This window comes from Nocardia sp. NPDC004168, from assembly GCF_040610355.1.
GTDB lineage: Bacteria > Actinomycetota > Actinomycetes > Mycobacteriales > Mycobacteriaceae > Nocardia > Nocardia sichangensis.
Map to the genome: position 1 here is coordinate 1 of NZ_JBEXME010000021.1, position 85,883 is coordinate 85,883.

General features: G+C 68.6%; 76 protein-coding genes, 1 tRNA gene and 1 pseudogene. 40 read left to right on the forward strand and 38 right to left on the reverse strand.

All coding sequences use genetic code 11. The annotated features are described in order from the left end of the window. The first annotated feature begins 298 nt into the window (after positions 1-298). The 3 genes from nhaA to ABZW96_RS28305 are packed head-to-tail and all read left to right on the forward strand — an operon-like array spanning position 299 to position 3,124. A complete protein-coding gene (gene nhaA, locus ABZW96_RS28295; protein ID WP_355078671.1) occupies positions 299-1,603 on the forward strand; it encodes a Na+/H+ antiporter NhaA in 1,305 nt (434 codons plus the stop codon). A gap of 33 nt (positions 1,604-1,636) precedes the next feature. Further along, complete coding sequence (locus ABZW96_RS28300) at positions 1,637-2,143, forward strand: phage holin family protein (RefSeq protein WP_355078672.1); 507 nt, start codon at positions 1,637-1,639, stop codon at positions 2,141-2,143. A gap of 45 nt (positions 2,144-2,188) precedes the next feature. Continuing rightward, positions 2,189-3,124 carry an alpha/beta hydrolase gene (locus ABZW96_RS28305; RefSeq protein WP_355078673.1) on the forward strand — a complete coding sequence of 312 codons (936 nt, stop codon included), beginning with the start codon at positions 2,189-2,191 and terminating at the stop codon, positions 3,122-3,124. A 184-nt stretch (positions 3,125-3,308) separates the two neighbouring features. Here the strand turns inward: ABZW96_RS28305 and ABZW96_RS28310 are convergent, their stop codons facing one another. The 4 genes from ABZW96_RS28310 to nth form a co-directional block, all read right to left on the reverse strand. Beyond that, positions 3,309-4,502, reverse strand: a complete 1,194-nt coding sequence (locus ABZW96_RS28310) for a MarP family serine protease (RefSeq protein WP_355078674.1) — start codon at positions 4,500-4,502, stop codon at positions 3,309-3,311. Continuing rightward, positions 4,499-5,215 (reverse strand): CoA pyrophosphatase, encoded by a 717-nt coding sequence (locus tag ABZW96_RS28315; protein WP_355078675.1) that lies wholly within the window; start codon positions 5,213-5,215, stop codon positions 4,499-4,501. Before ABZW96_RS28315 ends, ABZW96_RS28310 begins: the two co-directional genes overlap by 4 nt. An 85-nt stretch (positions 5,216-5,300) precedes the next feature. After that, the gene (locus ABZW96_RS28320) at positions 5,301-5,945 is read right to left on the reverse strand and encodes a TlpA disulfide reductase family protein (protein WP_355078676.1); all 645 of its coding nucleotides are present in this window, start codon (positions 5,943-5,945) and stop codon (positions 5,301-5,303) included. Beyond that, entirely contained in the window at positions 5,942-6,643 is a 702-nt protein-coding gene (gene nth, locus ABZW96_RS28325) for an endonuclease III (protein ID WP_355078736.1), read from the reverse strand. Before nth ends, ABZW96_RS28320 begins: the two co-directional genes overlap by 4 nt. 223 nt (positions 6,644-6,866) lie before the next feature. Between nth and ABZW96_RS28330 the strand changes: the two genes are divergently transcribed. Together ABZW96_RS28330 and ABZW96_RS28335 are read left to right on the forward strand one after the other, a co-directional pair. After that, entirely contained in the window at positions 6,867-7,109 is a 243-nt protein-coding gene (locus tag ABZW96_RS28330; RefSeq protein WP_067799616.1) for a hypothetical protein, read from the forward strand. Between the two features lie 132 nt (positions 7,110-7,241). Further along, positions 7,242-7,916 carry a Crp/Fnr family transcriptional regulator gene (locus ABZW96_RS28335; RefSeq protein ID WP_039794544.1) on the forward strand — a complete coding sequence of 225 codons (675 nt, stop codon included), beginning with the start codon at positions 7,242-7,244 and terminating at the stop codon, positions 7,914-7,916. Positions 7,917-7,979: 63 nt separating this feature from the next. On the opposite strand, the gene ABZW96_RS28340 is transcribed toward ABZW96_RS28335, so the two are convergent. Genes ABZW96_RS28340 through ABZW96_RS28350 form a run of 3 tightly spaced genes read right to left on the reverse strand, consistent with a single transcriptional unit; the run spans position 7,980 to position 9,448 of the window. Next, positions 7,980-8,771, reverse strand: a complete 792-nt coding sequence (locus tag ABZW96_RS28340) for an MBL fold metallo-hydrolase (RefSeq protein ID WP_355078677.1) — start codon at positions 8,769-8,771, stop codon at positions 7,980-7,982. A 39-nt stretch (positions 8,772-8,810) separates the two neighbouring features. After that, positions 8,811-9,269 carry a RidA family protein gene (locus ABZW96_RS28345; protein ID WP_355078678.1) on the reverse strand — a complete coding sequence of 153 codons (459 nt, stop codon included), beginning with the start codon at positions 9,267-9,269 and terminating at the stop codon, positions 8,811-8,813. A 17-nt stretch (positions 9,270-9,286) separates the two neighbouring features. After that, a complete protein-coding gene (locus ABZW96_RS28350; protein WP_085994820.1) occupies positions 9,287-9,448 on the reverse strand; it encodes a DUF4177 domain-containing protein in 162 nt (53 codons plus the stop codon). Between the two features lie 543 nt (positions 9,449-9,991). Here ABZW96_RS28350 and ABZW96_RS28355 point away from each other — a divergent pair. Then, on the forward strand, positions 9,992-11,011 hold the full coding sequence (locus ABZW96_RS28355) for an ArsA-related P-loop ATPase (RefSeq protein WP_355078737.1): 1,020 nt from the start codon (positions 9,992-9,994) through the stop codon (positions 11,009-11,011). Continuing rightward, complete coding sequence (locus tag ABZW96_RS28360; protein WP_355078679.1) at positions 11,008-12,147, forward strand: ArsA family ATPase; 1,140 nt, start codon at positions 11,008-11,010, stop codon at positions 12,145-12,147. The genes ABZW96_RS28355 and ABZW96_RS28360 overlap by 4 nt, the downstream gene beginning before the upstream one ends. 95 nt (positions 12,148-12,242) lie before the next feature. On the opposite strand, the gene ABZW96_RS28365 is transcribed toward ABZW96_RS28360, so the two are convergent. Next, the gene (locus ABZW96_RS28365; RefSeq protein ID WP_014981178.1) at positions 12,243-12,566 is read right to left on the reverse strand and encodes a WhiB family transcriptional regulator; all 324 of its coding nucleotides are present in this window, start codon (positions 12,564-12,566) and stop codon (positions 12,243-12,245) included. 367 nt (positions 12,567-12,933) lie between these two features. On the opposite strand from ABZW96_RS28365, the gene ABZW96_RS28370 reads away from it, so the two are divergent. Then, complete coding sequence (locus ABZW96_RS28370) at positions 12,934-15,300, forward strand: transglycosylase domain-containing protein (protein WP_355078680.1); 2,367 nt, start codon at positions 12,934-12,936, stop codon at positions 15,298-15,300. Positions 15,301-15,355: 55 nt separating this feature from the next. Here ABZW96_RS28370 and ABZW96_RS28375 read toward each other — a convergent pair whose 3' ends face one another. Then, the gene (locus tag ABZW96_RS28375) at positions 15,356-15,820 is read right to left on the reverse strand and encodes a GatB/YqeY domain-containing protein (protein WP_355078681.1); all 465 of its coding nucleotides are present in this window, start codon (positions 15,818-15,820) and stop codon (positions 15,356-15,358) included. A 133-nt stretch (positions 15,821-15,953) separates the two neighbouring features. On the opposite strand from ABZW96_RS28375, the gene ABZW96_RS28380 reads away from it, so the two are divergent. The 4 genes from ABZW96_RS28380 (at position 15,954) to ABZW96_RS28395 (ending at position 19,522) form a co-directional block, all read left to right on the forward strand. Further along, complete coding sequence (locus ABZW96_RS28380) at positions 15,954-16,916, forward strand: metallophosphoesterase (protein ID WP_355078682.1); 963 nt, start codon at positions 15,954-15,956, stop codon at positions 16,914-16,916. Between the two features lie 38 nt (positions 16,917-16,954). Continuing rightward, the gene (locus ABZW96_RS28385; protein WP_355078683.1) at positions 16,955-18,520 is read left to right on the forward strand and encodes a hypothetical protein; all 1,566 of its coding nucleotides are present in this window, start codon (positions 16,955-16,957) and stop codon (positions 18,518-18,520) included. Positions 18,521-18,580: 60 nt separating this feature from the next. After that, positions 18,581-18,654, forward strand: a tRNA-Pro gene (locus ABZW96_RS28390). A gap of 145 nt (positions 18,655-18,799) precedes the next feature. Then, complete coding sequence (locus ABZW96_RS28395; protein ID WP_355078684.1) at positions 18,800-19,522, forward strand: SDR family oxidoreductase; 723 nt, start codon at positions 18,800-18,802, stop codon at positions 19,520-19,522. A 54-nt stretch (positions 19,523-19,576) separates the two neighbouring features. On the opposite strand, the gene ABZW96_RS28400 is transcribed toward ABZW96_RS28395, so the two are convergent. After that, a complete protein-coding gene (locus tag ABZW96_RS28400) occupies positions 19,577-20,035 on the reverse strand; it encodes a hypothetical protein (RefSeq protein ID WP_355078685.1) in 459 nt (152 codons plus the stop codon). A 192-nt stretch (positions 20,036-20,227) separates the two neighbouring features. Here ABZW96_RS28400 and ABZW96_RS28405 point away from each other — a divergent pair, with 192 nt between their 5' ends. The 4 genes from ABZW96_RS28405 to ABZW96_RS28420 all read left to right on the forward strand — a co-directional run bounded on the left by ABZW96_RS28405 (position 20,228) and on the right by ABZW96_RS28420 (position 27,676). After that, complete coding sequence (locus ABZW96_RS28405) at positions 20,228-20,935, forward strand: GntR family transcriptional regulator (protein WP_355078686.1); 708 nt, start codon at positions 20,228-20,230, stop codon at positions 20,933-20,935. Between the two features lie 12 nt (positions 20,936-20,947). Beyond that, on the forward strand, positions 20,948-24,559 hold the full coding sequence (gene uca, locus ABZW96_RS28410; RefSeq protein WP_355078687.1) for an urea carboxylase: 3,612 nt from the start codon (positions 20,948-20,950) through the stop codon (positions 24,557-24,559). After that, complete coding sequence (gene atzF, locus ABZW96_RS28415) at positions 24,560-26,281, forward strand: allophanate hydrolase (RefSeq protein ID WP_355078688.1); 1,722 nt, start codon at positions 24,560-24,562, stop codon at positions 26,279-26,281. It begins immediately after the preceding gene. Between the two features lie 162 nt (positions 26,282-26,443). Continuing rightward, a complete protein-coding gene (locus ABZW96_RS28420; protein ID WP_355078689.1) occupies positions 26,444-27,676 on the forward strand; it encodes an FAD-dependent monooxygenase in 1,233 nt (410 codons plus the stop codon). A gap of 55 nt (positions 27,677-27,731) precedes the next feature. Here ABZW96_RS28420 and ABZW96_RS28425 read toward each other — a convergent pair whose 3' ends face one another. The 5 genes from ABZW96_RS28425 to ABZW96_RS28445 form a co-directional block, all read right to left on the reverse strand. Further along, positions 27,732-28,322, reverse strand: a complete 591-nt coding sequence (locus ABZW96_RS28425) for a helix-turn-helix domain-containing protein (RefSeq protein ID WP_355078690.1) — start codon at positions 28,320-28,322, stop codon at positions 27,732-27,734. 37 nt (positions 28,323-28,359) lie between these two features. Then, positions 28,360-29,586: a cytochrome P450 gene (locus ABZW96_RS28430; RefSeq protein WP_355078691.1), complete on the reverse strand. Its 1,227-nt coding sequence runs from the start codon at positions 29,584-29,586 to the stop codon at positions 28,360-28,362. A gap of 726 nt (positions 29,587-30,312) precedes the next feature. Next, positions 30,313-31,221 (reverse strand): class A beta-lactamase, encoded by a 909-nt coding sequence (gene bla, locus ABZW96_RS28435; protein WP_355078692.1) that lies wholly within the window; start codon positions 31,219-31,221, stop codon positions 30,313-30,315. A gap of 102 nt (positions 31,222-31,323) precedes the next feature. Further along, positions 31,324-32,793 (reverse strand): catalase, encoded by a 1,470-nt coding sequence (locus tag ABZW96_RS28440; RefSeq protein WP_355078693.1) that lies wholly within the window; start codon positions 32,791-32,793, stop codon positions 31,324-31,326. A gap of 63 nt (positions 32,794-32,856) precedes the next feature. Then, positions 32,857-33,282, reverse strand: a complete 426-nt coding sequence (locus ABZW96_RS28445) for a Fur family transcriptional regulator (RefSeq protein ID WP_355078694.1) — start codon at positions 33,280-33,282, stop codon at positions 32,857-32,859. A 533-nt stretch (positions 33,283-33,815) separates the two neighbouring features. On the opposite strand from ABZW96_RS28445, the gene ABZW96_RS28450 reads away from it, so the two are divergent. Next, positions 33,816-35,054: an APC family permease gene (locus tag ABZW96_RS28450; protein WP_355078695.1), complete on the forward strand. Its 1,239-nt coding sequence runs from the start codon at positions 33,816-33,818 to the stop codon at positions 35,052-35,054. A gap of 376 nt (positions 35,055-35,430) precedes the next feature. Continuing rightward, the gene (locus ABZW96_RS28455; RefSeq protein WP_355078696.1) at positions 35,431-36,780 is read left to right on the forward strand and encodes a serine hydrolase; all 1,350 of its coding nucleotides are present in this window, start codon (positions 35,431-35,433) and stop codon (positions 36,778-36,780) included. Between the two features lie 8 nt (positions 36,781-36,788). Here the strand turns inward: ABZW96_RS28455 and ABZW96_RS28460 are convergent, their stop codons facing one another. From ABZW96_RS28460 to ABZW96_RS28475, 4 genes are all read right to left on the reverse strand, one after another. Next, positions 36,789-37,712: an aminotransferase class IV gene (locus ABZW96_RS28460; protein ID WP_355078697.1), complete on the reverse strand. Its 924-nt coding sequence runs from the start codon at positions 37,710-37,712 to the stop codon at positions 36,789-36,791. 61 nt (positions 37,713-37,773) lie between these two features. Continuing rightward, complete coding sequence (locus ABZW96_RS28465; RefSeq protein ID WP_355078698.1) at positions 37,774-38,031, reverse strand: Txe/YoeB family addiction module toxin; 258 nt, start codon at positions 38,029-38,031, stop codon at positions 37,774-37,776. After that, a complete protein-coding gene (locus tag ABZW96_RS28470; RefSeq protein ID WP_043718282.1) occupies positions 38,028-38,276 on the reverse strand; it encodes a type II toxin-antitoxin system prevent-host-death family antitoxin in 249 nt (82 codons plus the stop codon). Before ABZW96_RS28470 ends, ABZW96_RS28465 begins: the two co-directional genes overlap by 4 nt. A 97-nt stretch (positions 38,277-38,373) precedes the next feature. After that, the gene (locus ABZW96_RS28475) at positions 38,374-38,796 is read right to left on the reverse strand and encodes an SgcJ/EcaC family oxidoreductase (RefSeq protein ID WP_355078699.1); all 423 of its coding nucleotides are present in this window, start codon (positions 38,794-38,796) and stop codon (positions 38,374-38,376) included. An 83-nt stretch (positions 38,797-38,879) separates the two neighbouring features. On the opposite strand from ABZW96_RS28475, the gene ABZW96_RS28480 reads away from it, so the two are divergent. Continuing rightward, the gene (locus tag ABZW96_RS28480) at positions 38,880-39,443 is read left to right on the forward strand and encodes a helix-turn-helix domain-containing protein (protein ID WP_355078700.1); all 564 of its coding nucleotides are present in this window, start codon (positions 38,880-38,882) and stop codon (positions 39,441-39,443) included. A 183-nt stretch (positions 39,444-39,626) separates the two neighbouring features. On the opposite strand, the gene ABZW96_RS28485 is transcribed toward ABZW96_RS28480, so the two are convergent. Both ABZW96_RS28485 and ABZW96_RS28490 read right to left on the reverse strand, forming a co-directional pair. Next, the gene (locus ABZW96_RS28485) at positions 39,627-40,661 is read right to left on the reverse strand and encodes an aspartate-semialdehyde dehydrogenase (RefSeq protein WP_355078701.1); all 1,035 of its coding nucleotides are present in this window, start codon (positions 40,659-40,661) and stop codon (positions 39,627-39,629) included. A 3-nt stretch (positions 40,662-40,664) separates the two neighbouring features. Next, on the reverse strand, positions 40,665-41,930 hold the full coding sequence (locus ABZW96_RS28490) for an aspartate kinase (protein ID WP_355078702.1): 1,266 nt from the start codon (positions 41,928-41,930) through the stop codon (positions 40,665-40,667). A gap of 163 nt (positions 41,931-42,093) precedes the next feature. Between ABZW96_RS28490 and ABZW96_RS28495 the strand changes: the two genes are divergently transcribed. Then, complete coding sequence (locus tag ABZW96_RS28495; RefSeq protein ID WP_355078703.1) at positions 42,094-42,507, forward strand: secondary thiamine-phosphate synthase enzyme YjbQ; 414 nt, start codon at positions 42,094-42,096, stop codon at positions 42,505-42,507. Positions 42,508-42,846: 339 nt separating this feature from the next. After that, entirely contained in the window at positions 42,847-43,038 is a 192-nt protein-coding gene (locus ABZW96_RS28500; RefSeq protein ID WP_039794508.1) for a DUF1918 domain-containing protein, read from the forward strand. An 81-nt stretch (positions 43,039-43,119) separates the two neighbouring features. Here ABZW96_RS28500 and ABZW96_RS28505 read toward each other — a convergent pair whose 3' ends face one another. Continuing rightward, on the reverse strand, positions 43,120-43,467 hold the full coding sequence (locus tag ABZW96_RS28505; RefSeq protein WP_355078704.1) for a sporulation protein: 348 nt from the start codon (positions 43,465-43,467) through the stop codon (positions 43,120-43,122). A 254-nt stretch (positions 43,468-43,721) separates the two neighbouring features. Between ABZW96_RS28505 and ABZW96_RS28510 the strand changes: the two genes are divergently transcribed. Then, positions 43,722-44,180, forward strand: a complete 459-nt coding sequence (locus ABZW96_RS28510) for an SRPBCC family protein (RefSeq protein WP_355078705.1) — start codon at positions 43,722-43,724, stop codon at positions 44,178-44,180. 86 nt (positions 44,181-44,266) lie between these two features. After that, the gene (locus ABZW96_RS28515; RefSeq protein WP_355078706.1) at positions 44,267-45,478 is read left to right on the forward strand and encodes a low temperature requirement protein A; all 1,212 of its coding nucleotides are present in this window, start codon (positions 44,267-44,269) and stop codon (positions 45,476-45,478) included. On the opposite strand, the gene ABZW96_RS28520 is transcribed toward ABZW96_RS28515, so the two are convergent. The 4 genes from ABZW96_RS28520 to ABZW96_RS28535 all read right to left on the reverse strand — a co-directional run bounded on the left by ABZW96_RS28520 (position 45,456) and on the right by ABZW96_RS28535 (position 50,568). Next, on the reverse strand, positions 45,456-46,325 hold the full coding sequence (locus ABZW96_RS28520) for an ion transporter (protein WP_355078707.1): 870 nt from the start codon (positions 46,323-46,325) through the stop codon (positions 45,456-45,458). The genes ABZW96_RS28515 and ABZW96_RS28520 overlap by 23 nt on opposite strands. Positions 46,326-46,447: 122 nt before the next feature. Next, positions 46,448-48,067, reverse strand: a complete 1,620-nt coding sequence (locus ABZW96_RS28525; protein ID WP_355078708.1) for a GMC oxidoreductase — start codon at positions 48,065-48,067, stop codon at positions 46,448-46,450. A 76-nt stretch (positions 48,068-48,143) separates the two neighbouring features. Then, positions 48,144-49,739, reverse strand: a complete 1,596-nt coding sequence (locus tag ABZW96_RS28530) for an alpha/beta hydrolase (protein WP_355078709.1) — start codon at positions 49,737-49,739, stop codon at positions 48,144-48,146. A 61-nt stretch (positions 49,740-49,800) separates the two neighbouring features. Next, the gene (locus ABZW96_RS28535; protein ID WP_355078710.1) at positions 49,801-50,568 is read right to left on the reverse strand and encodes a sulfite exporter TauE/SafE family protein; all 768 of its coding nucleotides are present in this window, start codon (positions 50,566-50,568) and stop codon (positions 49,801-49,803) included. Positions 50,569-50,838: 270 nt separating this feature from the next. On the opposite strand from ABZW96_RS28535, the gene leuA reads away from it, so the two are divergent. Next, complete coding sequence (gene leuA, locus ABZW96_RS28540) at positions 50,839-52,632, forward strand: 2-isopropylmalate synthase (RefSeq protein WP_355078711.1); 1,794 nt, start codon at positions 50,839-50,841, stop codon at positions 52,630-52,632. A 265-nt stretch (positions 52,633-52,897) separates the two neighbouring features. Then, positions 52,898-54,529, forward strand: a complete 1,632-nt coding sequence (locus tag ABZW96_RS28545; RefSeq protein ID WP_355078712.1) for an AAA family ATPase — start codon at positions 52,898-52,900, stop codon at positions 54,527-54,529. A 13-nt stretch (positions 54,530-54,542) separates the two neighbouring features. On the opposite strand, the gene ABZW96_RS28550 is transcribed toward ABZW96_RS28545, so the two are convergent. After that, on the reverse strand, positions 54,543-55,472 hold the full coding sequence (locus tag ABZW96_RS28550; RefSeq protein WP_355078738.1) for a LysR family transcriptional regulator: 930 nt from the start codon (positions 55,470-55,472) through the stop codon (positions 54,543-54,545). 110 nt (positions 55,473-55,582) lie between these two features. Between ABZW96_RS28550 and ABZW96_RS28555 the strand changes: the two genes are divergently transcribed. From ABZW96_RS28555 to ABZW96_RS28585, 7 genes are all read left to right on the forward strand, one after another. Further along, positions 55,583-56,533 (forward strand): EamA family transporter, encoded by a 951-nt coding sequence (locus ABZW96_RS28555; RefSeq protein ID WP_355078713.1) that lies wholly within the window; start codon positions 55,583-55,585, stop codon positions 56,531-56,533. A 151-nt stretch (positions 56,534-56,684) separates the two neighbouring features. Further along, entirely contained in the window at positions 56,685-58,460 is a 1,776-nt protein-coding gene (locus ABZW96_RS28560) for an FAD-dependent oxidoreductase (protein WP_355078714.1), read from the forward strand. Positions 58,461-58,857: 397 nt separating this feature from the next. After that, positions 58,858-59,244 (forward strand): hypothetical protein, encoded by a 387-nt coding sequence (locus tag ABZW96_RS28565; protein ID WP_355078715.1) that lies wholly within the window; start codon positions 58,858-58,860, stop codon positions 59,242-59,244. 238 nt (positions 59,245-59,482) lie between these two features. After that, positions 59,483-60,124, forward strand: a complete 642-nt coding sequence (locus ABZW96_RS28570; protein ID WP_355078716.1) for a pyridoxamine 5'-phosphate oxidase family protein — start codon at positions 59,483-59,485, stop codon at positions 60,122-60,124. Between the two features lie 65 nt (positions 60,125-60,189). Then, positions 60,190-61,428 carry a Mur ligase family protein gene (locus ABZW96_RS28575; RefSeq protein ID WP_355078717.1) on the forward strand — a complete coding sequence of 413 codons (1,239 nt, stop codon included), beginning with the start codon at positions 60,190-60,192 and terminating at the stop codon, positions 61,426-61,428. Further along, positions 61,425-62,135 (forward strand): glutamine amidotransferase, encoded by a 711-nt coding sequence (locus ABZW96_RS28580; protein WP_355078718.1) that lies wholly within the window; start codon positions 61,425-61,427, stop codon positions 62,133-62,135. Before ABZW96_RS28575 ends, ABZW96_RS28580 begins: the two co-directional genes overlap by 4 nt. A gap of 126 nt (positions 62,136-62,261) precedes the next feature. Continuing rightward, on the forward strand, positions 62,262-62,819 hold the full coding sequence (locus ABZW96_RS28585; protein WP_355078719.1) for a dihydrofolate reductase family protein: 558 nt from the start codon (positions 62,262-62,264) through the stop codon (positions 62,817-62,819). A gap of 163 nt (positions 62,820-62,982) precedes the next feature. Here the strand turns inward: ABZW96_RS28585 and ABZW96_RS28590 are convergent, their stop codons facing one another. Together ABZW96_RS28590 and ABZW96_RS28595 are read right to left on the reverse strand one after the other, a co-directional pair. Further along, a complete protein-coding gene (locus tag ABZW96_RS28590) occupies positions 62,983-63,927 on the reverse strand; it encodes a transglutaminase family protein (RefSeq protein ID WP_355078720.1) in 945 nt (314 codons plus the stop codon). Beyond that, complete coding sequence (locus ABZW96_RS28595) at positions 63,924-67,013, reverse strand: circularly permuted type 2 ATP-grasp protein (RefSeq protein WP_355078721.1); 3,090 nt, start codon at positions 67,011-67,013, stop codon at positions 63,924-63,926. The genes ABZW96_RS28590 and ABZW96_RS28595 overlap by 4 nt, the downstream gene beginning before the upstream one ends. A gap of 478 nt (positions 67,014-67,491) precedes the next feature. Here ABZW96_RS28595 and ABZW96_RS28600 point away from each other — a divergent pair, with 478 nt between their 5' ends. Beyond that, positions 67,492-68,136, forward strand: coding sequence for a hypothetical protein (locus ABZW96_RS28600; RefSeq protein WP_355078722.1), 645 nt, complete (start codon positions 67,492-67,494; stop codon positions 68,134-68,136). Between the two features lie 6 nt (positions 68,137-68,142). Here the strand turns inward: ABZW96_RS28600 and ABZW96_RS28605 are convergent, their stop codons facing one another. The 3 genes from ABZW96_RS28605 to ABZW96_RS28615 form a co-directional block, all read right to left on the reverse strand. After that, positions 68,143-68,760: a LysE family translocator gene (locus ABZW96_RS28605; protein WP_355078723.1), complete on the reverse strand. Its 618-nt coding sequence runs from the start codon at positions 68,758-68,760 to the stop codon at positions 68,143-68,145. Positions 68,761-68,823: 63 nt separating this feature from the next. Then, positions 68,824-69,432: a recombination mediator RecR gene (gene recR, locus ABZW96_RS28610; RefSeq protein WP_063018922.1), complete on the reverse strand. Its 609-nt coding sequence runs from the start codon at positions 69,430-69,432 to the stop codon at positions 68,824-68,826. A gap of 13 nt (positions 69,433-69,445) precedes the next feature. Continuing rightward, a complete protein-coding gene (locus ABZW96_RS28615; RefSeq protein WP_355078724.1) occupies positions 69,446-69,781 on the reverse strand; it encodes a YbaB/EbfC family nucleoid-associated protein in 336 nt (111 codons plus the stop codon). A 208-nt stretch (positions 69,782-69,989) separates the two neighbouring features. Here ABZW96_RS28615 and ABZW96_RS28620 point away from each other — a divergent pair, with 208 nt between their 5' ends. Genes ABZW96_RS28620 through ABZW96_RS28630 form a run of 3 tightly spaced genes read left to right on the forward strand, consistent with a single transcriptional unit; the run spans position 69,990 to position 71,840 of the window. Further along, positions 69,990-70,616 (forward strand): hypothetical protein, encoded by a 627-nt coding sequence (locus ABZW96_RS28620; RefSeq protein WP_355078725.1) that lies wholly within the window; start codon positions 69,990-69,992, stop codon positions 70,614-70,616. 51 nt (positions 70,617-70,667) lie between these two features. Then, complete coding sequence (locus ABZW96_RS28625) at positions 70,668-71,480, forward strand: MerR family transcriptional regulator (protein WP_355078726.1); 813 nt, start codon at positions 70,668-70,670, stop codon at positions 71,478-71,480. 12 nt (positions 71,481-71,492) lie between these two features. Then, a complete protein-coding gene (locus tag ABZW96_RS28630; protein ID WP_355078727.1) occupies positions 71,493-71,840 on the forward strand; it encodes a VOC family protein in 348 nt (115 codons plus the stop codon). 48 nt (positions 71,841-71,888) lie between these two features. Here ABZW96_RS28630 and ABZW96_RS28635 read toward each other — a convergent pair whose 3' ends face one another. Continuing rightward, complete coding sequence (locus ABZW96_RS28635) at positions 71,889-72,323, reverse strand: SRPBCC family protein (protein WP_355078728.1); 435 nt, start codon at positions 72,321-72,323, stop codon at positions 71,889-71,891. Positions 72,324-72,529: 206 nt separating this feature from the next. On the opposite strand from ABZW96_RS28635, the gene ABZW96_RS28640 reads away from it, so the two are divergent. Then, positions 72,530-73,972: an FAD-binding oxidoreductase gene (locus tag ABZW96_RS28640; protein WP_355078739.1), complete on the forward strand. Its 1,443-nt coding sequence runs from the start codon at positions 72,530-72,532 to the stop codon at positions 73,970-73,972. Then, on the forward strand, positions 73,969-75,285 hold the full coding sequence (locus ABZW96_RS28645) for a class I SAM-dependent methyltransferase (protein ID WP_355078729.1): 1,317 nt from the start codon (positions 73,969-73,971) through the stop codon (positions 75,283-75,285). The genes ABZW96_RS28640 and ABZW96_RS28645 overlap by 4 nt, the downstream gene beginning before the upstream one ends. Positions 75,286-75,295: 10 nt before the next feature. Here ABZW96_RS28645 and ABZW96_RS28650 read toward each other — a convergent pair whose 3' ends face one another. Beyond that, a complete protein-coding gene (locus ABZW96_RS28650; RefSeq protein WP_355078730.1) occupies positions 75,296-78,877 on the reverse strand; it encodes a protein kinase in 3,582 nt (1,193 codons plus the stop codon). Between the two features lie 390 nt (positions 78,878-79,267). On the opposite strand from ABZW96_RS28650, the gene ABZW96_RS28655 reads away from it, so the two are divergent. Continuing rightward, positions 79,268-79,750 carry a MarR family transcriptional regulator gene (locus ABZW96_RS28655; protein ID WP_355078731.1) on the forward strand — a complete coding sequence of 161 codons (483 nt, stop codon included), beginning with the start codon at positions 79,268-79,270 and terminating at the stop codon, positions 79,748-79,750. Here the strand turns inward: ABZW96_RS28655 and ABZW96_RS28660 are convergent. The 4 genes from ABZW96_RS28660 to ABZW96_RS28675 form a co-directional block, all read right to left on the reverse strand. Beyond that, positions 79,747-80,844, reverse strand: coding sequence for an esterase-like activity of phytase family protein (locus tag ABZW96_RS28660; RefSeq protein WP_355078732.1), 1,098 nt, complete (start codon positions 80,842-80,844; stop codon positions 79,747-79,749). The two genes, ABZW96_RS28655 and ABZW96_RS28660, sit on opposite strands and share 4 nt — an antisense overlap. Positions 80,845-80,957: 113 nt before the next feature. Next, positions 80,958-83,108, reverse strand: a complete 2,151-nt coding sequence (locus ABZW96_RS28665) for a 3-hydroxyacyl-CoA dehydrogenase NAD-binding domain-containing protein (RefSeq protein WP_355078733.1) — start codon at positions 83,106-83,108, stop codon at positions 80,958-80,960. 115 nt (positions 83,109-83,223) lie between these two features. After that, entirely contained in the window at positions 83,224-84,438 is a 1,215-nt protein-coding gene (locus ABZW96_RS28670) for an acetyl-CoA C-acetyltransferase (RefSeq protein WP_355078734.1), read from the reverse strand. A 289-nt stretch (positions 84,439-84,727) separates the two neighbouring features. Next, entirely contained in the window at positions 84,728-85,468 is a 741-nt protein-coding gene (locus tag ABZW96_RS28675; protein WP_355078735.1) for a DNA polymerase III subunit gamma/tau, read from the reverse strand. Between the two features lie 72 nt (positions 85,469-85,540). On the opposite strand from ABZW96_RS28675, the pseudogene ABZW96_RS28680 reads away from it, so the two are divergent. Further along, positions 85,541-85,883: pseudogene (locus tag ABZW96_RS28680) on the forward strand (hypothetical protein); the annotation flags it as partial.

Here is an 85,883-nt window from a genome sequence, read left to right on the forward strand (position 1 = left end):
CCCCAAAACCCGCAGCGGCAAAATCATGCGCCGACTCCTGCGCGACGTCGCCGAAGGACGCGAACTCGGCGACACCTCCACCCTCGTCGACCCGAGCGTCTTCGAGGCGATCCGGGCGGGCAAGGGCTGATCACACAGCGCTGAGCGCGGCCGGTGCCGGGACCCGGTACCGGCCGCACCCGTTAAGATTGCGTCAGGTGTGCCGGGAAGTCTGGTCGGCGAGTGGTCGCGCACCCGTTCAGCCGACGCCGGTGGGTGCCGCGTCCGCGCCGCCCGACCACCGGCCGAAAGGTTTCCCGTGATCACGCGAGTGCGCTCGGAACTGTCCCGCTACCTCCGCACGGAAACCTTCGGCGGCGCACTCCTCCTGATCGCGGCGGCCGGAGCGTTGCTGTGGGTGAACTCGCCGTGGGGAGCCAGTTATCTGACGATCACCGAGACGGTCGTCGCGATACCGCCGCTGCATCTGGAACTGACCCTGGCCGAGTGGACCGAGGACGGTCTGCTCGCGGTGTTCTTCTTCGTCGCAGGCCTGGAGCTCAAACGCGAACTGGTCGTCGGCGAACTCGCCGACCGCAGACGCGCCACTCTGCCGGTCATCGCGGCGATCGGCGGTGTGGTGACGCCCGCGCTGATCGCGGCGGTGGTCGGGTTCGGGATCCCCGGCATGGACCGTGGCTGGGCCATCCCCGTCGCCACCGACATCGCGTTCGCGCTCGCCGTCCTGGCGCTGACCGGTTCACGCATCCCTACGGGCGCGCGGGTCTTCCTCCTCAGCCTGGCCGTGGTCGACGACCTGATGGCCATCGTCCTGATCGCGGTGCTGTTCACCACGACGGTGTCGCTGCTGTGGCTGCTCGTCGCCGCCGGATGCTTCGCCGGGTGGGCATCGGGGCAACGCGCGCGAATCCGCACTCCGTTGCTCTACGTGCCGCTGGCGTTGGTGTCCTGGTACGCGCTGCACGAGGCGGGCATCCATCCCACCCTGGCGGGCGTCGCCCTCGGCCTGCTCACCCGGGTGCGTGCGGATCCCGGTGAATCCGAAGCGCCTGCCACCCGGCTCGAGCACATCTTCCAGCCGGTCTCCGCCGGGTTGTGCGTTCCGCTGTTCGCCCTGTTCGCCTCCGGAGTCCCGTTGAATCCCACGGTCTTCGGTGAGTTGTTCACCGACCGGCTCGCGCTGGCCGTGATTCTCGGCCTGCTGGTGGGCAAACCGCTCGGGATTTTCGGGATGAGCTGGGTGGCAATCCGGTTGGGCGTCGCGACGCGGCCCAGCGGACTCGGCTGGCGGGACATGTTCGCCCTCTCGGTGCTCGGCGCGATCGGCTTCACGGTTAGCCTTCTCGTGGCGGAACTCGCGCTCGCCGATGTCGCGGACGGGTCGGCCGTCGAGTTGGCGAAGGCCGCTGTGTTGGTGACATCAATGGCGGCGTCGCTCGCCGGTTCGGCGCTACTGTTGCGGCGTGGGCGTGTCCACCAGGCTCGGCGGGACGCCCGTGCGCTACAACGTGAACAATACGGCGGCGCGAGCGATCCGCCCGGAGGCGGTAGCCTGCGTGACCACGGAGGGCACCGGGAGCACCGCCGATCGAACGGGAGTTGAAGCAGTGCCGGGACAGGGAGAAGGGTCGACCAAGTGAGTTTCAACCACGGCGGTAACGGGAGCGACGCGGAGCGCGGTCGTACGGTCACCTCCATTCCCCTCACGGATGCCGATCCGCTCGGCAACGCCAGTTTCGGGACGCTGGTGCGCGACGCCGCCGAGCAGATGTCGACCCTGGTCCGCGCCGAGGTCGAACTGGCCAAGGCCGAGGTCACCGGCGAGATCAAGAAGGGCCTGCAGGGCAGCGTCTACTTCATCCTCGCGCTCACCGTGCTGCTGTTCAGCACGTTCTTCTTTTTCTTCTTCCTCGGCGAACTGCTCGACGTGTGGCTGGCGCGCTGGGCGGCCTTCCTGATCGTCTTCCTGCTCATGGTCGTCGCCACCGCGGTACTGGCGTTCCTCGGCTACCGGCGGGTGAAGAAACTGCGCGCGCCGGAGAAGACGATCGATTCGCTCAAGCAGGCGCGCACGGTGCTGCCGCACGGCTTGGGCGCGTCCGCGCACGAGGACCGCCTCGCCCTGGAGAAGCAGACTTCCTAGGCGCGCGTGCGCGAGCCGGTACGGCGGCTACTAGGCTCGATCGGCGTGTCGGCGAACTTGCTCCCGGATCCGTCCAGCGTCCGTTACGACGGACCGTGGACGCATAGGGACGTGCACGCCAACGGCATCCGCTTCCACGTCGTGGACGCGGCGCCCGAACGGTCCGACGCACCGCTGGTCGTGTTGCTGCACGGCTTCGGCGACTTCTGGTGGTCCTGGCGGCACCAACTGACCGGCCTGGCCGAGCTCGGCTACCGCACCGTGGCCGTCGACCTGCGCGGCTACGGCGACAGCGACAAGCCGCCGCGCGGTTACGACGGCTGGACGCTCGCCGGTGACGTCGCCGGGCTGATCCGGGCACTGGGCTACACCGAGGCGACGCTCGCCGGGCACGCCGAGGGTGGTCTGGTCTGCTGGACCACGGCGGTGCTGCATCCGCGCTTGGTTCGCTCGATCGCGCTGGTGGGCTCGCCGCATCCGTCGGCGTTGAAAAGCTCCGTGCTGCGCAACCGCCGCCAGCGCGCGGCCTGGCTGCCGAACTTCCTTCGCTACCAGCTCCCCCGGTACGGCGAGCACTTGTTGACCACCGCCGACGGCTTCGAAGTGGAACGGCTGCTGCGCCAACGGGTCAGCGCGGGTTGGGCGAACACCGCCGAATTCGTCGACACCGCACAGCGGATGCGGTCGGCGATCCGGATCCCCGGCGCCGCGCATTGCGCACTGGAGTACCAGCGCTGGGCCTTCCGCAGCCAGTGGCGTCCGGACGGCCGCCGGTTCATGGCGACCATGCGCCAACCCATCCGCATCCCCGTCCTGGCCATGCGCGGCGAGCTGGACCCGTACGTACTGCCGGGAACCTTCCGCCGCGACCTCCATCTCTCGCCGGAACGGCGGCTGGCCGGTATCCCGGCGGCCGGGCACTTCGCCCACCAGGAGAACCCGGACGCCGTGACGAAGGAACTGGTCAAACTCCTCGGCTGAACGCTTCGCGTTCCGGCCCGGCCACGGGTTCGCGGCCGGGTCTCGGTTCGCTGAAAGCGCGTACCCACACCGATCCCGCGCTTCCGCCTTCCCAAGTCGCGACCAAGCCCTGCAGCGGAACGAGTTCCGCGACATCGGAATACCACGGCTCCGTTCCGGTGGTACGGCCGACCCGCGTCGCGGATCAGCTCAGCACACAGGCCCCCGTGGCCACCGGCCCATCGGAACGCTGCGAAGCTTCGAGTTCGGAGCGGACTTCGTTGAGCGTCAGCACATAACCGGTGTCGTTGTCGGTCACCGCGGCGCCGAAGACGACCCCGAGCACCTGCCCTTCGGTATCCACCAGCGGCCCACCGGAATTGCCCGCCTGGACGAGCCCGCGGACGGTGTACACCTCACGCTTCACCGTTCCGTCGCGGTAGATGTTCGGGCCGGTCAGATCCAGAGTCTCGCGGATCCGGGCCGCGCTCGCGGTGTACCGGCCACCGCCCGGGTAGCCGAGCACGATGGCGCTGTCGCCGGTACGCGCGGGCGACGGCGCCTGCGGCACGACCGGAGCGGTGAGTCCGGGTACCGAGAGCACCGCGACGTCGGTGAACGGGTCGAACAGCACCACCGAAGCGGGCAGCGAGCCGTAGGCGGTGTCCACGTCGACGCTCGTCGTGCCCGCGACGACGTGAGCGTTGGTCATCACGCGCTCCGGGGCGATCACGAAGCCCGAGCCCTCCAGCGCCCGCTGGCAACTCGGCGCTACACCGCGGATCCGCAGCACGCTCTGCTGCAGCGAGGCGGCGACCGGGCTGGCCAGCACGCTCGGATCCGGTGGTTCCACCGCGGCGATCGGCGCCCGCCCGAACGGCCCGATCACGTCCGGCAGACCGGAGGTGTTGAGCAGCTTGGAGAATTCGTTGGGCAGCTTGCGCAGCCAGTTCGGCGCGACGTCGTTGACGTCGGCCAGCACCCGCGAGCCGTTGATCGCGGTCGCGATGGCCGGCTGTGACGAGGTGGCCAGCGGCAGTGCCAGCAACCACGCGGTGACCAGCACGGCGACCGCCTGCAGCCCCGCGCCGACCACGCTGTCCACGCTGCGCGTGAAGGGATGACGCATGCCGCTGCGCGCCGCGCGCCCGAGCACCATGCCCGCGACTTCACCGACGATCACCAGCACCACGATGAGCAGCACGCCGGTGAGCACCCTGGTGCGGCCCTCGTCGACGTGCACCAGGATGTGCGGCGCGATCAGGATGCCCGCGACCGCGCCGAGCACCACGCCGAGGAAGGCGAGCGCGGAGGCCACCGCGCCCTGCCGCCAGCCCGAAGAAGCGGCGAGCAGGGCCAGTAGCACGACGGCGATGTCGAGCCAGGCCGACGAACTCATAACGTCATCCCCACGGCGGCGAGTGCGGTCTGCAGATCACGGACGTCCGCGTGGTCCCACTCGCGATCCCAGCCCGCGGCCTTGCTGATCCCGGCGAGGATGCCGCCGGTGAGGCCCCAGACCAGCATCCCGTCCACCTGGAACGCCGGGCTCTGATAACCGAGGGGGCTGCGAACCAGGAAGCGGTTGGCCGGATCCAGCAGCTGCGCGAGCGGCACGCGCACGACCCGCTCGGTCTCGCTCCGGTCGACCACCTGCACCGCACCCGGCGTACGCCAGTACGCGAGCACCGGCGTCACGTCGAAACGAGAGACCGGCACGAACAGCTTGGGTTGTACCGCGAACGGTTCCACGCCGGAACGGTCGAGGCCGGTTTCCTCGCATGCCTCCCGCAGCGCGGTATCGATCGGCCCGGCATCGCCCGGGTCCGCGGCGCCGCCAGGGAAGGCCACCTGGCCGCGATGCTGACGCAGGGTGGAGGCGCGCTGGGTGAGCAGCACCTCCGCGTCGGCGGGCAGTCCGCCGGGGGCGTCCGGGTCGGGCTCGGGCGAGCCGCCGAACAGCACGAGCACCGCCGCTTGACGCGGCTTCGAGGTCACGGTCATGGCGCGGCGCAGCGCACGCGCCCTGGTCGCGGTGTCGGCGCTGTCGAGGGCCGGTTCGGCCGAGCGGGTCAGCCAGTTCGGGATGCCGGGGGGCATTTCGATGGTCATCGCGCACCTCCCCCGCGCATTCGCCCACCGACCCGCGTGCACGCCCGCACCGTCACCTCCACCATTGATTCGTCCACCCGCATCGTCATGCGGCCACTCCGAGCTTGCCCGCGACGGTATTCGCGATGTCATCCACCCCGTCGAAAGCGCGCACCTCGACGTCGGCTATCGAGCCATCGGCACGCACAAGCACCGAGATCGGCAGCACAGAGGGGGCGCCGACGACCGTGCGCACTCGCGCGTCGGCGTCGAGCACGCCGGGCAATCTCACGTCCAGTCCGCGCAAACGGGACAGTGCCTTGGCCTCATCAGGGTCGCTGTGCACGGTCAGCACCGTAATCGCGTTTCCGGCGCGTTGGGCGTATTGCTGCAAATACGGCAACTCTCTGGCGCACGGTGCGCACCAGTAGGCCCAGAGATTCAGCAGGGCGGGCTTGCCCGCCAGCGCGGCGGCCAGGTCGACCGGTTCGCCGTCCGCCAGACATCCCAGCGTTATCCCGGCCAGCGGACCGTTGCCGGGGGCCGCGCCGCTCGGGCAATCGGACAGATGGGCGGCGGCGCGCAGGTCATCGGAGACGCCGGAGGCAACGGGAGCCTGGTGTTGCTCCTCGCTCCGGTCGTCGCCGCGCGGCCACACCGCGACCGCCAGCGCGACCACGACGATCAGACCGGCAAGTGCCCAGCGCCACGCATGTCCCGCACTCCTTCGGCCCGAGGGCTCAGAACTCACCGGCCCACCAGCTCGAGCAGATGCTCCCGCTCCGGCCCCTTCACCAGCTTGGCCGCGGCCTCCGGATCGGTCGGCCCGATCCCGAACGACGGACAGTCTTTGACCAGGACGCACGCACCGCACGCCGGCTTGCGGGAATGGCAGACGCGCCGTCCGTGGAAGATCACCCGGTGCGACAGCATCGTCCATTCCTTGCGCTCGATCAGCGCGCCGACGATGTGCTCGACTTTGACCGGGTCCTCCTCGTCGGTCCATCCCCACCGGCGCACCAGGCGACCGAAATGGGTGTCGACCGTGATGCCGGGGACCCCGAACGCGTTACCGAGGATGACGTTGGCGGTCTTGCGCCCGATGCCGGGGAGCTGGACCAGTTCGGTCAGGGTGTGAGGCAATTCACCGTCGTGACGTTCCAGCAGCGCTTGGCCGAGTCCGATCAGGGAGGAGGTCTTGTTCCGGTAGAACCCGGTCGGCCGGATGTATTCCTCCAGCTCCGCGCGATTTGCCTCGGCGTAGGCCCGCGCGTCCGGGTAACGGGCGAACACCGCGGGCGTGGTGAGATTCACGCGCTCGTCGGTGCATTGTGCCGAAAGTATTGTCGCCACCGCCAATTCCAGCGGTGTGGTGAAATCCAGCTCGCAGTGCGCGTCGGGGAAGGCGGTCGCCAGTTCACGGTTCATCCGGCGCGCGCGGCGGACCAGCCCGAGCCGGGTTTCCGCCTGTCGTGCCCTGGTTTTCCGATTCGGAGCCGCGGCGGCGACCGGCGGCGTTCCGGAGGGCTCGGAGCCGGGCGGAAGCCCGTTCCCGGAGGCGGTGGAGGGGGAGACGCGCACGCGTCCACCATACGGAATCGGCAGACAACGTTGTCCTTCCAGTTCAGTTGCCGTGTTCCATCTGAGACCTCGACCGTGTTTACTGCTCGTCATGCAAGGACTCGCTGTGGTGCTCTTCCCAGTGGTGCTGATGCTGTTCGCACTGGGTATGGAGCGGGTCGAGAACCGGCTCCGCAAGCTTCTCGAACCCGACGAAGAGGTTCAGCAGTACCTGGACAAGGCAAGCAACGCCGAGGTGAAGGAGCTGACCAAACTCGGTCTGCCCGCCGCCGTCGCCCGGATGCGCAAGCGCCGCTCCCGCGGCGATGAGATGGACGTGGCCCGCGCCAGCTGACGCGGCGCAAGTGTCGCGCAATCCACTCGTTACGTGGTGTCCGTCACTACGCTGTAGTGAGGCCGCGTAGACTGCGCTGTTGGCCGAGTCGCTTCGGTCCGGTACAGAGCCATTTCCCTAAGGAGCACATTCGTGGACGAGGCCCTCGCCAGAGCAGGCATCTTCCAGGGCGTCGAGCCCACTGCGGTGGCCGCCCTCGCCAAGCAACTTCAGCCGGTTGATTTCCCGCGCGGTCATGTCATCTTCAACGAGGGTGAGCCGGGTGACCGGCTGTACATCATCACGTCCGGCAAGGTGAAGATCGGACGCCGTTCGCCCGATGGGCGCGAGAATCTGCTGACCATCATGGGCCCGTCCGACATGTTCGGCGAGCTGTCCATCTTCGACCCAGGTCCACGCACTTCCACCGCCACCACGGTGACCGAGGTGCGCGCGGTGACGATGGACCGCGACGCCCTCAAGACCTGGATCGACCAGCGGCCCGAGATCGCCGAGCAACTGCTCCGCGTCCTCGCCCGCCGCCTGCGCCGGACCAACAACAACCTGGCCGACCTGATCTTCACCGACGTGCCCGGCCGCGTCGCCAAGGCGCTGTTGCAGCTCGCACAGCGCTTCGGCACGCAGGAAGCCGGCGCGCTGCGGGTCACCCACGACCTGACCCAGGAGGAGATCGCCCAGCTGGTCGGCGCCTCCCGCGAGACCGTGAACAAGGCGCTCGCCGACTTCGCGCATCGCGGCTGGCTGCGGCTGGAGGGCAAGAGCGTGCTCATCTCCGACTCCGAGCGCCTGGCCCGCCGCGCTCGGTAACACGCCCCGAACGACGAACGCCGGGTTCAGCGCTCCACTGAACCCGGCGTTCCGTTGTTCCTGTCAGCCGTGCACGCGCAGGTAGTCCAGCTGCGCCTGCACCGAACTGCGCGCCGCGGGCCACAGCCGCTCGTCCACATCGGCGTACACGCGCCGTACGACCGCCATCGCGTCCGCATCCGAACCGAGCACCCGCAACGCTTCCCGCACCTGGCCGAGGCGCTCGTGCCGATGGGCGATGTAGTAGCGGGCCACCGGTTCGAGATCAGGATGATCCGGGCCGTGCGCGGGCAGCAACGCCTTGCCCTTGCCCGCTTCCAGCAGCCGGTCCAGCGAGGACAGATAGTCGGCCAGCGCACCACTGCCTGACCCGAGCACGGTGGTGCCAGCGCCGAGGATGGTGTCGCCGGTCAGCACCGCGTCATCGAGGACGAAACTGACCGAGTCGTCGGTGTGGCCCGGCGTTTCCAGCACGGTGATCCGCAGGCCCGCGGCCTCGATCACCTCGCCGTCGGCGAAGGCGGCAGCCGAGCCGCGCAGAAAGCCGGAATCCTTGGCGCGCACGGATGTCCCGGTCAGTTCGACCAGATGATCGATCCCGCCGGTGTGGTCGTGGTGGTGGTGGGTGATCAAGGTGAGAGCGACCCGGCCACCGGTGGCCTCGGCGATCGCGGCGCTGTGCGACTCGTCCTTCGGACCCGGGTCCACCACCACACAGTCCAACCGGCCCGCCGCCCGCAGGATCCAGGTGTTGGTTCCCTCCAGGGTCATCTGTCCCGGATTGTCGGCGAGCAGCACCGCCGCCGTCTCGGTGACCTGTCGGAGCTGCCCGTAGGCGGGGTGTGTCAACGTCATCGCAAAACCTCGGATAGAAACGGAGCCGACAGTTCCGGTCTAGCGCACCTCGGCGATCAGTTCGACTTCGACCGGAGTATTCCGGGGAAGTTCGGAGACGCCGACGGCCGAGCGCGCGTGCTTGCCCGCGTCACCGAAGACCTGACCGAGGAACTCCGACGCACCGTTGATCACCACCGGCTGATCGCCGAATCCGGGTGCCGAAGCCACGAATCCGACCACCTTGACGATCCGCACCACCGCGTCCAGCCCGACCAGGTCGTGCACCGCGGCCAGCGCGTTGAGCGCGCACAGCCGAGCCGCTTCCTTGGCCGCCTCCACCGAAACCTCCGCGCCGACCTTGCCGACCGCCGACAGCTCGCCGTTCACGAACGGCAGCTGACCGGAGGTATAGACGAGCGACCCGGTGCGGATCGCGGGAATATAGGCCGCGACCGGTGCCACGACCGGGGGCAGGGTGATTCCGAGCTCGGCGAGGTTCTTCTCCCACTGGGTCACTGCGTCACCCTCCTTCGCTACTTGGGCCGCTTGAGATAGGCGACGTGCTGCTCACCGGTAGGGCCGGGCAGCACGGTGACCAGCTCCCAGCCGTCGGCGCCCCACTGATCGAGAATCTGCTTCGTCGCATGCGTCAGCAGCGGCACGGTCGCGTACTCCCACAAGGTCGTATCACTCATGTGCGAGAGCGTAGCTCTGTCTGATTGCCGCGACTTCGTCGCGGCGTGTTCGCGGCCCCCTTGTGGCTGCGAACGGAACAGGCTCGGTCTCGCTTCGCTCGAAAGACGTGGTTGCGGTGCGCTGGGCGCGTGGGGAGTGGAGCCGCACTACCTCGGTTCGCGGTTGCAATCACCCCGGATTCGGGGTTGCGGTCTCCCGGGGTTTCGCAGTGGTTCTATGGACTGGCGGGGGCATTACTCGACCTCGCCATGGGCGCGGCGGCCGGGCGGTCCGAGGCGTACCGCGAATGAGTGGTCTGTCTCACCCGGCTCGGTGGGGTCGGCACGATCGCCCGCAACCGGCGCCTGTGTCGGTGACGGGAGATCTGCTGGTTCGGCGACTGATTTCGTGTGGTTATCGGCGGCTCGCGGAGTGAGCCCGCAACTTATTGCGGTGGCGGGGGCAGGGCTGGGAACCGCTTTTGGATCAGCCCGTCTGGTACGGCCCGTGCCCCGCGGCGGCGAACCAGTTATAGGCTCGCGATCGTGGGAGTACCAACAGCAGTGCCGCTTTCGGAGGAGCCGGAAGTGGGCGCAAGGTGGCCGAAGCGCGCTGAACAGGCCCGCTTGCACTACGTCTCCGGCAAGGGAGGCACGGGCAAGTCGACGGTTGCCGGGGCGCTGGCCTTGGCGCTCGCCGCGGGCGGGCGCCGGGTGCTGTTGGTGGAGGTGGAGAGCAGACAATCGATCGCGCAGCTGTTCGATCTGCCGCCGCTGCCGCCGACCGAGACACGCATCGCCACCGCGGACGGCGGCGGCGAGGTGGTCGCGCTGGCGCTGGACATCGAGCACGCCTTCCTCGAATACCTGGACATGTTCTACAACCTCGGCTTCGCGGGCCGCGCGATGCGCAGGATGGGCGCCATCGAGTTCGTCACCACGATCGCGCCCGGTCTGCGGGACGTCATCCTGACCGGCAAGATCAAGGAGTGCGCGGTTCGCGTGGACAAGTCCGGCAAGCGGGTCTACGACGAGATCGTGGTCGACGCACCGCCCACCGGCCGGATCGCCGGCTTCCTCGACGTCACCAAGGCGATGGCCGAGGTGGCCAAGGGCGGGCCGATCGCCTCGCAGGCCGAGGGCGTCTCGCAGTTGCTGCATTCCGACCAGACCATGATCCATCTGGTCACGCTGCTGGAGGCGCTGCCGGTACAGGAAACCGCCGACGCCGTCGCCGAGCTCACCGCCGCGGACCTGCGCATCGGCACCGTCATCGTGAACCGGGCGACCGAGGGCCAGCTCCCGCCCGAGCTGCGCGCCCGCGCCGCGCAGGGCCACCTGGACGCCGACGCCGTCCGCGCGGGCCTCGACTCCGCGGGGATAAACCTCCCCGACAGCGACTTCCAGGGGCTGCTCACCGAAACGATCGAGCACTCCGCGACTCTGCAAGCACAGGACGACAGCGCCGAAGAACTGGCGAAGGTCGACATCTCCCGGCTCTACCTGCCCGCCCTGCCCGACGGAATGGACCTGGGCGGCCTGTACGAACTAGCCGAACACCTCACCGCACAGGGAGTCCGATGAGCATGCCGACCCATCCCCCGGCTGCCCCGCTGAATATTTCGCGGATCATCGCCGACCCGTCCGCGCGCGTGGTGGTCTGCTGCGGTTCCGGCGGCGTCGGCAAGACGACCACCGCCGCCGCCATCGCCCTGCGCGCCGCCGAAGAGGGGCGCAAGGTCGTGGTGCTCACCATCGACCCCGCGCGCAGGCTTGCGCAGTCACTGGGCGTCGCCGACCTCGGCAACAACCCGCAGCGGGTGGCCCTGGGGCCGGAGGCCAAGGGCGAGCTGCACGCGATGATGCTCAACATGCGTCGCACGTTCGACGACATGGTGCTCGAACACACCAGCGGAGAGAAAGCGGAGCAGATCTTCGCCAACCCCTTCTATCAGACGGTCGCCTCCTCCTTCGGCGGCACACAGGAATACATGGCGATGGAGAAGCTGGGTCAACTGGCCCATCGCGGCGAGTGGGACCTGATCGTGGTCGACACCCCACCGTCGCGCAACGCCCTCGACTTCCTGGACGCCCCCAAGCGACTGGGCAACTTCCTCAACGGCCGGATGATCCGGGTGATCATGGCTCCCGGCCGTGGCGTGACCCGGCTCGTGACCGGCGCGATGAGCCTGGCGGTGCGCGGCGTGTCGACCGTCGTCGGAGGACAGATGCTCAAGGACGCGTCGAACTTCCTGCAATCCTTGGAGTCGTTGTTCGGCGGCTTCCAGGAGCGGGCCGAGCGCACCTTCGCGATGCTGTCGAAGCCGGGCACGCATTTCCTCGTGGTGGCGGCGCCGGAACCGGACGCGCTGCGAGAGGCCTCGTTCTTCGTCGACCGCCTCTCCACCGAGCGCATGCCGCTGGCGGGTCTGGTGCTCAACCGCACCCATCCCGTGCTGAGCTCGCTGTCGGCCGATCACGCGCTCACCGCCGCCGACCAGGTGGCGGACTCCGATCCGCTCACCGCGGCGGTGTTGCGGGTGCACGCCCGCCGGGTCGCCACCGACAAACGGGAACAGCATTTGCTGCACCGCTTCACCGGCGCGCATCCGCGGGTGCCGATCGTGTCGGTCACCGCGCTTCCGTTCGAGGTGTCCGATCTCGACGCGCTGCGCGTCGTCGGCGATCAGCTCACCGGCACGGCCCGCGCGACCGCCTGATACTTAGGCGTATCCGCTATTGCTCCGAACGGAAATAACAGTCCTGAAACGAAACTGAGCCCGCTTCCGCGGGCTCTGTTTCGATTTCGCCGGGGCTACATCGCCACTTGATGCTGGCGCTGGGCCTGGAAGAAATCGGCCCACGAGGTCACTTCCGGATGCTGCTTCAACAGGGCGCGACGCTGCCGTTCCGTCATGCCGCCCCACACACCGAACTCGACGCGATTGTCCAGCGCGTCGGCACCACACTGCATGAGCACTGGACAGTGCCTGCAGATCGTCGCCGCTTTGCGCTGCGCCGCGCCGCGGACGAACAACTGATCGGGGTCCACTTCCTTGCATCGGGCCTGGGCTACCCAGGCGATCCTTGCTTCGGCCTGCTCCACGTCCAATCGAGCGATGGGGGTTGTCATGTGCATTTGGTGTGCCCCTTTGCAGTCCGAACACCGGGTCAACGGCGCTCCAGAATCGCGTTGTCACCGCGCAGCACCCAAACCCCGCTGCGAAGTGCACCACATTCCACTTTGAGTGTTAGCTCTATCACACTGGGTTCTCAATCTAGGTAAAGGTATGGCGCTTGCGCAAGACCACCTCGAGATTTTTTGGTACGTCCGTCCCTGCAAAGCCCTGCGCGCACTGGACGGGCAGGCAGATTGCGTTCGCGCCCTCCCGCGACACGCCGCGCACGATCACGCGACACGCCCATTCCGGTTCGTGAACAACCAGTTCCGCGCTCCGGACAAATGCCGCCAAGAACGCCGGAATGGCAACCCGTAGTCTTGATTCGTGCCGATCACACATACGCTCGCGCGGCTGGCCGGTAGCTGCGTGCTGGCCTCCGTGCTCGTCGCCGGGTTGTTGTTCCCGCTCGCCGGCGGCTTCGGGTTCGTCTCCAACCGTGCCGCCGACGCTGTCGACAACGTCTCCTCGGAGCTGGTCGAGGGAACGGTGCCCGCGGTCTCGACCATGGTCGACGCGGCGGGCAATCCGATCGCCTGGCTGTATGAGCAGCGCCGCTTCGAGGTGCCCAGCGACCGGATCTCCAACGACATGAAACTGGCGATCGTGTCCATCGAGGACCGCCGCTTCGCCGAGCACGAGGGCGTCGACTGGCAGGGCACGCTACGCGCGTTCCTCACCAACTCCGCCAGCGGCGAGGTCCAGCAGGGCGCCTCGACGCTGGACCAGCAGTATGTGAAGAACTTCCAGCTGCTGGTGGTCGCCAAGACCGACGCCGAGCGCCGCGCCGCCATCGAGACCACTCCGGCCCGCAAGATCCGGGAGATCCGGATGGCGCTGACGCTGGACCGTCAGCTGACCAAGGACGAGATCCTCACCAGATACCTCAACCTCGTCCCGTTCGGGAACTCGTCCTACGGCATCCAGGACGCGGCGAAGACCTACTTCGGCGTGGACGCGGCCGAACTGAACGTCTCCCAGGCCGCGATGCTCGCCGGCATGGTGCAGAGTTCGTCCAAACTGAACCCCTACACCAACCCGGACGGCGTGCTGGCCAGGCGCAACACGGTGCTGGACACCATGATCCAGAACATTCCCAGCCGCGCCGAGGAGTTCCGCGAGGCGAAGACCAAGCCGCTGGGCGTGCTGCCCGAACCCAAGGGCCTGCCGCGCGGCTGCATCGCGGCCAACGACCGCGGCTTCTTCTGCGACTACGCGCTGGAGTACCTGGCCAACGCCGGGATCAGCCGCGAACAGATCGAGAAGGGCGGCTACCTGATCAAGACCACCCTCGATCCGGCCGTGCAGGACTCGGTGAAACGAGCGGTGACCGACGCGGCGAACCCGAACCTGGACAACATCGCGGAAGTCATGTCGGTGGTCGGCCCCGGGCACGACACGCACCCCGTGATCGCGATGGCCAGCAGCCGCACCTACGGCCTGAACCGGGACGCGAACGAGACCGTGCAGCCGCAGCCGTACTCGATGGTCGGCGACGGCGCGGGCTCGATCTTCAAGATCTTCACCACCGCCGCGGCCATGGAGAAGGGTCTCGGCATCGACGCCCAGCTCGACGTGCCAGGGCGGTTCGAGGCCAAGGGGATGGGTAACGGCGGCGCGCGCGGGTGCCCGGCCGCCACCTACTGCGTCGAGAACGCGGGCAAGTACAAGTCGCCCATGTCGGTGACCGAAGCGCTGGCGACGTCGCCGAACACCGCGTTCGTCAAGCTGATCCAGGCCGTGGGCGTCACCCCGACCGTCGACATGGCGGTCCGGCTCGGCATGCGCTCGTTCACCGAAGCGGGCACCTCCGGCCACGGCAACCAGAGCCTGGCCGACATGATCAAGGAACAGAACCTCGGCTCGTTCACCCTGGGACCGGTCGCGATCAATCCGCTGGAGCTGTCCAACGTCGCCGCGACGCTGGGGTCCGGCGGCCGCTGGTGCCCGCCGAACCCGATCAAGGAGGTCGTCGACCGTCAGGGCAAGCAGGTACCGCTGACCCAGCAGGCCTGTGAGCAGGTCGTCGAGCCGGGCCTGGCCAACACCTTGGCCAACGCCATGAGCAAGGACGACATCTCCGGCACGGCGGCGGGCGCGGCCCAGTCGGTGGGCTGGAACTTCCCGATGTCGGGCAAGACCGGTACCACCGAAAGCCACCGTTCCTCGGCCTTCCTCGGCTTCACGAACGCTCTGGCCGCCGCGGTCTACGCCTACGGTGACAGCCCGACCCCGGGTGAGATCTGCTCGTTCCCGCTGCGCAACTGCGGCGACGGCAACCTGTTCGGCGGTAACGAACCCGCGCGCACCTGGTTCAACGCGATCAAGCCGGTGATACCGCTGTTCCCGCCGCCCGGGTTGCCCCCGTTGGACAACAAGTACGTGCGTGGCGCGAACAACGCGCAGGTGCCCGATGTCGTCGGCATGACCCAGGGCGAGGCCACCTCGGCGCTGGTCGCCGCGGGCTTCCAGGTGTCGCCGGTGACCGGGGCGGGCGATCGGCCCAAGGGCACCGTCATGGGCACCGCGCCCAACGGGTCGGCGATCCCCGGCTCGGTGATCACGCTGTACATCAGCGACGGCACCGTCCGGGCGGCGCCGCCGCCGGGGCCGCCCGCACCGCCGCCGGGCATCCCCGGGCTGCCCGTGCCGCGGCTGCCACCGATCCCCATCCCGATCCCGATCCCGCGCTGAGCAAGCGAAAGGGGCCGCGAACCTCACGGTTCGCGGCCCCTTTCGCGTCGCCGTCCTACAGCCGCGCTTTCACCGCGGCCGAGATGCGCGAGCCGTCGGCCTTGCCCGCGGCGAGCCCGGTGGCGATCTTCATGACCTGCCCCATCTGCCGCATGCCGGGACGCTCCCCGATCTCCTCGGCGACCTGCGCGATCGCGGTGTCGGCGAGATCGGCGACCTCGGCCTCGGTCAACTGGGTCGGCAGGTACTCCTCGATGATCTGCGCCTCGGCGCGCTCGTTCGCCGCCAGTTCGCCGCGCCCGGCCTGCGTGTAGACCTCGGCGGATTCGTTGCGCTTCTTCGACTCCTTCTGCAGCACGGAGACGACCTCGGCGTCGGTGAGTTCACGGGCCGCCGAGCCGGCGACCTCGGCGTTCTGAATCGCCGACAGCAGCATCCGCAACGTGGAAAGGCGCAGCGTGTCCTTGGCTTTCATCGCGGCGGTGAGATCCGTCCGCAGCTGCGATTTGAGTTCCGACATGCCGCTCACGGTAGCCGCTGGGACGCGGCGGTCCCACTACATTTGCCGCGCGGCCCGATTTCCCGCCGGAAAAACGGGCGCCTGTGCGGAAACACACTCGGCGCTCCTGAGCGAGGTCACCTATGCTGGGCAAATGCCCGTGATCTCGACCTCTGCTGTACGCACGACCGCGCTGGGAGCCGCCGGGGCCGCGGTGGCCGGAATCGGCTACGCCTCGCTGGTCGAACGCAACGCCTTCGTCCTACGGGAGGCGACCATGCCCGTGCTGGCGCCGGGGTCGTCGTCGCTGCGGGTGCTCCACCTCAGTGACCTGCACATGATGCCGGGACAGAAGCTCAAGCAGCAGTGGCTACGGGAGCTGGATCGGCTGGAGCCCGACCTGGTGATCAACACCGGCGACAACCTCTCGCATCAGAAGTCGGTGCCCGCGGTAGTTCAGGCCCTCGGCGGATTGCTTTCCCGCCCGGGCCTTTTCGTTTTCGGCAGCAACGACTACTTCGCGCCGGTGGCGAAGAACCCGCTGAAGTACTTCAAGAAGGACCACCGCCGCACCTACGGCGCTCCGCTGCCGTGGAAAGACCTGCGTGCGGCTTTCACCGAGCGCGGTTGGCTCGATCTGACGCACGTGCGCCGCGATCTCGAAGTGGCAGGCATCCGCATCGCCACCGCCGGTGTGGACGACCCGCACTTGCAGCGCGACCGGTACGACACTGTCGCGGGGGCCCCGAATCCCTTGGCCGACCTGCGGCTCGGCCTCACCCACTCCCCTGAGCCCCGAGTGCTGGACCGTTTCGCCGAGGACGGGTACGACCTGGTGCTCGCCGGGCACACCCATGGCGGCCAGTTGTGCCTGCCCGGCTACGGCGCCCTGGTCACCAACTGCGGGATCGACCGGTCCCGGGTGAAGGGTCCGTCGAAGTGGGGGGAGCACACCCAGTTGCACGTCTCCGCGGGTGTCGGCACCTCACCGTGGGCGCCGTACCGGTTCTGCTGCCGCCCGGAGGCGACCCTGTTGACGCTGGTGGCCGCGCCGCCGAAGCGGCCGGGCGCCGACACGGGCCAGGGAGTGTCGGCATCGGAGGCCGTCGCCCGCTAATGTCCCCTGCCGAGACGTGTGGCAGGTAGGGGACAACTGTGAGTGGATTCGACGACCGGCGCGACCCGACGACTCCGGGACGGCCCGCCGGGCCGCCGACTCCTCGGCAACAGCCCTACCCCCCATTACGTTCCGTTCCCGCCTCGGCGGACGGTAACGACGCTCGACCGCCGCACAGCGGAGCGCATCCCGGCGGAACCGACGACTCGGGACGCCCCGCCGGCACGCCTTGGCAGCGCGGCGCTCGGTCGCCCGGCCTGATCCCGGGGCAGCCGCATTCGGGCCCAGCCGAGCACGGCGCGACGCCTCAGTGGTGGCAGCCCGACCCGGCCACGCAGTGGCAGCCGTACCAAGAGCCCGCACCCACACCCCAGTGGCAGCCGGGCGGGCAGAGCGATCCCGCACCGGCTCGGCCGCAGGGCACGCAGGACGACCCGACCTTGCTCGCTCCGTCGTCGGGTGGTCCCGCGCAACCCGGACCGTCGGGCCACAACGATCCCACCATGCAGGCCCCGTCCCTCGGGCAGACGCCCTCCGGGCAGTGGCCGCCACAGGGCGGTCCCGGCCCCGGTACAGGCGGGCGCAACGATCCGACCATGCTCGGCCAACCGCTCGGCGCGCTCGACCCCTTCGGCCGCGGGGGGCCGGGTCCCGCGCCGGGCTCCGGCGACTCGGCACCGACCTTGCTCGGCTATCCGAGCGCCGATCGATTCGGCCAACCGGCACCGGCCCCACAGTGGCAACCGGGCGGCGGGCCCGGGCAATACGGCACGGCACCGGATGGCCGATATCACCCGGGCTATGGTCCACAGGCCGGAGGTCCGCCACCGAACCGTCCGAGCGGGAGCGGCCGAGGGAAGGTCCTTCTGTCGGTTGGCCTGGCGGTGCTGCTGGTAGCCGGTCTCGCTGCCGGGGCAGTGGCCCTCACCCGGATGAAGACGAACGATCCCGCCGAGGGCACCGCGCCATCGATGGTGAACGCGCTCAACACCACCACAGCGAGCGCGCCCGCCCGGACCACGACCAGATCGGCCCCGACGACGACCGCGCGAGGTTCCGGCGACAAGACTCCGGTCGTCCCCGGCTATCAGGTGGTCCGAGCACCCGACAGCGGCGCCGCCTACGACGTGCCCGCCGACTGGACGGTGGCGCCGCAGGGCACCATCGGCGGCTTCGGCGAGCCACCGAATGCCGTCGCGGGGAAGGGCTTGGCCAGCGAGGGCAAGGGCTACTGCCCGGGCTCGACCCGGACCGTAGCTTTCCTGACCGGCTCGAACACCTCAGACCCCGGGAAGGCGGCCACCGAACTCGGCACCAGGACCGCCACGCTCGCCTACACCGGGACCCAGGGCGGCACACCCGGCCTGCCCATGCCGCTGGCGTCGCTGGACGGATCACAGCACGGCATGTTCGTGGAGACCAAGGGCACCGTCTCCGACGCCAAGCCCGGCTGCGCGAAGGCGTACTCCGTCTACACCGCCGCGTTCCCCAACGATCAGGGCAACTTCGTCATGGTGATCGCCGCCGACACGGGCGTCCCGCACGCGCTCGACGCCGAGACCGCCAAGAAGATCTTCACCAGCATCCGCCCCCTCGCAGGGTGACTGACCTGCCGGTTTAACGTCTCGGGCACCCCTGTTGTAAGCTACTCCAGGTTCGCTTCACGGGGTGTGGCGCAGCTTGGTAGCGCGCTTCGTTCGGGACGAAGAGGTCGCAGGTTCAAATCCTGTCACCCCGACTCGTGGTTGAGACGACGGGAAGGCCCCTGACCGGTTCACGGTCGGGGGCTTTCTCCGTTGTGCGGCCCTTTGTAGGTTGGTCCGCTCGCATGCGGGAATATCATCGCTGAAACCGAATTCCCGCAATCGACGAAAGGTCGGCAGATGAGCAAGCCCGTCGACAGCGTGCCCGCGGACAGACCGCTGTCCGGGAAGACCGCCCTGGTCACGGCGGCCTACACCGGAATCGGCAGGTCGATCGCGAAAACTCTTGCCGCGCAAGGCGCTCAGGTCGTGGTGCAGCATCCGCACTTCCCCGAGCCCGCCGCGGACGTCGTCAAGGAGATCACCGAGGCGGGCGGCGCGGCGCTGGCACTCGCGGCGGATATCGCCGATCGCGACGAATACGAGGAGCTGGTGCAGGCGCTGCTCGAGGATTGCGGCGGCTGGCACGTGCTGGTCAACACCGCGGCGGTGCCGGAATCCGAGCCGTTCCCGAAGCTCAGCTCGGAGGCGTTCGACAGCAATTTCGCGGCCACGGTGAAGGGCGTCTTCCACGGCATGCAACTGGCGTTGCAGCACTTGGCCGACGAAGGCCGGGTCATCACCGTCTGCGATCCCGCCGACCCGGGCGGCGCGGTGCACGAAGCGGTGCGCGGCGCGGTCGAGCAGCTCGGCCAGGCGGTGGCCCCGGACTTCGGGTCCCGGCGGATCACCGTCAATACGGTCAGCTACGGCGCCGGGACGACCGACAACGCGGAACTCGAGACCGCCCTCGCCGCGATGCGGCCGACCGAGCCGGGCGCGGTGGTCGCCTATCTGGCCGGTAACGCGGCGAGCACGGTGAACGCACAGATCATCCGGCTCGACGGCACGGGCGGCCGGTAGCAGGCGCGGCTGCGGCCGACGCGCCCGCGGTCAGCGAGCGCGCCGGCCGGACGCTCAGGCGGTGACCGTACCGCCGTAGGAACTGAATCCCCGGCCCAGTGCCTGGCAGGTGAAGCTGCCGTGGAAGCCGACCTGGCACGACGCTCCGGCGTGCTCGATGATCGGACCCCACTGGCCCGAGCCGGTTTTCACGTCGTTGATGCTGGGGTTGCCACCCGGCAGCGTGTACGGCGTGGCCGGGTCGAAGGTGGGATGCGCGGGCAGCCAGGCCTGGTCGATCACGATCTCGTTCACCGTCACCGGTACCGGGATGTAGGTGCCGCCGACGTAGTAGCTCATGTGCTGGGGATAGCCGAAATCACATCCGACGGAGCCGTCCGCGAAGATCGCGCAGTTCGTGCTGCCCGCCGAGAAGTAGACCGTGCCCGGATCGGCTTGGGCGTTGCCGGCCGCCACAAGGGTCGCCATCGCCGCGGCGGCGAGGGCTCCGGCGATCTTCGTGCTGCGCTTCATACCTTCTCCTTGATGCTTCGCTGTTGGACAACCGACTCGATGAGACTGTCGGGGCTGCCCGGGATTTCGTTTCGCTCCGAGTACCCCGGACGGCGGCCGAACATTGCTCCGACCGGCGCGGTGAGCAGACGCTAACGCGGCGATAACTTACGGTCACTCCATCGAAACGCGAGGTCAATAGCGTATACAGCCATGTCGACACGGATAGCGACACTGGCCGACGCGGCGGGCAAACCCCTGCGCGACGTGGTGTACGAGAAGCTGCGCAGCGAACTCATGAACGGGGACATCAAGTTCGGCGAACGTCTCACCGAGCCGAAACTCTCCACCCGCTTCGGCATCTCGCGCACGCCGATCCGCGAAGCGCTGACCGTCCTGTGCTCGGACGGACTACTCCAACGCGAAGAATACGGATTCAGTCCGGTCCGGCCGAGCATCCCGCTGATCCGCGACCTGTACGAGCTGCGAATCACGCTGGAGCTGGGCGGTCTCCAGCGCGCGATGACCAATCCCGCGGTCACGCACGATCGGGCGCTGCTGGAGGCCGAGCGCGCCGCCTGGCTGGAACTGCGCGCCGACCCTCCGGCCCAGGAGCCCGGCTTCGTGGTGCGTGACGAGGAATTCCACGTCACGCTGCTGACCGCCGCGGGCAACACCGAGATGGTGCGCGCGCTCAAAGCGGTGAATTCCCGCATCCGGCACGTACGCATGTACGACTTCATGGTCAACAACCGGATCGAGACCACCATCGCCGAGCACCTCGGAATCCTGGACGCCGTTCTGGCGGAGGACCTTTCGCTCGCGTATCGGCTGCTGCACACGCACATCGGTGAATCGCTGGACGTCGTGCTCGAGCGGGTCACCCGCGCGATCGCGGCGATGTCGCTGGCTACGGAATAGCAGGGAGCGGTAGTGAGTCTGGAATTCGATACGGTACTCGTCGCCAATCGCGGCGAGATCGCATGCCGCATCATGCGCACAGCCCGGGAACTCGGGCTGAAGACGGTGGCCGTGTACTCCGATGCCGATGTCGGCGCCGCGCACGTCGAAATGGCCGATGTCGCCGTGCACCTGGGTCCGGGACCGGCCGCGCAGTCCTACCTGCGCGCCGATTCGGTGGTCGAGGCGGCGCTGGCGACCGGAGCGGGGGCCATTCATCCCGGCTACGGATTTCTCTCGGAAAATGCCGATTTCGCCGCCGAGGTGGAGAAAGCGGGCATCGCGTTCGTCGGACCGACCCCACAGCAACTGCGCGTCTTCGGTGACAAGCACACCGCACGCACCGCCGCACGCGCGGTGGGCGTGCCGCTCATCCCGGGCAGCGACCTGCTCGAATCGGCCGAACACGCGGTGGCGGAAGCGGAGCGGATCGGTTTCCCCGTGATGCTGAAGGCGGTCGGCGGCGGTGGCGGCATCGGTATGCAGGCCTGCTTCGGCCCGGACAAGGTGCGCGCGGCCTACGAGCGGGTGCAGCGCATCGCCGCGGCGAACTTCGGTTCGGCGGGCGTCTTCCTGGAGCGTTTCGTCGCGCGCGCCAGGCACGTCGAGGTGCAGCTGTTCGGCGACGGCAGCGGCCGCGTTGTCAGCCTCGGTACCAGGGACTGCTCGCTACAACGCCGCAACCAGAAGGTGATCGAGGAGGCGCCCGCGCCGGGACTCACCGCGGAATTGTCCGAGCACCTGCTCGCCGCGTCGCGGGAACTGGCCCGCTCGGTCGGGTACCGCTCGGCCGGGACGGTGGAATTCGTCTACGACACCGACAGCGGCGCCGCGTCGTTCCTGGAGATGAACACTCGCCTTCAGGTCGAACACCCGGTCACCGAGGCGGTCACCGGCGTCGACTTGGTCGAGTGGATGCTGCGCCTGGCCGGCGGCGACACCGCGATGGTGGACGAGCAGCCCGAGAGCGGACCGGCGATCACCGGCCATGCGGTGGAGGCGCGGGTCTACGCGGAAGATCCCGGCCACGATTACCGTCCGAGCGCGGGCCTGGTCACGGCCGCGCACTTCCCGGACGACGTCCGGGTCGACACGTGGGTCGGCACCGGTTCGGAGGTCAGTTCGTATTACGACCCGCTGCTGGCCAAGGTGATCAGCGCGGGCGAGAGCCGAGCCGACGCCTTCGCCGCGCTGCGCACCGCGCTCGGCGCGACTCGCGTCTACGGTGTGCAGACGAATCTGCCGCAACTGCGCCAGGCCGCGGCCGACGGCCGGGTCCTGCGCACCGAGCACACCACGACCACGCTGGCCGAGATCCGCCCGGTCGGCCGCCGCATCGACGTGCTGCGCGGCGGAACGATGACCACGGTGCAGGACCATCCGGGCCGGATCGGCTTGTGGGAGGTCGGCATTCCGCCGTCCGGTCCGATGGACGACCTCTCCTTCACCCTCGCCAACACAGCGGTCGGCAACCCGGTCGGCGTCCCCGCGCTCGAATGCACCTTGCAGGGACCGCAATTGCGCTTCTCCGACACCACGGTCGTGTGCGTGACCGGTGCGCAGGCTCCGGTGACGGTGGACGGCCGCCCGGTGGCCATGTGGGAGCCGGTCACCGTGGCCGCGGGCGCGGTGCTGGACATCGGCGCACCGGCCGACACCGGCCTGCGCACCTATCTGGCGGTACGCGGCGGCATCGACGCGCCGCTCTATCACGGCAGCGCGTCCACCTTCACCCTCGGCGGATTCGGAGGTGTGACCGGTAAGGCGGTGGCCACCGGCGACGTGCTCGGAATCGCCCCGGCGCCCGCCGACACGCTCGGCGCGCCGGCCGCGGTGCCGCCGGGTGACCGGCCCGAGTTCACCCACGAGTGGCAGCTCGCGGTCGGTATCGGTCCGCAGACATCGCCCGCGTACTTCACCGACGCCGACATGACCCAGTTCTGCACGCACCCATGGCGGGTCGGCAGCCACGCCAACCGCACCGGCATCCGGCTGGAGGGCCCGAAACCGGCCTGGTCGCGCACCGACGGCGGTGAGGCCGGGCTGCACCCGTCCAATCTGCACGACAACCCCTACAGCGTGGGCGCGTTGAACGTCTCCGGCGACACGCCCATCCTGCTCGGTCCCGACGGCCCGAGCCTCGGCGGCTTCGCCTGTCCGCTCACCGTGGTGTCCGCGCATCGCTGGCGGATGGGCCAGTTGCGTCCCGGCGACTCGGTGCGGTTCGTGCCGGTCGACGACGACAAGGCGGCCGCGTTGCGCGCGTCCAACGGCAGCCGCGTGCCGGATCTGGTCACCGATACCCGCGCCGCCCTGCGTGATCGCGGCGTACTCGGCAGTGTCGAGGCGTCGCAGGACCGCCCGCGCGTGCGCTATCTGCGCGGCGGGGACGACAACGTGTTGGTCGAATACGGGGAGATGGTCCTCGATCTGGGGCTGCGCATGCGGGTGCACGCACTGGCCGAAGCTCTCGCGGCCGTGCGGCTGCCGGGCATTCTCGACGTGACTCCGGGCGTCCGGTCGCTGCACGTCCACTTCGACCCGGAGGTGCTGCCGCAGCATCGGTTGCTCGGGACGTTGGCCGAACTCGAACTCGACCTGCCCGCCACGACCGACCTGGTGGTGCCGAGCCGCACCATCCGGCTGCCGCTGTCGTTCGACGATCCCTCCATCGCCGAAGCGATCGACCGCTACCGCAGCGGCGTGCGCGACGCCGCGCCCTGGCTGCCGTCGAACATCGAGTTCATCCGCCGCATCAACGGGCTCGACAGCGTGGACGATGTGCGCGCCACCGTCTTCGACGCCGAGTATCTGGTGCTCGGCCTCGGAGACGTGTATCTCGGTGCGCCGCTGGCGGTTCCGCTCGATCCGCGGCACCGCCTGGTCACCACCAAGTACAACCCGGCGCGCACCTGGACTCCCTCCGGCGCGGTCGGCATCGGCGGCAAGTACCTGTGCGTCTACGGCATGGCATCACCGGGCGGTTACCAGCTGATCGGCCGCACCGTGCCGATCTGGTCCAGCTACCGGCAGTCCGCGCCGTTCGAACCGGGCACGCCCTGGCTGTTCCGGTTCTTCGATCGCATCGTCTGGGAACCCGTCGGCGCGGAGCAGTTGCTCGAACACCGTGCCGCGGCCGAGGCGGGCAGATTCGACGCCGAGGTCAGTGAGGGCAGTTTCGCGCTCGCCGACCATCTGCGGCTGCTGCGCACGGAGGCCGATTCGATCGCCGAGTTCGAGACCAGGCAGGCCGCCGCGTTCGAGGCGGAGAAGGAAGCCTGGCGGGCGGCGGGTGAGTTCGAACGCGGCACCGTCGCGCCCGTCGCCGCGCCGATCGAAGACCCGTTGGCCGGGCTGCCCGCCGACGCGACGGTGGTGTCCGCGCCGATGATCGGCAATGTGTGGCGCGTGGAAGTCCAGCCGGGGCAGCGCGTCACGGCCGATGCGCCGGTTGCCGTCCTGGAGGCGATGAAGCTCGAACTACCTGTGCACAGCCCGAGCGCGGGCACCGTGCTGAAGGTATTGACCGCGCCCGGCGCCAAGGTGGAGCCGGGCACGCCCCTAGTAGTGATCGGAGTCGACTGAATGCCCGTTCCAGGCAACACGGCAGCCGACCCCGTCGAACGCGTCGCGGCCGCCTATCGGCGGATCGTCGAGGTCGATCGGCCGGAGGTGTGGATCACCCTGCGACCGGAGCGCGAGGTCGCCGCCGAAGCGGCCGCCCTCGCGCGACGGCTCGCCGCCGGAGAGATCTTGCCGCTGGCGGGAGTCCTGGTGGCGGTGAAGGACAACATCGATGTGGCGGGGCTGCCGACCACGGCGGCCTGCCCCGAGTTCGCCTACCAGCCGGAGGTGACCGCGGCGGCGATCGAGCGGTTGCTCGCGGCCGGGGCGCTGGTGCTGGGCAAGACGAATCTGGACCAGTTCGCCACCGGGCTGGTCGGGACGCGCAGCCCGTACGGCGCGGTGCGCAACGCTTTCGATCCGGAGTTGGTGTCGGGCGGGTCGAGTTCCGGTTCCGCGGTGGCGGTCGCGCTCGGCATCGCGGATATCGGAATCGGCACCGACACCGCCGGATCCGGCCGCGTGCCCGCCGCACTGCACGGGATCGTCGGCATCAAAGCCACGCTGGGCGTGATCCCGGCGCACGGGACCGTGCCTGCCTGCGCGGACTACGACGCCGTGACGGTCTTCGCCGCCGACCTCGCCTCGGCGGTGGCCGCGGCGGCGGTGATGGCGGGCCCGGAGCCGCGTGACTCGCGCAGCCGAAGCTGGCCCGCCGACGTCCGGTTGGCCGCCCCGCTCGCGCCGCGCATCGCCGTGCCGCGCCCCGAGGACCTGGCCGCGCTCAGCGAGCCATATCGGGAAGCGTTCGCGCGCACCGTCGCCGCTGTCGGCGAAACCGGTGCGAAGACCGAGGAGATCGACATCTCCGCCCTGCTCGACGCCGCGCTGTTGCTCTACGACGGCGCGCTCGTCGCCGAACGCTATGCCGCGGTGGGCGCGTTCCTGGACACCGCCCCCGCGGGCGCCGATCCCACGGTCGCCGCCATCATCGGCGCGGCGCGGCACAAGACCGGTTCCGCGTTCGCCGCCGACCTCGACACCCTCGCCCGCGCCAAGGCGGCGGCCGCCGAACTCCTGCACGGCTTCGACGCACTGCTGTTGCCGACGACCACCGAGCACCCGAGCATCGCGGCGGTGCGGGCCGATCCGATCGGCATCAATCGGCGAATGGGCACGTACACCAACTTCTGCAACCTGCTGGACATGGCCGCCGTCGCCGTCCCCGGCGCCCCTACCGCCGAGGGCGCGCCGTTCGGCGTCATGCTGGTCACTCCCGCCTTCGCCGATCAGGTGGCCGTCGATCTCGCCGCCCGTCTGGTCGGTCTCGACAGCGCTCCGCTGTTCGTCGATCGCGGTGTCGACCTGGCCGTCTTCGGCGCGCACCTGCGCGGGCAGCCGCTGCACTGGCAGCTCGAGCAACTGGGCGCCCGCTTCCTCGGCGACATCCGGACCACCGACGCCTACCGCCTGACCGCACTGGACACCGCGCCGCCCAAGCCGGGACTGGTGCGACACGGACCGGGCCGCGGCGCTCCGATCGAAGGGGAACTGTTCCGCGTCTCCCCGGCGGGGCTGGGTGGCTTCCTCGCCGATTTGCCGGCTCCCATGGCGCTGACCAGCATCGAACTCGCCGATGGCCGCGACGTCGTCGGGTTCGCCTGTACCTACGACGCCGCGAGCGCCGCAACCGACATCACCCACCACGCGAGCTGGCGCGGATACCTCCGACACCGCGCCTAGCTCCTGCGCTCCACCAGTGGCCCATGGCCGCGAGAACTCCTCGCTGCCATGGGCCTTTCTCATCGGGGCCGTTTAGACATTTGTACTAGACATCCGTGCAAGTGTCGTGTTAGACATATGTCTAAGACATTTGGACAAACCCCATGGGAGTCGAGGAAAGTCATGAGCGCCAAGTCCGTAAGCAGCCAGCTCCGCGTGCTCGTCGCCGGCGGCGGCATCGGCGGCAATGCCGTCGCGCTGCAACTGCTCCGGTCCGGCATCCGGGCCACCGTGGTGGAGCGCGCCGCGGCGCCGCGACCGGGTGGGCAGGCCGTCGACCTGCGCGGACCCAGCCGCGAGGTGGCCGAGCGGATGGGCATGATGCCCGGCATCCGCGATTATCAGCTCGACGAGCGCGGCATGAAGTACGTCGACGACGCGGGCCGCGAAATCCTCCGCATGCCCGCCGAACTCTTCGACGGCAAGGGCGCCGTCGCCGAAATCGAGATCACCCGCGGGGACCTCAACCAGGTGCTGCTCGACCTGCTCGACGCCGAAGGCGGCGTCGACTACCGCTACGGCGAGTGGATCACCGACATCCGGCAGGACGACGCGGGCGTCGACGTGACCTTCGCTTCCGGCGCGGCCGGGCGATTCGACATCGTGATCGGCGCGGATGGGCTGCACTCCGCTACCCGCGGAATGGTGTTCGGCCCCGAGGAGCAGTTCGCGACGTACCTGGGCGGATACATGTCGTTCTTCACGCTGCCGCGACCGGAAGACCTGGAACCGCACTGGTTCACGATGCATTCGATGGTCGGAGCCACCGGCTTGGGCATGCGCCCCGACGCCGACCCGGCCACCTGCAAAGCGCTCGTCGTGATCCGCGCGGCGGCGGATCCCGCGCTGCGCCGGGACGTCACGGCACAGCAGCAGTTCATCCGCGAGCGCCTGGCCGGCGGCGGCTGGGAATCCGCTCGCATCGCGGCGGCGATGACCGATGCGCCGGACTTCTACTTCGACGAGCTGGCCCGCATCGACATGCCGAGCTGGGTCAAGGGCCGGGTGGTCCTACTCGGCGACGCCGGGTACTGCGGTTCCCCGCTCACCGGGCAGGGCACCGCGATGGCACTGGTGGGCGCGTACGTGCTCGCCGGTGAACTCGCCGCGCACGCCGACAACCCCGGACAGGGCCTGGCCCGCTACGAGGAGGTCCTGCGCCCCTTCGTGAAGACGGCCCAGCAGTTGCAGCCGGGCGGCTTGAACGCGATGACGCCCAAGTCGCGCTTCGGTATCCGCGCGGGCCACACCCTCAGCAAACTGATGCTGTCGAAGGCGATGCGACCGGTCATGATGCGGATGCTGAGCAAGACCGAGACCTACGACCTGCCCGACTACTCGGCAGCGACCGTCTGAACCCGTGGCCCGCGCTTCGACCGGAGTCCCGTAGGGCTCCGGTCGACGACCGGCGTCAGTCGATCACGGTCCGGTCGTCGAGCAGGAACGGCAGCACGAAGGTGCGCAACATCGCCCGTTCCTCGTCTTCTCCCGCGCCGGGCAGCGTCAGCAACGACACCATCGCGCGCACCACCCACCGGCCGACGCGCTCGGCCGCGAGCGGGGGCAACCCAGGACGGAATCCGGCGACGAAATCCGTGGCGAGCGCGTCGACCACACCCGGCGAATTGGCCAGCTGGGCCACGATTCCCGCGTTGGACGGTTCCAACCAGACCGCCAGATGCGGCGTCTTGCGCACCTCGGCCAACAGTGCGGTCAACGTGTCGAGCAGTTGCTCCCCCGGCTCCGCGCTCGCGGACTCCGCCCGGTCCCGCCAGACCCGCTCGACCAGCTGCCGCGCCTCCCGGCCCGCGAACGCCACGTAGAGCGCCTGCCGATTCTCGAAATAGCGATACAGCGTCGCCCTGGAACAGCCCGCGGCGTCGGCGACTTCGGCCATGCCGACCCCGCTGACGCCCTTGTCGATGAACAGCGCGCGCACCGCGTCGAGAATGCGCTCACCGGCCAGTTCGGCGCGACCGTCGGCCAGCCAATCGCCACTCATGCCGTGTCCCTTCCGGCGCGAACGAGGTCTTCCGTGGTCACGCCCCGCACCGGAACGGCACAGTAGTCGGCCTGCGGACGTACGGACCGCTCGCGTACTCGACCGCGTCGACGTCGACGGCGTACTCCGGGAAGCGATCGAGCAACTCTTCGAGCGCGACACGGGCTTGCATCCGCGCGGCCGCCGCGCCGAGACAGTGATGCGGCCCGTGCCCGAAGGTGAGGATGCGCTGCGGATTCCGGTCGATATCCAGCTCGGCGGCGTCGGCGCCGAACGCCCGCTCGTCCCGGTTGGCCGACCCGAACACCAGTAACACCTTCCGCCCCGCGGGCACCGTCTTCCCGGCCAGTTCCACATCGCGCGTCGCGGTCCGCGCCAACCCTTGCACCGGTGCGGTGAGCCGGGCGAACTCCTCCACCGCGACGCGAATGCGATCGGGTTCCGCGGCGAGCGCCGCGCGCTGGTCCGGGTGCTGTTGCAGTAGTTGCACGGCGCCGCCGAGCAGGCCCGTGGTGGTGTCGTTGCCGCCCGCGACCATGGTCCAGGCGTAGGCGAGGATCTGGATCAACCCGCGCACGTCCGTGTCGTCGGCCGCCATTCCCGCCTGGACCAGCAGGGACACGGTGTCGTCGCCGGGGTCGGTGCGCCTGCGTTCGATCAGCTCGGCGAAGTAGCCCATCATCTCCGCCGACGCCGCCTGCGCCTTGGTGTTCGTCCGGTCGATGCTGCCCGCGACGACGGCATCGGTCCAGCCGTCGAACCTCGCCCGGTCCTGTTCCGGCACCCCGAGGTAATACGCCACCACCATGCTCGGCAGCGGCTTGAACAATTGCTCGACGATGTCCCCGCCGCCCTGGGCCGCGATGGCGTCGAGCCGGTCGCGCACGAAGCGGCGGACCACCGGCTCCACCTCCTCGACCTGGCGTGGGGTGAATCCGCGAGCGACCAGTTTGCGGAAGTCGGTGTGCTGCGGCGGGTCCTGCATCACCAGCGGAGGGTTGTCGGTCAGGCCGAGTTCGTCGAGCTCGCCGTACTCCACCGTCAGCCCGTCGCGGGAGGAGAACGCGTCGCTGTCGCGCGCCGCCGCGTAGACGTGCTCGTGCCGGGTGAGCACCCAGTAGTCGTTCTCCGGTCGCGCGGCCGGTACGACGTGCTGCACCGGATCGTGCTCACGCAGTGCCGCGTACATCTCCCACGGCGAGGCCCAAGTAGGACCGGAACGAAGTTCGAAAACCGGAGCCGTCCGATACGCAACATCCGCCATGTATCGACCGTAAGACAAATTAAGTAACCTGTCTAGAACTGGTTTCAGGTCGACCGGCCGGTCACCATTCACTACCAGCCCAGCCGCGCCTGCCTCGCGTCGGGCCCGGCGCCGCACACTCGTGGGTTACCTTCGGCAGCGGCAACACCGTCTCGTTGCCGGTCAGCTCCAGGAAGAGCCAGCGCGAGCGACCGCTCCGCGTCCCGCGTCCGCCGGGCCGGCCACCCCTCGTAGACCGGCCCGGCGGACACCACCCCCGAGTCCCGACCTGTCACCCCTCGAGACAGGTCGTTCCTCGGTTCGCACCTGCGGTGCTGGGTATGTCCCTCCCGCGAGACAAAGAATGCAGGGGCGGGCTTGGCGCGCACTTAAGAACACCTTGCAAGATCGAAATCGCAGATGAGCGGGTTGACCGAGCGGTGACCCCGCTAGCGCCTATCGCCCGGCCCCGGATCGCGGGATGATGGTCATAAGTGCGCCAAGAAGATTGGGAGCGACGATGGAAACCGTGGTGGTCTGGATTCTGGCGACCCTGCTCTACTGGTGGGGCCTGCTGTAGCTGACCGGAGCCTGGCCGCCCGATCCGGCCAGGTCTACTACAAGTCGTCGTAATCTTCGTCCTCCGGACGCCACCGAGTTCGTCCTCGACGAGCCGAGGGTGCCGCCACGGTCCCCGTCCCCGGCCTCGCTATCGGCGTCCGCTTCGGCCGACACACCCGGCGAGTGTCACCGGAGCCGGTCTACGGCCACCTTCGTCACTTCCGCCAGCAGGTCGTTGTTCACCTCGGCGTCCTCGGCCGGTTTGCGGCTCATGATCGCGATCACGATCGGCGCCCGCCCGCCTTCGGGCCAGACGATCGCGACGTCGTTGGCGGAACCGTAGGAGCCGGTGCCCGTCTTGTCGCCGGTGACCCACTCGGCGGGCAACCCCGCCCGGATGCGCTTGCCACCCGTCGCGTTCGCCTTCAGCCAGACGGCCAACTGGTCGCGTTCCCGGGCGCCGAGCGCGTCGCCCAACGCCAAGACGCGGTAGTCCGCGGCCAGTGCGGCCGGAGTGGTGGTGTCGCGCTCGTCACCGGGGATCGCGGTGTTGAGTTCGGTCTCCCAGCGGTCGAGCCTGCTGGTCGGATCACCGAGCGTGCGAAGAAACGCCGTGAGCCCCGCCGGGCCGCCGATCTCACGCAGCAACAGGTTGCCCGCGGTGTTGTCGCTGCGGGTGATCGCGGCCTCGGCCACGCGCGCCAGCGTCATCCCGTCGGCCAGTTCGGCGCTGGTCACCGGCGAGTTGTCGACCAGATCAGCCTCGTGGAAGCGGATCACTTGATCGAAGTATCCCGTGTCGAGCGGATGCGCTCGCAGCACCGCGGCCGCCGCGAGCGTCTTGAAGGTGGACAGGAACGGGAAACGCTCGTCGGCGCGGTGGGTCACCGTCCTGCCGGTGCCGGTGTCTACCGCGAACAGCCCGATCTGCGCCCCGTACCGAGCCTCCAGATCCGCCACGCGCGCGTTCGCGGCGGGACCGGCCTCGACGCTCGTCGTGATCGGCTGCGTCGCATCGGTTTCGGCACCGCAACCGGCCAGCAGCGCCAATGCGGCGGCCAGCGCCACCCGGTAGTCGCGTGTCAGCCGAGACATGTCTTCACTCTGACATCCGAGCACCCACCGGGCAAACAGGATCGGCCGGACACGCCGAAGGCAGGTGCGCGACGCCACACACCTGCCTTCGATGCGGATTTCTCAGCTCTGCGAGCCGTCGAGCCCCGCGCGCACGCCCTCTTCGACACGCCTGCCGAGATCGGCGTCCACGTTCTTCCAGTACTGGAAGACCCGGCTCAGCACCGGCTCCCGAACACCGCCGAGTACGTGGCCGACGATGTTGTCCACCAACCGCTTCCGCTGCGCGTCATCGAGTACCTCGCGCACGAGAATGCCCGCCTGGGTGAAATCGCCGTCCTCGGCATGCTGGAGGTAACCGGCTCGCACGATGGCCGGATCGAAGTCCCAGATGCCGTCGTCCTGAGACTTTTCCGGGTCGGCGTGCGGTCCACCGAACGAATTCGGTGCGTACACCGGCACATTCGGTTCGTCGTAGTAGTACCGCATGGCGCCCTCCTTGGAATAGGAGTTCACCTCCGCCGCCCTTGCCTGGTTCGGCGGCAGCTGCGCGTAGTTCGTGCCGATGCGGTAGCGGTGCGCGTCCGCGTAGGCGAAGACGCGGCCGAGCAGCATCTTGTCCGGCGAGAAGCCGATGCCGGGAACGACATTCGAGGGCTCGAACGCGGCCTGCTCGATGTCGACGAAGTAGTTGCGCGGGTTGCGGTTCAGCGTCCACTTGCCGACCTCGATCAGGGGGTAGTCCTTGTGCGACCACACCTTGGTCAGGTCGAACGGGTTGAACCGGTAGCCCTCGGCCTCCGCGACCGGCATGACCTGCACGTAGACCGTCCAGCTGGGGTAGTCGCCGCGCTCGATCGCCTCCCACAGGTCCTTGCGGTGGTAATCGGCGTCCTCCCCCGCGATCCGGTCGGCCTCGGCCTGGGTCAGGAACTCGATGCCTTGGTCGGTCTTGAAGTGGTATTTGACCCAGAAACGCTCGCCCGCGGCGTTGATCCACTGGTAGGTGTGCGAACCGTAGCCGTTCATGTGCCGGTAGCTCTTCGGGATGCCGCGATCGCCCATCAACCAGGTCACCTGGTGCGCGGTCTCCGGACGCAGGGTCCAGAAATCCCACTGCATATTGTGGTCGCGAAGCCCGTTACCGGGCAGGCGCTTCTGCGAGCGGATGAAGTCGGGGAACTTGATCGGGTCCTTGATGAAGAAGATCGGCGTGTTATTGCCGACGAGGTCGTAGTTGCCGTCCTCGGTGTAGAACTTCACCGCGAATCCGCGCGGATCACGCCAGGTGTCCGGGCTGCCCTGCTCACCGGCCACAGTGGAGAACCGCGCCAGCGACTCGGTGCGCGCACCGGGCTGGAACAGCTTCGCCTTGGTGTATCGGCTGACGTCGTTGGTCACGACCAGCTCACCGTATGCGCCCGAGCCCTTCGCGTGCACGATGCGTTCCGGCACCCGTTCGCGGTTGAACTGGGCCAGCTTCTCGATGAGGTAGTGGTCGTGCAGCAGGATCGGGCCCTGCGCGCCCGCGGTGAGCGATTCGTCGTCGCTTTGGACCGGGATGCCGGTGTTCGTGGTTGTCGGTTCGGTCACAGGAGACTCCTCGGCTGGTGAACATCGTTTCCCGGGATGGGACCGACCCGGGTGTATGGACCGCTACTCGGAACGGCAGGACGGGCACCGTCCCCAGAAGACGACCTCGGCTTCATCGACCACGAACCCGTGCGCGTCCGAAGGGGCCAGGCATGGGGCTCGGCCCACGGCGCAGTCGACATCCACGACCGCACCGCAGCTGCGGCACACCAGATGGTGGTGATTGTCGCCGATGCGGGTCTCGTACAGCGCGGACGAACCCGCGGGCTCGATCCGCCGCAGGATTCCGGCGCGCACGCAAGCGTGCAACACGTCGTAGACAGCCTGAGTGGATACCGAGCCGAGCTTTTGCCGGACGGTGGCGGCTACCGCGTCGGCATCCGAATGCGGGTGTGCCGCGACCGCGTCCAGTACCGCGAGCCGCGGGGCGGTGACCCGCAAACCCGCTGCTCGCAACCACTCGCGGGGAGCAGTGCCGTTGGTGTGCATACTTCGATTCTGGCCGCTTTCTGGAATCAGTCAAGAAAAGCGATTGGAATCACTCCAGAAAATTGCTCCACAACGGGTCGCACCGCGCGGCACACCACATCGACGCATCGAGTGGCGAGCGTCACAAAATTCTCCCGGAATAGCTTCCGCGAGTGCGTGGTTGAACCCCCTGTCGGCGTCCGGACAGCCCCGGGCCGCACCCTTTGTCGCTACGAGCGACCACCCGCCGAGAGGCGCTTGTGGGACGTCGACACCCACCGTCGGCGTCCGGACAGCCCCGGGCCGCACCCTTTGTCGCTACGAGCGACCACCCGCCGAGAGGCGCTTGTGGGGCGTCGACGGTTACAGACACCAGCACGGTGTCCCAGCCCACAGCGCCGCCAGGTCATTCCGACCTGGCGGCGCTGTCGCTTCCAGCGGTCTCCACCCCACGAGTGGGACATGGTTGTGCGGGCTTCTCGCGTTCTGCCGCGACCATGTGCCACTCGCGGAGTCGCGCTGCGAGGGCGGGGGTGGTGAGGGAGGATGCGGTGATGGCGTCGCGAGATGGGGTTTTGCGTCGACGGCTCGGGCTCGCCGATTCGGTGGTCATCGGGTTGGGGGCGATGGTGGGTGCGGGGATATTCGCGGCGCTCGCGCCTGCGGCCGCGTCGGCTGGGAGTTGGTTGCTGGTGGCGCTCGCGGTGGCGGCGGTGCTGGCGTATTGCAACGCGACGTCGTCCGCGCGGCTGGCGGCGCGATACCCCGTTTCCGGCGGCACCTATGTGTATGGGCGGGAGCGGCTCGGACCGTTCTGGGGATATCTCGCGGGGTGGGGGTTCGTCGTAGGGAAGACGGCCTCTTGTGCGGCGATGGCGCTGACGGTCGGTAGCTATGCCTGGCCCGAGCGGGCGCACGCCGTGGCGGTGGGCGCGGTGGTGGCGATCACCGCGATCAATTACACGGGCGTGCAGAAGTCGGCGTTCGCGACTCGGGTGCTCGTCGCGGTAGTGCTCGCGGTGCTCGCCGTGGTGGTCGTGATCGGGCTGTTCGGAACGCATTCGGCGGCAACCGCCTTGCCCGGCCGGGTCGGTCCGCTCGACGTGCTCACGGCGGCGGGACTGCTGTTCTTCGCGTTCGCTGGGTACGCACGCATCGCCACGCTCGGTGAGGAGGTGCGCGAACCGCAACGCACCATCCCCCGCGCCATCATGATCGCGCTCGCACTCGCGCTCGCGGTCTACACGCTGGTCGCGGTCGCGACGCTGAGCGTGCTCGGCTCCGCCGGACTAGCCGAGGCGGCCGACCCAGTGGCGCGAATGGTCAGCGCGGCGGGCGTTCCCGCTGCCGCGCCGGTGGTGCGAATCGGCGCGGTGCTCGCGGCGGCCGGATCGCTGCTCGCCCTGATCCTCGGCGTATCCCGCACGATGCTGGCCATGGCGCGGGACCGCTATCTGCCGGGGGCGCTCGCCGCCGTGCATCCGCGGTTCGGGGTGCCGCACCGCGCCGAACTGGTGGTCGGCGCGATCGTCGCCGTGGTCGCCGCGCTCTTCGATGTACGCGCGGCCATCGGGTTCTCCTCGTTCACGGTGCTCTTCTACTACTTGATCGCCAACCTCTCCGCCGCCACGCTGACCGTCGAGGAGAATCGGCCGCCCCGGTGGATTCCCGTGGTCGGCGCGGTGGGGTGCGTCGTCGTCGGATTCGCGCTGCCCCTCGGCTCCGTTCTCTCCGGGCTCGGCGCGCTCCTCGTCGGCGCGGCGCTGTATGTGCCGGGCAAGCGCTACCGCTGAAGATCGGGCCGTCCACCGAGCCGCTCGACTGGCCCACCGACCTCCCTTGGCCTTGCGCTGTAGACATCGGGTGAGCACCACCGCCGAAACGGCCGCACAGCGGGCCGTCGTCGCCCAACCATGGCGAATGGCGCGATATGCCAGTCCCCTACCGATAGCTTGCCGACCGGAGAGACGCGACGCAGTCGACCGAGCCATCCGACGACAACGGCTCCTCGCGCCCGGCTCGGCAGGCTCCGCTTGTGCCGCGCCCCATCTGTCCGGCACCGACCCGGCAAGCGCCCCTGTCCCGTCAGCGTCTCGTTGCGAAGATCAGATGTCCAGTTCCCCGCCTGTTTACCGCGTGAACAGGCCAAAGGGCGCTAGCCTTTTGCACATGGGGCGTTTCGGTGGATTCCTGGCGGGAATCGCGGCGGTTTCGCTGGTGGCGGGCAACGTCTTCGCCGGAGGCGCGGCCGCCGCGACCGGCGACGAGGTGCGGTGCGCGGTCACCTCGGGGCGCGATCTGGAGCGGGCGGCACCCGAACAAGTCGGTTTGGATTCCGCGAAACTGCGGGATGCGCTGACCTTCGCGAACGGCCGAAACCGCTTCAATGTGCAGGTGTTCCGGCACAACTGCCTCATCGGCGAGGGACCGACGAACGACCAGACCGGCAACGTGGCGTGGAATATCTGGAGTGCGACCAAGAGCGTCGTCTCGCTGCTCGCCGGAATCGGGTGGGACCAAGGAAAACTCGATCTCCACGCGCCCATCGACCGCTATCTGCCCGCCGGGCTCGGTGATGCGGAGCACCGGTCGATCACGGTCGAGAATCTGCTCACCGAGACCTCGGGCATGCGGGTCGGCGTGCTGACCGAGGGCGTCACCGGCGTGATCCCGGTCGACCCGGACAGCGCGGTGCAGGCGCTGGGCGTGCCGCTGGACAACCCGCCGGGCACCGTCTTCACCTACAGCCAGCGCAATGTCGATCTCTTGGCCTACGTGCTGGAGCTGGCCGTCGGCGAACCTCTGCAAGATTTCGCGCAGCGCGAACTGTTCGATCCGCTCGGAATTCCTCGCGGGGACTATTACTGGGCTCAGGACCGATCCGGGCACACCTACGGCTACGCGCACTTGATGATCCCGCCGAACGATTTCGCGAAGCTCGGACTCCTGGTGAGCAACGACGGGCACTGGGGAGCGCAGCAGATCGTCTCCCGCGACTACCTGCGCAAGGCGCGCACGCCCTCACCCACGAACGCGTGCTACGGCTACCTGTTCTGGCTCGGTGGCGGTTGCGCCGAAATCGCCGACTTCCTGCCCCACGACGTGTACGCGATGGCCGGCCTCGGCATGCAGAACGTCTTCGTCATACCCAGCCTCGACCTCACCGTGGTGTGGACCGGCGTCTTCGGGAACGTCAGCAGCCAGGGCGTGTCCGGAGTCGTGCAGAACACCCAGGAATTGCCCTACGAGTTCTTCCGCAAAGTGTTCGACGCGTTCTACGACCGGCCGGTACCCGACCCGGGACCGTACGTCGAGCCGCCGCTGCGGCTGGACCCACGCCGTTTCGTCGACACGGACATCCTGATCGCGGTATTCGGCCTCGGTCCCGCCGCCTACCCGGGCTGCAACGTCTTCGCTTGCCTGAGCCACCCGCTGGATCCGCCGTTCGCGGACGTCCCGCCGGGCTGCGCCATCCTGGTCTGCCTGGGACCCGACCCGCGCACCCCGGCCATCCGCTGAACGAGCCGCTACCTGGTCGCGGACAGATCCGTGACCCAGCCGTGCACGTCGTCGGTGCGCAATGCCGCATGGTGGCGTTTGCGCAGCGCCTGGGAGATCGGGCCGGGGACGCCCTCGGCGACCAGGCGGCCGTCCACCTCGACGACCGGCGCGGCACCGGATGATGTACCGGTGACGAACACTTCGTCGGCGATGTACAACTCGGTGAGATCCACGGTGCGTTCCACCACCGGGATGCCGTCCTCCGCCGCCAAGGTGAGAACGGTCCTGCGGTTGATGCCGTCGAGGATGTCGCAGGAGACGTCGGGCGTGATCAACGTGCCGTTGCGGACCAGGAAGATGTTCGCCGCGCTGAGTTCGCAGACGTGCCCGTTGCCGTCGAGGAAGACACAGTCGTCGTAGCCGCTGTCGATCGCGTCCTGCTTGGCCAGCACCGAGTTCACGTACGCGCCGTTGACTTTCGCGCGGGAGGGAATCGCGTTGTCCGGAATGCGCCGCCACGGACTGGATTTCAGGCGCATACCGTCCTGCGGCACGATGGGCACCGCGTCGTAGACGAAGATGCTGACCCGAATGGCGCAGCCCCGCACCCGCGTGCCCGGAATGGACTCGACCACGTGCACCGTCGCACGCACGAAAACGTCCTCACGCGGAGCATTCGCGGCGATCAACTCCACGACGGCCGCACGGAAACGCGCGTAATCCCACTCCTGCGCGAATCGATCGATCCCGATGATCTTGCAGGACTCCTCGAGCCGACGGAAATGGTCGTCCAAACGAAACGCCGTACGCGCTGCCCCATCGACGTGCACCGGGAACACGGTGTAGACGCTGAGTCCGTACAACACCGCCGACGATGCGACGCCCACCGTGGCCGCTTCGGCCGCGACGATCCGGTCGCCGAGATACACGTGAGGATGAGGATTCGCCATCGGCGCAGGCTAACAGCCCCGCCCCGCGCCGAGCGAGGCCTTTTCGGCGCGCATGCCGACATCAGTCGTAATGCTTGCCGACCTTGGCGATCCAGACCGCATCGTCGACGACTCGGTAAACGATGCGGTGCTCCTGCGTGATCCGGCGTGACCAATACCCCGCCAGGTCGTGCTTCAGGGGCTCAGGCTTACCGATGCCGTCGAATGGGTCGGAAAGAATGGCTTGGATCAGCACATTGGCCTTTTTCAGCACGAGACGGTCACGCTGCGACCACGCCGAGTATTCCTCCCACGCGGATTCAGAGAATACGACCTTCATTCGATGAGGTCGCGTTCGACGCCGCCACCGCCCTCGAGTTCTTGGATCGATCGGCGTAGGCGCGCCCCGTCACGCCCGCTCAGCAGCTCCACGGTCGTCATCAGCGAGTCGTAGTCCTCTTTGGACATCAACACCGCGTTCCCCCCTTTCGACACGATCTCGATCGTGTCGTGATCTTCGTTGACCTTCCGGACCAAAGGAAACAGGTTTTTACGCGCCTCGCTCGCAGTAATCGCAGCAGCCATGATTCCTCCAGCCAGTAGTACGACATATGGTACCACCAGCTCGACGGTCGCCCACGAGCTTGGACGCGCAGACAGCGCCGTTCTGCCGAGCGCGAGTTCAGTCCGCGGCCAGGCGGGCGAAGCGGGCGGTGTCCATGTAGTCGCGGAAGAGCACCACTTGGCCGTCGCGGACCCGGACGACGTTGACGGAGGTGCGCCTTCGGGCGCGGCCGGATCCAGGGATGGTCAGGTCGACCTCGTTCTCCACGAGCAGCACTTCGGGATCGGTGGTCTCGTAGACCTGCGGGTGGATCGCGTGCACTTCGATTCCGGACAGGCCCGACCATCGTTGCGCCAGGTGCTCGCGGATCGCTTCGCGGCCCTCCAAGTGGGTCGGGTGGCCGGGGATCGCGAACGGGATTTCGAACACCGCGTCGGGCGCGAGCAGCGCGACGAACGCATCGGGGTCACGGGCCGGTAGCTCACCGAACAACCGCTCGACCAACTCGCGCGGGCTTCGCACGGACGAATCAGCAGCCATCACAAACCTCCAGATAAGCGGAACGCAGGACCCGCTTATTTTCGGAACGAGCGCCCCGTTTGTCAACAGTAGACTCGGTCCTCGTGACCGAACCCGAGCGCCGACCGCTGCGCGCCGACGCTCGCCGTAACCGCGAGCGGGTCCTGGCAGCCGCGCAGGAAGCGTTCGCGGCGGAAGGACTCTCGGTGCCGCTGGACGAGATCGCGCGGCGGGCCGGCGTAGGCGCGGGCACCGTCTACCGACACTTCCCCACCAAGGAAGCGCTGTTCGAGGCGGCGATCGTGGATCGGGTCGACCGGATCATCGCGCTGGCAAGGGAATCGGCCGACGCCGCGGAACCGGTGACCGCGTTCTTCGACTTCCTGGCCCGGCTCGTGGCGGAGGGCAGCGTCAAGCGTGATCTCGCCGATGCCGTAGGCGGGCAGGACGCCCCGGAATATCTCCGGCCGGTGCACGAACTGAATTCGGCCATCGGCACGCTGCTCACCCGCGCGCAGGAGGCGGGCGGCGTGCGCACCGACATCGAGGTCGAGGACCTGATGCGCCTCATCAAGGGCGCCTTCCTCGCCACCCACGGCACCGCCGCTACTCCAGCGCAGCGCGAACGCGCCTTCGCCGTCGTCTTCGACGGACTGCGGGCCCGCTGATCCATCGCCGAAGCGCCTCCCGGCGGCAGGCCGCCCGATCGGCGACCAGGACAGCGCGGATACCAGCGACATGAAGCCGCCAACAGCACCGGCGGCATCATCCACGCTGGGCGCGCTCGCGCGAATGCGGGAAACGACGAACGGGCCGCGGAAAGTCCACGGCCCGTTCGATCGAGAAACGTCTCAGCGGTCGCTGAGGAGTACCTCGGCAATCTGAATGGTGTTGAGCGCAGCGCCCTTTCGCAGGTTGTCGCCGGAGATGAACAGCGCGAGCCCGCGACCGTCCGGCACGCCCGGGTCCTGGCGGATGCGGCCGACGAGCGAATCGTCGACGCCCGCCGCGGCGAGTGGGGTAGGCACGTCGACCAGCTTCACGCCGGGAGCCTTGGCCAGGATCTCCTTGGCGTGCTCGACCGAGAGCGGCTCGGCGAATTCGGCGTTCACCGAGAGCGAGTGGCCGGTGAAGACCGGCACGCGCACGCAGGTGCCGCTCACCGCGAGATCCGGGATGCCGAGGATCTTGCGGCTCTCGTTGCGCAGCTTCTGGTCCTCGTCGGTCTCGCCAGAGCCGTCGTCGACCAGCGAACCGGCCAGCGGAAGCACGTTGAACGCGATCGGCGCGACGTACTTGTTCGGCGCGGGAAAGTCGACGGCGCGGCCGTCGTGGGTCAGCTTCTCGGCGTCATCGATCACCGCGCGGGCCTGGCTCGCCAACTCTTCGACACCGGCCAGCCCGCTGCCGGAGACCGCCTGGTAGCTGGAGACGATCAAGCGGCGCAGACCGGCGATGTCGTGCAGCGGCTTGAGCACCGGCATGGCGGCCATCGTGGTGCAGTTCGGGTTGGCGATGATGCCCTTGACCAGGTTGCGCGCCTGCTCCGGGTTGACCTCGCTGACCACCAGCGGGACCTCGGGATCCTTGCGCCACGCCGAGGAGTTGTCGATCACCGTGACGCCCGCGGCGGCGAAGCGCGGCGCCTGCACGCGGGACATGGTGGCGCCCGCGGAGAACAAGGCGATGTCCAAGCCGGACGGATCGGCGGTCTCGGTGTCCTCGACGACGATCTCGCGGCCGCGCCAGGGCAGCGTCTTACCCGCCGAACGAGCCGAGGCGAAGAACCGCACCTCGTCGGCCGGGAAGTTGCGCTCCTCCAGCAGTTTCCGCATCACGGCGCCGACCTGCCCGGTCGCGCCGACGACTCCTACGCGAATACCCATGACCTATCGCCCCGTTCCCGCGTGGACCACCGCGACCTCGTCGCCGCCCAGGTCGAACGCCCTGTGCAGCATCTTGACCGCCTCGTCCAGCTCGGTGTCCTTGACCAGCACGGAGATCCGGATCTCGGAGGTGGAGATGAGATCGATGTTGACGCCCGCCTTGGCCAGCGCCTCACAGAACGTGGCGGTGACGCCGGGATGGCTCTTCATGCCCGCGCCGACCAGCGACACCTTGCCGATGTGGTCGTCGTAGAGCACCTGGGAGAAACCGATCTCGGACTGGCGCTTGGTCAGCATCTCGACCGCGCGGGCGCCCTCGGTCTTCGGCAGCGTGAAAGTGATGTCGGTCTTGCCCGTCTCGACCTTCGAGATGTTCTGCAGGACCATGTCGATGTTGATCTCCGCGTCGGCCACGGCGCGGAACACCTTGGCGGCGTAGCCCGGTTCGTCCGGCAGGCCGACCACGGTCACCTTGGCCTCGCTGCGGTCGTGCGCGACGCCAGTGAGGATTGCTTGCTCCAAGGGGATGTCCTCCATCGATCCGTAAACGTAGGTGCCCTGCTTGTCGGTGTAGGACGAGCGCACATGCACGGGCACGTTGTAGCGGCGGGCGTATTCGACGCAGCGCAGCATCAGCACCTTGGCCCCGCAGGCCGCCAGTTCCAGCATCTCCTCGTAGGAGACCTGCTCGAGCCGCTGCGCGTCGGGCACGATCCGCGGGTCGGCGGTGAAGACGCCGTCCACGTCGGTGTAGATCTCGCAGACGTCCGCGTCCAGCGCGGCGGCCAGCGCGACCGCCGTGGTGTCGGAGCCACCGCGGCCCAGCGTGGTGACGTCCCTGCTGTCCTGGCTCACGCCCTGGAAGCCTGCGACCAGCACCACGAGGCCCTCGTCCAGTGCGTCGCGGACGCGGCCGGGGGTCACGTCGATGATCTTCGCGTTGCCGTGCGCGCCCGTCGTGATCACGCCCGCCTGCGAGCCGGTGAACGAGCGGGCCTCCGCGCCGAGGGAGTGGATGGCCATGGCGACCAGCGCGTTGGAGATGCGCTCACCCGAGGTGAGCAGCATGTCCATCTCGCGGGCAGGCGGCGACGGCGCCACCTGCTGAGCGAGATCGAGCAGCTCGTCGGTGGTGTCACCCATGGCGGAGCAGACCACCACCACGTCGTGGCCTTGCTTCTTGGTCTCCACGATCCGTTCAGCGACGCGCCGGATCCGCTCGGCGGTCGCTACCGAGGATCCTCCGTACTTCTGAACCACGAGAGCCACGACAGGGTCCTCCAAGATCGACAACAAACTGGTAACAGTCATCCAGGGTACCGGCCGGGGCCAGCGGTTTTGCCGCTACCTACCCGGCTTGTGGAAAAGCACACAGCCGCATCCGATCCCGATCGCGCCGCGCCGGCCGCCGCGGATGGGGGACGATGGGCGCATGAAGAGCACGCTGCTCGAGGTGAGAACGGGCCACAGTGAAGTGGTACAGGACATCACGCCGCAGTGCGCGACATTCGCGCGAGAAGCGGGCGGTGACGGGCTGCTGCACGTCTTCGTGCCGCATGCCACCGCAGGAATCGCGATCATGGAACTCGGCGCGCGCAGCGACGACGATCTGCTGGCCGCGCTGCGTGATCTCCTGCCCGCCGACGACCGGTGGCGGCACGCGCACGGCTCGCGCGGACACGGGCGTTCGCACGTGATGCCCGCCCTCATCCCGCCCTACGCGACCGTTCCGGTACTCGGCGGAAAGCTCGCCCTTGGTACTTGGCAGTCGATCGCGCTGGTCGATCTCAATGTCGACAACCCGGACCGGCAGGTGCGGCTGTCGTTCCTCACCGACGCGAGCTGACCGGGCCCCTCCGGCCGAGGCGACGAATGTCCGGGGCAGACCGCGGCCCGGACAAGCCCAACCCCGGCGTGATGACCCGGCCCGACTCCGCCGGGCCGACGTGTGGCCGCGCGGGCGTGGGCAGCGTCCCGGGGGGACTCCGCCGCAGCGCTTGACACGTAGTACTACAAGCGGAGTTCTTTCAACTGCCGAGCGGTCCGCCGTGGTCACCACGGAGCGGAGCCGGGCACTGATCGAAGCCGCGGTCGACCGCGTGATGAGCGCGGATGACCGTGATCGGATCCCGTGCGCCTTCGCTGAGTGGTTGTGACGCGCAGCACTCCGTTCGATAATGGGGCGATGATCGCACATGTAGGAGATCGACTCTGCGTGCACGGACACGTGGTGGGAGAAGTGGATCACCTGGCCGAGATCATCGAGGTCCGCGGGCCGGACGGGACGCCGCCCTACGTGGTGCGCTTCTCCGACGGTCACGAGTCACTGGTGTATCCAGGGCCCGACGCGATCGTCGAGCCCGCCACGTCGGAATGACCGCCGCGCCGGACCGAGCGCTGGGCGGCCTCGCCCGCGCCCGGCCCGGCGCTCACCGACGGGGAACTGCGCCCGCCTCGCTCAGGCGCTTCGTTTGGCGCGCCGGGCCAGCGCGAAAGCCAGGATGGCCGCGATCAGCACCTTGCCCGCCGTCTCGATGATCGCGTTGACGTCGACGGCCGGATGCCAGGTCAGCCGACCATCGCGCAGCACGTAAGCGCCGACCGGCTTGGCGCCTACACCGAACGCCACGCCTTCGCCGGAGCCGTCCCCGTCGGCGCTGTTCCCGGTACCGCCGCCGCCACCACCGCCACCCCCGACCGAGGCGGCGGGAATGACTATCGCGCCGCCGGATTCGTAGGGGTCGCCGTAAACCCGGCGCACCGTGATCGCGTCGCGCGCCTGCGCCAGCAGTTCGGCGTATTTCATGACATCCTCCCGCCCGTACCGAAGGCGCCGGATACCGGCGCCCATTCGGATCCGATCGTAGGCGCGTGAACCTCGGCCGAGCCCGTCCTTCCGGACGGAAGTTGTTCCGGCGGTTGGCCGATCGCCGATCTCGAGCAGATAACGGCACGTTATCCTGGTAGCCGAGATGTGGTCTGGCACAGTCAGGTTGACGAACCGGACAAATCACGGAGACAATCGGCCGGACTTGTCCATCCGGGTGTCGGAGGTATGCCATGCGCACCAAAACGGATATCCGATTCTTCGTCGACACCGATCCCGGACAGGTCATGGACGCCCTGACCGACGTCGAAGCGCTTCCGGAATGGTCGTCGTCCTACAGCGACGTCCGGGTCGCGACCCGCGACGCACGACGCAGACCCCGGCGGGTCTTCCTCAAGGCGGAGCTGCTCGGCAGCTCGGATTTGCAAGTGCTGGAATATGATTGGACCGACGACCGGTCCTCCTGGATCGTCGCCGACAGCACCAGGGGCGTGCGGGGCGGCGGTTTTTTCGAGGTGACCGACAGCGTCGACGGCACGCACGTCTGGTACCACGTCGAGCTCTATCTGCCCCTCCCGGTTCCCGGATTTCTGCTCAAACGCACTTTCCGCAAGGCCAACGAGGTGGTCGTGGAGTGCTTCATAGATTTCGCCGAGCGGTTCCCCGAAACGGAGACCTATCAACCCGTATAGCGCGGACGGCTGCGCTCTGCGCGAAATCGGCCGCCGGGCGAAGCAGCGGACCGGCGCGGAATCGGCCGGGGTGCGACGATGAGCGCATGATCGGTTCCAAACGGGTGCGGTTCCAGCCGATGGCCGAAGGCGCGTCGGTGACCCAGCTCGAGTTGTTCTTCGACCTGGTGCTCGTCTTCGCGTTCACCATGGTCACCGGCTTGGTCGCGGAGGAGACCAGCGCGAAGAACATGCTGCGAGGGCTGCTGGTGCTCGCGGTGATGTGGTGGCTGTGGATCGCCTATTCCTGGCTCGGCAACGTGGTCCGCGCCGACGAGGGCATCGCGCGGGTCGCGATGTTCGCCGCGATGGGCGGCGCCTTCCTCGCCGCGCTCACCATCCCGGAGGCGTTCCGAGATCTGGCCGGAGGATGGTTCGGTCCGCTGGTCTTCGCCGTCGCGTACCTGATCGTGCGGTTGGTGCATTTCGGGATGTTCTGGCTGGCCAGTTCCGAGGATGCGCAATTGCGCGGCCAGCTGCTGCGCTGGGCGCTCGGGTCGATCACCCTCGGCACCACATTGCTCGTCGTCGCCGCCATGACCACCGGTCGCGTGCAGGTCGCGCTGTGGATAGCCGCGATCGCGGGCGACTACCTCTGGACACTGTTCGCGGGCACCGATTGGCGGTTGAATTCGGCCACCCATTTCGTCGAGCGATACGGGCTGATCATCATCGTCGCGCTCGGTGAATCGATCGTCTCGATCGGTATCGGGGTGGCCGGCCTGCCGATCTCCTGGCCGATCGCGCTCGGCTCGCTGCTCGGCCTCGCCATTTCCGGTCTGCTGTGGTGGGCGTATTTCGACGTCGCGGCCCTGGCGGTGGAGCACGAACTGGTCCACGCCGAGGGCAAGCGGCAGATCAAGATCGCGCAGGCGTCCTACACCTTCTGGCATTTCCCGATGATCGTCGGGATCATCGCGCTGTCGCTGGGGCTGAAGAAGGTCCTGTACTACGTCGGGGATTCCGCACACCACACTTTGACGGACGCGCTGTACGGAATTCCGCTCTACGCCCTCTACGGCGGCGTCGTGCTGTATCTGATCGCGCTGGTGGGTTTCAAGCACTACGCCACGCGCACCGTCACGGCGCCGCGCGTGGTCGCCATCGTGGTGCTGCTGGCGCTCATCCCGTTGGCCTGCGCCTTGCCCGCGCTGGCTTCGCTGGCCCTGCTGTGCGGCGTCATGGTCGCGCTGATCGCTTGGGAGACCGTGCGTTTGGCACAGCCGCGGGACGCGATCAGGCACGCGGTACCTGATTGAGCCGATGCCGCACGCAGTCCTCGTCGGGCGTGGGCCCGTACGCGGACGGCGGCACCCGCACACCGTCGCGAACCGCGTCGCGGATCTGATCGATGTTCTCCCGCAGCACGTCCGCGACGAGTTCGTCGGTGCGCGGATCCTCCAGCACCTGGAACACGATGCGGAACGTGGTGTCGGCGATCAGCCGGATGATCTCGTCGTGGAACGGGATGTAGCGCACCCGTCCCGCCTGCGGGTCCTTCTTGATCAATTCCACGATCATCTCGTCCAGTTCGGCGCGGTTCTCCTCCAGGGCGGCCGCGATGTTGCGGGTGTAGTGGCCGGTGCGCAGCACCTCGGCCACCTCGTCCATCACCGCGATCGTCATCGGACGGCGGATGGTGTCGACGATGGTCGCCACGAACCGGTTCACCACCGCGGCGGTCACCCGGTCGCCGAACACCCGGTCGGCCACCCGGGCCAGCCGGACGCCGATCACCACGACCCGCAACAATCGGAAGCCGCGGAAGAACGGGCTGGTCACCGGGATCATGCCGACGACCTCGTACCAATAGATGAACGGGAAGGTCCACGGCCAGCCCGCGCGGCGCCAGCGCCACAGGAACTCGATCGCGAACACCCCGCACAACGTCCAGTCGACGACCACGACCACGTGGTAGGTGTGCCCGGAGACCGGGAAGAAGGTGATCCAGGCGACCAGCGCCACGGACACGATGGCCAGCGCCAGCATCAGGAAATCGGTCCAGAGCATGGGCGGCTTGCGCGGATAGTCCTGCGGCTCCGGCGCGTCCCGCAGACCGTATCGCTCGACGGAGGAGCTCTCGATACCCGAGCTGGGAGCGGACACTGCGGTTCCCTTCGACGCCGAACGGTGCCGCCGACATTAGTACGCGGAAAGCACGCTCGGCACGGTTGGCGATACCCCCGGGAAAGACGCCGGGCGAACGCTTCGCCCGGCGCAGGCGGATTTCAGCGACCGGTGCGAACGATCGCCTCGATATTGCGTTCGGCCAGCGCGGCGATGGTCAGCGACGGATTGACCGTTCCGGTGCTGCCGGGTATCGCGGCGCCGTCCATCACGTAGAGGCCGGGGTGACCGTGCACCCGGCCGTAGCCGTCGGTGGCGCGCCCGAGCACCGCCCCACCGAGTGGATGCGCGGTGAACAGCGCGTTCGCGTCGTAGCCGAGGGCGCTGTACTCGACGAGGGCGTCCGCGCGTTCGGCGATCCGGTGGTCGACCGCGCGGGCCAGCGCGACCGTCTCGTCCCGGTTCTTGACCGACCAGCTCAGCCCGACTCGGTTCGTGGCCCGGTCGTAACCGAACCGGGTGCGGGTCGAGTCGAGCACCATGCCGAGCGAGGCGAGCGCGCCGGTCTCGAACGGGATGCCGGGGATGTACCAGCTCTCCAGGGTCAGCGGCACGGCGGACTCGTCGAAGATCCGGCTCGCGCTCGGCACGCCTTGCCCCTGACCGGCCAGCGCGCTGGCCCCGCGAGCCAGGACCACGTCACCGTTGGTGCCCCACCCGTCGCCGACGTGTTCGTTCAGGTTCGGTAGCGCGCCGGTGGCCTGCGCACGGACCAGCAGTTCGGAGGTACCGATCGACCCGGCGCCGAGGAAGAGCCGATCACAGGTGAGGGTGCGGGTGGACAACACGTCACCGGTCGGCGACAGCTTCGCCACGGTGACCGCGTAGCGGCCGCCGGATTCCTGCGCGATGGCGTCGACTCGGTGGCCGGGGAAGACTCCGCACCGGCCGGTGCCCTGTGCGTATGCCAGGTAGTTCTGATTCAGGTCGAACTTGGCGCCGTTGGAGTTGCCCAGATTGCTCCTGGCCGCCGTCGCGGAAGCCCTTGACGCGCCGGCTAATTCGGCGCGCAGGATGTCCCAGTTGAAAATCGAGTCGTTGGCCTGGGGTTGATAGCCTGCCTTGCGCACCTGGTCGTCCCAGGCGCGGGAGTGCGCGAACGGCGAGGAGTTGTAGATGTCCGCCGGCATCGGGCTCAGCCGCAACATCTGGCGCACGCGCGGGTAGTAGACGCGCTCCATCTCGCCGTAGTCGACGCCGCCACCGAAGACGTGGTCGAAGAAGCGACGCTCCGGGGCGATCATGGCGCCGCTGAAGATCACCGAACCGCCGCCGACGGCAGCCGCGCGCCAGACGTCGATGCCCGGATACTCGGTGCAGTCCAGCACGCCGCCGAAACTGGCGAAATGCATCGGCACCTTGGTGACGCCGGTGAAGTTGGTGCGGTGCCAGAAGCCGCGACCGTCGGGGAGGTCGTCGCCGGTGAAGATCTCCCGCCACGGGTCGTTCGGCCAGCGCGAACCGCGCTCCAGCACGGTGGTGGCCACCCCGGCCTCGGCCAGGCGCAACGCGGACACCGCGGCGCCGAAGCCCGAGCCGACGACGATCGCGGGCGAGTGCTCCGGCGGGTCGGGAATCGGGGCGAAGATCTCCGGAACCCAAGCGTGGAACAGGGCCTCCCACATCGGATCCGCGGACGCCGCACCGGTCCCCGTCATCGATCCCACAGCACCGAGCAGGGCGGCCGTGCCAGCCGCCTTGAACAAGGCACGTCTACGCACCGGTCACCTTCCATCATCAGGCTTAGCGTGCGCAGATTACCGGTATTCCCGATTTGTGAACAGATATCCGTTTTCGCTATCGCTCGAACGGCAGCTCGTCCGCGCGACAGGTCGCTCCGGGGGCTGGCAGTTGCAAGTCGACGAGATAGCGCTCGCGCAGTTTGCGTGTGCATTCGCCGAGCACAGCGTGCCCGTAGCCGCCTTCGACGACGACCAACCGTGCGTTCACCAGTTCCCGCTGCGCGCGCCGCGCGGCGCTGAGCGGGGTGACCGGGTCGAATCGGTTGTTCACCAGCACGGCTGGGGTGTCCGATCGCAGGATCCACGGCCCGGCGTATCGCTGGGCATACCCCTCGGGCGGCGACGGCCAAGAGGCGCAGGCCTGGTGCAGCCACAGCCAGAGCGGGCCGTAAGTAGAGCTGACACGCGCCAGATCCTTTGCAAGCGAAGGCCATTGGGACGAGTCACGGGGAAAGTTGTTGTCCGCACAGGAGATCGCTGTGAACGAGTCGAGGAAGTCATACGGTTGCGTTGTGGCCGAGAGGATCCGGCCGACCGTGTCGGGATCGCCCGACGGGCCGCGCTCCAGTTCGGCGAGCAGTTGAGCCAGGGCGGGCCAACCCTCGTCCGGGTCGTACAACAACAGCGCATGCGACGACAGCGCCTCGGCGTAGGTGACCGTGCGCGCTCGCTCCCCGGCCCCCACCACCAGCGGCGCGTCGCGAAGACGTTGCAGCACAGCGTCATTGCGAGCGCGAAGGTCAGTGGAGCGGCCGGGATCACCCGCGCCGCCGTCCGGCGCCGCGAAGGCACAGCGCTCCCGGCCCGCGTCCGCGCACAACCGCAGGAATTCATCGAGCACTTCCTCGGTCCCGGCCGCGGTGGTCTCGATGGCGCTGCGCGTGTCGTTGGTGTAGGCGTCCGGGTCGATCATCGACGCCAGGTGCAGGGCGCGCACCCGATCGCCGAACAGCGCGCCGTACATCTGGCCCAGGTAGCTCGCGTAGGAACCGCCTTCATAGGTCAGCTGGGGGTCGCCGACGGCCCGGCGCAGCAGGTCCAGGTCGCGCGCCGCGTCGACGGTGGTCAGGTGCCCGAGCAACGCGCCGCCGTGCGCCGCGCAACCGGCGGCCAGCTCGCGGCTCGCCGCGTCGGCCGCGCGCTCCTGCTCCGGACGCACGGGCGGCAGCGGGGCGCCGGACCAGAACCGCCGCTGCTGCTCGGCGTCCGCGAAACACCGCACCTGCCCGCTGCGGCCGACGCCGCGCTGGTCGAAGGTGACCACGTCGAAGCGGCGCGCGAGTTCGCCGCCTAACAGTTCTCCCTTCGCCGCCCAGCGCAGCCCCGAGCCTCCGGGACCGCCGACGGCGGAGAACAGCGTGCCGATCCGCCGCTGCGGGTCGGCGGCCTGCTGACGCACCACCGCCAGCCCGAGGGTCGGGCCGTCGGGGTGCGCGTAGTCCACCGGAACTTGCGCGGTCGCGCACTGGAATCGGCTCAGCTCCGGCTCCGCGCACCCCGCCCACTCCAGCCGGGGCGTCGGCGCGGCGTCGGCCTGGGCGACCAGGTCCGCGACCGCCGACTCGTGTCGGCTCGGCGGGCCGCCGCAGCCGCTCACCACGGGCAGCAGCGCGGCGAGCGCGGCGACGATGACGATTCTCCAGCTAGGCACGGCATTCATCCTGGGCTCCGTGCCCGGTGGCCGTCGTCACCCTGAGGATTGACATCCGGCTCTAGGACGTCACCAAACGGATCACCGCGATCAGTCCGACCACGACGATGACCGCCCGCAGCAAGGTCGGCGGCATCCGCCTGCCCAACCGCGCGCCGAGTTGCCCGCCGATGATCGAGCCGAGCGCGATCAGCACCACCGCGCGCCAGTCCACGTCCGCAACGGCGATGAAGATCAGCGCGGAGACCGCGTTCACGATCAGGGCGAGCACGTTCTTCGCCCCGTTGAGGCGCTGGATGTCGTCGTGCACGAAAACGCCGAGCAACCCGATCAGCAGCACGCCTTGCGCGGCCCCGAAGTACCCGCCGTAGACACCGGCGGCGTAAACCGCGGCGAGCAGGATGGGCCCCCCGTGCTCCGGCACCGGGGCGCCGTCGTTCTCCCGGCGGCGCTTGACCCAGCTCGCCAGCCGTGGCTGCACGACGACCAGCACCAATGCCACCATGATCAGAATGGGCACGATCGCCTTGAACGCTTGGGCGGGCAGCACCAGCAGCAGCACCGCACCGGTGATGCCGCCGAGCAGCGAGGCGGTGCCCAAGCGCAGCAGCCGCTCGCGCTGCCCCGTCAGTTCGCGGCGGTATCCGTGCACGCCACTGATCGAGCCGGGGACCAGACCGATGGTGTTGGACACATTCGCGGTCACCGGCGGCAGGCCGAACGCGAGCAGAACGGGAAAGGTGATCAGCGTGCCGGAGCCGACGATCGTATTGATGCCGCCCGCCGCGATGCCCGCACCGAAGACGGCCAGTTGCTCCAGCCAGGTCATTGCCAATCCTTCGACGTCCCGTCGGACCCTGGGCCCGTACAAGCGTGGTTCACTGCCGGACCGAACGGTAGCGGGGTCGTCGGATCACCCGACGACGGGACCACCCTTCCCGGCAGTATCTCCGCACGGTAAACTCGCGGACATCATGCAGCGGGCACTTCTTCTCGACCGCCGCGACGGGGTCTGATCGGACCGGCTCCCGTCGCGGGGTTTTGCCGCGCCGGTCGACCAGCCCCATTGGGAAAAACGACATCCTCGGGAGAACCGCCCATGTCCCCTGCTGACGCATTTGTGTCCGGCGCGCGCACCATCACCGCGCCGAGCAGACCAGCCCCCGCCGACCAGCCCGGCTGGAACAAACAGAAGAACTCCTCGATGCCGACGTTCCGTTACCGGCCCTTCGCCGAGGAGGTCGAGCCGATCACGCTGCCCGACCGCACCTGGCCGGACAAGGTCATCGACCGGGCGCCCGGCTGGTGCGCGGTCGACCTGCGCGACGGCAACCAAGCGTTGATCGACCCGATGAGCCCGGCCCGCAAGCGCCGCATGTTCGACCTGCTGGTGCGGATGGGTTACAAGGAGATCGAGGTCGGCTTCCCCTCGGCCAGCCAGACCGATTTCGACTTCGTCCGCGAGATCATCGAGGACGGCGCGATCCCCGACGACGTCACCATTCAGGTGCTCACCCAGTGCCGCCCGGAGCTGATCGAGCGCACGTTCGAAGCCTGCGCGGGCGCGCAGAACGTCATCGTGCACTTCTACAACTCCACCTCGATCCTGCAGCGCAAGGTGGTCTTCCGCGCCGACCGCGACGCGGTCAAGAAGATCGCCACCGACGCCGCCGCGTTGTGCCTGGAGATCGAGCAGCGCTACCCGGACACCAATTGGCGTTACGAGTACAGCCCGGAGTCCTACACCGGCACGGAGCTGGAGTACGCCAAGGATGTCTGCGACGCGGTCTCGGCGATCATCGCCCCGACGCCGGAGAAGCCGCTGATCATCAACCTGCCCGCCACCGTGGAGATGGCGACTCCGAACGTCTACGCCGACTCGATCGAGTGGATGAGCCGCAACTTGGCCCGCCGCGAGGCGATCGTGCTGTCGCTGCACCCGCACAACGACCGCGGCACCGCCGTGGCCGCCGCCGAGCTGGGCTACCAGGCCGGCGCCGACCGGATCGAGGGCTGCCTGTTCGGCAACGGCGAGCGCACCGGCAACGTGTGCCTGGTCACGCTGGGGATGAACCTGTTCTCCCGCGGCGTCGATCCGCAGATCAACTTCTCCGACATCGATGAGGTCCGCCGCACCGTCGAGTACTGCAACCAGTTGCCGGTGCACGAGCGGCACCCGTACGGCGGCGACCTGGTCTACACCGCGTTCTCCGGCAGCCACCAGGACGCCATCAACAAGGGTCTGGACGCGATGAAGACCGCGGCCGACGCCGCCGAGGCGGACGTCGACGACATCGTCTGGGAGGTGCCCTACCTGCCGATCGACCCGAAGGACGTGGGTCGCACCTACGAGGCGGTCATCCGGGTCAACTCGCAGTCCGGCAAGGGCGGCGTCGCCTACATCATGAAGACCGACCACGGGCTGGCGTTGCCGAGGCGGCTGCAGATCGAGTTCTCCCAGGCGATCCAGAAGATCACCGACGGCGAGGGCGGCGAGGTGACGCCCAAGGAGATGTGGGACGTCTTCCACGAGGAGTACCTGAGCCCGATCCGGCCGCTGGAGCGGATGCGCCAGAAGGTCACCGCGTCGGAGACCGACGGCGGGGTCGACTCGATCGTGGCCGTGGTGAAGGTCGACGGCGTCGAGCAGGAGATCACCGGCAAGGGCAACGGACCGCTCGCGGCGTTCGTCGACGCGATCGCCGCCGTCGGTTTCGACGTCGAGGTGCTGGACTACTCCGAGCACGCCATGTCCGCGGGTGACGACGCGCAGGCCGCCGCCTACGTGGAGTGCGCGATCGGCGACAAGGTGGTGTGGGGCGTCGGCATCGCCACCTCGATCACGACCGCGTCGCTGCGCGCGGTGGTGTCGGCGGTGAACCGGGCGCACTGACAGCGCATCTCGGCAAGTACGCGGACGGGCGCCGCGCGGGTTCCACCGCGCGGCGCCCGATCTCGCTGGGACAGACCATTTGTCGCGGGCATTCGACTCCCCAAGCCCGGCATGCCTACCGCGACACGGGGTAGCGAACCCCGTGCTAGCGTTGGATTCGCACTCCAAGCGCCGAGCTCTCTGCTCGAACTCCCGAGCAGATGGGGGAACCGTGACAACAAACGACCACAATCCGACCTCTCCACCCTGGCTGCAGAGTCATTCCGTGGATACGGCCGAAGTCAGCGACGTGGAGTCATCGGCCAAGGACCCGTCGGCCGAGCCGGCCGGCGGCACGGAAGCGAAGGAAACCGACGTGTCGGCCGGGTCGGCCCAGCCGGACGCCCAACCCGAACAGCCCGAGCCGCACGGCTCGACGGAGCAGACCACGGCCTACCCGCAAGCCGCCCCGGTGGCGCAGGCATGGGCTCCCCCGCAGGCCGGACCGGCCGAGCCCTACGGCTCGTACGCCCCGCCGAACGCGGGCGCGTATCCCCCTCCGTCGCCCTTTCCAGGAGAGCCGTTCACTACCGGCACCTTTCAGCCACCGTCGGGCCATAGCGGTAGCCACCCGATAGCCCCGCCTCCGGACGGACCTCATCCCGGTTACGGGGAGTACCGCCAGGAGATCGGCGGCGACGGCCTGACCCGGCATGTGCCCATGGATTCCGCGCAGCCCGAATCTCCTGCGCCGCAACTCGATCAGCCCAGCGGCCCGATCTACAGCTGGGCGCCGCCGCCTCCGCCGGTGACGCACCAGCCTCCGCCGCCCGCCTATCAACCGCCGCCTCCGCCGCCGCTCGGGCAACCGCAGGGGCCGGGCTGGCAAGGCGGGCCGGGTCCGCACCAGTCGGTACCGCCGTTCCAACCGCAGCATGTGCCGCAGCCCGGCCAGCCGGGACATTCGGTGAACGACCTGAATCTGCTCCGGCGCGCCCGCAGGGCGCCGCGCAGCGGCTGGCGTCGTGCGGTGCACAAGGTGTCCGGCGGCATGATCAATCCGGGCGAGTCGGCGGCCGACATCGTCTACCAGGACCTCGCCGACCGGGTGAACCAGCCGGTGCGCGGTGACTACCGGATCGCGATCCTTTCGCTCAAGGGCGGTGTCGGGAAGACGACCACCACGGTCGGTCTCGGCTCCACCTTCGCTTCGCAGCGTGGCGACCGGGTCATCGCGATCGACGCCAACCCCGACCTGGGCACGCTCGCGCACCGGGTGCCGCGGCAGACCCGCTCCACCGTGCGCAACCTGCTCGAAGATCAGCACATCACCAGGTACTCCGACGTGCGGGCGCACACCTCGCAGGCGCCGAGCCGCTTGGAAGTGCTCGCCAGTGAACAGGATCCGGCGGTATCCGAGGCGTTCAGCGAAGCGGACTACCGCAAGGCGATCAGCATTCTGCAGTCGTTCTACAACATCATCCTGACCGACTGCGGCACCGGCTTGATGCACTCGGCGATGGCGGGCGTGCTGGACATGGCGAGCTCGCTGGTGCTGGTCACCTCGCCCGCCATCGACGGCGCGCGCAGCGCGTCGGCCACGCTGGACTGGCTCGACCACCACGGCTACGGCAAGCTGGTGGAACGAACCGTCGTGGTGGTGAACGCTTCCCGGCGCGGCGCGTCCACCGTCGACCTCGACCAACTGCGCAAGCTGTTCCTCGATCGCACCCGCGCGGTGCAGGTCGTGCCGTTCGACGATCACCTCGCCGAGGGCGCGGAAATCGATCTGGAACTGGTGAGCAAGCCGACCCGGCGGGCGCTGCTGGAGCTGGCGGCGATGGTCGCCGACGACTTCGGCTACGTCAGCTCGCAGGCCCAGCATCCCTACCGGCACCAGCCACCGCACGGATTCTGATCGTCGCGCGGAATCATGCTCCTGCGGCGGAACCCTTTCCGTGCGCAGAGTCGGCCGTCGCGAGTGCGGCGGCCGACTCGAACGCCGCGAGCACGGCCGCGATCGCCGGACGGGCCTCGGCCCGGGGCCGGGTGGCCAGTTCGTATATCCGAGCGGCGCGCACGCCGGACAGCCGTAGCACCGCCAGATCAGGGTGGCCGACCGCGTAGCGAGGCATGAGCGCGACACCGTAGCCGGTGGCGACCAGCGTCTCGATGACGCGGAAATCGTTGAGGCGCTGCGCTATACGCGGCTGCACGCCGGTCACGGTGGCGATCGAGCGCAGTACGTCGTCGACGGGAAAACCGCCCCGCACGCTGAGCCAGGTCTCGTCGGCCAGTTCCTCCGGCGCGACGGCCGAACGGCCAGCGAGCCGATGCGTCGGCGCCGCGACCACATCGATCGGCTCGCGCATGAGCACCCGGGTCGCGACGCGCGGGTCGGCGATAGGTGCGGCGCGCTCGTCGCGATGGGTCAGCACCACGTCGTAATCGGCGAGCAGTCGCGCCACTTCCGAGGGCGGCACGTCTTCGTCGCGCGCGATCACCTCGACTCCGCTGTCCACCATGCCGGGCAGCACATGCGGCAGCAGCAACGCACCGCCCGAGGGAAACACCGCGACGCGGACCCGTCCGCGCGGCGAGCCGCGATAGTGCGCCATCTCGGCGACCGCGCGATCCATTGCGGCGAGCACTTCGTCGGCGCGCACCACCAGTGCACGACCCGCGTCGGTGAGCCGCACGCGTCTGCCGTCCGGTTCGAGCAGGGCCACGCCCGCCTCCCGCGCGAGCACCTTGAGCTGCTGGGAAACGGCGGAGGGCGTCATGGACAGTGCTGCCGCCACGGCGGCCACCGTGCCGCGATCGGCCAGCTCACGCAGCACACGCAACCTCTCCAGCGCCATGGGCGGGCCGGCCACGACCGGTGCGGAACCGAAATTCATTAAGTGAAGCTACATCATTGATCCATAATTATTCGATTGTTCTGATCTTTAGCAGACCGCACGATGAAGGCGTGACCAACCGCGACCGCCTGCTCGGCCTGACCGTCGTCCTGCTCTGGGGATTGAATTTCCTCGCCATCCGGGTCGGGCTCGACCACTTCCCCCCGTTCTTCTTCGCGGCGCTGCGCTTCGCCGTGCTCGCGGTGCCCGCGCTGCTTTTCATCCCGCGCCCTCCGGTGCGGATGCGGTGGATCCTTCTGTACGGCACCGGTTTCGGCATCCTGCAGTTCGCGTTCCTGTTCACCGCGATGCGGGTGGGCATGCCGACCGGCCTGGCCTCGCTGGTACTGCAATCCTCGGCGCCGTTCACCGTGCTGCTCGGCACGCTGCTGCTGGGCGAGCGGATCCGCCCGGTGCAGATCGCGGGCATCGCCGTCGCGGTGGCGGGCATGGCGGTGATCGGCTGGGACCGGCTCGCCCACGCCACCCTGCTTCCGGTTCTGCTGACGTTGGCGGGTGGGTTGGGCTGGGCGTTCGGCAATATCGGCGCACGACTGGCCGGTACCGAGACTCCCGGCGTCAACCCGCTGCACCTGATGCTGTGGACCACCGCCATCCCGCCGGTGCCGCTGTTCGCGCTGTCGGCGTTCGCCGAGGGGCCGACCACGGGAGCGCGGGCTTTGGCCGAAGCGTTCACACCGGCGGGCCTGCCCGCTCTGCTGGCGCTCGCCTATATCGCCGTCCTCGCCACTGTGGTCGGCACGGGGTTGTGGACCTATCTGCTCGGTCGCTATCCGGCCGGCCTGGTCGCGCCGTTCTCCCTGCTCGTTCCCATCGTCGGCATCGCCGCGGCGTGGACTTTCCTGGGCGAGACTCCGACCACGTTGTCGCTGATCGGCGGGGTGGTGGTGCTGGCGGGAGCGTTCGCCGCCACGTCGAGCAGGCCACGCGCGACTACGGTGAACGCCCGCATCGAGCCATCGGGAACACCCGCGATGGCAGGTACCGGTCGCCCGGCCTAGCGGGCCGTACCCACGTTCGGTGTGCATTCCGTCACGAAATTCGCATTCCGCACCGGCCGCTGTACGGGGTCGGTGCGAATCGATCGGCTTGCCGCTTTACAGTAGTGCCCGGCGTGGAAGTTGGTCCCTAGGCTAGGCAGCAGAGCGGCGCATGGCAGACAATCAGTGGACCGTATCGCGAAGAGCACTGCTTCGTAACACGGTCGCGGCGGGGGTGGCTACGGCGGGGGCACTGACGGCGGGTGCGCTGAAACCCACGCCTGCCGCAGCGAATCCCGGCGGCAAAAGGGTCGCGGTACTCGGCGGCGGTGTCGCGGGCCTGACCGCGGCACACGAGCTGGCGGAACGCGGTTTCCAGGTCACCATCTACGAGAAACGGGCGTGGGGCGGCAAAGCCCGCAGCGTCGGCGTGCCCGGCACCGGAACGGGTGGACGGCCGGATCTGCCCGGCGAACACGGCTTCCGTTTCTTCCCCGGCTTCTATCAGCACGTGCCGGACACGATGCGCCGAATCCCGTTCCCCGGCAACGCGAACGGCGTGTGGGACAACCTGGTCGCGGTGCCGGAAGCACGATTCGCCCGGCACGGCGGCGACGACTTCCGCGTCCCGCTCGGTCCGCGCGCCCGCGCCGAGTTCTCCCCGGACAGTTTCCGCGAAACGCTCGGCGCGGCGCTGTCGACCGCACTCAAGATGCCTTCCAACGAGGGCGTCTACTTCGCCGAACGCCTGCTGGTCTTCAACACCAGCTGCGACGCCCGCCGCCTCGGCCAATGGGAGCGCACCTCCTGGCACGATTTCGTCGGCGGCCACGCGCGCTCGCACGAGTTCCGCGCGCTGCTGTCGCGCACGCTGACCAGCATCATGGTCGCCGCGAAAGAGAACATCGCGAGCGTGCGCACCATCGGCACGATGGGCGAGCAGTTCCTCGGCAATCCCTTGGGGATCGGCAACGACGGCAGCCTGGACCGGGTACTGAACGGTCCGACCAACGCGGTCTGGATCGAGCCGTGGACGCGGCGGATCCGCGAACTCGGAGCGGATTTCGTGCTCGGCGCCGAGGTGCGCGAGCTGGAGGTGCGCGACCGCAGGATCGTCGCGGCCCGGGTCGTGGACGAGACCGGCGCGCAACGCACGGTCGAGGCCGACTATTTCGTCGTGGCGTTGCCCGCCGAACGCGCGCGCACGCTGTGGTCGCCGCAAGTACTCGAGGTCAGGCCCGATTTGGCCGGGATGGACAACCTGTTCACCGACTGGATGAACGGCATCCAGTTCTATCTGCGCCGACCGGCCGACATCTCGCGCGGTCACACCGCCTACATCGACGCGCCGTGGTCGCTCACCTCGATCAGCCAGAACCAGCTGTGGCGCCGCAAGCTGACCGAGTTCGGCGACGGCGGCGTGCAGGACTGCCTTTCGGTGGACATCTCCGACTGGAACACCCCAGGCATCGTGTTCGGCAAACCCGCCAAGGAGTGCACCCACGAGGAGATCGCTCGGGAGGCGTGGGCCCAGATCAAGGCCCATTTGGACGATCGCGGCGAGGTGCTGCGCGACGCCGACCTGCACTCCTGGTTCCTCGATCCCGGCATCACCTGGCAGGAGGGCGAGCGGCGCAACGCCAACGCCGACCCGCTGCTCATCAACACCGCCGGGTCGTGGGAGTACCGTCCGCAACCGCACGGCGCACTGGAAAACCTCTTCCTGGCAGGCGATTACGTGCGCACCAACGTCGACCTGGCCACCATGGAGGGCGCCAACGAGTCCGCGCGCGCCGCGGTGAACGCCCTGCTGGACGTGGCCGGTTCGAACGCGGAGCGCTGCCGGATGTACACCCTCTACCGCGCCACCGAACTGGAACCGCTGCGCCGCATCGACGCCGACCGCTACGCGGCCGGCCAGCCGAACATGTTCGACATCCCCGCGTGAATCGCGATCGATCCGCGCGGCAGGGTGATAGGTCTGGCGTCAGGGGCGAATTCTGTTCTCCGAGTCATTGCGCTGACCGAATCGAAAGGATAGTCTCTGACCATGCATGGGGAAGAGGGGGAACTCAAAACGCGGGGAAAAATTTGGCGCTGGAACAGCAAGCGCGCGACTGGGATCGTTGAGTCGCTCACCGGAGATCACATCTGGTTCGGATTGGACTCGTTACGTGGGAGGAATTTCGATGACATCTCGATAGGAGACGTCGTCGAGGTCGAGTACGAATTCGCCCAACAAGACTCCCACACCCTGCGCGCAGTAAGAATTGACTGGTTGTAGATCACGCTTTCAACTGAAGTTTTCTTTTGCGGCGGCCCTCGCCACTGCCGCGGTTCTATGCATGCCGTGCTTCGCTGCCGCTGAACCCGATCCGGCAGACCTCGAATTCACGGCGAATTCCGCATATCGAGAGTATCAGAACAATATCGCAAAGTTCACCGGACAGGTGAACTACAGTTCGAACAATTTTGCATGGTCGCTGAAGCTACTGCCCGCGACTCAAAGCGTCGTGTACGGCAGCATGAGTTGCCATACAACTATAGGTGGGATTTCCGGGTACTCCGACGATCATCAAGACATTCCGCGCGACTACCTCCTCCATTCGAGCGTGAAAATTGATCGAGGAAGATGGTACAAGCTGCGTAGTCGATGCGATTTCAAGGTGCTGACCGACACTGGAATGCAGCCGGGAAATGTGGAAACGGCTGTCGACTTCATCGCCAGGTGATCGACTCCTGACCTCGTGAGGAATCTCCGAGCCGGACCGGCGCAAGAGTGCGTGCATACGAACGCACCCACAGCTGAAGGCCACGCTGTGGAATCCGCGCGCCGGATTCGACGCCGACCGCTACGCGGCCGGCCACCGAACATGTTCGACGTCCCCGTCTGAGCGGATGTGAGCGATCTCCCTTCGCCGGAGCCGAATTCGATCGCCATCCCCCAGGCCGCGGTGCTTGAATCGAACTATGCGTGAGAGCACCGCCTCCGACGAGATCACCGACCCGGCAGACCTGCGGGCATTGCTCGGCGAGGTGGCGCCCCGCGCGGCCACCAAGGAGCGCCCTGTCCTGCACGCCAGGGACCGGGAGTGGATCGCGCTCTCCCCGTTCCTGGTGATGAGTACGAGCGACGCGGACGGCAACTGCGACGCCTCGCCGAAAGGCGATCCGGCGGGGTTCGTGCGGGTGCTCGACGACACCACCCTCGCCATCCCGGAGCGCCCCGGTAACCGCCGCGCCGACGGCTACCTCAACATCCTGGCCAACCCGCACGTCGGCCTGCTGTTCGTGATCCCGGGACGCCGCGAGACGCTGCGGATCAACGGCCGCGCCCGGCTGGTGCGCGACGCGCCGTATTTCGACGACATGGTGGTGCGCGGGCACCGCCCGATCCTCGCTGTCGAGGTGGAGATCGACCAGATCTTCTTCCACTGCGCCAAGGCGTTCATGCGCAGCCATCTCTGGGAGCCGGAGCAGTGGCCGGAGGACACCCTGCCGAGTCCCGCCTGCCTGGTCAAAGAGGTGCAGACGAACGTCGCGGAGACGGTGGAGGAGCTGGAGCGCTACTACTCGCCGGAGAACTACGCGGCCAAGCTCTACCGCGACTGACCCGCGTGGCCCACGCCACCCGACCGCGGCGCGCCCGGATCGCGCGTCGAACATAGACTCGCGACGTGGCAGAACTATCGGTGCGCGGACGGCTCGCGCTGGCGGCGGCGGCCGCGGCGTCCTGGGCCTCGCAGAAGGCGGGTCGTGGCAAAGGGTCGATGATCGGCGGACTGATCGCGTTGAAGATCGATCCGACCGTCATGGACCAGCTCGGGCAGCGGCGGCGCACCGTGCTGGTCACCGGCACGAACGGCAAGTCGACCACCACGCGGATGACCACCGCCGCGCTCAGCACCCTCGGCGCGGTCGCGACCCAGGCCGACGGCGCGAACATGGACGCGGGCATCGTCGCCGCGCTGAACGCGCACCGGCGCGCGCCGCTGGCCGCCATCGAGGTCGACGAACTGCACCTGCCGCACGTCACCGATTCGCTGAACCCCTCGGCGGTGGTGCTGCTGAACCTCAGCCGCGACCAGCTCGACCGGGTCGGCGAGATCAACATGATCGAGCGCAAGCTGCGCGCGGGCCTGGCGAAGCACCCGGCCACCGTGGTGGTCGCCAACTGCGACGACGTGCTGGTCACCTCCATCGCCTACGACCATCCCAACGTGGTGTGGGTCGCCGCGGGCAGCGGCTGGGCGATGGACGCGACCAGCTGCCCGCGCAGCGGCGAGCCGATCGTCTGGGAGGGCGCGCACTGGCGCAGTACCGGAGCGGATTTCCAGCGTCCCGAACCGGACTGGTGGCTCGACGGGGACGATCTGGTCGGGCGGGAGGGCAAGCGTTTCCCGCTGCGGCTCGCACTGCCGGGCCGGGCCAACCGCGGCAACGCCGCACAAGCGGTGGCCGCCGCCGTCGCGCTGGGCGCCGACCCGGAGCAGGCCGTCGCGGCCGCGGGCACGGTCCGCGAGATCGCGGGCCGCTACCGCACCGTGCAGGTCGGCGAGCACGACGCGCGTCTGCTGCTGGCCAAGAACCCGGCCGGGTGGCAGGAGGCGCTGTCGATGATCGAGCCGACCTCGGCGGGCCTGGTGATCGCGGTGAACGGCCAGGTACCCGACGGCGAGGACCTGTCCTGGCTGTGGGACGTGCGCTTCGAGCACTTCGAAGGCGTGCAGGTGGTGGCGGCGGGCGAACGCGCCACCGACCTGGCGGTGCGACTGACCTACGCGGGCGTGGAGCACACCCTGGTGCCCGATCCGGTCCGCGCCATCGCGTCGTGCCCCGCGGGCCATGTGGAAGTGCTGGCCAACTACACCGCCTTCCGTGATCTCAACCGTGACCTCGAGGAGCGGGCTTCATGACCGAGTCGACCTTCCGCATCGGCCTGGTGCTGCCGGACGTGATGGGCACCTACGGCGACGGCGGCAACGCGCTCGTGCTGCGGCAACGACTGCGCATGCGCGGCTACGACGCCGAGATCGTCGAGATCACGCTGGCGGAGCCGGTGCCCGATTCCCTGGACGTCTACACCCTGGGCGGCGCGGAGGATTCCGCCCAGCGTCTGGCCACCCGGCACCTGCAGCGCTACCCCGGCTTGCAGCGCGCCGCCGGGCGAGGCGCTCCGGTGCTGTCGATCTGCGCGGCCATCCAAGTCCTCGGCCAGTGGTACGAGACCTCGGCGGGCGAGCGAGTCGACGGCGTCGGCCTGCTCGACGTCACCACCTCGCCGCAGCACAAACGCGCCATCGGCGAGGTGACCACCACTCCACTGCTCGACGGGCTCACCGCACCACTCACCGGCTTCGAGAATCACCGGGGCGGAACGAAACTCGGCGGCGACGCGCAGGGTCTGGCCCGTGTCATCCGCGGCGTCGGCAACGGCGTCGGCGACGGGCTGGAGGGCGTCGTCCAGGGTTCGGTGATCGGCACCTACATGCACGGCCCGGCGCTGGCCCGTAACCCCGAACTCGCCGACCTGCTGCTGATGCGCGCCCTCGGCGTCACCGAACTGGCGCCCCTCGACCTGCCCGAGGTCGACCAGCTCCGCCGGGAGCGCCTGCGCGCCTGAGCCTGTTCCCGCCGGTCAGGTCGCCGGAGTAGCTGAATTCGCGGCAATCCGGATCGAAGCGATGAGTTCGGGCGTGTTCGCCGGTACATACCGGTGCACAGCCACACCATCGAAAGGAATCCGGTCATGAGCGTCATCGTCTGCGAGTTCGTCACCCTCGACGGCAGAGTGTCCGACCCCGACGGCCGCGGCGGCACCGCGACCGGCGGGTGGGCCTTCCGCTACGGTCCCGAAACCGTCGGCGGTGACAAGTTCCGCCTGGCGCATGCCCTCGATGAGGGCGTGCTGCTGCTGGGCCGCCGCACCTGGGAGTTGTTCGCCACCATCTGGCCCGGACGCGACGATCCCTTCGCCACGCGCATGAACAAGGCCGCGAAACTGGTTGTCTCGCACACGCTGGCGGACACGTCGAGCTGGACGAATTCCACGCTTGTCGAAGGCGACCTCCATACGGCGGTGGAGAACGCACCCGGCGACGTCATCGTCACCGGCAGCCTGACCATCGTTCGCGCATTGCGGGAAAAGGATCTTGTCGACGAGTACCGACTGCTGATCTTCCCCACGGTCCTCGGTAGCGGTGACCGTTTGTTCGCCGATGGCGAGCCGCCCGCGGACCTCGAGTTGCTGTCGGTCGACACGGTCGGCGCAGCCGTGCTGACCCGCTACGTCCGAGCCGGGCGCTGACGACCGACGTCCGGCCGGATCGCGGACGGCGTCAACCGGACGGTCCGACCATCCGTCACCCCGCGCCACGGGCCCGAGCCGATTTGCCTGGGTTGTTCGCCTCGCCGCCGTGCCAGTCGGCGCGGTGGGCGCTCGACCTCGTCGGCGATCCGGGACCATGCCTTCACCGGCCGTATTCGCGAGCCGCGGGTAGATGGCCTGGTACACCCACCTCGGTGACGTCGACGGAGACGGTGATCGTGCTGTCCTTCGCGTCGGTGTAGATGATGCCGCGCAGCGGAGGGACGTCGGCGTAGTCGCGGCCCCAGGCGGCGGTGATGTAGCGCTCGTCGCCGAGTTGGTCGTTGGTGGGGTCGAGGTCGATCCACCGGCCCGAGCGGTCGGGTCCGTCGGCGCCGGGCACCCATACCGCCGCCCAGGCGTGCGTGGCGTCGGCGCCGACCATGCGCTCCTTCCCTGGTGGTGGATCGGTGGCCAGGTAGCCGGACACGTACCGGGCGGCGAGGCCGTGCGACCGCAAGCAGGCGACCGCGAGGCGCGCGAAGTCCTGGCAGACGCCTGCGCGGGCCGCGAACACGTCGGCCACCCGGGTGGACACCGTCGTGGCGCCGGACCGGTAGGCGAAGTCGGTGTAGATCCTGGTGTTCAACTCGACCACCGCGTCGAGCAGCGGCCTGCCCGGCCGGAGGGATTCAGCCGCGTACGCGACGATCTCCGACGTGATCTCCTGCGGGTGCAGGTCGAGAGCGAACTCCACGGCGAACGGCCCGTTGGCCCCCGTCGGGCGCGCGCGTTCCCACGGCTCGGCGGCCGGGCCCGCGTCGTCGCGGGCGGGCGCGTCGACTTCGACCAGCGATTCGCCGACGACCGTCAGAGCACGATGCTCGGTGGTGACGTGGAAGTAGGACGTGATGTTGCCCCACACATCCGCGCCGACCGACCGGTCCGAGGGGGCGGGGTCGATCCGGATCTCGTGCGCGAGCAGACGCTGACCGGGGAGATCGCGCGGCGTCAAGTACGCGCGCCCATAGGAGTTGATGACTTCGCCGGAGTACGAGTACTTGGTGCGATGCTCGATCCGGTAGCGCCGGACCGCACGGCCGGTCATCCGACGACCTGCGCGCTGCCCCACAGCGGCTGGATGTCGACCGGGAGCGACAGCGTCGTGGTCTCGAAGGACTCGGATACCTTGCGCAGGCGCACGTGCACTCCCTCCAGCAACTCCGCCAGTTCGGTGCGCCGTTCGTTCGCGTCGGTGACCTCGAGATCGTCGGGATCGAGGCGGCGCAGCATGCGCCGCGCGTCCGCGAGCAGCCGCTGCGGACGCGACGAGCCGGACGCACCGGGCAGCGCCTGGAAATCGGCGTGCAGGCGGCCCAGCTGATAGGCCAGCGATCGCGGATTGGCGGTGTCGAACAGCAGGAGCTCGGCGACGTTCGCGATCCGCACCGAATCCTGGTGGCGCCGACGATAACTCACCGAGGACTCGGTGGCGCGCAGCACCCATTCGGTGACCTCGCGTTCGATCTCCTCCGGATACCGTTGGGTCAGCGCGGCCGACAGCAACGCGGTCAGGGCGAGACCGCGCTCGATCCGCTTACCGATGTCCCTGACGTGCCACCCGGTGTCGCGGATCAGCGACTCGCCGTCGATCCCGGACAGCGCGAGCAGCCCGGCCAGGGTTCGCGAATGCACATCCGACAACTCCGCCTCTTGGTCGTCCACCGCGGCGGGGTAGCACGCCAGCGCGCGCTCGACCGAGCCGAGGATCATCCACGTGTCCACCGACAACTGGTCGCGCACGGCGCGCGCGGCGCTGCCGTACCGGTCGATCGCGAAGGCCAGCGATCCGGGCAGCTCGCGGTCTATCGTCAGTGCGACGAGGTAGTCGTGGCCCGCGCGGGACGCGCCCGGCACCCGGTGTACCGCCGGAGCGCTGTCCTGCGCCGCACCGGTGGCCACGCCGTCGTCCGCCCCTTCGGCGACGGCCTCCACACCATCCGTAACCTGTTGTCGCGCTCCGGCTCCGGCCATCGCTTCGTTCCGGGCCACGGCATCGTGATGCTCAATGTGCTTCGAACCAGTTTCTCCCCCAGCGTCTTCCGGCATTCCCGATCCGGATGGCGTGGCAGCCGAGAATTTTTCGTCTGTCCCGTGGCCGGAAAATCGTGACCGGACCGGCACCGAATTCCCCTGCGCGCACTCGCCCGCACCGGGCGATGCCGGAGCATCACCAGAATCCGGAAACGATCCGGCCGCAGCGTGCGACCGCTCGTCGCCGTACTGCGCCACACCTTCGTCGACGCCGGCACCCGACGGAGCGAGCAGGCCGCGATCGACCGAACTCTGCTGCGGCGCAAAGGCTCGCACCTCGGGACCGAACAGCCCGTCGGTCGGAGCCGCGGTGGCGGTGGTCCGTCCGAGGGCGGCCAAGAGGATCGGTAACGCGCCCGCGCCTTCCAGCCAGGGGCGATACCGGAACTCTTGGTAACGCTCGTGGGTGGCGATCAAGAGACGGGCGGTGTCCTCCGCGCGCTCGCCGTAGCGGCCGATCCAGAACAGGTCGTTGAGCACGCGGGGGGAGCTGATCCCCGCCACGACCGGAGCGGTGCGCCGCGGCTCGCGCGACGGCTCGGTGCTGATCGCGGCGGCGGCCGTCGGCGCGGCCCGCACCCAGATGTCCTTGGCGGCGACTTTCCGCGCGGCGCGATCGGTCGTGCGCTGACGTAGCTGGCCGAGACCGCCGGACATCACGGTGTAGCCGCGCCGATGGGCGAGCGAGAACAATCGCATGCCGACCGGAGCCGCGGCGAGTCCGTCGTGCTCGCGGATGGCGGGCGCGACGGAGAACTGCGCCGGTTCCTGGCCAACCCATTGCCATCCGTGCGCATCGATCCGCGCCTTCATCTCGTCGCGCTGCCGCCGACTCAGTTCAGGGCCGAACAGCGTGGCGCCGTCGACCGCCGAGCGAACGATCAGCTTGTCCAGATTCGCGATCAGATGTCCGCGCTCCCGTTCATGACCACCCCAGTACGACGGCGCGTTCTCCAGCAACAGGTCCGCACCGAGCAGTGCGCGCGACAGGGCGGGCAGGAATCCGGCCAGCGCGGGATTCTCCAGCAGCCCGCTGCCGAGCGTGTTCACCACCGTCACCGCGCCGCGGCGCAGCACCTCGACCAGTCCCACCACGCCCAGCCGCGAATCCGGCCGCAGGTCCAGCGGATCGGAGAATTCGGCGCCCACCCGGCGCAGCACCACGTCCACCCGCTTCAGCGTGCCGAGCGACCGCATCCACAGCGCGCCGTCGCGCACCACCAGATCGGCGCTCTCAACCAGCGGAAAGCCGAGTGTGGAGGCGAGATAGGCCTGATCGAACGCGGTCTCGGAATGCACGCCTGGACTGAGCACGACGACCACCGGTTCGTCGTCGTCGGTCTGCGCGGATTCGATCAGCATCAATCGCATCGCCCTGGCGAAGGGTGTCAGCGGACGCGGATTCGCGTGCTCGAATGCCTCCGGGATCGCGGTCGACACGACCCTGCGGTCGGCCAGCGCGTATCCGGCGCCGGACGGCGCCTGCGCCCAGTCGGCGAGCACCCGGAACCGGCCGTCGCCCCAGCGACTGAGATCGCAGGCGTGCAGGAAGAGTTGGTGCCGCCCCGGCACGGTGATGCCGTGCGCGGCTCGTACGTAGCCGCGATTACCGAACACGACTTCCGGCGGGAGCAGTCCCGAGGCGAGCGTCCTGCGTGGACCGTAGATGTCGGTGAGCACCTCGTCGAACACGCGGGAGCGCTGTTCCAGCCCGGCCTCCAGCCGGGTCCAATCGTCCGCGGCGACCGGCAAGGGAATCGGATCGAGGCGCCACGGCGCAGGCGTGTTCTCGGCCGACGCGCCTGCCTCGAGGTAGGTGATGCCGTCGTCGTCGATCAGCCTGCGCACCCGGCTGTCCAGCTTGCCCAAACCGTCCCCGCCGAGTTCGGCGAAGTCGGCGGACAGTTGCGACCACACCCGGCGCACCTTGCCGTCGGCGTCCACCAATTCGTCGTAGTAGCCCGCGACCGGCGCGCCGCACTCGTCGTAGGCGGCGGTGGCAGAAGCATCTTCGCGGTAGCGCGCGACCTGTTCCCGCACGGTGGTCGCGGTATCTCGCCGCTCATCTCGCAACGTCACCGCCGACCTCACTTCCGCCATCCATGCCCAACGGTCGCCGAATGCTTCCGGTGCGGTCCGGAAACCTTATGCCGGACACCCGCATCAGTGGTCTTTGCGGCCATTTTCGCATGTAGCAGGGGTCATAACGGGTAAAACGCTGTGCGGCGACAACTGTTTGCCCAACATTTGCTCAACATCGGGCGCGGCGACACACGGTCCCGGGTCCCACCGTGGCGCCCGCACCGGTGGTATCACCGAACGACGACAACGATCTCGTCAGGAGGTCATTATGCGTAGATCAGACTGTTCGTCTTGCGAATCCGCGTTCGACCACTGCCACGGAACCCTGATCGTGCACGTGAGCCGGATCGCCGAATGCACCGACGAACACTGCCTGGAGCTCAGCCACGCCAGACACGCCTTCGTCCTCGATTGCCGAAACCTCGCGGGCGGCTGCCGGTGTGGCGACGGCGAGACAGCCCGGCGCCGCGCCTGAGCGGTTCCGTACCCTGGCCCGGTGAGCTATGACCACGTGTTGCTGCCGTCCGGTGTCGCATCGTCGATCGCGGAGGTCGACGCCTACCTGAGCACCCAGCAGGGCGTCCCCGAGTCGGGGGCGGTCGCGCAGATCGCGGCCGAACTGAACAGACGCAACGCGGAACTGCCCGAGGAGGACAACTTCCTCAGCACCGTGCCGGTCGGCGGCGCGGCCACCGGTGCGGCACTGCACGTGCCGTGCCCCTACGACGCGGTCGGCTTCGTCCGCCACTTGCTGTTCGAACTCGCCACACCGCTGAACTATGCCGTCTACGACCCGCAACTGGCCTGGCTGATCGATCCCGCCGAGCACGTCGAGGCCATCGTCACGCACGGCGGCGCGGGCGAGTTCCCGTACCTGACCGAAGCGCTGGTCCAGCAGTGGATTCCGGAGCTGGCCCCGCCCAACCCGTACCTCGTCGTCGAACGCGGCGAGCAGTTCTACATCCAGACCTACCGGGAGAACTCCGGCGCCTACACCGTGGAATACCGGGACGGCTCCCCCGACAAGCATTTCGGCACAACCATCTCCGATCCCGCCACTGTAGCCGCCCTCATCTGGGGCTGGGCCAACGACGACCGCAGCCGGTTCCCCGGCCTGCCCTGGTCGCGCGTCGACCTCTGAACCCGGTCACTGGTTCTGGGTGGCCAACCGGCCCGCCAGCGCGAGGAACGACGCGCCGAAGACCCGGCGCATCCAGGTGACCACGACGGGACTGGAAATGACCTGGTCGCGGACGGCGGCGGCACACGCGCCGTACACCGCGAACACCACCAGGGTGGCGAGCATGAAGATGCCGCTCAGTTCGAGCATGCGCGCCAGTGCGTTCGGCGCGCCGCCGGGCACGAACTGCGGCAGGAACGCGAAGAAGAAGATGGTCAGCTTGGGGTTGAGGAGGTTCAGCAGCACCGCCGAGGTGATCACCTTCCGCGCCGAGGGTGCGGTGCGCCCGGTCTGTTCCGGCACGGCGAGCGCGCCCTTGTCCCGGAACGTGGTCCAGGCCATGTACACCAGATAGCCGACGCCGAGGTACTTCAGCGTCTGGAACGCGACCGCGCTGGCGTTGAGCAGCGCGGCCAGACCCGTGATCGCCGCGATCATGTGCGGAACGATGCCGAGCGTGCAGCCGAAGGCCGCGATCACCGCGGCTCGCACACCGCGAGACAGCCCTGCCGCCAACGTGAACAGCACACCGGTGCCGGGGGTGGCGACGATGACGAGCGTCGTCAGCACGAATTCGATGCTCATCCCCGACACGGTAACGCACGCCCGGCGCGGCGCAATCCCCGTCGCGGGAGGCGTTTTCGCGAGCTATAGCGCGCGGCGGCCGGACAGCGCGCGCCCGAGGGTGAGCTCGTCGGCGAATTCGAGGTCGCCGCCCATCGGCAGGCCCGAGGCCAGCCTGGTCACACTCAGACCCGGGAAGTCGCGCAGCATCCGGACCAGGTAGGTGGCGGTGGCCTCGCCCTCGGTGTTCGGGTCCGTCGCGATGATCACTTCGCTGACGTCGACGCCGTCCTCCTGGTTTCCGATACGCGCCAGGAGTTCCCGGATCCGCAGCTGGTCGGGGCCGACACCGCTGAGCGGATCGAGCGCGCCGCCGAGCACGTGGTAGCGACCGCGGAACTCCCTGGTGCGCTCGATCGCCTGCACGTCCTTGGGTTCCTCGACCACGCAGATCATGGTCCGGTCCCGGCGCGGGTCGGCGCAGATGCGGCACAGCTCGCCGTCGGAGACCGTTCCGCATGTCACGCAGAACTGCACCCCGTCACGCACCTTCTGCAGCGCGGCCTGCAGCCGATCGATCTCCGGCGGCTCCACCTGGAGCAGATGAAAGGCGATGCGCTGCGCGCTCTTCGGACCGACGCCGGGCAGCTTGCCCAATTCGTCGATCAGATCCTGGACCGGACCCTCGTACAACTGCTGCCTCGGCTCAGAAACCGGGCAGCGAACCGCCGCCGCCGAAGCCACCGGACAGGGGTCCGAGCCGTTCGGCGGCGATGCGCTGCGCGTTGGCCATCGCGTCGTTGACCGCACCGATGACCAAATCCTGCAATGTCTCGACATCGTCGGGATCCACGGCCTTCGGGTCGATGGTCAGCGACACCACCTCACCGCTCGCCTTCAGCCTGACCTGCACCAAGCCACCGCCGGCAGCGCCGTCCACCTCGGTCGCCGCGATCTCGGCCTGGGCTTCCATCACCGCCTGCTGCATCTGCTGCGCCTGGGCGAGCAACTGTTGCATATCGAACTGGCCACCTGGCTGCACGGGAGCGTCCTCTCTGAAGAAGGTGTCACCGGCCAGCCTAGTCCTGCCGCGGCCGGTCCCCGGCGCGGCCCGACGGTCCCAGGTCCGCGGCGCAGGACGGATAACAGCGCGCATGACGGGTAACAGGTTGGGTAGTTCCGATCGGAACCGACCATGCGCGCCTTACCATCGACACCGAGTCGGAAAGCGGTGTGCAAATCTGGAGCCAATGATGATCGCAGTTCGTGCACGTTTCCTGAGCACCCTGGTGCTCACGCTCGGTGTTCCCAGCATCTTTCTCGGCGCAGCGGCGTCCGCGGATACGGAGATCACCGACACGCCCGGAGTGATCGACGCGCAAGGGGCAGACGAGCCCCAGACGACCCCGGCGGTCGCCGACTACGGGGGCGGCTGCGTCCTCTACCCGGACGACAAGGCCGCGACGCTCGATTCGCTGCGTTCCCGGTGCTCGCCGGAGCAGCAGGACGCGATCTTCCGCGCCGCACCGCTCGGCGCCGTTCCGGTCGGCGTGAAATCGGGCTGGGTCACTCGCCCGCCGGTCATGCAGGCCATCGCGCCCCCGCTGTGGATCGGCAAGACCTTCTACACCGGCCCGGACGGCGGCTTCCTGATGAACCGCCTCACCGGTGCGGGCTTCGAGGCCTGGGGCGCCGACGTCTACGTCGCGCCCGCCCTGACCGATGGGCAGCCGACCTGGGCACTGAACTACGCGCCCTCGCCGACGCCGCAGGTCTACGACGAGATCCGGGAAGTCACTCCCGGTGTGTGGTTCGGCTACTCGTGGTGGCGCGGCATGTTCCAGACCACCCTGCTGCTGACCTTCGCGCTCGCCTGAACAGCGGGTGTCGTTTGACCCTCCCGTCACTGGAGGGTGTTGGCTGGTGCCATGACGGCCACCGTCCCCATCGGGGAATTCTCCAGGCTGAGCAATCTCAGCGTGAAGACGTTGCGCTACTACCACGAGATCGGTCTGCTCGCTCCGGCCGGCATAGACGCGAGTTCGGGCTATCGGCGGTACGCGACGGCGCAGGTGACGCAGGCACAGTTGATCCGGCGGCTGCGCGAGCTGGACATGCCGGTTCCGGAGATCCGCGCCGTGCTGGCCGCGCCGGACGAGAACACCCGTGACGCCACGCTGCGGGCGCATCTGGAGCGCATGGAAGCCGAGCTGACCCGCACCCGCGCGGTCGTGGCCTCGTTGCGCGCGCTGCTGACGCCATCGGCTCCGATCGCCGTGGAGTATCGCGTGGTCGGGGCGTTCCCGGCGGCGGCGATCGGCGCGACGGTGGCGCGCGAACACATCGGCGAGTGGTGCGCTTCGACGTTCCAGGCGTTGTACGAGTCGCTGGCCGCCGCGAGCATCGCGCCTGCGGGCGTCGCCGGCGCCACCTACAGCACCGACTTCTTCGAGCAGGACGAAGGCGAAGTAGTCGCGTTCGTCCCAGTCGCCGACACGGATGTGGTGCTGCCGGCAATGCTTTCACTCATCGAGCTACCCGCGCGCCGTTTCGCCGTCGCCGTGCACAAGGGCCCGTTCGACGATTTCGACCGGACCTACGGCGCACTGGGCAGTCACGTCGCCGAACACGCTGTCGCGCTGCCCGAGCCGATCCGCGAGATGTACCTGCTCGGACCGGACACGTCCGATGAACCCGCCGGCTACCGGACCGAAGTGTGCTGGCCCGTCGCCCAACCATAAAAGGAGATATCCATGACGATCTCGATCGCCCACGTCACCATCGATTGTGCGAACGCGGGCGCGCTCGCCGAATTCTGGTCACAGTTGCTGGAGACGCCCGTCGATCCCGACCCCACCCCGGAGTTCGCCACCGTCGGCCGGACCGCGGACGCCGCGACCCCGCTGATGTTCATCCGCGTGCCCGACAAGAACCCCGGCAAGAACGTCATCCACCTCGACCTGCTCGCTTCCGGCCGGGACGAGGTCGCGCGCGCGATCGATCTCGGCGCGAAGCACGTCGCCGACTTCGACGAGTGGGGCATGAAGTGGACGACGCTGGCCGATCCCGAGGGGAACCTCTTCGACATCGCGGCCGAATAGACCGAGCAGACCGCGACGACGGCCATGGCCGTCGTCGCGGCCGTACGATCAGGCCAGTTCGCGCTGGAGGTTGCCGAGCACCTCGGCCTGGATCTTCTTCAGGCCGAGCGGCGCGAAGATGCCCTCGAAGATGCCCGCGACGCCGCCCGCGCCCTTCCACGTGGTGCGCAGCGTGACTCGCGCGCCCGCGCCCTCCGGGGTGACGGTCCAGGTGTTCACCAAGGTCGAATTCGAGTCGCGCTCGGTGACAATGGAATCGGACACCGAGACGACCGCGTGCACGTTGCGCGAGCGCTTCTCGGTGGCCTGCAACGTCCATTCCGCGACGGTGCCCGCGCCCTTGCCCCCTTCGACCACCTTGTAGTCGCGGTAGTGCGACGAGAGGATGCGCGGACGCACCGTGTCGTAGTCGGCGATGGCCTCCAGCGCGCGCTGCGGATCCGCCGCCACGTCGATCGAACTACTGGCGCTGACCTGTCCCACAATGAGCTCCTTGTCCGGATGCGGTGTCTCGACGGATCTCCATCCTGCCCTGTCGGCCCCGGATGATAACGGCGAGGGCGGAGCGTGTGGCGAACTTCTCCGGACGATTCGGTATTCCATTTCGCAACATATGCGTGACATTTCTCCACGACCGAGACCTCGCGGTGGCCCCGCCGTATGGTCCGTACTAGCGTCGAGGGGTGGCAGTGAGTCTGTTGGGGAAGGCCGGACACGCACCGGCCGCACGCGAATCAGGATTTGCCGCGCATCGAGCCGGCGTGGATCGCCTTCTGGCGAGTTACCGCGCCATACCCGAGCACGCCAACGTCCGTTTGGCCAAGAAGACCTCGAACCTTTTCCGCGCCAGGGCGAAGAACACCGCGCCCGGCCTCGATGTCTCGGGGCTGACCAGGGTGATCGCGGTCGACCCCGTGGCGAGGACCGCCGACGTCGCTGGCATGACCACCTACGAGGAGCTGGTCGCCGCCACCCTCCCGTACGGGCTCGCGCCGCTGGTCGTTCCCCAGCTCAAGACCATCACGCTGGGCGGAGCGGTCACCGGCCTCGGCATCGAGTCCACCTCCTTCCGCAGCGGTTTGCCGCACGAGTCGGTGCTGGAGATGGACGTGCTGACCGGCGCGGGCGAGATCCTCACCGCCACGCCGGACAACGAGCACGCCGATCTGTTCCGCGGCTTCCCGAATTCCTACGGGACGCTGGGTTACACGGTCCGGCTGAAGATCGAGCTGGAAGAAGTACAACCGTACGTCGCGCTGCGGCACGTTCGCTTCCGGGACCTGCGCGAACTGGAGGCCACCCTCGCGACGATCGTCACGGATCGGGTCTATGCGGACGAGCCCGTGGACTACCTCGACGGCGTCGTCTTCTCCGCCGAGGAGAGCTATCTGACGCTGGGCCGCCGCACCGACGAGCCGGGCCCGGTCAGCGACTACACCGGGATGGACATCTACTACCGGTCCATCCAGCACGAGGGCGAAACGCCCAAACGCGACCGCCTGACCATCCACGACTACCTGTGGCGCTGGGACACCGACTGGTTCTGGTGCTCCCGCGCCTTCGGCACGCAGAATCCGAGGATCCGCCGATTCTGGCCGAAGCGCTATCGGCGCAGCAGCTTCTATTGGAAGCTGGTTGCGCTCGATCACAAGTACGACATCGGGGACAAGCTGGAGGCTCGCAAGGGCAATCCCCCGCGTGAGCGGGTCGTGCAGGACATCGAGGTGCCGGTGGACCGCACCGCCGACTTCGTGGAGTGGTTCCTGCGCGAGATCCCGATCGAGCCGATCTGGCTGTGCCCGCTGCGTTTGCGCGAGACCGGCCGCACGCAGCGGTCCGGCGGACGCGCTTGGCCGCTGTATCCCCTGGAGCCGGACCGGACCTACGTGAACGTCGGATTCTGGTCGGCCGTGCCCACCGTCCCGGGGCAGCAGGATGGCGCGGCCAACCGCGCCATCGAGCACAAAGTGACCGAATTCGACGGTCATAAGTCGCTGTACTCGGATTCCTTCTACGACAAGGATGAGTTCGCGGCGCTCTACGGCGGAAACACCTACACCGAACTGAAAAAACGCTACGACCCGAACCAGCGCCTGCTGGATTTGTATTCGAAGGCGGTGCAACGCAAATGACGACATTCAAGGACCGTTCCGATGTCTTCGCCGATCTCGGAACCAAACTCAGCATTGCCGAGATCTTCGAGACCCTCGTCGAGGGCGAAGTCCCGATCCGGTTGACGGCCTACGACGGCAGCGCCACCGGACCGGAGGACTCGGAGTTCGCGCTGGACATCCGGACTCCGCGTGGCATCAACTACCTGGCCACGGCCCCCGGCGACCTGGGCATGGCGCGCGCCTACATCGCAGGCGACATGACCGCCAGCGGGGTGCACCCGGGTGATCCGTACGCGATCCTGAAGGCGATGGACAGCTTGAAGTTCCGCCGTCCGTCCGCGCTGGCCCTGGTGACCATCGCGCGCTCGCTGGGCTGGGAGCGGCTCAAGCCGGTCGCCCCGCCGCCGCAGGAGACGCTGCCGCGCTGGCGGCGGATCGCCTTCGAGGGACTGCGCCACTCCAAGACGCGCGATGCCGAAGCCATCCACCACCACTACGACGTCTCGAACGCCTTCTACGAGCATGTGCTCGGCCCGTCGATGACCTACACCTGTGCGACCTACGGCGACGAGAGCTGGACGCTCGAGCAGGCGCAGGAGAACAAGTACCGCCTGGTGTTCGAGAAGCTGCGCTTGAAGGAGGGTGACCGGCTGCTCGACATCGGCTGCGGCTGGGGCGGCATGGTGCGTTACGCCGCCAAGCGCGGCGTCAAGGTGATCGGCGCGACGCTCTCGGCCGAGCAGGCGGATTGGGCGCAGAAGAAGATCGCCGAGGAGGGCCTGGCCGAGCTGGCCGAAGTGCGGCACTCCGACTATCGCGACGTGCCGGAGGGCGAGTTCGACGCGGTGTCCTCGATCGGGCTCACCGAGCACATCGGGGTGCACAACTACCCGTACTACTTCGACTACATCAAGAACAAGCTGCGCGACGGCGGCCTGTTCCTGAACCACTGCATCACTCGCCCGGACAACACCCGCACCACCAAGGCGGGCGATTTCATCGACCGCTACGTGTTCCCGGACGGCGAGCTGATCGGCTCCGGCCGGATCATCTCCGAGATCCAGAACATCGGGCTCGAAGTGCTGCACGAGGAGAACCTGCGCGAGCACTACGCCCTGACTCTGCACGAATGGTGCAAGAACCTGGTCGCCAACTGGGACGCCTGCGTCGCGGAGGTCGGCGAGGGCACCGCGAAGGTGTGGGGCCTGTATATGGCGGGCTGCCGACTGGGCTTCCAGCGCAACGTGGTGCAGCTGCACCAGGTGCTCGGCGTCAAGTTGCCCGCCGACGGCGACTGGACCGTACCGCTGCGCCCGTGGTGGCAGCCGTAGACCGGGACGTTCAGAAGGCGTTGCTGCCCGCCTCGTTCAGGAGTTCATCCAGGAACGGGGCGGGCAGTTCGACGTCGCCGACCTGCGCGGAGGCGGGCAGGTCGGCGCGCAGCACGCGCAGGATGCCGACCACGCCGGGGCCCGCGTCCAGCAGCGGCCTGGTCCAGCCGAGGTCGGCGCAGGTCGCGACGGCGGGCAGCAGCAGGTTGGTGGCCTCACCGACCCAGCCCGCGGTGGCCAGACATTCCGCGAGGAGCAGCGCGGCGTCCAATTGAGCGCGCGGGCGGTGCTTCTGGCGGGTGTGGTCGGACAGCGCGCGGGCGCGGCGCACCGCCCGGTCGTCGGAGCCGAGCCGGCGTTCGGCGAGCAGTGCGCGGATGGCGGCGAGTTCCTCGGCTTCGGCGGTGAGCAGGGCGGCGCCGGTCAGCCGATGCGCCGCCTGGAGCGGCGTGGATTCACTGAGGTCGGTGTAGCGGCGATCCGCGGACTCCAGCGCCATGCCCAGACGCAGCCGTTCGGCCCGGATATGGGCGGCCAGCCGGGGCAGTCGGTTGTCGGCGGCGATGCGCGCGCCCTCGTCCAACCGCGTTGCCGCGGTGAACAGATCTCCCCCGACCGCCTTGACCCGGGCGCCGACGACGAAGGTGGAGATCAGGAAGTCCACCGGACCGACCCGGGTGACCAGCTCGTGACTTTCGTCGAGCAGCCGGTCGGCGGTCGCCAGATCGCCCCTGCGGTAGCTCATCTCGCCCAGCAGCGCCGCGGCGACCCGCACCGCGTGCGAGCGCGGTCCCGAGCGTTCCCGCGCGAAGTCCCAGGCCTGCTGGAAACAGCGCGTGGCGGTGTCCACGTCGAGTTGCTCGTAGGCGGCGGCGCCCTGGCCGCAGCGACCGAACACCAGGCCGAGCGAATCCTTCGAGCGTTCGTGGTACTCCTCGGCCCACTCCTGGATGTTCCTCGCGCCCTCGAAGTCGAACTCGCACAGGCGCACGAAGGATGTCAGGTTGGCCGCCGTCGAGACCGTCCACACGGGTAGATCGTCCGGCTCCCGCAGACAGTCGGCGACTCGATCCAGCACGCCATCGGTGTGGTCGCGCGCGATCTGGTCGGAGGCGGCGAGCACGGCCGCCTGGCAGCGCTGCACCCGCACATCGGCGTCGCCGGTGGACCCGCGGGCCAGGATGTTGGACAGCCTGCCCAGGGCGTTGCGCGCCGCGCCGGACTGCTGCAGGTTGACGTTCGCCCTGGCCACCGCCATCAGCAACTTCGAGCGCGACGCCACCTGCTGCATCGGCAGCTTCGACACGCTGCCCAGCAGCGTGGCGAGCCGGGAACCGTCGATCAGGTCCATCCCGCCACCCTCGAGCAGGTCCAGCGCCATCTTCAGATCGGTCGCGGCCAGCGCGTGGTCGACCGACTTGCGCAGCAGCTGGTGTTCGGCGTACCAGCGCGAAGCCTTGCGGTGCAGCGACTTCAGCTTCCCCGGGTGGACGCGGTCGAGCCGGGTCCGCAGGTGCTCTGCGAACAGCGGCTGCATCCGGAACCACTCGGGGTCGTGCTCGATGCGCCGCAGGAACAGCTCACGCTGCTCGGCCTGCTCGAGCAGCTGCTCGGCATCCGGCTCCCCGGACAACGCCGCGGCGAGCGAACCGCACACCCGCTCGGTCACCGCGATCGACATCAGGAACTCGAGCATCTTCGGTTCCAAAGTGTCCAAGACGTTCTCGGCGAGGTATTCGCGAATGCCGTGGTTGCCTTCGGAGAGGGTGGCGATCAGCTGAGCTGGGTCGGCGTTGCCGCGCAAGGACAGGCCCACCAATTGGATAGCCGCGGGCCAGCCGTCGGTGGCGGTGTGGATTTCGGTGACCTGTTCCGGCGTCAGGTCGAAGCCGTTGCGCTCCACCAGGATCTGCCTGGTCTCCGCCTCGTTGAGGCGCAGCGCGGCCGAGCCGATCTCGACCAGTTCGTCGTGCACTCGCATGCGGCTGGTCGGCAGGCCGGACTGTTCCCGGCTGGTCACGACGAAACGCAGGTGGTGGCAGCAGTTGTCCAGCAGAGCTTCCATCGCGCGATGCGCGCCCGCGTCGGTGATCCGCTGCCAGTCCTCGACGATCACCACGACCGTCCTGCCCGCCGCGTGGATCTCGTCGATGAGCGTGGGAATCACGAAAGCGGCCGCGTCGGCGGGCCGTTCCTCCAGTACCTGGTCCAGACCGGCGCCGACGTCCGGATGCACCCGGCGGATGGCCTGGATCAGATGGGCGAGCAGCCAGATCTCGTTGTCGTCGTCCCGGTCGATGCCGATCCAGGCGACCGCGGTGTCACCTTCGCTGAGCTCGGCGCGCCACTGCGCGGCCAGCGTGCTCTTGCCGAAGCCCGCGGGCGCGTGGATCACTGCCAACCTGCGCCGCCCGCCCGCGCGCAGGATGTCCAGCAGACGCGGCCGTGGAATCGGCTCTCGCGTGGGCGTGGGCGGCCAGAACTTGGTCACGGCCGTCGGCGGCGTCGCCGGCACGACCGCCGGATGCTGGGAGACGGCGGGCCGTAGCGTCAACGGCCAGCTGCGCCGCGCGGTGACCGCGGGACGGGAGGCGGTCCACACCGCGGTCGGTTCGCCCACGGCTGCCGGGGTGGTCGTTTCGGGCTCCGGCGTGGTCTCCAGCAGCGCCATCTCGTCCGGCAACTGATCGTGGCCGCGCTGCACCGCGCGCAGCATTTCGCCGAACTCGTAGGCGCTGGCCGGGCGATCCCGCGGATTCGGGGACATGGCCTGTTCGATGACGCCGGCGACATCCGGCGGAATGTCCTGTTCACGCAGATCGGGCACCGGCTGGGTGGTGATCCGCAGGAACTGCGCGACCACCCGCTCGCCCGCCTGCCGCTCGAAGGCCGCGTGCCCGGTGAGCAAGGCGAACAACGTCGAGCCGAGGCCGTAGACGTCGGAACGGATGGTCGGCTCGTCACCTTTGAGGACCTCCGGCGCGGTGAACGCGGGCGAGCCGGTGATCATGCTGCTGGACGTGCGGAACCCGCCCGGGATGCGGGCGATGCCGAAATCCGTCAGCTGCGGCTCGCCGTAACCACTGAGCAGCACATTCGCCGGTTTCACGTCGCGGTGCAGGATTCGGGCGCGGTGCGCGCTCTCGATGGCTCCTGCCAGCTTGACGCCTGCTCGTAGCGAGTCCGCCCAGGTCAATGGGCCTTGATCGCGAATCAGCTTTTCCAGTGACCCGTGGGTGCAGTAGGGCATGACGATGAGCGGCATTCCGGTTGCCGTCACGTCCACCTGGAGTATGTCGACGATGTTCGGGTGGCCGGAGAGCCTGCCCATGGCCTGTTCCTCGCGCAGGAACCGCTCTCTGCTCTCCTGGTCGATCTCCGAGGGGAGCACCTTCACCGCGACCACCCGGTCCAGCGCGGTCTGGATGCAGCGATACACCACCCCGAATCCGCCGCGGCCGATCTCCACCGCACCGGACAGGCCCATCGCCTCCAGTTCGTCGGCGATGTCGACGGGCGGCTGCCGCTGCGTCTTCGCCTCGGCCGCAGGGGATTCGGGGCGCACCCGGCCCGAACGCGTCTGTGGATTCATGTGATCACCTCGAACACTCACATCGAATCGGCGACATCGGCGACCAACTCCGCGCCGACCGCCGGACGCCGTGTCCGATATGCCTGCGCATACTCCAACGTAGCGCGGTGCGGTATCACGCGGGTGACGTTTCCGAACAGGTCGGGTGTGTTCCGAATCCGCGTGTTTCGCGCCGCTGAGCGGTTTCGGCGCCGATGCCGCCTTGGTTGTGACCACCGCCACTTCAGGTCCACATGAACGGATACCCCGAGGCGATTCGACCAACCACCTCGGCTACGGGAACCCGGTCGGCGCGGTGGTGACCTGCCGTGATATTTTACTTCTTCAGAGATCTTTCTTCTTTGTAGAACTATCTTTATACGAGCAGACATTAGGTGCGGAGGAATACCCGTGTCGACACCTGAACCCGACCGCGAGGCCACGGCGCCCGGACTCCGCGCCGACGCCCGCGAGATCTACCGGCGCTACCTGAGCGCGGTCATGCTGCACGGACAAGCCGGGGCGCGGGCGGTCGATCTGGGCGCCACCGATCTGTACGCGCTCAACATCCTCGAACTGGCCGGGCCGATGACGCCGGGCGAACTCGGCGCGCGCAGCGGTCTGACCACCGGCCCGACCACCCGGCTGATCGACCGCCTGGAGGACGCGGGCTACGTGCGCCGCGCGCCGGTCCCCGGCGACCGCCGGAAGGTGATCGTCGAATTGATCGGCAAGCCAGCCGATCTCGACGAGGTGCTCGCTCCCGCACGGCAGCGCATCGGCGAGATCATCGGCGGCTACACACCCGAACAGCGCGAGGTGCTGTTCGACTACTTCACCAGGGCGGCTGCCGCGTACCAGGCCGCCGCCGAGGAGCTGCGTGGCACGGACTAGGCCACGGCGAGGGCGATGATCTGGGTGATCTGGCGGCTGTCGAAATTGTCGTCGCTGACCAGAACCAAGGTGCGCTCACCGGAGGGCAGACGCGGCCCCCAGGTCATGCCCTCCACGTTGTCGACGGCGGCGAGCCCGACGTCGTCGAGATCCACCAGCAGCCGCTTGGCCACCGGGCGGGCAGCGCCGATCGAGGCATCGAGGATGTTGGTCGCGGCGCTCAGATCGGCCTCGTAGACGCGGATCTTGTTGGGCGTGCCCGGCGAGAAGGACCGTTCCAGCACAAGAAGTTTCGTGGGGTCCAGCGGATCGGCGGCGAGGATCGAAGCGATCCCGTTCGCGCCGCGGCCGGGCTGCGGCCGCGACTCGGCGAAGACAGGATCCAGCGGATACGCGTACTGGGCGAGCAATGGCCCGGATCGCGCCTGGACGGTGATCCGCGTAAGTGCCCCGCTCGTCGTGGTCGCCGCCGGCCCGTCCTGCAGCAGCGGCCCTTCCGTGGCGGTGGCGAACAACGTGCCGCCCGCGAGGAAGGTCGCGGCCTCCAGTGCCTGGTTCTGTTGCGGCCCGGAGTCGGGGCGCATCCGCTCGTTCTCCGGGATCGGCAGGTCACCGACATAGGAGCCGTCCGGGTGCGCGATCCGCACCGACGGATCTTGCAGCAGGGCGCCGTCCCGCTCGCCTTCTTGCGTCCAGTAGTAATCGCCGGTCCACGGGTCCACCCGGATCTCCTCCGGGTCGACCGACATCGGCGCGTAGGGCGCGCCCGCCGCGGTCAGCAGGGGGTGCGTGCCGGTGAAGGTCACCGGTCCGACTCCGCGCTCGCCGACCTCGAAGCGCGCGGTGTAGTACCGCGCGGGGTTCTTGTTCGAACGATCGTCGCTGATCAGCACGAATTCACCGGTGCGCGCGGAGTAGTCGATCCCGGACAGGCCACCCACGGTGGTGCCCGCGAAGTCCAGGCTCGACGCGACGACTTGCTCGCCCAGCAAACGCACCGATGGCGTCGTCACCGGATCGGCGGCCGCCACCGGGGCCGATGCGAGCGCGAGGGCGCAACTGGCGATCAGAACATGGCGACTACGTCTCGGCACGGCTGCCAACCTATCGCGCCGAACGGACGCGCAGGCGAACGGGCCGGAAAACGGCCGAAGCCCGCCACCGCGAAAAGCGATGGCGGGCTTCGGCGTTGCGTCGCGGCGCGCGATTACTTACGCAGCGAGGCCGGAACCTCGAAGCGCTCGCCGTAGGTCTTGGCGAGGTAGTCGGCACGCTCCACGAAGGCCTCCTGGCCACCCGGGTAACCGACGATGAACTGGTGCACACCACCGGTCCAGGCCGGGAAGCCGATGCCGAAGATCGAACCGATGTTCGCGTCGGCGGTGGAGGTGAGCACGCCCTCGTCGAAGCACTTCTGGGTCTCGATCGCCTCCGCGAACAGCATGCGGTCGATCAGATCCTGCAGCGGGACGCCGAAGCCCGCAGTGGTCTTGAAGTGCTCACGCAGGCCCGGCCACAGACCGGTGCGCTTGCCGTTCTCGTCGTACTCGTAGAAGCCCGCCTTCTCCAGGCGGCCCGGACGACCCTCGGACACCATGTAGTCGATGACGTCCTGCGCCGGGTGCCGCTTGACGCCCAGGGTGGTGTCGCCCGACTGCGCAGCCTCCAAGGTCTCCTTGGCGATCTTCTGCATGAGCTTCATGTTCAGCTCGTCCGACAGCTGCAGCGGCGCGGCCGGGTAGCCCGCCTGCAGACCGGCCTGCTCGATGGTGGCGGGCTCGATGCCCTCCTCGAGCATGGCGATCGCCTCGTTGACGAAGGTGCCGATCACGCGGGAGGTGAAGAAGCCGCGGCTGTCGTTGACGACGATCGGAGTCTTCTTGATCGCGAGGGTGTAGTCGAACACCCGGGCCAGCGCCTCGTCCGAGGTCTTCTCACCCCGGATGATCTCCACCAGCGGCATCTTGTCGACCGGCGAGAAGAAGTGGATGCCGATGAAGTCCTCCTGGCGCTTCACGCCGGTCGCCAGACCGGTGATCGGCAGGGTGGAGGTGTTCGAGCCGAGCAGCGCGTCGGGGGTGACCACGTCCTCGATCTCCTGGAACACCTTGTGCTTCAGCTCGGTGTTCTCGAAGACGGCCTCGATGACGAAGTCGACGCCGGCGAAGTCGGCCGCGTCCGCGGTCGGCTTGATCCGGTCCAGCAGCGCCTTGGACTTCTCCTCGGTGGTCTTGCCCCGGGAGAGCGCCTTGGCCTCGATCTTCTCGGAGTAGTTCTTGCCGCGCTCGGCCGCCTCGATGGAGACGTCCTTCAGCACGACCTCGTAGCCCGCCTTCGCGGAGACGTACGCGATGCCCGCGCCCATCATGCCCGCGCCGAGCACGCCGACCTTCTTGATCTCCTTCTTCGGCACGTCCTTCGGACGCGAACCGCCGTTGTTGATCGTCTGCAGGTCGAAGAAGAACGCCTGGATCATGTTCTTCGCGACCGGGCCGGTGAGCAGGTGCACGAAGTAGCGGGACTCGATCAGCGACGCGTTGTCGATGTCGACCTGCGAGCCCTCGACCGCGGCGGACATGATCGCGCGCGGCGCGGGCATGTTCGCACCCTTGATCTGCTTGCGCAGGTTCGCCGGGAACGCGGGCAGGTTGGCCGCGAAGGCCGGGGACGACGGGGTGCCGCCGGGGATCTTGAAGCCCTTCTTGTCCCAAGGCTGCACGCCGGCTTCCGGGTTGGCCTTGATCCACGCCTTGGCGGCGGGGATCAGCTCCTCGACCGAACCGACCAGCTCATCGATCAGGCCGATCTCCTTGGCCTTGGCCGGCTTGTTGCGCTGACCCTGCAGCAGCACCTGCATCAGGGCGTTCTGCAGGCCGAGCATGCGCACGGTGCGGATGACGCCGCCGCCCGCGGGCAGCAGGCCGAGGGTGGCCTCGGGCAGACCGATCTGCGAACCCGGCACGTCCGCCGCGATGCGGTGATGGGTGGCCAGCGCGATCTCCAGGCCGCCGCCGAGCGCCGCGCCGTTGATGGCGGCCACGACCGGCTTGCCCAGCTGCTCCAGGCGACGCAGGGCGCTCTTGATCTCGGTGAGCTCCTCCATCAGCGTCTGGGCGTCGTCCGGGCCGACCTTCATCATGTTCTTCAGGTCGCCGCCGGCGAAGAAGGTCTTCTTCGCGGAGGTCAGGACGACACCGGTGATGTTGTCCTTCTCCGCCTCGAGCCGGTCGACGGTGGCCGTCATCGATTTCTTGTACAGCTCGTTCATCGTGTTGGCGCCCTGGTTCGGGTCGTCCATCGTCAGTACGACGATGCCGTCCGAATCCTGCTCCCAACCGATCATGTTGGTTTCGCTCACAGCTCTGTGTCTCCTTGGTGAATTAGCAGCGTTCGCGGCCCTACGTGGATACGCAGGCTGCCGCCTCCGGGCCTGACGCTCACGCCGCCGTGAATTCTCAGCTGTCGGTTGGGGTTCAGACCCGCTCGATGATGGTGGCCACGCCCATGCCGCCGCCGATGCACAGGGTGATCAGGGCGTAGCGGCCGTTGCGGCGCTCCAGCTCGTCGACCATGGTGCCGGTGATCATCGCGCCGGTGGCGCCCAGCGGGTGGCCCATCGCGATCGCGCCGCCGTTGACGTTCAGCTTCTCGTCCGGGATGTTCAGGTCCTTCTGGAACTTCAGCACCACGGAGGCGAACGCCTCGTTGATCTCGACCAGATCGATGTCATCGAGGGTAAGACCCGCCTTGGCCAGCACCTTCTTGGCGGCCGGAGTAGGACCGGTGAGCATGATGGTGGAGTCGGCGCCACTGGTGGCGGTCGCGACGACGCGCGCGCGGGGTGTCAGGCCGGAGGCCTTGCCCGCCTCTTCCGTACCGACGAGCACGAGCGCGGCGCCGTCGACGATGCCGGAGCTGTTGCCGCCGTGGTGCACGTGGTTGATCTTCTCGACGAAGTGGAACTTCTGCAGCGCCACCGCGTCGAAGCCGCCCATCTCACCGATCACGGCGAAGGACGGCTGCAGCTTGGCCAGGTCCTCGGCGGTGGTGCCGGGACGCATGTGCTCGTCCTTGTCCAGCACGACGATGCCGTTCTGGTCCTTGACCGGCACGATCGACTTGGCGAAGTAGCCGCCGGTGGTGGCCTTGGCGGCCAGCTCCTGCGAGCGCACCGCGTAGGCGTCGACATCGTCGCGGCTGAAGCCCTCGATGGTGGCGATCAGGTCGGCGGAGACGCCCTGCGGGACGAAGTAGGTGTCGTAGTTGGTGGCCGGGTCCAGGGCCCAGGCGCCGCCGTCGGAGCCCATCGGCACGCGCGACATGGACTCCACGCCACCGGCGAGAACCAGGTCGTCGAAGCCGGAGCGAACCTTCTGGGCGGCGAGGTTGACCGCCTCGAGGCCGGAGGCGCAGAAGCGGTTGAGCTGGAAGCCGCCGACGGTGTCGGGCAGGCCTGCCACGGTGACCGCGGTACGGGCGATGTCCGCGCCCTGATCGCCGACCGGCGCGACCACGCCGAGGATCAGGTCGGAGATCCGGTCCTCGTCGAGGTTCGGGAAGCGCCCGCGCAGCTCCTGGATCAGACCGACAGTCAGGTCGATCGGCTTGACCGAGTGCAGCGAGCCGTTCTTCTTGCCACGGCCGCGCGGAGTGCGGATGGCCTCGTAAATGTAGGCCTCTGTGGTCATGGAGTGTTCCTTCCTCAATGTGCGGCGGCCGGACTTTCGTCCGTCCGAGCGCTGGTGTGCGGCGACACCGCGGGTGCGGCATGGCTGCGGCTGACCTCGCCGACCGGCCTTGCGACCGACCGTTCCTAACGCTGTACAAAACCAGGCAAGACAGGACGAACGTACGGCCAGGTCGCCCGTACGCCTGGGCATACCATAGAACGTCGGCGTACCGAAGCTCCCGGCTACCCGTCCATACTACCGTGGAGTGCGAACTCCGGTTAACTTAACGTTGCGAGAACGGTGGTTGTCAACCATCCAATCGTGTGGCACCCAGCTCACTCTTCAGCAATTCGAGGGCGACCTCGTCCGGGTCGCGACGGTCGCCGGGAGCCACCGGATCGGCCGCGGCTGCCATCATCTCCTGCTCCTCTTCCGGGGTCGAGGCGGGAATGACCCGGGCCCCGTCCCAGTCCAGGTCGGTCGACGCGTCGCCCGCGCTCGGCCCGGCGTCGTACCGCGGATAGTCCGCGGGGCCGGGGTCGTCGGGTAGGTCGGGGTAGTCGGGCGGCGGGATATCGTCGTCCGCGGGATACGGGCGCTTGTCGGCGCCGCCTGCGCCGGAACGCCCCGCGCCGCCGGCCTTGTCGGCGTTCGCGTTCTTCGCCTGACTCGGGCGGGAGAAGCGCGGCGCGGGCGCGGCCGAACCACGGGTCGCCGCGTTGCCGGATTCACGTCCAGGCTGGTTGCCCGCCTGCCCGCGGGGTCGGTTCGCGGCACCGCCCGATCGCGGCGCGGCGGCGGGCCGTGGCGCGGCGCCGCCCGCTTCCCAGCGGACCTCGTGGTCGCGGCCGAGCACCGCCCGTACTGCCGACCGGACCGCCTCCAGGTTGCGCGGATCGGACAGGCGCTTGGCCAGCGGCGCGTGCTGGTGCGCGAAGACGATGACCTCGCCCTCCACCCGGGCGACCGACGCACCGGCGAGCATCGCCTGCACGGCCGCACCGAACTCACGCACTTTGGCGCGAATGTCCGCCCAGGCGGCTTCCACTTCCCGCAACAGATCAGCGCTCGGTGTGGCAACAGGACCGGCGGCGAGCTCCTGCGCGGACGAACCGGTCGCATGAGACGCCGGCGCGGCGGACCGAGCCTGATCGCCGTGCCCGACGGTCCGCTCGGCAGCCGAATCAGCCCCGCGCTCGCCCCCGGCAGCAGAACCCCGCCCGGCAGCCTGGCCGGCCGCTTGCTCCCGCCCGGCAGCAGATCCCTGCTCGGCAGTCGAATCAGCCCCGCGCCCCCGCCCGGCGGTAGAACCATGTCCGGCAGCCGCATCAGCCCCTTGCTCCCGCCCGGCGGTAGAACCCCGTCCGGCAGCCGCATCAGCCCCTTGCTCCCGCCCGGCGGTAGAACCCCGTCCGGCAGCCGCATCAGCCCCTTGCTCCCGCCCGGCGGTAGAACCCCGTCCG

Excerpts from the sequence above, each read along its gene's own strand:
- ABZW96_RS28310 (WP_355078674.1), bottom strand. The coding sequence starts at position 4,502 with ATGAGTTCGTCGGCCTGGCTCGACATCGCCGTCGTGCTACTGGCCCTG.
- ABZW96_RS28315 (WP_355078675.1), bottom strand. The coding sequence starts at position 5,215 with ATGACCATCGAAATGCCCCCCGGCATCCCGAACTGGCTGACCCGCTCG.
- ABZW96_RS28330 (WP_067799616.1), top strand. The coding sequence starts at position 6,867 with ATGCAAGGACTCGCTGTGGTGCTCTTCCCAGTGGTGCTGATGCTGTTC.
- ABZW96_RS28340 (WP_355078677.1), bottom strand. The coding sequence starts at position 8,771 with ATGACGTTGACACACCCCGCCTACGGGCAGCTCCGACAGGTCACCGAG.
- ABZW96_RS28350 (WP_085994820.1), bottom strand. The coding sequence starts at position 9,448 with ATGAGTGATACGACCTTGTGGGAGTACGCGACCGTGCCGCTGCTGACG.
- ABZW96_RS28360 (WP_355078679.1), top strand. The coding sequence starts at position 11,008 with ATGAGCATGCCGACCCATCCCCCGGCTGCCCCGCTGAATATTTCGCGG.
- ABZW96_RS28365 (WP_014981178.1), bottom strand. The coding sequence starts at position 12,566 with ATGCACATGACAACCCCCATCGCTCGATTGGACGTGGAGCAGGCCGAA.
- ABZW96_RS28375 (WP_355078681.1), bottom strand. The coding sequence starts at position 15,820 with ATGTCGGAACTCAAATCGCAGCTGCGGACGGATCTCACCGCCGCGATG.
- ABZW96_RS28380 (WP_355078682.1), top strand. The coding sequence starts at position 15,954 with ATGCCCGTGATCTCGACCTCTGCTGTACGCACGACCGCGCTGGGAGCC.
- ABZW96_RS28395 (WP_355078684.1), top strand. The coding sequence starts at position 18,800 with ATGAGCAAGCCCGTCGACAGCGTGCCCGCGGACAGACCGCTGTCCGGG.
- ABZW96_RS28400 (WP_355078685.1), bottom strand. The coding sequence starts at position 20,035 with ATGAAGCGCAGCACGAAGATCGCCGGAGCCCTCGCCGCCGCGGCGATG.
- ABZW96_RS28405 (WP_355078686.1), top strand. The coding sequence starts at position 20,228 with ATGTCGACACGGATAGCGACACTGGCCGACGCGGCGGGCAAACCCCTG.
- atzF (WP_355078688.1), top strand. The coding sequence starts at position 24,560 with ATGCCCGTTCCAGGCAACACGGCAGCCGACCCCGTCGAACGCGTCGCG.
- ABZW96_RS28420 (WP_355078689.1), top strand. The coding sequence starts at position 26,444 with ATGAGCGCCAAGTCCGTAAGCAGCCAGCTCCGCGTGCTCGTCGCCGGC.
- ABZW96_RS28425 (WP_355078690.1), bottom strand. The coding sequence starts at position 28,322 with ATGAGTGGCGATTGGCTGGCCGACGGTCGCGCCGAACTGGCCGGTGAG.
- ABZW96_RS28430 (WP_355078691.1), bottom strand. The coding sequence starts at position 29,586 with ATGGCGGATGTTGCGTATCGGACGGCTCCGGTTTTCGAACTTCGTTCC.
- bla (WP_355078692.1), bottom strand. The coding sequence starts at position 31,221 with ATGTCTCGGCTGACACGCGACTACCGGGTGGCGCTGGCCGCCGCATTG.
- ABZW96_RS28445 (WP_355078694.1), bottom strand. The coding sequence starts at position 33,282 with ATGCACACCAACGGCACTGCTCCCCGCGAGTGGTTGCGAGCAGCGGGT.
- ABZW96_RS28450 (WP_355078695.1), top strand. The coding sequence starts at position 33,816 with ATGGCGTCGCGAGATGGGGTTTTGCGTCGACGGCTCGGGCTCGCCGAT.
- ABZW96_RS28455 (WP_355078696.1), top strand. The coding sequence starts at position 35,431 with ATGGGGCGTTTCGGTGGATTCCTGGCGGGAATCGCGGCGGTTTCGCTG.
- ABZW96_RS28460 (WP_355078697.1), bottom strand. The coding sequence starts at position 37,712 with ATGGCGAATCCTCATCCTCACGTGTATCTCGGCGACCGGATCGTCGCG.
- ABZW96_RS28465 (WP_355078698.1), bottom strand. The coding sequence starts at position 38,031 with ATGAAGGTCGTATTCTCTGAATCCGCGTGGGAGGAATACTCGGCGTGG.
- ABZW96_RS28470 (WP_043718282.1), bottom strand. The coding sequence starts at position 38,276 with ATGGCTGCTGCGATTACTGCGAGCGAGGCGCGTAAAAACCTGTTTCCT.
- ABZW96_RS28475 (WP_355078699.1), bottom strand. The coding sequence starts at position 38,796 with ATGGCTGCTGATTCGTCCGTGCGAAGCCCGCGCGAGTTGGTCGAGCGG.
- ABZW96_RS28485 (WP_355078701.1), bottom strand. The coding sequence starts at position 40,661 with ATGGGTATTCGCGTAGGAGTCGTCGGCGCGACCGGGCAGGTCGGCGCC.
- ABZW96_RS28495 (WP_355078703.1), top strand. The coding sequence starts at position 42,094 with ATGAAGAGCACGCTGCTCGAGGTGAGAACGGGCCACAGTGAAGTGGTA.
- ABZW96_RS28500 (WP_039794508.1), top strand. The coding sequence starts at position 42,847 with ATGATCGCACATGTAGGAGATCGACTCTGCGTGCACGGACACGTGGTG.
- ABZW96_RS28505 (WP_355078704.1), bottom strand. The coding sequence starts at position 43,467 with ATGAAATACGCCGAACTGCTGGCGCAGGCGCGCGACGCGATCACGGTG.
- ABZW96_RS28510 (WP_355078705.1), top strand. The coding sequence starts at position 43,722 with ATGCGCACCAAAACGGATATCCGATTCTTCGTCGACACCGATCCCGGA.
- ABZW96_RS28515 (WP_355078706.1), top strand. The coding sequence starts at position 44,267 with ATGATCGGTTCCAAACGGGTGCGGTTCCAGCCGATGGCCGAAGGCGCG.
- ABZW96_RS28535 (WP_355078710.1), bottom strand. The coding sequence starts at position 50,568 with ATGACCTGGCTGGAGCAACTGGCCGTCTTCGGTGCGGGCATCGCGGCG.
- leuA (WP_355078711.1), top strand. The coding sequence starts at position 50,839 with ATGTCCCCTGCTGACGCATTTGTGTCCGGCGCGCGCACCATCACCGCG.
- ABZW96_RS28550 (WP_355078738.1), bottom strand. The coding sequence starts at position 55,472 with ATGGCGCTGGAGAGGTTGCGTGTGCTGCGTGAGCTGGCCGATCGCGGC.
- ABZW96_RS28560 (WP_355078714.1), top strand. The coding sequence starts at position 56,685 with ATGGCAGACAATCAGTGGACCGTATCGCGAAGAGCACTGCTTCGTAAC.
- ABZW96_RS28565 (WP_355078715.1), top strand. The coding sequence starts at position 58,858 with ATGCCGTGCTTCGCTGCCGCTGAACCCGATCCGGCAGACCTCGAATTC.
- ABZW96_RS28570 (WP_355078716.1), top strand. The coding sequence starts at position 59,483 with ATGCGTGAGAGCACCGCCTCCGACGAGATCACCGACCCGGCAGACCTG.
- ABZW96_RS28580 (WP_355078718.1), top strand. The coding sequence starts at position 61,425 with ATGACCGAGTCGACCTTCCGCATCGGCCTGGTGCTGCCGGACGTGATG.
- ABZW96_RS28585 (WP_355078719.1), top strand. The coding sequence starts at position 62,262 with ATGAGCGTCATCGTCTGCGAGTTCGTCACCCTCGACGGCAGAGTGTCC.
- ABZW96_RS28590 (WP_355078720.1), bottom strand. The coding sequence starts at position 63,927 with ATGACCGGCCGTGCGGTCCGGCGCTACCGGATCGAGCATCGCACCAAG.
- ABZW96_RS28595 (WP_355078721.1), bottom strand. The coding sequence starts at position 67,013 with ATGGCGGAAGTGAGGTCGGCGGTGACGTTGCGAGATGAGCGGCGAGAT.
- ABZW96_RS28605 (WP_355078723.1), bottom strand. The coding sequence starts at position 68,760 with ATGAGCATCGAATTCGTGCTGACGACGCTCGTCATCGTCGCCACCCCC.
- ABZW96_RS28620 (WP_355078725.1), top strand. The coding sequence starts at position 69,990 with ATGATGATCGCAGTTCGTGCACGTTTCCTGAGCACCCTGGTGCTCACG.
- ABZW96_RS28625 (WP_355078726.1), top strand. The coding sequence starts at position 70,668 with ATGACGGCCACCGTCCCCATCGGGGAATTCTCCAGGCTGAGCAATCTC.
- ABZW96_RS28630 (WP_355078727.1), top strand. The coding sequence starts at position 71,493 with ATGACGATCTCGATCGCCCACGTCACCATCGATTGTGCGAACGCGGGC.
- ABZW96_RS28645 (WP_355078729.1), top strand. The coding sequence starts at position 73,969 with ATGACGACATTCAAGGACCGTTCCGATGTCTTCGCCGATCTCGGAACC.
- ABZW96_RS28650 (WP_355078730.1), bottom strand. The coding sequence starts at position 78,877 with ATGAATCCACAGACGCGTTCGGGCCGGGTGCGCCCCGAATCCCCTGCG.
- ABZW96_RS28670 (WP_355078734.1), bottom strand. The coding sequence starts at position 84,438 with ATGACCACAGAGGCCTACATTTACGAGGCCATCCGCACTCCGCGCGGC.